This is a genomic window from Xanthomonas sp. BRIP62418, assembly GCF_003993495.1.
Taxonomy (GTDB): domain Bacteria; phylum Pseudomonadota; class Gammaproteobacteria; order Xanthomonadales; family Xanthomonadaceae; genus Xanthomonas; species Xanthomonas euroxanthea.
This window is the reverse complement of record NZ_QEZG01000029.1, coordinates 1-90,558: the sequence shown is the minus strand read 5'-3', so window position 1 is coordinate 90,558 and position 90,558 is coordinate 1. Positions and strand designations below refer to the sequence as shown.

At 66.4% G+C, this 90,558-nt stretch carries 76 protein-coding genes, 1 tRNA gene, 1 other RNA gene and 1 pseudogene; 46 read left to right on the top strand and 33 right to left on the bottom strand.

Annotated elements, in window-relative coordinates; genetic code table 11:
- Positions 1-187: 187 nt before the first annotated feature.
- From hpaM to EO174_RS06895, 3 genes are all read right to left on the bottom strand, one after another.
- Positions 188-1,237, bottom strand: a complete 1,050-nt coding sequence (hpaM, locus tag EO174_RS06905) for a type III secretion-associated outer membrane-bound protein HpaM (RefSeq protein ID WP_104648352.1) — start codon at positions 1,235-1,237, stop codon at positions 188-190.
- Positions 1,238-1,468: 231 nt separating this feature from the next.
- Entirely contained in the window at positions 1,469-3,613 is a 2,145-nt protein-coding gene (locus EO174_RS06900; RefSeq protein ID WP_126943352.1) for a TonB-dependent receptor, read from the bottom strand.
- A 446-nt stretch (positions 3,614-4,059) separates the two neighbouring features.
- Positions 4,060-6,483 (bottom strand): penicillin acylase family protein, encoded by a 2,424-nt coding sequence (locus EO174_RS06895; RefSeq protein ID WP_206515048.1) that lies wholly within the window; start codon positions 6,481-6,483, stop codon positions 4,060-4,062.
- Between the two features lie 149 nt (positions 6,484-6,632).
- On the opposite strand from EO174_RS06895, the gene bfr reads away from it, so the two are divergent.
- The gene (bfr, locus tag EO174_RS06890; RefSeq protein ID WP_039511630.1) at positions 6,633-7,118 is read left to right on the top strand and encodes a bacterioferritin; all 486 of its coding nucleotides are present in this window, start codon (positions 6,633-6,635) and stop codon (positions 7,116-7,118) included.
- A gap of 282 nt (positions 7,119-7,400) precedes the next feature.
- On the opposite strand, the gene EO174_RS06885 is transcribed toward bfr, so the two are convergent.
- From EO174_RS06885 to EO174_RS23330, 4 genes are all read right to left on the bottom strand, one after another.
- Positions 7,401-8,057 (bottom strand): thiopurine S-methyltransferase, encoded by a 657-nt coding sequence (locus EO174_RS06885; protein ID WP_126943347.1) that lies wholly within the window; start codon positions 8,055-8,057, stop codon positions 7,401-7,403.
- A 566-nt stretch (positions 8,058-8,623) separates the two neighbouring features.
- Positions 8,624-10,867: a DNA topoisomerase IV subunit A gene (gene parC / locus EO174_RS06880; RefSeq protein ID WP_104583377.1), complete on the bottom strand. Its 2,244-nt coding sequence runs from the start codon at positions 10,865-10,867 to the stop codon at positions 8,624-8,626.
- 60 nt (positions 10,868-10,927) lie between these two features.
- A complete protein-coding gene (locus EO174_RS06875) occupies positions 10,928-11,779 on the bottom strand; it encodes a helix-turn-helix transcriptional regulator (protein WP_126943344.1) in 852 nt (283 codons plus the stop codon).
- Positions 11,776-11,904, bottom strand: a complete 129-nt coding sequence (locus EO174_RS23330; protein ID WP_256359929.1) for a hypothetical protein — start codon at positions 11,902-11,904, stop codon at positions 11,776-11,778. The genes EO174_RS06875 and EO174_RS23330 overlap by 4 nt, the downstream gene beginning before the upstream one ends.
- Here EO174_RS23330 and EO174_RS06870 point away from each other — a divergent pair.
- The 5 genes from EO174_RS06870 (at position 11,903) to EO174_RS22890 (ending at position 17,114) form a co-directional block, all read left to right on the top strand.
- The gene (locus tag EO174_RS06870) at positions 11,903-12,343 is read left to right on the top strand and encodes a MarR family transcriptional regulator (protein ID WP_104583375.1); all 441 of its coding nucleotides are present in this window, start codon (positions 11,903-11,905) and stop codon (positions 12,341-12,343) included. The genes EO174_RS23330 and EO174_RS06870 overlap by 2 nt on opposite strands.
- Positions 12,344-12,366: 23 nt before the next feature.
- Entirely contained in the window at positions 12,367-13,854 is a 1,488-nt protein-coding gene (locus tag EO174_RS06865) for an AdeC/AdeK/OprM family multidrug efflux complex outer membrane factor (RefSeq protein WP_164740118.1), read from the top strand.
- Positions 13,855-13,864: 10 nt separating this feature from the next.
- Positions 13,865-15,058, top strand: a complete 1,194-nt coding sequence (locus EO174_RS06860) for an efflux RND transporter periplasmic adaptor subunit (protein WP_104583373.1) — start codon at positions 13,865-13,867, stop codon at positions 15,056-15,058.
- A 6-nt stretch (positions 15,059-15,064) separates the two neighbouring features.
- Positions 15,065-16,645 (top strand): DHA2 family efflux MFS transporter permease subunit, encoded by a 1,581-nt coding sequence (locus EO174_RS06855; RefSeq protein ID WP_104583372.1) that lies wholly within the window; start codon positions 15,065-15,067, stop codon positions 16,643-16,645.
- Between the two features lie 319 nt (positions 16,646-16,964).
- Positions 16,965-17,114 (top strand): hypothetical protein, encoded by a 150-nt coding sequence (locus EO174_RS22890; RefSeq protein WP_164740115.1) that lies wholly within the window; start codon positions 16,965-16,967, stop codon positions 17,112-17,114.
- A 21-nt stretch (positions 17,115-17,135) separates the two neighbouring features.
- Here EO174_RS22890 and EO174_RS06850 read toward each other — a convergent pair.
- The 4 genes and pseudogenes from EO174_RS06850 to EO174_RS06835 form a co-directional block, all read right to left on the bottom strand.
- Positions 17,136-18,008, bottom strand: a pseudogene (locus tag EO174_RS06850) (DUF2884 family protein).
- Positions 18,009-18,211: 203 nt separating this feature from the next.
- Positions 18,212-18,298, bottom strand: a tRNA-Leu gene (locus EO174_RS06845).
- Between the two features lie 142 nt (positions 18,299-18,440).
- Positions 18,441-20,678, bottom strand: a complete 2,238-nt coding sequence (locus tag EO174_RS06840; protein ID WP_126943338.1) for a glycoside hydrolase family 3 C-terminal domain-containing protein — start codon at positions 20,676-20,678, stop codon at positions 18,441-18,443.
- Positions 20,679-20,796: 118 nt separating this feature from the next.
- Entirely contained in the window at positions 20,797-22,566 is a 1,770-nt protein-coding gene (locus EO174_RS06835; protein ID WP_126943335.1) for a M14 family metallopeptidase, read from the bottom strand.
- Positions 22,567-22,887: 321 nt separating this feature from the next.
- Between EO174_RS06835 and EO174_RS06830 the strand changes: the two genes are divergently transcribed.
- Both EO174_RS06830 and EO174_RS06825 read left to right on the top strand, forming a co-directional pair.
- Positions 22,888-24,453, top strand: coding sequence for an oligopeptide:H+ symporter (locus EO174_RS06830; RefSeq protein ID WP_126943332.1), 1,566 nt, complete (start codon positions 22,888-22,890; stop codon positions 24,451-24,453).
- 7 nt (positions 24,454-24,460) lie between these two features.
- A complete protein-coding gene (locus EO174_RS06825) occupies positions 24,461-25,069 on the top strand; it encodes a rhomboid family intramembrane serine protease (RefSeq protein ID WP_115676618.1) in 609 nt (202 codons plus the stop codon).
- A 141-nt stretch (positions 25,070-25,210) separates the two neighbouring features.
- Here EO174_RS06825 and EO174_RS06820 read toward each other — a convergent pair whose 3' ends face one another.
- Positions 25,211-25,411 carry a hypothetical protein gene (locus tag EO174_RS06820; protein ID WP_104583368.1) on the bottom strand — a complete coding sequence of 67 codons (201 nt, stop codon included), beginning with the start codon at positions 25,409-25,411 and terminating at the stop codon, positions 25,211-25,213.
- A gap of 217 nt (positions 25,412-25,628) precedes the next feature.
- Here EO174_RS06820 and EO174_RS06815 point away from each other — a divergent pair, with 217 nt between their 5' ends.
- The 3 genes from EO174_RS06815 (at position 25,629) to EO174_RS06805 (ending at position 27,373) form a co-directional block, all read left to right on the top strand.
- Positions 25,629-25,913 (top strand): GNAT family N-acetyltransferase, encoded by a 285-nt coding sequence (locus EO174_RS06815; protein ID WP_126943329.1) that lies wholly within the window; start codon positions 25,629-25,631, stop codon positions 25,911-25,913.
- Between the two features lie 47 nt (positions 25,914-25,960).
- Positions 25,961-26,806: a DUF3298 and DUF4163 domain-containing protein gene (locus EO174_RS06810; RefSeq protein ID WP_126943326.1), complete on the top strand. Its 846-nt coding sequence runs from the start codon at positions 25,961-25,963 to the stop codon at positions 26,804-26,806.
- A gap of 66 nt (positions 26,807-26,872) precedes the next feature.
- A complete protein-coding gene (locus tag EO174_RS06805) occupies positions 26,873-27,373 on the top strand; it encodes a MarR family transcriptional regulator (protein WP_104583365.1) in 501 nt (166 codons plus the stop codon).
- A 100-nt stretch (positions 27,374-27,473) separates the two neighbouring features.
- On the opposite strand, the gene EO174_RS06800 is transcribed toward EO174_RS06805, so the two are convergent.
- Positions 27,474-29,672 (bottom strand): M3 family metallopeptidase, encoded by a 2,199-nt coding sequence (locus EO174_RS06800; protein WP_180496929.1) that lies wholly within the window; start codon positions 29,670-29,672, stop codon positions 27,474-27,476.
- Positions 29,673-30,117: 445 nt separating this feature from the next.
- On the opposite strand from EO174_RS06800, the gene EO174_RS06790 reads away from it, so the two are divergent.
- Entirely contained in the window at positions 30,118-30,615 is a 498-nt protein-coding gene (locus EO174_RS06790; RefSeq protein WP_126943321.1) for a glutathione peroxidase, read from the top strand.
- Between the two features lie 130 nt (positions 30,616-30,745).
- Here EO174_RS06790 and EO174_RS06785 read toward each other — a convergent pair whose 3' ends face one another.
- The gene (locus EO174_RS06785; protein WP_104645084.1) at positions 30,746-31,525 is read right to left on the bottom strand and encodes a ferredoxin--NADP reductase; all 780 of its coding nucleotides are present in this window, start codon (positions 31,523-31,525) and stop codon (positions 30,746-30,748) included.
- A gap of 209 nt (positions 31,526-31,734) precedes the next feature.
- Positions 31,735-33,615 carry an ABC transporter ATP-binding protein gene (locus EO174_RS06780; protein WP_126943318.1) on the bottom strand — a complete coding sequence of 627 codons (1,881 nt, stop codon included), beginning with the start codon at positions 33,613-33,615 and terminating at the stop codon, positions 31,735-31,737.
- 263 nt (positions 33,616-33,878) lie between these two features.
- On the opposite strand from EO174_RS06780, the gene EO174_RS06775 reads away from it, so the two are divergent.
- From EO174_RS06775 to EO174_RS06760, 4 genes are all read left to right on the top strand, one after another.
- On the top strand, positions 33,879-35,396 hold the full coding sequence (locus EO174_RS06775) for a fumarate hydratase (RefSeq protein WP_164740114.1): 1,518 nt from the start codon (positions 33,879-33,881) through the stop codon (positions 35,394-35,396).
- Positions 35,397-35,669: 273 nt separating this feature from the next.
- Entirely contained in the window at positions 35,670-36,017 is a 348-nt protein-coding gene (locus tag EO174_RS06770; protein WP_104648555.1) for a hypothetical protein, read from the top strand.
- Positions 36,018-36,044: 27 nt separating this feature from the next.
- Positions 36,045-36,680 carry a glutathione S-transferase family protein gene (locus tag EO174_RS06765; RefSeq protein ID WP_126943315.1) on the top strand — a complete coding sequence of 212 codons (636 nt, stop codon included), beginning with the start codon at positions 36,045-36,047 and terminating at the stop codon, positions 36,678-36,680.
- Positions 36,681-36,866: 186 nt separating this feature from the next.
- Positions 36,867-37,505: a carbonic anhydrase gene (locus tag EO174_RS06760; protein WP_181116164.1), complete on the top strand. Its 639-nt coding sequence runs from the start codon at positions 36,867-36,869 to the stop codon at positions 37,503-37,505.
- 167 nt (positions 37,506-37,672) lie between these two features.
- Here EO174_RS06760 and EO174_RS06755 read toward each other — a convergent pair whose 3' ends face one another.
- Both EO174_RS06755 and EO174_RS06750 read right to left on the bottom strand, forming a co-directional pair.
- Positions 37,673-38,806 carry a phospholipase A gene (locus EO174_RS06755; protein WP_126943312.1) on the bottom strand — a complete coding sequence of 378 codons (1,134 nt, stop codon included), beginning with the start codon at positions 38,804-38,806 and terminating at the stop codon, positions 37,673-37,675.
- 209 nt (positions 38,807-39,015) lie between these two features.
- Positions 39,016-39,501 carry a DUF456 domain-containing protein gene (locus tag EO174_RS06750; protein ID WP_126943309.1) on the bottom strand — a complete coding sequence of 162 codons (486 nt, stop codon included), beginning with the start codon at positions 39,499-39,501 and terminating at the stop codon, positions 39,016-39,018.
- 227 nt (positions 39,502-39,728) lie between these two features.
- Between EO174_RS06750 and EO174_RS06745 the strand changes: the two genes are divergently transcribed.
- On the top strand, positions 39,729-39,944 hold the full coding sequence (locus EO174_RS06745) for a cold-shock protein (RefSeq protein ID WP_003483561.1): 216 nt from the start codon (positions 39,729-39,731) through the stop codon (positions 39,942-39,944).
- 221 nt (positions 39,945-40,165) lie between these two features.
- On the opposite strand, the gene EO174_RS06740 is transcribed toward EO174_RS06745, so the two are convergent.
- Both EO174_RS06740 and EO174_RS06735 read right to left on the bottom strand, forming a co-directional pair.
- Positions 40,166-40,648 (bottom strand): glycine zipper 2TM domain-containing protein, encoded by a 483-nt coding sequence (locus tag EO174_RS06740; protein ID WP_104583358.1) that lies wholly within the window; start codon positions 40,646-40,648, stop codon positions 40,166-40,168.
- A 166-nt stretch (positions 40,649-40,814) separates the two neighbouring features.
- Positions 40,815-41,243 carry a hypothetical protein gene (locus EO174_RS06735; RefSeq protein ID WP_126943306.1) on the bottom strand — a complete coding sequence of 143 codons (429 nt, stop codon included), beginning with the start codon at positions 41,241-41,243 and terminating at the stop codon, positions 40,815-40,817.
- A 74-nt stretch (positions 41,244-41,317) separates the two neighbouring features.
- Here EO174_RS06735 and EO174_RS06730 point away from each other — a divergent pair, with 74 nt between their 5' ends.
- Positions 41,318-42,148: a tRNA threonylcarbamoyladenosine dehydratase gene (locus EO174_RS06730; protein ID WP_126943303.1), complete on the top strand. Its 831-nt coding sequence runs from the start codon at positions 41,318-41,320 to the stop codon at positions 42,146-42,148.
- Between the two features lie 46 nt (positions 42,149-42,194).
- On the opposite strand, the gene EO174_RS06725 is transcribed toward EO174_RS06730, so the two are convergent.
- Together EO174_RS06725 and EO174_RS06720 are read right to left on the bottom strand one after the other, a co-directional pair.
- Entirely contained in the window at positions 42,195-42,962 is a 768-nt protein-coding gene (locus EO174_RS06725; RefSeq protein ID WP_126943300.1) for a TatD family hydrolase, read from the bottom strand.
- Positions 42,962-43,177 carry a DUF6116 family protein gene (locus EO174_RS06720; RefSeq protein WP_126943297.1) on the bottom strand — a complete coding sequence of 72 codons (216 nt, stop codon included), beginning with the start codon at positions 43,175-43,177 and terminating at the stop codon, positions 42,962-42,964. Before EO174_RS06720 ends, EO174_RS06725 begins: the two co-directional genes overlap by 1 nt.
- A 145-nt stretch (positions 43,178-43,322) precedes the next feature.
- Here EO174_RS06720 and EO174_RS06715 point away from each other — a divergent pair, with 145 nt between their 5' ends.
- The 9 genes from EO174_RS06715 to EO174_RS06675 all read left to right on the top strand — a co-directional run bounded on the left by EO174_RS06715 (position 43,323) and on the right by EO174_RS06675 (position 55,640).
- Entirely contained in the window at positions 43,323-44,114 is a 792-nt protein-coding gene (locus EO174_RS06715) for a glycine zipper 2TM domain-containing protein (protein ID WP_006451921.1), read from the top strand.
- Between the two features lie 161 nt (positions 44,115-44,275).
- Positions 44,276-45,451: an acyl-CoA dehydrogenase family protein gene (locus EO174_RS06710; RefSeq protein ID WP_206514779.1), complete on the top strand. Its 1,176-nt coding sequence runs from the start codon at positions 44,276-44,278 to the stop codon at positions 45,449-45,451.
- Positions 45,452-45,509: 58 nt separating this feature from the next.
- Positions 45,510-48,080: a DUF3857 domain-containing protein gene (locus EO174_RS06705; protein WP_126943355.1), complete on the top strand. Its 2,571-nt coding sequence runs from the start codon at positions 45,510-45,512 to the stop codon at positions 48,078-48,080.
- Positions 48,081-48,204: 124 nt separating this feature from the next.
- Positions 48,205-48,849, top strand: a complete 645-nt coding sequence (locus EO174_RS06700; protein WP_164740113.1) for a glutathione S-transferase family protein — start codon at positions 48,205-48,207, stop codon at positions 48,847-48,849.
- Between the two features lie 31 nt (positions 48,850-48,880).
- The gene (gene asnB / locus EO174_RS06695) at positions 48,881-50,821 is read left to right on the top strand and encodes an asparagine synthase (glutamine-hydrolyzing) (protein WP_126943291.1); all 1,941 of its coding nucleotides are present in this window, start codon (positions 48,881-48,883) and stop codon (positions 50,819-50,821) included.
- Between the two features lie 74 nt (positions 50,822-50,895).
- Positions 50,896-51,450 (top strand): NADPH-dependent FMN reductase, encoded by a 555-nt coding sequence (locus EO174_RS06690; protein WP_104583352.1) that lies wholly within the window; start codon positions 50,896-50,898, stop codon positions 51,448-51,450.
- Between the two features lie 222 nt (positions 51,451-51,672).
- Positions 51,673-53,100, top strand: a complete 1,428-nt coding sequence (locus EO174_RS06685; RefSeq protein WP_104583351.1) for a replicative DNA helicase — start codon at positions 51,673-51,675, stop codon at positions 53,098-53,100.
- 102 nt (positions 53,101-53,202) lie between these two features.
- Positions 53,203-54,621: a deoxyribodipyrimidine photo-lyase gene (locus tag EO174_RS06680; RefSeq protein WP_126943288.1), complete on the top strand. Its 1,419-nt coding sequence runs from the start codon at positions 53,203-53,205 to the stop codon at positions 54,619-54,621.
- A gap of 293 nt (positions 54,622-54,914) precedes the next feature.
- Positions 54,915-55,640 carry an OmpA family protein gene (locus tag EO174_RS06675; RefSeq protein ID WP_016902719.1) on the top strand — a complete coding sequence of 242 codons (726 nt, stop codon included), beginning with the start codon at positions 54,915-54,917 and terminating at the stop codon, positions 55,638-55,640.
- Positions 55,641-56,540: 900 nt separating this feature from the next.
- Here the strand turns inward: EO174_RS06675 and EO174_RS06670 are convergent.
- Positions 56,541-57,575 (bottom strand): LysR family transcriptional regulator, encoded by a 1,035-nt coding sequence (locus tag EO174_RS06670; RefSeq protein WP_104583349.1) that lies wholly within the window; start codon positions 57,573-57,575, stop codon positions 56,541-56,543.
- Positions 57,576-57,704: 129 nt separating this feature from the next.
- On the opposite strand from EO174_RS06670, the gene EO174_RS06665 reads away from it, so the two are divergent.
- From EO174_RS06665 to EO174_RS06640, 6 genes are all read left to right on the top strand, one after another.
- On the top strand, positions 57,705-57,932 hold the full coding sequence (locus EO174_RS06665; protein ID WP_126943285.1) for a hypothetical protein: 228 nt from the start codon (positions 57,705-57,707) through the stop codon (positions 57,930-57,932).
- Positions 57,929-58,702 (top strand): SDR family NAD(P)-dependent oxidoreductase, encoded by a 774-nt coding sequence (locus tag EO174_RS06660; protein WP_104648380.1) that lies wholly within the window; start codon positions 57,929-57,931, stop codon positions 58,700-58,702. The genes EO174_RS06665 and EO174_RS06660 overlap by 4 nt, the downstream gene beginning before the upstream one ends.
- Entirely contained in the window at positions 58,699-59,889 is a 1,191-nt protein-coding gene (locus tag EO174_RS06655) for an efflux RND transporter periplasmic adaptor subunit (protein ID WP_115676633.1), read from the top strand. Before EO174_RS06660 ends, EO174_RS06655 begins: the two co-directional genes overlap by 4 nt.
- A gap of 105 nt (positions 59,890-59,994) precedes the next feature.
- Positions 59,995-63,165 (top strand): efflux RND transporter permease subunit, encoded by a 3,171-nt coding sequence (locus tag EO174_RS06650; RefSeq protein WP_126943282.1) that lies wholly within the window; start codon positions 59,995-59,997, stop codon positions 63,163-63,165.
- A 43-nt stretch (positions 63,166-63,208) separates the two neighbouring features.
- Positions 63,209-63,940 carry an SDR family oxidoreductase gene (locus tag EO174_RS06645; protein WP_016904913.1) on the top strand — a complete coding sequence of 244 codons (732 nt, stop codon included), beginning with the start codon at positions 63,209-63,211 and terminating at the stop codon, positions 63,938-63,940.
- On the top strand, positions 63,934-65,358 hold the full coding sequence (locus EO174_RS06640) for an efflux transporter outer membrane subunit (RefSeq protein ID WP_104583345.1): 1,425 nt from the start codon (positions 63,934-63,936) through the stop codon (positions 65,356-65,358). The genes EO174_RS06645 and EO174_RS06640 overlap by 7 nt, the downstream gene beginning before the upstream one ends.
- Before the next feature lie 299 nt (positions 65,359-65,657).
- On the opposite strand, the gene EO174_RS06635 is transcribed toward EO174_RS06640, so the two are convergent.
- Positions 65,658-66,632, bottom strand: coding sequence for a GGDEF domain-containing protein (locus tag EO174_RS06635; RefSeq protein WP_104583344.1), 975 nt, complete (start codon positions 66,630-66,632; stop codon positions 65,658-65,660).
- A 94-nt stretch (positions 66,633-66,726) separates the two neighbouring features.
- On the opposite strand from EO174_RS06635, the gene EO174_RS06630 reads away from it, so the two are divergent.
- On the top strand, positions 66,727-67,032 hold the full coding sequence (locus EO174_RS06630; protein ID WP_119132320.1) for a hypothetical protein: 306 nt from the start codon (positions 66,727-66,729) through the stop codon (positions 67,030-67,032).
- Positions 67,033-67,133: 101 nt separating this feature from the next.
- Here EO174_RS06630 and EO174_RS06625 read toward each other — a convergent pair whose 3' ends face one another.
- Positions 67,134-68,831 carry a diguanylate cyclase gene (locus EO174_RS06625; protein WP_119132319.1) on the bottom strand — a complete coding sequence of 566 codons (1,698 nt, stop codon included), beginning with the start codon at positions 68,829-68,831 and terminating at the stop codon, positions 67,134-67,136.
- A gap of 155 nt (positions 68,832-68,986) precedes the next feature.
- On the opposite strand from EO174_RS06625, the gene EO174_RS06620 reads away from it, so the two are divergent.
- Both EO174_RS06620 and EO174_RS22885 read left to right on the top strand, forming a co-directional pair.
- Entirely contained in the window at positions 68,987-69,235 is a 249-nt protein-coding gene (locus tag EO174_RS06620; protein ID WP_115677062.1) for a hypothetical protein, read from the top strand.
- A 111-nt stretch (positions 69,236-69,346) separates the two neighbouring features.
- Positions 69,347-69,517 (top strand): hypothetical protein, encoded by a 171-nt coding sequence (locus EO174_RS22885; RefSeq protein ID WP_164739080.1) that lies wholly within the window; start codon positions 69,347-69,349, stop codon positions 69,515-69,517.
- Between the two features lie 332 nt (positions 69,518-69,849).
- Here EO174_RS22885 and ssrA read toward each other — a convergent pair.
- Positions 69,850-70,246, bottom strand: a transfer-messenger RNA (tmRNA) gene (ssrA, locus tag EO174_RS06615).
- Between the two features lie 133 nt (positions 70,247-70,379).
- Here ssrA and EO174_RS06610 point away from each other — a divergent pair.
- On the top strand, positions 70,380-72,836 hold the full coding sequence (locus EO174_RS06610; protein ID WP_126943279.1) for a S8 family peptidase: 2,457 nt from the start codon (positions 70,380-70,382) through the stop codon (positions 72,834-72,836).
- A gap of 159 nt (positions 72,837-72,995) precedes the next feature.
- Here EO174_RS06610 and smpB read toward each other — a convergent pair whose 3' ends face one another.
- The gene (smpB, locus tag EO174_RS06605; protein ID WP_039520446.1) at positions 72,996-73,499 is read right to left on the bottom strand and encodes an SsrA-binding protein SmpB; all 504 of its coding nucleotides are present in this window, start codon (positions 73,497-73,499) and stop codon (positions 72,996-72,998) included.
- A gap of 60 nt (positions 73,500-73,559) precedes the next feature.
- Between smpB and EO174_RS06600 the strand changes: the two genes are divergently transcribed.
- A complete protein-coding gene (locus EO174_RS06600) occupies positions 73,560-73,991 on the top strand; it encodes a type II toxin-antitoxin system RatA family toxin (RefSeq protein WP_104583340.1) in 432 nt (143 codons plus the stop codon).
- A 2-nt stretch (positions 73,992-73,993) separates the two neighbouring features.
- A complete protein-coding gene (locus tag EO174_RS06595) occupies positions 73,994-74,269 on the top strand; it encodes an RnfH family protein (protein WP_119132285.1) in 276 nt (91 codons plus the stop codon).
- A gap of 271 nt (positions 74,270-74,540) precedes the next feature.
- On the opposite strand, the gene bamE is transcribed toward EO174_RS06595, so the two are convergent.
- On the bottom strand, positions 74,541-74,936 hold the full coding sequence (gene bamE / locus EO174_RS06590) for an outer membrane protein assembly factor BamE (protein WP_039528130.1): 396 nt from the start codon (positions 74,934-74,936) through the stop codon (positions 74,541-74,543).
- Positions 74,937-75,040: 104 nt separating this feature from the next.
- Here bamE and fur point away from each other — a divergent pair, with 104 nt between their 5' ends.
- The gene (gene fur / locus EO174_RS06585; protein ID WP_016901564.1) at positions 75,041-75,451 is read left to right on the top strand and encodes a ferric iron uptake transcriptional regulator; all 411 of its coding nucleotides are present in this window, start codon (positions 75,041-75,043) and stop codon (positions 75,449-75,451) included.
- 111 nt (positions 75,452-75,562) lie between these two features.
- On the opposite strand, the gene recN is transcribed toward fur, so the two are convergent.
- Positions 75,563-77,227, bottom strand: a complete 1,665-nt coding sequence (gene recN, locus EO174_RS06580) for a DNA repair protein RecN (protein WP_126943276.1) — start codon at positions 77,225-77,227, stop codon at positions 75,563-75,565.
- 116 nt (positions 77,228-77,343) lie between these two features.
- Between recN and hrcA the strand changes: the two genes are divergently transcribed.
- The 6 genes from hrcA (at position 77,344) to EO174_RS06550 (ending at position 84,751) form a co-directional block, all read left to right on the top strand.
- Positions 77,344-78,396: a heat-inducible transcriptional repressor HrcA gene (hrcA, locus tag EO174_RS06575; RefSeq protein WP_104583337.1), complete on the top strand. Its 1,053-nt coding sequence runs from the start codon at positions 77,344-77,346 to the stop codon at positions 78,394-78,396.
- Between the two features lie 99 nt (positions 78,397-78,495).
- Complete coding sequence (gene grpE, locus EO174_RS06570) at positions 78,496-79,014, top strand: nucleotide exchange factor GrpE (RefSeq protein ID WP_010366360.1); 519 nt, start codon at positions 78,496-78,498, stop codon at positions 79,012-79,014.
- A 142-nt stretch (positions 79,015-79,156) separates the two neighbouring features.
- Positions 79,157-81,082, top strand: a complete 1,926-nt coding sequence (gene dnaK / locus EO174_RS06565; RefSeq protein WP_016901561.1) for a molecular chaperone DnaK — start codon at positions 79,157-79,159, stop codon at positions 81,080-81,082.
- 159 nt (positions 81,083-81,241) lie between these two features.
- Positions 81,242-82,369, top strand: coding sequence for a molecular chaperone DnaJ (dnaJ, locus tag EO174_RS06560; RefSeq protein WP_104583336.1), 1,128 nt, complete (start codon positions 81,242-81,244; stop codon positions 82,367-82,369).
- Positions 82,370-82,718: 349 nt separating this feature from the next.
- The gene (gene pdxY / locus EO174_RS06555) at positions 82,719-83,627 is read left to right on the top strand and encodes a pyridoxal kinase (protein ID WP_115676640.1); all 909 of its coding nucleotides are present in this window, start codon (positions 82,719-82,721) and stop codon (positions 83,625-83,627) included.
- Complete coding sequence (locus tag EO174_RS06550; RefSeq protein WP_104648389.1) at positions 83,624-84,751, top strand: prephenate dehydrogenase; 1,128 nt, start codon at positions 83,624-83,626, stop codon at positions 84,749-84,751. Before pdxY ends, EO174_RS06550 begins: the two co-directional genes overlap by 4 nt.
- Before the next feature lie 275 nt (positions 84,752-85,026).
- Here EO174_RS06550 and EO174_RS06545 read toward each other — a convergent pair whose 3' ends face one another.
- From EO174_RS06545 to EO174_RS06525, 5 genes are all read right to left on the bottom strand, one after another.
- Complete coding sequence (locus EO174_RS06545; RefSeq protein WP_126943273.1) at positions 85,027-85,239, bottom strand: hypothetical protein; 213 nt, start codon at positions 85,237-85,239, stop codon at positions 85,027-85,029.
- A 149-nt stretch (positions 85,240-85,388) separates the two neighbouring features.
- Positions 85,389-86,792: a TolC family protein gene (locus tag EO174_RS06540; protein ID WP_104648390.1), complete on the bottom strand. Its 1,404-nt coding sequence runs from the start codon at positions 86,790-86,792 to the stop codon at positions 85,389-85,391.
- Complete coding sequence (locus EO174_RS06535) at positions 86,789-87,880, bottom strand: HlyD family efflux transporter periplasmic adaptor subunit (RefSeq protein WP_104648391.1); 1,092 nt, start codon at positions 87,878-87,880, stop codon at positions 86,789-86,791. Before EO174_RS06535 ends, EO174_RS06540 begins: the two co-directional genes overlap by 4 nt.
- Positions 87,864-89,552, bottom strand: a complete 1,689-nt coding sequence (locus EO174_RS06530; RefSeq protein ID WP_126943270.1) for an ABC transporter ATP-binding protein — start codon at positions 89,550-89,552, stop codon at positions 87,864-87,866. Before EO174_RS06530 ends, EO174_RS06535 begins: the two co-directional genes overlap by 17 nt.
- 88 nt (positions 89,553-89,640) lie before the next feature.
- A complete protein-coding gene (locus tag EO174_RS06525) occupies positions 89,641-90,540 on the bottom strand; it encodes a hydrogen peroxide-inducible genes activator (protein ID WP_104583328.1) in 900 nt (299 codons plus the stop codon).
- Positions 90,541-90,558: the final 18 nt, after the last annotated feature.

Genomic DNA, 90,558 nt, shown 5'->3' with positions numbered 1-90,558 from the left:
CAAGTCGATCGCGTGTTCGTCGCCGACCGCGATCGCCTGGGATGCCAGCTTCGCCGCGATGGCCGACCCATCCGGCCGTGCGATTGCCGGCGTGCACGAGCAGGCGTTGGCGTCGTAACGCTGCTGCATCCCAAGTTGCAACTGCAGCGGCCGGCATGCGCGCACGCGCTGCCGGCCGCTGCTGCGCTCACTCGTGGCGCACGCAGTAGCCGTAGCGCTGCGGCTCGATATCCACACCGGCCACATCGGCCTGGTTGTTGCGCCACAGGTTCGGCTTGAAGTCGGCCGCAGTGCAGTTGGCAGCGCGGTCCACGCCGATGGTGTAGGTGAACGGCGTATTGGAGAAGCGGTTGTTCTCGAACACGTTGTCCTGGCTCATGCTGTTGTCCCAGCACAGGATTTCCGGCGTGCGATAGCGGATGGCGCAGGCCAGGAAGACGCCGGCGACCTTGTTGCCGTCGAACTGATTGTTGCTGAAGCGGTTGCGGCGCGCGTCGGACAGATAGATACCCTGGCTGCCGTTGCGCTCGAAGCGGTTGTTGCGGATCTCGCTGTCTTCCAGGTGTTCGGTGGTCAGGCCTGCGGCCACGTTGTCGTGGATGTAGTTGTTGACCATCGTGACCTTGGCGGTGCGGTTGAACGACACCCCGTCCCAGATCGCGCCGGAGACATCATTGTTTTCGATGGTGATCTCGCGCGTGTCGTACTCGCTCAGCAGGCAGGCGCTGCGGCACTTGTTGACCTGCAGGCCGGCCAAGCGAATCCCCTGGCCGGAACGCACGACCACCGCGCTATTGCTCAGGTACGGGCGCTCGGGCATGAATTCCTTGTCGCCGGTGCTGGCGACGATCTGCATGTCCTCGATGCTGACATTGCGGATCACGCCGGTAGGCTGCTGGTTTTCATAGTCGCCGACCACCAGCGCCGGTTGCTGCACGCCATCGGCCATGCGCAGCACCGTGGTCGGACCCGTGCCACGCAGGGTGAGATTGCCGCGGTGGATCGAGACCAAGCCATTGAGCGGAAATTCGCCTTTTTCCAGGCACAACACCGCACGCGTATCGCTTTGCGGAAGCTTGTCGATGGCTTTTTGCAGATCCTGCCCGGGGCGCACCTTGGCGGTGCAGGCCGCGACCGGCGCGTCCGGTGGGCCGGACTTGGCGGGCGGCGCTGCCGAGCAGGCAGTGGCAACGAGCAGGGGCAACAGGGCGGAAACGGAGCGGGCAAGCTGAGGCATGCGGATTCCGGTCAGTGGGGGGAAGAGGGCGATCGTGTGGAAACACGTTCCAGATCGCGACGGCCTCTAGTGTGTCCCACCGGACGTTAAAGTCTGGCTGATTCAGGCCGGCCTGATTCGGCGCAGGTTCATTGCACTGTCGTGGTCGAGGCCGCAATCGTGCATGCGGTGGCCGACGAACGTCACACTTGGGCAACGTCCGAGACCTGCACAGACGCATGCTCGCCCTGCTCAGAAATCGTAAGCCAGCTGCGCGTAGATGCGGCGCGGTTCGCCAGGAAAGTGGCCGGTGCGCTCAGTGAACCCGCTGACGGCGTAGACCTTGTCGAACAGGTTCTTGACGTTGACCTGCAGCTTCCAGGCATCCCATTGCGTCTGCCAGCTGATGTCGAAGATGGCATACGGCTTGACGCGCTGGCCTTCCAGGCTGACCCGCTCGCCCACGTAGTCGGCACCGAAGGCAATTGCCGAGTTCCAGGCCGGCAGGTCGTAGCGCGTCCACAGGCCGAAGGTGTTGCGCGGTGCATTGGCGAAGCGGTCGCCGGACGCGTTGGTGATGCCGTTGGTGCCCGCATCCAGCACGCGTGCATCGTTGTAGGCGTAGGTCAGGTTGAGCACCCAACGCTCGGTGAGGTCGGCCAGCAGATCCACTTCCAGGCCTTCGCTGCGCACCAGGCCGAGCGCGGCGAGTTGATTGACCCCAGCGACGATGCTGCCGTCGACCTGCACGATGTTGCTGCGTTCGATGCGATACAGCGCGGTGTTGAGCGTCAGCCCGCCGTCGTTGAGCGCGGTCTTCAGGCCCACTTCCCACTGCGTGCTTTGCTCGGGATCGAACGGCCCGCCGACGCTGCTGTCCTGATTGGCCGCATCCTGCGGCAGGAAGCCGCTGGCATAACTGGCGTACGCGTTGACGCCATCGCGCAGCACGAAGGTGCTGCCTACACGCCAGCTGAGATCGTTGCCTGTGACGCGCGAGCCGTCCAGCCGGTTGTCGTCCTTGAAGCCGTCCCAACGCAGTCCGGCCATCGCAAACCAGCGCGGCGTCAGCGTGAGTTCGTCCTGCAGATACGCGCCGTAGCGCTGGCTGCGCGTGCTGGTGGCGCGCCAGGGCAGGCTGTCCAGACCGTAGTCGTAAAAGCCGCTGCGCCCGTACACCGGGTTGAACAGATCGATACCCGGCACCGGCCCGCGCACGCGGCCGGTGTCGGCGGTGTTGGCGGTCTGCGCGCGGAAATCCGCATCCAGCCGATAGTAGTCCGCGCCCATCAGCAGCTTGTGCTCGATCGCGCCGATGCGGGTGCGGAACACGGCGTTGACGTTGCTGGAGATCGCATCGTTGTCGCGGAACTGGTTGCGCAACTGCCGCGTCATCCATTCGGCGGTGCCGTCGCCATCGCGGTCGATCAGGCCCATCGGCTCGTGATAGATCTGATGCTCGTCGTTCTTGAACCAGCGCAGCGCCATGTCCACGTCCCACGCATCCGACGGCGCAAAGCGGTACTGCGCGAATGCGACCTTGGCGCGCATGTCGAGGAAATCGGTGGGTTCGTTGTGGTTCCAGCGCCGGTCGGTAAGGAAGTTGCCGTCGTCATCCACCGGCACGCCACGCAGGCGATTGCCGCCCAGGTTCTGGGTGATGTCGGTGTACTGCAAGGTGAGCTCGCCGGTCTGGCCGATATCGAACGCCACCGACGCATCGCCGATCTGGCTCTGGCTATCGGTGTTGCGGCGAAAACCGTCCTCGCCATCGGCATAGGCGCCGATGCGGTAGCGAATGCGTCCGTCGTCGCGTGCCGGCCCGGTAGCTTCGAACGAGGCGGCTCCGAAGGATTGATTGCCCGCCTGCAGCTCCACCCGACGCGCGGCCTGATGGCCGGGCTTGCGGGTGACGTAATTGATGACGCCGCCGGGTTCGCCGCCACCGTACAGCGCACCGGCCGGACCCTTGAGCACTTCCACGCGTTCGATATTGAACAACTGCGGCACCGAGAAGCCGGCATACGGATCGCCGCGCAATCCGTCGTACAGCACGTTTTCCTGGCGGAATCCGCGCAGGGTGACGCCGGCATAGCTGAAGAAGCTGATGCCGCTGATGCTGCGATACAGGTCGGTGATCTGGCGTGCGGCCTGGTCGTCGATCAGTTCGCGCGGCAGTACCTGGACCGACTGCGGAACCAGCGACAACGGCGTGTCGGTGCGTGTGGCCACTGCGGCGTCGTCGGATTTGTACAGCGTCTGCGCACGGCCGACGACCTGGACGCCATCCAGGTCGGTGACGGTTGCCGAGGTGCTGCCGTTTTGTTGAGCGAAGGCGCGGGGCGAAGGCAGAGCGAAGGCGGCGGCGAGCGCGGTGACAAGGAGCGTGGGGCGCATTGGTCACTAATGGGAATGGTTATCAAATGCATCTTAGCATGTTGTGCTCGCTTGATTGCGCTGGTCGGCGGGTAGGCGTTGCGGCACAGTCTGCGGCGTGCGCGTGCGCGTGCGCGTGCGCATGCGCATGCGAGGTGCGAGGGTGCGAGACGCCGCATGGCATGCGAGGCGCGAGCTGCGGTCTGAGATCTGCGAGTACCGGGACGCGCAATGCCCCCGGTCGCACGGCGTGTGCCCGCACCCTCACCCGGACCCCTTTCCCGACGAGAGGGGTTCGCGGCTGTTCTACTCCCTCCCGGAGATGTGCTCGCGGCTGTCCTTCTCCCGTCCCGGAGAGGTGCTCGCGGCTGTCCTTCTCCCTTCCCGGAGAGGTGCTCGTGGCTGTCCTTCTCCCTCCGGGAGAAGGTGCCCGAAGGGCGGATGAGGGCCCGCGCGAAGCCTCGTGCCTACTTCGGCTGCAGTTGTAGCGTGTAGCGGGTAGCGGTCGGCAGGAAGGGGGTCGGCCGCCCGTGCACCCAATCCTCGTGTCCCGTGCCCCAGAACGGCGACAACGGATGTCCGCTCTGGCCGCCCGGCATGTGCACGATGCCGTCCTGCTCGTGGCCGGGCGACACCACCATGCGTTCGGAGGCGCCGAAGGCCGGGCCTTGCACGCGCGGCATGTCGCGATCGCCGGGCAGCTGGTCGGGCGGCATGCACAGCCAGCGCTTGGCAAGCGCAGGCAATGCCCGCGCGATCGGGTGACAGATGGCAGCGGTGTTGCGTTCGCCCCAGCTGCGTTCACTCACGGGGCTATCCGGCGAGGCGCCGTCCTGCGCAGCGAGCTCCGCCTGCGCGTTGCGTGCCGCTTCGGCAAGCAACTGGTCCCAGTTCGCATAGGTCGGCGGCAGCAGATGCGCCGGGCGTTGCTGCAGCAACGGCCAGACGATGCCTTCCAGTTGCGCGCGACGCGGCGGTAAAAAGTCCTTGCCAAGCGCGGCTTTTGCCGGGGCCAGCAGGCCGGCTTCCACTGCGTCGATGGTCATGTCGCGAAAGCCGCGCACGATGCGATAGCTGGCCGAGCGGGTGGAGGCGTGCCCGTCCCACTGCCGTGTGGCGGCTTCGATCTGCTGCAAGGCCGGGTCCTGGCTGTGTTCGACCACGCTGCGCAACAACTGCCACCAGCGCGTGAGCAGCACGGCGCGATCGTCGAGCTGGATGGCGAGCAGATCCAGTTCGTTGAAACGCTGCCTGGCGAACAAGTCGTCGCGGATTTGCTGCGCACGCGCGCCCAGGTCGTAGCCGGCATTGCCGAGCGTGGCCAATTGCTGCGCATCGACGACGCGGCTGTTGGCGGTCCAGAGCCGGTGCGAGGGGGGATCGATCAGCGCGGGGGCGGCGTCGCTGCGCACCGGCCAGGGCAGGCAGCCGGTCGGCGCGGGTGCCGAGGCCGTGGTGACCGCAGCCGACGGCAACGCCGCGTCCGCGTGCTGCGCCGAACCCGCCAGTTCGGCGATGCCGCTCGGGCCACACCCGGCATTGCGCACCGGGCGCGCGCCGATCAACCGCCAGGCGATGCGCCCGCTGCGATCGGCCAGCAACAGATTCTGTGCCGGAATGCCCGAACGATCCGCCACCGCAAAGGCGGCCTGCAGATCGGCCGCGGTGCTCATCTGCGCAAAGTCCAGGCGGATCGCGCCGGGCAGCTGTGCGGCCCAGCGCAGCGCCAGCACGCTGCCATCGGGGTTGTCGTGCAGGATCGGTCCCCACGCGCTCTCGCGGACCGCAAAACGCACCGGTGCGGCGCCGGCCACGCGAATCGTTTCGACATGGGTGGTGAGCGCCTGCGGATGGCCCGGCGTGGCCGGCGCAATCCGTGCAAAGTCGGCGGTGTCGATATAGCTGTTGGTGAAGGCCCAGGCCACATGCCCATTGCTGCCGACCACCACCGCCGGCAAACCGGGCAGGGTGAAGCCGGTGACATCCACCTTGCCGTCGGGCGCACTGGCGTCCGGGTAACGCAGGCGTGCACGGAACCAGATGTTGGGCGCGCGAAGGCCCAGGTGCATGTCGTCGGCGACGATGGCGCGGCCGTCGCTGGTGAGGCTGCCGTCCACGGCGAAGTTGTTGCTGCCCGGCGTCGGCGGCTCGGCGCCGGGCGCGGCGGCCGGATGCGGCAGGCGGCGCAGGTCCAGTGCGGCGGCGTCGGGCAGCACGGCATCGCCTTGCGCGGCGCCGAGCAGCGGGGCATCCCAGCTGGAACCTTGATGATCGAGCAAGGCCGCCAGCGCCGCCGGCACCACCGCGCGGATGCGTGCGGCTGCCAGTTCGGTCTGGTTGTCGTTGTCCTGCAGGTCGGCATACATCGCCATGCCGGTGAGGATGGAGTCGTCCAGCGTCCACGGCCGCGGCGTCTGCCGCAGCAACAGGTACGGCCACGGGCGCACGCGCAGGGCGGCCAGCCCGGCATTGACGCCCTCGGTATAGGCCTGCAGCGCCGCGCGCTGACTACCGGCGGCGATATCCAGGCTGGCCTGCACGCGGGCGCGCAGCCGGTGCACGCGATTGCGCTTGTCCAGGTCCAGCGCCGCGGCACCGAAGAGCTCGGACAACTCGCCGGCCGGTGCACGGCGCATCAGGTCCATCTCGAAGTAGCGCTCCTGCGCATGCACATAGCCGAGTGCGCGCATGGCATCGACCTGGCTGGCCGCATCGATGGTGACCACGCCACGCCGGTCGCGTTGCACGCTGACCGGTGCCGCCAGGCCCGTCAGTGCGCTGTTGCCGTCCAGCTGCGGCAGGCTGCCACGCATCAGCAGGTACACGGCCAACAGGGCCGCCACGGTCAATACCACGATTGCCAGCAGCAGCCGGCCCAGCCATTTGCGCATTGTTGTCGGGTCCTTGAGTTCGGTCACAGTGTGGCCGCCGGTCATGACCGTGGCGGGTCTGGCCGCAAGCGCAACTGAAAGTGATTCCGATTAGATCATTGCCCGGCGGGTTAGGGCACCATGCGCGCATTGCGTCGCTGGAGCACATCATGAAAGGCCATCCCGAAGTCGTCGACTACCTCAAACAGCTGCTGCGCGGCGAACTGGCGGCACGCGACCAGTATTTCCTGCACTCGCGCCGTTACGAGGACCAGGGCCTGATGGCGCTGTACGAGCGCATCAACCACGAAATGGAAGAGGAGACCGAGCACGCCGACGCGTTGCTGCGGCGCATCCTGTTCCTGGAAGGCGACCCGGACATGCGGCCGGCCGAGTTTGCGCCCGGCAAGACCGTGGTGGAAATGCTCGAGCGCGATCTGGTCGTGGAATACGAAGTACGCGCCAATCTCGCCGCCGGCATGAAGCTGTGCGAAGAGCACGGCGATTACGTCAGCCGCGACATCCTGCTCAAGCAGCTGCAGGACACCGAGGAAGACCACGCCTGGTGGCTGGAGCAGCAGCTCGGCCTGATCAAGCGCATCGGTCTGGAGCTGTATCAGACCTCGAAGATCGACAAGGGGCATGTCGCCGGCTGAGCCCGGTGACTGGCGCTGCGCAGCCGCCGAGCGGGCGCAGCGCAGGTATGCAGCCGCGGGTGCCGGGTTGTGCTGTGCATTGCCATTGCCGCGGTCTGGGTCGGCTGCCGGCTGTCTATTGCAGCATGCCGCCTGGCGCGTCACACCGTTCGGCAACATCGCTGCGTGGCGCAATGCCGCGCAGTTGGTGATCGGCTCGCAAGGCGCCGATCGTGCGGCGCATGCGGCGGCCGACTTCCGTGAATGCATGGTCCGGCTACGACGGAGCGTTTCCAGGGACAATCAGTTGCGCTGCAGGCGATACACGCCGGTCGACAGGGCAGTGACGCCATCGGCACGGAAGCGCGGCTCCTGGTCGAGGATGTCGCGGTGTTCCAGTTGCTGCACCTGCCATTGCGTGCCGAACAGGGCGTGCACCTCGGCAGCGTCCACCGAAAACGGCGGGCCGGCCTTTTCGGCCTGCGGATAGTCCAGGGTGATCAACAGGCCGCGGCATCCCGCAGGCAGCTGCGCGTACACGCTGTGCAGATAGCGTTGGCGCAGGCCGGCAGGCAGGGCGATCAACGCGGCGCGGTCGTAGACGGCGCTGCAATCGGCCAGCATGCCTGGCTCCAGTGCAAATGCGTCGCCGCAGATGATTTCGATCGGGCCGGCGATGAAGTGCTCGCCCACGCGGCTGGTGTGTCGCTGCGGTTGCAGGCCGGCGTCATCGAAGAAGTGCGTCACCGCCAGCGGCGACAGCTCCACACCGAGCACGCGATGCCCCTGGGCGGCCAACCAGTGCAGGTCCAGCGTCTTGCCGCACAACGGCACCAGTACGCGGGCAGCTGTCGGCAATTGCAAGGCCGGCCAATGTTTTTGCAGCAGCGGCATCACCTCGTCCTGATGGAAGCCGGTCTGACCGTTCTGCCAGCGTTGCAACCAGAATGCAGTGTCCATGATGGTGTCTTGCCGGTTTGCGTTGACGAGTGACGTGTTGTCGGAATGACGGTGGCACTGCAGATCGAAATGAGCCGCTCAGACCATACCGCACCACCGCGCGACATTTACTGCGCTTACCAGGCACACCGACCCTCTCGACTGGTCCTTGCCCGCCCAGCACCGCGGGACCTTACGCGGCATGGATGCCGCGTAAGAGCCTACAAGGACGTACTTGCAGCGTGTCCGGCGATGGTGGGCGGGCAAGGATCCTGCAGCCAAGCCGCAGATCAGCCGCTCCACAACCGACGCATCCGCATCGTTCGCTCAACCTCTCAAGGCGATGCAGAGCTTGAACCTCAGCGTAGCCTCGCCGTTGCAAACCAACCCGGCCGAGGGCGCGATGCCCTAAAGCCGGCAGCATCCAGCTGGCGGTAGTCTTGTGGGTCGCCCAAGACCGCATGGCCAACGCGCCATCGCGCGGCGCGTCAGCGCATCACCGTTGCACTCCAACCGGTCGACCTTCTGCCGCGCCTCAGTAAATCGAGGCAGCGGCAGCGTCGAACGCGCGCGTCGGTGAACAGCCGTTACTGCACTTCCAACCCATCCACCTTTTGCCAGCCACGCGGCAACAACGCCCCGCGACTCGCGCGCGCGCCCACATACACATCCAGGTCCTTGAACGACAGGCTCATGGTGCGCGCGCCGCTGCGCACCAGCAGCGTGTTGCCCGGTGCCACCGCCACCACCGCGACCACGCGCTCGGTGCCAAGCTTGGCCTTGGGGATGTCGATGATCTTGTTGCCTTTGCCCTTGTCCAGTTCGGGCACATCGCTGGCCGTCACCGCCAGCAGATTGCCGGCGCTGGTGACGGCCACGATGCGGTCGCTCTGCGGGTTGGTCACCTGCGCAGGCGTCAGCACGTGCGCGCCGGTGGTCAGGTTGAGCATCGCCTTGCCGGCCTTGTTGCGACCGGTGAGGTTTTCGAAGCGGGTGACGAAGCCGTAGCCATGCGAGGACGCCAGCACGAAGCGGGTGGCGTTGTCGGCACTGGCCATGACCTGGAATGCCGCGCCCGAGGCCGGCGAGAAACGGCCGGTCAACGGTTCGCCGTTGCCGCGTGCCGAGGGCAGGGTGTGCACCGCAGTCGAATAGGCGCGGCCTTCCGAATCCAGGAAGGCCACCTGATGCGTGCTGCGGCTGCGCACCGCCGCCAGCAGGCTGTCGCCTTCGCGATACGACATGCCGGCCGGATCGACCTCGTGGCCCTTGGCCGCGCGTACCCAGCCCTTTTCCGACAGCACCACGGTCATCGGTTCGCTGGCGACCATCTCGGTTTCATCGATCGCCTGGGCGGCGCCACGCTGCACCAGCGGCGAGCGACGCGCGTCGCCGAACTTCTTGGCGTCGGCGGTCAGTTCGTCCTTGATCAGCTTCTTCAGCTTGGTCTTGCTTTCCAGGATGGCCAGGATCTGTGCGCGTTCCTTGGCCAGTGCTTCCTGCTCGCCGCGGATCTTCATTTCTTCCAGGCGCGCCAGCTGGCGCAGCTTGGTTTCCAGGATGTATTCGGCCTGCTCTTCGCTGAGCGCGAAGCGGGCGATCAGGACCGGCTTGGGCTCGTCCTCGCTGCGGACGATACGGATCACTTCATCCAGGTTGAGGAAGGCGATCAACAAGCCTTCCAACAGGTGCAGGCGGCGCTCGACCTTCTGCAGGCGATGGTTGAGGCGGCGGGTGACGGTGTCGCTGCGGAAGGTCAGCCACTCGCTCAGCAACTGGCGCAGGTTCTTCACCTGCGGGCGGCCGTCCAGGCCGATCACGTTGAGGTTGACGCGGTAACTGCGCTCAAGATCGGTGGTGACGAACAGGTGGCCCATCAACTGTTCGGCGTCGACACGGTTGGAGCGCGGCACCAGCACCACCCGCACCGGGCTGGTGTGGTCGGACTCGTCGCGGATGTCTTCCAGCCACGGCAGCTTCTTGGCGCGCATCTGCTGGGCGATCTGCTCGATCACCTTGGACGGCGAGACCTGGTACGGCAGCGCGTCGATGACGATGTTGGCGTGTTCTTTCTTGTAGGTGGCACGTGCGCGCACGCTGCCGTGGCCGGTCTCGTAGATTGCGCGCAGGTCGGCCACCGGGGTGATGATTTCGGCGGTGGTCGGGTAGTCCGGGCCGAGCACGTGTTCGCACAATTCGGCAACCGTGGCATCGGGATTGTCGAGCAGGCGCAGCAGCGCGCTGACGATCTCGTTGAGGTTGTGCGGCGGCACATCGGTGGCCATGCCGACGGCAATGCCGGTGGTGCCGTTGAGCAACAGGTGCGGCAGGCGCGCCGGCAGCCAGGTCGGCTCCTCCAGCGTGCCGTCGAAGTTGGGCGCCCAATCGGTGGTGCCCTGGCTGATCTCGCCCAGCAGCACCTCGGCGATCGGGGTCAGCTTGGATTCGGTGTAACGCATCGCCGCGAACGACTTGGGGTCGTCGGTGGAGCCGAAGTTGCCCTGGCCCTCGATCAGCGGGTAACGGTAGGAGAACGGCTGCGCCATCAGCACCAGCGCTTCGTAGCAGGCGCTGTCGCCGTGCGGATGGTACTTACCGATCACATCGCCCACGGTGCGCGCGGATTTCTTCGGCTTGGCCGCGGCATTCAGGCCCAGCTCGCTCATCGCGAAGATGATGCGCCGCTGCACCGGCTTCAGGCCGTCACCCAGGAACGGCAGGGCGCGGTCGAGCACCACGTACATCGAATAGTCGAGATAGGCGCGTTCGGCGTACTCGCGCAGCGGCAGCTGCTCGAAGCCGTGGAAGGTGGGGCGGGTCAGATCGGTCATGTAAAGCCAGGTCCTACGAAAGAGGAGCCCGCGCCGTGGCGCGCGCTCGAAGAGCGCCGATTATCCGGATGCGGCGGGGGATGCCAAGCCGCGCGCATGCGTGCCGGCCAGATAACGCGTGGGTGGGGCGCCGAAATGGCGGTGAAACACACTGACGAAGGCGCTGGGGCTGCTGTATCCGAGCTGGTCGGCGACCTGAGCGACCGGGCTGCCCTGGCCGAGCCGCCGCAGTGCTTCCGCCAGCCGGGCCTGCTGCCGCCATTGCGCGAAACTCAACCCGGTCTCGCTGCGGAAATGCCGGCTCAGGCTGCGCGCCGACAGCCCGCCCCAGTCGGCCCAGGCGTCCAGCGGGCGCGGGTCGGCCGGCGTCTCCAGCAACTGCCGGGCGATGCGCAGCAGCCGGCGGTCGGCCGGCATCGGCAGGTGCAGGTGGTCGATCTGCACCTGCCGCAGTTCGTCCAGCAGCACCGCGGCCAGGCGTTGCCGCGCGGGGTCCAATGGCTGACCCAGGGGCCAGTCGGCTGCGCGCATGATCACCTCGCGGGCGAGTGCAGTCAGGCGGATCACCCCGCCTTGCGCGGGCAGCGCAGCGCAGGCATCCGGCCGGACCACCACGCCCCAGCCGCGCAGCGGCCCGGCCAGCTCCACGGTGTGCTGCTGCCCGGGCGGCATCCAGCCGGCACAGCCCGGCGGCAGCGACAGGGTTCCCTGCTCGGTATGCACCGTCAGCACGCCGTGCTCCACGTACATCAATTGCCCGCGGACATGGGCGTGCCGGACCGCCTCCGGCGCCCAAACCGCGCGCAGATCGGCCAGGAACGCGATCACCTCCGGTCCGTCGGCCCACTCGAAGCTGTCCCGCACACCGGGCGGCAGCGCATCGACCGTGGTTGGCGGGTTTTCGACAGTCATTGGCGCAATTGTATTACCAGGCCAGACATGTAGCCGCGTAAGGTGGCGATCCTTGCTGGCGGTTTAATCCCTTCCGGGATATTTGCTTTGACAAATATATTTTTCGGAAGAAAATAGCCCGCCATGAATGACCTCTCCACCACCTCGCCGTCGTTCGGGCTGCTGTTGCGCCAGGTGCGTGACGCGCTGATGCGCCAGCTCGATGCCGAAATGAAGGGCGAGCTGCCGGACTTCGGCTTCAGCCACTACGTCGGCCTGAAGATCCTGGCGGTGCGCTCGCCCTGCACGGCCAACGAGCTGGCGCTGGCGCTGGACCAGACCCCGAGCGCGGTCACCCGCCTGCTCGACAAGCTCGAAGCGCTCGGTGCGGTGCGACGCGAGCCGCATGCGCAGGACCGGCGTGCGCTGCAGATCGTCATGACCGAACAGGGCGTGGCGCTGTGGGAGCGCCTGAAGCTGCGCGGCGAACGCGCCATCGAGCATGGCCTGCGCGATCTGGCCCCGCCCGAGCGCGAGCAACTCACCTCTCTCCTCATCCGTGTCCGCGATGCACTCAACTCATGAACGCTGCTAGTTCCCCGATTCAGATGCTGCGCCTGCGGTCCACGCAGCTTGCGCGGCCGCTCGTCCTCACTGCGCTGACGCTGGCGCTGACCGCCTGCGCCAGCAGCCGCGGGCTTGCCCCGCAGGGCACCGTGCTGGAGCCGGGGGCGCTGCATGCCGAGCGCACCCTCGCCCAGGCCAACCTGAGCCCTGCCGCCTGGCCGACCAGCGACTGGTGGCGCGCCTTGGGCGATGCGCAATTGAATGCGCTGATTGCCGAAGGCCTGCAGCACAGCCCCAGCCTGGCCGCGGCCGACGCACGCCTGCGCCAGGCGCAGGCACGCATCGGTACCGCCCAGGCCGATCGCGGCCCCAGCCTGTCGGTCTCCGGCGGCTACACCGGCCTGCAGTTGCCCGAATCGATGGTGGGCGAGGAGCGCGGCGGCAGCTATGCCGGCAGCGCGCAGGTGGTGCTGGACTTCCGCTACGGCGTGGACCTGTGGGGCGGCAAGCGCGCCACCTGGGAAGCGGCGGTGGACCAGGCGCATGCGGCCGACGTGGATGCACAGGCGGCACGCCTGAACCTGTCGGCGGCGATTGCCGAGGCCTATGCGCAGCTCGACTATGCATGGCGCCTGCACGACGTGGCCAACGATGAATTGACCCGCGCGCAGAAGACCCTGGACCTCACCCGGCAACGCCGCAGCGCCGGCATCGACAGCGATCTGCAGGTGCGCCAGGCGCAGGCCCGCGTGCCGTCGGCGCAGCAGCAGCTGCAGTCGGCGCAGCAGCAGATCGACCAGGCGCGCAACGCGCTGGCTGCCCTGGTCGGGCAGGGCCCGGATCGCGGGCTGGAGATCGCGCGCCCGACGCTGGGCGCGGCCATCGCCGCGCAGTTGCCCAGCAACCTGCCCGCCGACCTGCTGGGCCGCCGTCCCGATGTGGTCGCCGCGCGCTGGCGCGTGGAGGCGGCCAATCAGGACATCGCCGCGGCCAAGACCCGCTTCTACCCCAGCTTCAACATCACTGCACTGGGCGGGGTGGTGAATCGCGACGTCGGCCAGTTGCTGGAAAGCGCCTCGGTACTCGGCGTGGTTGCGCCGGCGCTGAGCCTGCCGATCTTCGATGGCGGCAAGCTGCGCGCCAATCTGGCCGGCAGCGATGCGCAGTACGACCTGGCGGTGGCCGATTACAACCAGAAGGTGATCGACGCCCTGCGCGAGGTGGCCGACCAGATCAACGCGGTGCGTTCGCTGGAGCAGCGCACACGCGCGCAGGACGACGCGGTGCAGACCGTGTCGGCTGCCTTCGCGCTTGCCCAACAGCGCTACCACGCCGGCATCGGCAGCTATCTGGAAGTGCTCAGCGTGCAGGAGCAATTGCTCACCGCGCGCGAGCGCATGGCCAGCCTGCAATCGCAACAACTGTTGGCCTCGGTGAGGTTGCAGCGTGCCCTGGGCGGCGGATTCACGCCGGAACCTGCACGCGATACCGCACACGCCGAGACCACTTCCGCACAACCGAATTCCTGAGACAGCGACGATGAGCCAGACGACTCCAACTTCTTCCCAACCTGCGCCGGCCGCGCCCAGCAAGCGCCGCGCGGCGCTGCGCATCGTGGCCATTGTGGTGATCCTGGCGATCATCGGTCTTGTGGTGTGGTACTTCCTGGTCGGCCGCTGGCACGAAGACACCGACGACGCCTACGTGCAAGGCAACCAGGTGCAGATCACCCCGATGGTCGGCGGCACCGTGGTCAGCATCGGCGCCGAAGACGGCATGCGCGTGGAGCGCGGCCAGTTGCTGGTGCAGCTGGACCCGGCCGACACCGCGGTCGCGTTGCAGCAGGCCGAGGCCAATCTGGCCAAGACCGTGCGCCAGGTGCGTGGTCTGTACCGCAGCGTGGAAGGCGCACAGGCCGACCTGTCTTCGCGCGAGGTGTCCCTGCGCAGCGCACGTGCCGACTTCGCGCGCCGCAAGGATCTGGCCGCCAGCGGCGCGATCTCCAGCGAAGAACTGGCGCATGCCCGCGAAGAGCTGGCCGCTGCCGAAGCGGCGGTGAGCGGTTCGCGCGAGAGCTTCGAACGCAACCGCGCGCTGGTGGACGATAGCGCGGTGGCCAACCAGCCCGACGTGCAGACCGCCGCCGCGCAGCTGCGCCAGGCCTATCTCAACCATGCCCGCACCGGGGTGATTGCGCCGGTGTCCGGCTACGTGGCACGCCGTTCGGCGCAGCTGGGCCAGCGCGTGCAGCCCGGCAGCGTGCTGATGGCGGTGGTGCCGCTGGAACAGGTGTGGGTGGAAGCGAACTTCAAGGAAACCCAGCTCAAGCACATGCGCCTGGGCCAGGAAGTGGAACTGCATTCGGATCTGTACGGCGGCGGCGTGAACTACACCGGCCGCATCGAGAGCCTGGGCCTGGGCACCGGCAGCGCGTTCTCGCTGTTGCCGGCGCAAAACGCCAGCGGCAACTGGATCAAGATCGTGCAGCGCGTGCCGGTGCGCATCGCGGTGGATGCCAAGCAACTGGCCGGCAATCCGCTGCGCATCGGCTTGTCGATGAAGGTCGACGTCAACCTGCACGACCAGCAGGGCAGCGTGCTGCCGACCAAGTTCGCCAATGGCGCGGTGTTCTCCACCGACGTGTATGCGCAGCAGTTGCAGGCCGCCGACGCGGACATCCAACGCATCATCCAGGACAACCTGCCTGCGCAGGCTGCGTCCAAGGCGGGCTGAGCCAGCATGTCCTCGCAAGCTCCCACCGCGCCAGGCGGTCCCTCGGCACCTGCGCCCGCCGCCGGCTTTCGCCCGGCGAGCGTGGCGCTGTGCACCGTGGGCCTGGCGATGGCCTCGTTCATGCAGGTGCTGGACACCACCATCGCCAACGTGTCGTTGCCGACCATCGCCGGCAATCTCGGCGCCAGCTCGCAGCAGGCCACCTGGGTCATCACCTCGTTCGCGGTCAGCACCGCGATCGCCCTGCCGCTGACCGGCTGGCTGAGCCGCCGCTTCGGCGAGACCAAGCTGTTCGTGTGGTCGACGCTGGCCTTCACCATTGCCTCGTTGCTGTGCGGCCTGGCCCAGAGCATGGGCATGCTGGTGGTGTCGCGTGCGCTGCAGGGGTTTGTTGCCGGGCCGATGTACCCGATCACCCAGAGCCTGCTGGTGTCGATCTACCCGCGCGAAAAACGCGGGCAGGCGCTCGCCCTGCTGGCAATGATCACCGTGGTGGCGCCGATCGCCGGGCCGATCCTGGGCGGCTGGATCACCGACAACTACAGCTGGGAATGGATCTTCCTGATCAACGTGCCGCTGGGCATCATCGCCAGCAGCATCGTCGGCTCGCAGCTGCGGCATCGTCCCGAGCAGCTGGAAAAACCGCGCATGGACTACATCGGCCTGATCCTGCTGGTGGTCGGCGTCGGCGCATTGCAGCTGGTGCTGGACCTGGGCAATGACGAGGACTGGTTCTCCTCCGACAAGATCGTGGTGCTGGCCTGCGTTGCCGCGGTAGCGCTGGTGGTGTTCGTGATCTGGGAACTCACCGACAAGGACCCCATCGTCGATCTCAAGCTGTTCCGGCACCGCAACTTCCGCGCCGGCACGCTGGCGATGGTGGTGGCGTATGCGGCGTTTTTCAGCGTGAGCCTGCTGATCCCGCAATGGCTGCAACGCGACATGGGCTACACCGCGATCTGGGCCGGCCTTGCCACCGCGCCGATCGGCATCCTGCCGGTGTTGATGACGCCGTTCGTGGGCAAGTACGCGCTGCGGTTTGACCTGCGCATGCTCGCCACCGTTGCCTTCATCTTCCTGTCGTTCACCAGCTTCCTGCGCTCCAACTTCAACCTGCAGGTGGACTTCGGCCATGTGGCCACGGTCCAGTTGGTGATGGGCGTGGGCGTGGCCCTGTTCTTCATGCCGGTGCTGCAGATTCTGCTCTCGGACCTGGACGGGCGCGAGATCGCGGCAGGGTCAGGCCTGGCCACCTTCCTGCGCACCCTGGGCGGCAGCTTCGCCGCATCGTTGACCACCTATCTGTGGGCACGCCGCACCCAGGTGCACCATGCGCACATCACCGAACACATCTCGGTGTACACCCCGGGCATGCAGGAGCAGGTCACCGCGATGGGGCAGGGCGACCTGCAACGCGGCGCGGCCTCGCTCAACAACATGATCAATCACCAGGCCTCGCAGATGGGCTTCAACGACATCTTCTACCTGCTTGGCTGGACCTTCCTGGCGATCATCTTCTTCCTGTGGCTGGCCAAGCCGCCGTTCGGTGCAGGTGCCGGTGGCGCAGCGGCGGCTGGCGGGCACTAGGCGCCGGCTGACAAGGCGCTTGGCCGCTCTGAAGTTGGCCAAGACAACGACTTCATGCCGGTCTAGTGCAGAGCGGGTGATCTGCGACTTGGCTGCAGGGCCCTTGCCCGCCCACCATCGCGGGACACGCCGCAAGTACGTCCGTGTAGGCTCTTACGCGGCATCCATGCCGCGTAAGGTCCCGCGACGGTGGGCGGGCAAGAGCCAGTCGGGATGGTCGGTTGCGTAGCGCTTTGCAAAGCAACCAACGAACCGTTTGGGGCGGAGAGGGTGTCGCGGCCTCGACCGACGCAGTCTCAGTGCAGATGCTGCGATTCGTGTGTTCGCGCTCAACGTGTTGCTGTTTCCGGCGTCCCGCAATGCGCTGGACAGCCTTGCCGAGGCGTATGAGGCAAGCGGAGATCTCGCCCGTTCGAGCGCCATCCGGCAGCGCATCAAGGGCATGCCCGCCCCGCCAGGGAAACAATGATCCGACCGAGGGCGTGAGGCCTCAGCTGTTTGTTACTGGTTGCAGCTTGACTGCGCGGTTTGGTGGTGCGTCGCCGTTGTCAGACTTCTGTTCGGCATGCTCGGCGTCATGGCGCGGCGTGTCGTCCTGCAGGGGCGCGAGCAGTTGCAGCCGCTTGCCCTGGTAGCGGAACTCAAGCGCGTCCTGTAACTGACGCAGTGCTTGCACCTGGGTGCACAGCGCGTTGGCGTTGGCCTCGATGGTGAACGCCTGGGCGTCCAGCCTTGCATCCAGTTGGCCCTCCATCTGTTGGGCGCGTTTGTCGATTCCGTCCGAACGCCCGGTGACGATCTGCCAGAGCATGTGGCGCGCGATGCTGCCCTTGAACTGCTCGGCTTCGTGTTCGACGTAATTTGCGAAGTTGCCGCCGAAGGCCTTCTGCTCCCAACGCCCCTTGCCCAGGGTGCCGTCGACATACGCGCGTGCGCGTTTGCGCAGCCGTTCGATCTTGCGGGCGTTGAGCGCACTGCCTGTCATGACCTCGATGACACCGCCGAGTGCGTCTTAACTGAGGTCGATTACCTGATGTGCAATGCCGGCAACCTGCGGCATCAGTGCGCGGGTGCGCTGTTCCATCTCCCAGAGGCGTCGTACATCGGCCGTGCTGGTCTGCTGCAGCTTGTGGTCGATGCTCAGTTCGCCGCCGTGGAAGAAAATTTCGCGTGGCCAATCGCTGTTGCGGTAAAGCCAGATGCCGCCGCTGTCGGCGAGCACGTTGAATGGTGTGCCGAGACCGCATTGCTGCGAAGACACCTGCGCGCGATGGCGCGGGGCATCCTGTTTGTCGGTCTGCTGTGCCTGTGCATGCAGACTGGCAACGGCCGGCAGCAGGGCAAGCCAGAGGAGGATGCGCATGGGGCGTGCTGCCGTCGTGGAGGCGTCGAACATGGTCGCGACAGCCGCAACACGTGGTCGCGTGTCGAAAGTCACGCGCGGCGCACGCTTGCAGCGCAGCCGATCGGCATGCGCGCCACCGCCGACAGCCCATCGTCCCATCGCATGGCCCAGACGCAAAAAACCCCGCCTGCGCGGGGTTTTTTGCGATCTACCGTGAGTCGTGGTGCCCAGGAGAGGACTCGAACCTCCACGAAGTTGCCCCCGCTAGCACCTGAAGCTAGTGCGTCTACCAATTCCGCCACCTGGGCGACTCAGGAGGCGAATTGTGCAAGTTACGCGCGACGCTGTCAACGCATCTGGCACAAATTCTTCGTGGTGGCGGGTGCCTGCCGGCGACGGGAGAAAACGGCGCGGCAGACACGCGCACTGCATGCCCGCCGCGGCACGCGATCACGGCAGCTGCGCCGCCTGCAAGGTGACCTCGGCACTCTGCACCGGTTCGCCTGCCGAATGCGCCAGCTGCACGCGATAGGTGCCGGCGGCAATCGTCCAGTGGCGTGCCTTGGCATCGAAGTCGGCCAGCGTCTTGGGTTCGGCGATCACCTGCACGTTGCGCTTTTCGCCCGGCTTGAGCGTGAGCTTCTGCCAGCCGATCAGGCGCAGCGGGGTGGCGTGGCCGTCGGGCAGGGTGACGTAGAGCTGCGGCACGGCGGCGCCTTCGCGCGGGCCGATGTTTTCCACCTCGAAGTTCGCCGTGAGCTGGCTGCCGTTGGCGTCCACGCGCAGCCCGCCCATGCGGAACTGGGTGTACGACAGGCCATGGCCAAACGGGTAGCGCGGGGTCAGCTTGCGCGCGGCGAACCATTTGTAGCCGACGTTGGCGCCTTCGATGGCGTAGTCGATCGTGTCTTCGCCCGGCTTGGCCGGCTTGAAGCCCAGGCCCGGAATCGACGGGCGCGGCAGCTGCGATTCGTCCACCGGCCAGGTCACCGGCAGATGGCCGGAAGGATTGACCTTGCCGGTCAGCAGGTTGGCGATCGCCTCCCCGCCGCCGATGCCCGGATACCACGCCTGCAGCACCGCCGGCACGCGCTCGGCCCAGGGCATGCGCACCGGACCGTTGGTTTCCAGCACCACGGTGGTCTTGGGGTTGGCCCTGGCCACCGCCTCGATCAAGGCGTCCTGGTTGTCGGGCAATTGCATGTCCGGCAGGTCCACCGATTCGGCCGACCATTGGGTGGCGAACACGATCGCCACATCGCCGGCCTTGGCCGCACGTGCCGCGGCAGCGCGGTCCTTGCCGTCGACATAATCGATCTGCACGTTCGGCAACGCGGCGCGCAGTGCCTGCAGCGGCGAGGACGGATGGATGATCACCGGGCCCGGCCAGGTGGTCGGGGTGATGCCGGGCACGGCGTTGCCGCCGTTGATGGTGTAGTCCACCCGCGAGGAACCGCCACCGGACATCACGCCCTTGTCGGCGTAGCCACCGATCACCGCGATGCGGCGCACGTCCGTGGACAGCGGCAAGGTGGCCTGCTCGTTACGCAGCAGCACGCTGCCTTCTTCGGCGACATGCTGCGCCGACAGCAGCCCGGCCTTGCCATCGATCGGCTGGCGCTGGGTCGGATGATCGAACGCGCCATGCGCGAACAGGCTGCGCAGCACGCGCTTGACCATGTCGTCGAAACGCGCGCGGGGCACCACGCCGGCCGACACCGCCATGCGCAACGGCGCGTCGAAGAACACCGCCGCATCGAACACTTCGCCGGCCGATTGCTGATCCAGTCCGGCCAGGGCCGCCTTGGAGCCGCTGTGCACGCCACCCCAGTCGGACATCACATAGCCGGGGTATTTCCATTCCTGCTTGAGCACCTGGTTGAGCAGGTAATCGTGCTCGCAGCCGTAGATGCCGTTGATCTTGTTGTAGGAGCACATCACCGAGGCGGGGTCGCCGATCTTCAGCGCAATCTCGAACGCCAGCAGATCCGATTCGTGCATCGCCTGCTCGCCGATCTCCGCGCTATGGAAATTGCGGCGCGTCTCCATGTCGTTGAGCGCGTAGTGCTTCATCGTCGACAGCACGTGCTCGCTCTGCACGCCGCGGATCGACTCGCCCACCATGGTGCCGGCCAGCAGCGGGTCTTCGCCGGCATATTCGAAATTGCGCCCGTTGCGCGGGTCGCGCTGCAGGTTGACGCTGCCGGCCAGCAGCACATTGAAGCCCTGCTGCCAGGATTCGCGGCCCATGGTCTTGCCGCCGGCATACGCCAGCTGCGGATTCCAGCTCGATGCCGTGGACGGGCCGGACGGCATCGCGGTGGCGAAGTCGCCCTTGCGGATGCCGCCGGGATTGGTCACGCCCACGCCCGCATCGGCCAGTTGCTGCGCCGGGACGCCCAGGCGCGGGATGCCGGGGACATAGCCGGCCGAACCCAGTGCGCCTTCGGGCTTGGGAATCTTGTCGGTGCCCAGGCCGAAGTAGCTGCGCAGCATCTGGAATTTTTCGTCGTCGCTCATCTGCGCGAGCAGGCGGTCGGCACGCTGGTCCGCGGTCAGGGCGGTGTCCATCCACGGCTGCGCTGCAGCGGCGGTCTGTGCGCCGAGCGGGGCGGCAAACGCGACGCTGGCGCCAACGGCGATGGCGAGCGCGAGACGGCGTGGTCGGGAATTTGTAAACGGTTTCATATCGGAGTGTGGCACGAGTGGTCCTTGTGGTGCGGTTGCAATCAGGGGAGGGCAGCGCACTGCCCGTGTTCGAAGGGCGCGCGTGCGCGCCGAGGTGTTGGCCGGAATCGGTGCCGCGTCAGAACTGCGTCTGCGCGGTGCGTAACACCGGATACAGGCGGTAGCGCTCGTCCCAGGAGGCATGCAGGCGAGCGAAGAATTCCAGGCGTGCCTTCGGGTCGGCCGCGAAGGCCGCGTCGCTGGCCAGGCGCTGTTCGAATTGCGCCTTCACTGCCGGGTCGCGTTCGAGCATGGCGTGCGCGACCTCTTCGGCCACGTAATCCTCCATGTATTCCTTGCGCTCGAATGCGGTGTTGAACTGGCCCCATTGCAGCAGCGAATCCGGCGCCTGCGGTTCCAGCATTGCCATCACCAGGCGCGACCTGGGCTGGGCGATCGGCACGAACAAGGAGCCGGCCGGCACGGTGCGGGTGTCGTCGCGCCACTGCCCGGTGATTGCCAGGTTCTGGTGGCCTTCGTTGGAGCGCGCGGCAAACGTGGCGGTGTCGGCACGGAAGCTCTGTACCGGATGGGTGCCGGCGGTGGCGATGGTGTCGAAGGCGATGCCGTGCAGGCGCAGTTTCTCCGCCACCAGGGCCGCTTGCGCGGCAGGCACCAGGTAGCCGCCGCGTGGCGCATCGACCACCACGTCGGGCTTGATCTGGTCGCGTAACGGCACCTTCCACACCTGTGGCCTGGTCTCGTCGTAGCGCGTCATCAACGCCCCGGAAATCGGCGAGGGCGTGCGCGTGTAGGCGTAGCCACGGAAGGCCACGGTGCGTGCGGCCGGGCCGGCAGCGAAGCTCAACGGCTCCATCTCGCCAGCCAATTTGGTTGCACGCTGATCGGCCGCCAGTGCATCGGCGCGCCATCTGGCACCGTTGCGCGCGGCCTGCTGCAGCACCGACACGATCGCGTTGCGGGTGACGCGCACACGTACCGGGTAGGTCTTCCACGAATGCGTTTCCACCAGCATGCCGAAGCGGTTGCGCAGCAGGAAATAGCCATGCGAAAAACGCGGCGGCGACACGTCGTCGGCAAAGCCTGAGGTCGGGTCGTCCTCGTGCACGAACGAGGGGTAATACGGCAGCGGCAGCGAGCCCTGCTTGGCCAGGTCGGCAATCACCGCATCGCGCCAGCGCGTGCCGTCGCGTTGCAGCGTGGCATCGCCGGCGTGCACGGGCTCCACCTGCACCGACACGTCGTGTTCGAACTTGGCGCCATCGGTGACGTGCAGGTCCACATACATCAGCGGATCCCATTGCTGCACCAGCCGCAGCATCGCCTGCATTTCCGGTGCGTCGGCCTTGAGGTAGTCGCGATTGAGGTTGAGGTTCTGCGCGGTGGTGCGCCAGCCCATCTGTTCGGGGCCGCGCTGATTGGGCCGGTTCCAGGCGCCGAAGCGCTCGTGCCCGTCGACGTTGAACACCGGCACGAACACCCAGACCAGTTTGTCGAGCACGCCTTTGCCGATCTTGCCGTCCAGCAATTCGCGCAGGGCCAGAAACCCCGCGTCCTTGCCGTCGATCTCGCCGGCATGGATGCCGCCTTGCACCAGCACCACCGGCAACGTGCGTTGCGCAGCGCTGCCTGCATCCAGTGCCCCGCTGGTGGAGACAACCAGCGCCTTCATCGGCCGGCCTTCCGGGGTGGCGCCGAATTCGATGCAGCGCACCGCCTGCGGGTAGCGCTGTGCAAAGGCATCGCAGAGTGCGATGACTTCGTCGTAGCGTCCGGTTTGCGCGAACCCGCTGCGCTCGGCCTGGGTGGTCAACGGTTCGGCGGCCAGTGCGGCGGGGCAGGTGGTCAGCAGCAGCAGGCTCAGGGCCAGGCGGGTGAAGCGGGGCATCCAGCGGTCCAGTGTTCCAGGAAAACGTTTGCAATGTAGCCGAGCCGGCGCAGCAGGCCAATCTGCACTGCGTCATGACTTGCGTGTGATCGGCGTGGTTGCGGTGTATCGACGGCGGGGACGGCACGCCTGGGCCGAGTCACTGGCCAGGTGTGCCGCAACGGCAGCCACCCGCCCGCCGGGTCCGCAATCAACGCCTGCCAGGCGCGGCGCTCGACGCATGCAGCGGCGCGCCCGTGGCCTTATCCCATGGTCGCGATGGCGGCCAACCGGCAGCCGCCGGTACGATAGCGCGTGTTTTTTCGCTCGACCGGACTGCCCTTGACCACTTCCACCTTGCCGGGCCCCACTGCCGGTGCGCGGCTGCCGCGCCAGATTCCCTTCATCATCGGCAACGAAGCCTGCGAGCGTTTCAGCTTCTACGGGATGCGCAACATCCTGGTGCAGTTCCTGATCACCTCGCTGCTGTTGCAGGAAGTCAGCGGGCCCGGCCGTGAGGCCGAGGCCAAGCACATCCTGCACAGTTTCATGATCGGGGTGTTTTTCTTCCCGCTACTCGGCGGTTGGCTGGCCGATCGCTTCTTCGGCAAGTACAACACCATCCTGTGGTTCAGCCTGGTGTATTGCGCCGGCCATGCCTGCCTGGCGCTGTTCGAAGGCAGCCGCAGCGGATTCTTTGTCGGGCTGGGCTTGATCGCGCTGGGTGCGGGCGGCATCAAGCCGCTGGTGGCCTCGTTCATGGGCGACCAGTTCGACCAGTCCAACAAGCACCTGGCCAAGGTGGTGTTCGACGGCTTCTACTGGATCATCAACTTCGGCTCGTTGTTTGCCTCCTTGTTGATCCCGCTGGCGCTGAAGCATCTCGGCCCGGCGTGGGCGTTCGGCATTCCCGGCATCCTGATGTTCGTGGCCACGCTGGTGTTCTGGCTGGGCCGCAGGCGCTATGTGCGGGTGCCGTTGCCGCCGAAGGATCCGCACGGCTTCGGTACGGTGGTGCGCACTGCATTGCTGGCCCAGGCATCGGGGCAGGGCCGTCCGGGCCTGATGCTGGCAATCGTCTCGGTGCTGCTGGCGCTGGCCTGCGTCGCGCTGGTCGACCAGCTCGGCATCGTCATCTGCCTGTGCATGGCGCTGGTGCTGTTGCTGGCCGGTATCGGTGGCGGTACCTGGTGGCAGCTGGAGCGTGCGCGTGGCATTCATCCCGATACCGCGGTCGAAGGGGTGCGCGCGCTGCTGCGGGTGCTGGTGATCTTCGCGCTGGTGACGCCGTTCTTCTCGCTGTTCGACCAGAAGGCCTCCACCTGGGTGCTGCAGGGGCGCGTGATGACGATGCCGGCCTGGTTCACCGCCTCGCAGATGCAGGCGCTCAATCCGCTGCTGGTGATGCTGCTGATCCCGTTCAACAATCTGGTGCTGTATCCGCTGCTGCGGCGTGGCGGCTGGGAGCCGACTGCGCTGCGTCGCATGACCTGCGGCATCGCCTTCGGCGGCCTGGCCTGGATCGCGGTCGGCGCCATCCAGATCAGCATGGACGGCGGCGAGCCGATGCATATCGCCTGGCAGATCCTGCCCTATGCGCTGCTGACCTTCGGCGAGGTGCTGGTGTCGGCCACCGGGATCGAGTTCGCCTACAGCCAGGCACCGCCGTCGATGAAGGGCGTGGTGATGAGCTTCTGGTACCTGACCACCACGGTGGGCAATCTATGGGTGCTGCTGTCGAACGTGGCGGTACGCAATGCGACGGTGACCTCCCACATCGCCGATACTGGACTCAGTGAGGCGGCATTTCTGATGTTCTTCTTCGCGGCCTTCGCGTTTCTGGCGGCACTGGCCTTCGGCCTGTACGCGCGCCGGTATCGCATGGTCGACAATTACCGTTCTGCCTGAGGTCCGCATGATTACCCTGATCCTGATCGCCGTCACCGGCATCGTCTCGTGGATGGCGTTCAACAACCGCAAGCTGGCCGACCGGCTGGTGCTGTGGCCGCCGGCGCTGGACAAGCACAAGCAGTACGACCGCCTGGTCACCTACGGCTTCATCCATGCCGACCTGGGCCACCTGGTCTTCAACATGATCACGCTGTTCTTCTTCGGCCGGGTGATCGAAAACGTGATGACCCAGCTGACCGGCAGCGTGCTGACCTATCCGCTGTTCTATCTGGCGGCGCTGGTGGTCTCGATCCTGCCCAGCTATCTGAAGAACCAGAACAACCCGAACTATCTCAGCCTGGGCGCCTCCGGCGCGGTGTCGGCGGTGTTGTTCGCCTTCATCCTGCTGCAGCCGTGGACCATCATCCTGGTGCTGTTCATTCCGGCGCCGGCGATCATCTACGCGGTGTTCTACGTCGGCTACAGCCTGTGGATGGACCGCCGCGGCGGCGACCGCATCAACCACAGCGCGCACCTGGCCGGTGCCGCGTTCGGCGTGATGTTCATGCTGATCATGGAGCCGCGCGTGCTGCAGGTATTCCTGGAGCAGCTGTCCAACCCGCGTTTCGGCTGATAGCGGCGGGCACGCGCGCCGCTGGCCGCAGGCGGGCATGCGCGGTAGGTCGAAGTGGTGGCAATAGCGGGTCGCCTTGGGCGACCGGGCCAGGACCAGCGCCAACGCGCGATGGGTCCTGGCGAGTGATGCGATGCCGGCTCAGGCCGCGTCGCGCTTCTGCCCGTTACCGACGCTGCTGGTGGGCACCGCGCCGTAGGCCTGCTGCAGGCGCTGGTACACCGTGTCGTTGAGCTGCGCGAAGTCGGGGTTGTGGGTGTCGCCCTTGATGGCGAACTGGAACAAGCCTTCCAGCAACGAGCTATCGCTGTCTGCGCTGTGTCCTGCCGAATCGTTGTGCATGCGGTGACTCCTCGTAGGTAAGGCGAAGGCCTTGGCAGGTCGTACCGCCCCCAGTGGCAACGGGCGCCTTCGGCTGAGCTATCGGCGCGGCGCGAGCGAACTTAAGTGCCTGCTCGGCAGGCTGCGCGGGCAGTCACGGCATCGATTCATTTTCACGCAGGCGCGGCGCCGCGCTGGTCACACTGATCGTCATCGTCACTGCCTCGTGCAGACCACCATGGAGGCAGCGAAAGTGCAGGCAGATCACGATTCCGCGCAGCAGCTTTTCAGCGTAGACACCGATGGACAACGCGCCGAGCTGGCGTACCGTCTGGAAGGCGAGCGCATGACCATCACCCACACGCAGGTGCCGGACGCGATCGCCGGCCGCGGCATTGCCGCAGCGCTGGTCGAGGCAGCATTGGCCCATGCACGGCAGCGGGGCTACACGGTCGTGCCTGCCTGCAGCTACGCCGAGGCGTATATCCGGCGGCACCAACAGTTTCAGGATCTGCTGGCCTGAGCGGCGGCGGCGAGTCTTTGCAGATGTATCGAAGGGAGCAGGCGGGAATGGGGCGGTTGTCAGGAGTGAATGCAGTCCGGGGCTTGCTGATGCTGGCGGTGCTGGCAGGCTGTAGCCAGCGCGCGCCGACGACGGCCGAATCGGCAGAGCCGGCCGCCGAGGCGAGCGTTGCGACGGCACCGCCGGCAGAGCCGGTGCTTGTGCAAAGCGGACCGCTGGAAGACGTGATCGAGCACGCGCCCGCCTATATGGTGGGTATCAGTTATCCGCGCGGGCTGGACGCATTTCCCGAACTGAGCGCGCTGATCCGCAGCTATGCGCAGGCAGCGCGTGCCGAACTCATGCAGGCGGTGTCCGGGCTCGGCAACGACAAGCCGGCTGCGCCCTACGAATTGTCGCTGGCGTTCGAGACCGTGTTGCAGACCCCGGACCTGATCGTCGTGTCCGCCGACGGCAGCCGCTACACCGGTGGTGCGCATGGCGAACCGCTGGTGGCGCGCTTCGTCTGGCTGGTCAAGGAGCGCAGGCAATTGACCGCGCAGGCCCTGATTCCGGACCCGGCAGGCTGGGAAGCGATCGGGCGCGAGGTCGCCGTGCAGTTGCACAACGCCGCCGCCCAACGCGTGGAAGCCGAGCGTGTGCCGGTCGAAGAGCAGGCCGCGCAGGTGGCCTCGGCCGATCGCATGATTGCCGAAGGCACTGCGGCGCAGGTCGACAACTTTGCCCAGTTCGTGCCGGTGCTCAATGCTGCCGGGCAGATCACCGCGCTTCGGTTCGTGTTTCCGCCGTATCAGGTGGGGCCGTACTCGGATGGCACGCAGACGGCCGAGGTCGCTGCCTCGACGTTGTTGGCGTGGGTCGCGCCGGAATATGTACATCTCTTCGCACGCTGAGGTGTCACCCGGCAGACGATGTGATTGAATGGCTTGGCCATTCAGTAATGTAATCAAACGGGTGATATGAGTAGTTTCGATCCAACCGCACGTCGCGTGGACCACACCTGTGTGCGCTATCCGGCGTTTCCGCGGGAACCGGCCGTCCTGGTGAGGCTGATCAAGCATCTCTACAAGCGGCTGCACACGCAAGGGTGTGTGCGGTTGAAGCCCTATGGCATCAGCCCGCCGGAGTACGAGATTCTGATGATGCTCTACGGCACCCCGGAGCAGGCGATCACGCCCACCGAGGTGGCCGAGGCTGCCAGCGAGAAGCCGGCCAACATCACCCGCCTCACCGATCAGTTGTGCGAGAAGGGATTGATCGCGCGGGGCAGCAGTCCGGATGATCGACGCAAGATCATGCTGACCTTGCAGCCTGCGGGGTTGGCGTTGATCAACAGTCTGCTGCCCGATGCCTGCACGCTGCTCAATGCAGAGACGTCCGGCATCAGCGATGCCGAGCAGGTGCGGCTGGAAAAGCTGTTGAGGAAACTGCTCGACGGCGTGGATTCGGTCGAGCTCTGAGCGCGCCGTTTGCGCTGACTGCAGCAGGTCTTCTGATGGCGACCAACAAAAACGCCGCCCGGATCGCTCCGGGCGGCGTCTTCATTTCACTGCAGTGCGATTACGGCTTGGACTGCGGCGCTTCCGGTGTGGCGCCATCGCCACCTTGCGCGCTCAGGCCGCGCTTCTCGAGCAGCGGCTCGATCTGCGGTGCATGGCCGGCAAAGTTCTGGAACAGCTCCATCGCATCGACGCTGCCGCCGCGCGAGAGCAGGGTCTGACGAAAGCGGTCGCCGTTGGCGCGGCTCAACCCGCCGTGCTGCTTGAACCACTGCTGGGTGTTGGCGTCGAGCACTTCCGACCAGATGTAGGCGTAGTAGCCGGCCGCGTAACCGCCCATGATGTGGCTGAAATACGGGGTCTTGTAGCGTGGCGGCACCGGCGCGTAGGCGATGCCGTCCTGCTGCAGGGCCTTGGCTTCGAAGGCCATCACGCCGGCGGCGTCGGGCACCTGGCTGGCGCTGATCTGGTGCCAGTTCTGATCGAGCATGGCCGCACCCAGGTACTCGGTGGTGGCAAAGCCCTGGTTGAACTTGGACGCGGCAATCACCTTGTCCAGCAAGGCCTGCGGCATCGGCGTGCCGTTCTGGTAATGCTTGGCGTAGTTCTTCAGGATCGACGGCTCGTCGGCCCACATCTCGTTGACCTGCGAGGGGAACTCGACGAAGTCGCGCGGCACGCTGGTGCCGGAGAAATACGGGTATTTGACGTCCGAGAACATGCCGTGCAGCGCATGGCCGAACTCATGGAACATGGTGGTCACTTCATCCCAGGTCAGCAGCGTCGGCTGGCCGGCCGGCGGCTTGGGGATGTTGAGGTGGTTGGCGACCACCGGCTTGAAACCGGTCAGCGCCGACTGCGACACGTAGGAGTTCATCCAGGCGCCGCCGCGCTTGGATTCGCGTGCGTACATGTCGGCGATGAAGATCGCCAGCTGCTTGCCGTCGGCGTCGAACACGTCATAGACGGTGATGTCGTCGCGGTAGGTCGGCAGGTCGGTGCGCTGCTTGAAGGTCAGGCCATATTCCTGGTTGGCCGCGTAGAACACGCCGTTTTCCAGCACGTTCTTCAGCTCGAAGTACGGCTTGAGCTGGGATTCGTCGAAGTTGTACTTGGCCTGGCGCACCTTCTCGCTGTAGTAGGCCCAGTCCCAGGCTTCGAGCTTGAAGCTCGGCTTGCGTGCGGCCTTCTGTTCCTTGTCGATCATCGCCTGCAGGTCGGCCGCCTCGCGCTTGGCGTTGGCCACCGCCGCCGGTGCCAGCTTGCCCAGCATCGCGTTGACCGCTTCGGGCGTCTTGGCGGTCTGGTTTTCCAGCGAATAGGCCGCGTAGGTCGGGAAGCCGAGCAGCTTGGCCTTGTCGGCGCGCAGCTTCATGATGCGCGACACCAGCGCGGTGTTGTCGTACTGGCCGCCGTGGCTGCCACGCGAGACCGAGGCGTCGTAGATCTTCTTGCGCAGTTCGCGATTCTTCAACTGTGTCAGCGGCGGCTGGCCGGTGGTGTTGAGCAGCGCGATCACGTACTTGCCGTCGAGCTTGCGCGCCTTGGCGGCTTCGGCGGCGGCGGCGATCTGTTCCTCGGACAAGCCGTCGAGCTGCTTGACGTCATCGACGACGACGGCAGCGGCATTGACTTCGGCCAGCACGTTCTGGCTGAAGGTGGTGCCCAGGTTGGCCAGCTCGGCATTCATCGCCTTGAGCGTGGTCTTGTCGGCATCGGAGAGCTTGGCGCCGTCGCGGACGAAATCGCTGTAGTACTTCTCGACCAGGCGCACGCCTTGCGCGTCCAGGCCCAGCTGGCTGCGTTGGTCGTACAGCGTCTGGATGCGCGCGAACAGCTTGCCGTTGAGCGAGATCGCGTCACGGTGCGCGGCGAACTTCGCCGAGTAGTCGGCCTGCAGTTTCTTGCGCGCGTCGTTGGTGTCGGCACCGACCAGGTTGAAGAACACCGTGGTGGCGCGATCGAGCGTGGCGCCGCTTTTTTCCAGCGCGATGAGCGTGTTGTCGAAGCTCGGCTTGGCTTTCTGGTTGGCGATCTTGTCCACTTCCTTCAACTGCTCGGCCATGCCGGCGTCGAAGGCGGGTGCGAAGTCGCTGTCGGTGATCTTGTCGAACTGCGGGTAGTGCAGCGGCAGCGTGCTGTCTGCGAAGAACGGATTGGCGTGGGTGGCGGCCTGCGTGGTGGCAGGTGCGGCGATGCTGTAGGACGGCATGGCAAGTCCCAGGGAAGCGGCCAGGGCAAAGGCGAGACGGGTGGTCAAGAGGGTTGCTCCAAAGTGCGAACCGCCGAGGCTACCCCAGCCGGGCCGGACAGGCGTGTGACAAAAGGCATGGCTGCAAGGTCCTCGCCTTGCCATCAGGCGGGCGCGAGCGGTGCGCGCCTTGCGGGCCCAGGACCGCTGACGCCGTGCGTGCGCCGCCGCCGGACGGGCGCTGCCGATACGCGCTGCGGCATGTTTTTCATCTGGCTGCATGCCGGCTGCCCGGCGAGCTGCCGATCTGCCGATCTGCCCGCCTGGCCGATGCTGGCCGCTAACGCGCCGTGCCAGCGGCCGGCCACGGTCGGGATCATCGGGTAGGGCCAGGTGGCTGCGGCAACGGGTCCGTCGAAAACCGCCTTTTTCCCCGACTGACACGCTTGCGATCGCGATGCCGCGCTGCGGGCCGTTGCGTTACGCTGCCCTGCTTGCACACAGCGGGGCGGCCATGAGCGACATCTCCACGTTTGAATTCACCGACCTGGACGGTCGTACACAGTCGATGCGCGATTACGCCGGCAAGGTGGTGCTGGTGGTCAATGTCGCGTCGAAATGCGGCTTTACCCCGCAATACGCAGGCCTGCAGGCGCTGTGGCGGCGCTATCGCGAGCGTGGGCTGGTGGTGATCGGGTTTCCCTGCGACCAGTTCGGTCACCAGGAGCCGGGCGATGCCGCGCAGATCCGCCAGTTCTGCTCGCTCGATTATGCTGTGGATTTTCCGTTGGCCGAGAAGGTCGAGGTCAACGGCAGCGGCGCGCATCCGCTGTGGCGGTGGCTCAAGCACGAACAGCGTGGCGTGTTGGGATTGGAAGCGATCAAGTGGAACTTCACCAAATTCCTGATCGGTCGCGATGGCACGGTGCTGGAGCGTTACGCACCGACCACCAAGCCGGACGCTCTGGCAACGGACATCGAACGCGCGCTGGGCAAGGCGCTGGAACCGTAGGAGCGCACCCGGGCGCGACGAAGCGTTACCGGGAATGCCTCGTCGCGCCCGGGTGCGCTCCTACGACAGCGGATTTCGCCGAGGCGTGATGTGAGACGCCGCATTGCGCTGGCGTTTCACGCCGGTCGCGTCATTTCTCGACGAAGGCGCGCTCGAACACGTAATGGCCCGGCGTGCCGATGCGTGGCGAGGTCTGGAAGCCACGCGCGTCCAGCAGGGTGCGCAGGTCGGCCAGCATCTGCGGGCTGCCGCAGATCATGAAGCGGTCGTTGGCCGGATCCAGCGGCGGCAAGCCCAGCGTGTGCTGCATGCGGCCATCGGCCATCAGTTCGGTCAGGCGGCCCTGATTGGCGAACGCCTCGCGCGTCACCGCCGGGTAATACAGCAACTTCTCGCGCAGCAGGTCGCCGAGGAATTCGTGCTGCGGCAGTTCGCGCTCGAAGTAGTCGCGGTAGGCCAGATCCTGCACGAAGCGCACGCCCTGGGTCAGGATCACCTTGTCGAAACGCTCGTAGGTTTCCGGATCCTTGATCACCGACAACCACGGCGCCAGGCCGGTGCCGGTGCCCAGCAGGTACAGATTGCGGCCCGGGTGCAGGTCGCTGATCAGCAGCGTGCCGGTGGGCTTCTTGCCGACCAGCACCTTGTCGCCGGGCTGGATGTGCTGCAGCCGCGAGGTCAGCGGGCCATCCGGCACCTTGATGCTGAAGAACTCCAGATGTTCTTCCCAATTGGCACTGGCGATCGAGTACGCCCGCAGCAGCGGGCGGGTTTCAGTCTCCAGGCCGATCATCACGAACTGCCCGTTCTCGAAGCGGAAACCGGCATCGCGGGTGGTGGTGAAGCTGAAGTAGGCATCGGTCCAGTGGCGGACCTCAAGCACCGTTTCGGCGCCGAAAGCGGAAGACATACCGGTAAGTGTCGTGGGAAGAGTACCGGCCAATTCTACCTCAAGCCGGCCAAATGAGATGAACTCTCATTTGGATGGCCGGGATTCGGGAGTCGGGATTGGGGATTCGCTAGAGCAGATCCTGGGTTCTGGAGTCATAGGGGCTTGCGGATGAACCGGCAGCTCTTACCAATCCCCAATCCCCAATCCCGACTCCCCAATCCCCAGCCTCACCGATACCCCGCCGCCTGCAACTCGAACAGTTCCGCATAGCGCCCGCCCTGCGCCATCAGCTCGGCGTGGGTGCCGTTGGCCTCGATGCGGCCGGCGGCCAGCACCAGGATGCGGTCGGCCATGCGCACGCTGGAGAAGCGGTGCGAGATCAGCACCGCGGTGCGGTTGTCCGACAGCTCCTTGAAGCGCTGGAACACCTCGAACTCGCTGCGCGCATCCAGTGCGGCGGTTGGTTCGTCCAGGATCATCAGCTGCGCATCGCGCATGTAGGCGCGCGCGATGGCGATCTTCTGCCACTGCCCGCCGGACAGGTCCACGCTGTTCTTGAAACGGCGCCCGACCAACTGGTCGTAGCCATCGGGCAGGCTGTCGATCAGCTCGCCGGCCATCGCACGCTGCGCAGCGGCGCGGATGCGCGGCGCATCGTCCATCGCATCGACCTGGCCGACGCCGATGTTCTCGCCCACGCTCAGGTGATAGCGCACGAAGTCCTGGAAGATCACGCCCAGGTTGGCGCGCACATCGTCAAGGTCGTAATCGCGCAGGTCCTGGCCATCGAGCAGGATGCGGCCTTCGTCCGGGTCGTACAGCCGCGCCAGCAGCTTGACCAGGGTGGTCTTGCCGGCGCCGTTTTCGCCGACCAGCGCCAGCACTTCGCCGGCGCGTAGTTCGAAATCCAGATGCCGCACCGTCCACTGCTCGGCATCCGGGTAGCGGAAGCCCACGTCCTCGAACACGAAGCCCTGGCGGATCGGGCGCGGCACCGGCAGCGCATTCGGGCGCGAGCGGATCTCCGGCACGATGTTGAAGAACGAATACAGATCGTCCAGATACAAGGCCTGGCCGGCGACTTGCGAAAACCCGATCAGCAGGCCTTCCAGCAACTGGCGCAGGCGCAGGAAACTGCCGGCCAGGAAGGTCAGGTCACCGATGCTGAAATCGCCGCGCACCGTGCGCCAGGCGATGTAGCCATAGGCCATGTAGTAGCCCAGCGTGCCCAGTGCAGCCAGCAACGCGCCCCACAACGCACGCTTGCGCGCCAGTGCGCGGTTGGCCTGGAAGAACTTGTCGGCCAGCCGGCGATAGCGCGTGATCAGGAACCGGTGCAGGTTGAGGATCTTGACTTCCTTGGCGGTCTCGACGCTGGCGCCGACCTGGCGCAGGTAGTCGAGCTGGCGCCGCTCCGGCGTCCACTGGAAGTTGAGCGAATAGCCCAATGCGTTGAAATGCGCCTCGCCGATGAAGGCCGGGATCAGGGCGATCGCCAGCAGCAGGATCAACCACGGCGCATACACCACCAGGCCCACCGCCAGGCTGACCACGGTGATGGCGTCCTGCACCTGGCCGAACAGCTGGCTCATCAGGTTCATGCGGTTCATGGTCTGGCGCCGCGCGCGATCCAGCTTGTCCTGCCGGTCGGGGTCTTCGAAATCCTCCAGATCCAGCTGTGCGGCGTGTTCCATCAGGCGCACGCTGGCGGCGTTGTTGAACAGTTCCGACAGCAATGCATCGGCATAGCCGACCAGCCGGCCGAGCAGGTCCGACCCGATCGCCAGGGCCAGTTCCAGCGCCAGCAATTCCAGCAGCCGGTTCAGGCGCCCGCTGCCCAGCGCCTGGGCCAGCGAGTCGAAGGCCGGTGGTTGGCCGACCAGGTGGATCGCCTCGTCGATGATCAGTTTGCCGATATACAACGAGGCCACCGGCATCAACGCGCGCAGCACGCGCAGGCCGATGCTGCTGGCGCTCAGCCAGCGGCTGGTCTGCCAGATCTGGCGCAGGAACGGGGGCAGGTTGCGCAGCGCATCCAGGCGCTCGCGCAGGGTGGGGCCGGGACGGGGAACGGTGGGCGCGGCGGCGCCGGAACGGGAAGCTGACATCGCATCAGTGTGCAGCGCTTTGCGTGGGCGCGGGGTGTTGGAGCGCAGCAGTGCGCATTGCTGCAGTGGCGCGCGATCGCTGCTGCGGCGCTGGCTGCAGGCTTGCACGGCAACGCGATCGGTGTCTGGCGGCGCGCCCGTGCCGCGGGCCGACCCTGCGCGCTCGATGGCCCGATCAATCGCCTCGATTGACGCAACGCCCGGACGCGCCGGAAGTTTCGACTAAAATGGCCGGATTGCCCCCGCCAGCCGTAGAGCCAGCCGTGACCTCGATCAAGCAGGAAGACCTCATCCAGTCCGTCGCCGACGCGTTGCAGTACATCAGCTACTACCACCCGGTCGATTACATCAGGAACCTGTCCGCTGCCTACGAGCGCGAAGAGTCGCCGGCGGCCAAGGACGCCATCGCGCAGATCCTGATCAACTCGCGCATGTGCGCCGAAGGCCACCGCCCGATCTGCCAGGACACCGGCATCGTCACCGTGTTCCTCGAGATCGGCATGAACGTGCGCTGGGACGACGCCACGATGGGCGTGGAGGACATGGTCAACGAAGGCGTGCGCCGCGCCTACAACCACCCCGACAACAAGCTGCGCGCCAGCGTGCTGGCCGACCCGGCCGGCAAGCGCACCAACACCCGCGACAACACCCCGGCAGTGGTCAACACCAAGATCGTGCCCGGCCACCATGTCGAGGTGATCGTCGCGGCCAAGGGCGGCGGCTCGGAGGCCAAGAGCAAGTTCGCCATGCTCAACCCGTCCGACTCCATCGTCGACTGGGTGCTCAAGACCGTGCCGACCATGGGCGCGGGCTGGTGCCCGCCGGGCATGCTCGGCATCGGCATCGGCGGCACTGCGGAAAAGGCCATGCTGCTGGCCAAGGAAGCGCTGATGGAGCCGATCGACATCGTCGACCTGCAGGCGCGCGGCGCCTCCAACCGCGCCGAGGAACTGCGGCTTGAACTGTACGAAAAGGTCAACGCGCTCGGCATCGGCGCGCAGGGCCTGGGCGGCCTGACCACGGTGCTGGACATCAAGGTCAAGGATTACCCGACCCACGCCGCCAACCTGCCGGTGGCGTTGATCCCCAACTGCGCGGCCACCCGCCATGCGCACTTCACCCTGGACGGCAGCGGCCCGGTGATGCTGGATCCGCCGTCGCTGGAGGACTGGCCCAAGCTCACCTACAACCCGACCAATGCGCGCCGGGTCAACCTGGACACCATCACCCGCGAGGACGTGGCCAGCTTCAAGCCGGGCGAAGTGGTGCTGCTCAACGGCAAGCTGCTGACCGGCCGCGACGCCGCGCACAAGCGCATGATCGACATGCTCAACCGCGGCGAAACCTTGCCGGTCGACTTCACCAACCGCTTCATCTACTACGTCGGCCCGGTCGATCCGGTGCGCGACGAAGTGGTCGGCCCGGCCGGCCCGACCACCGCCACGCGCATGGACAAGTTCACCCGCCAGATGCTCGAGCAGACCGGCCTGCTGGGCATGGTCGGCAAGTCCGAGCGCGGCGATGCCGCCATCGATGCGATCCGCGACAACAAGGCCGTCTACCTGATGGCGGTCGGCGGCTCGGCTTATCTGGTCTCCAAGGCGATCAAGGCCGCACGCGTGCTGGCCTTCGAAGATCTGGGCATGGAGGCGATCTACGAATTCGAGGTCAAGGACATGCCGGTGACGGTGGCGGTGGATGCCACCGGCGAGTCGGTGCACAAGACCGGCCCGCGCCAGTGGCAATCGCGCATCGGCAAGATTCCGGTGGTGGTGGAGTAAGTAAACCTGGAACGGCGACGCACGTGCACTGCGTCGCCGTTTTCGGTTTGGGCGCTGCGCGTGCCTGCTGTTCGCACGCGGTGCCTGGGTCCTGGAAAAAACGCCTGCATGCGTGTCTCACGTCGGTGGCGGACGGCCCAGCAGGAACGGGCTATGCTCGGGGCCTACATGCCGGCACCCCAGGAGAACAGGAATGCTCCGTCTCATCTGCCTTGCCGTCCTGGTGTGTGCGCCAGCCTGCCGCTGGCAGCGCAACAAAGGACCCCGCCCACCGTGCTGTTTCCGTCCGGCAACTATGCGCCGCACCCCGCCGCGCCAGTACCGTTTGCCGAGAAAAAGCCGCTCAAGCCCAGCGACACCGCAACGCGCTTCGACGGCCCCTCGGCGATGGAGCGCTGCATAGCGCAGTGCAACCGCCGCGCCGCGCAGTGCGCCGCCGACCGGCCCAGCGAAAGCAGCTGCCGCATGGCGGTGGCACCACGCGGAAAGAGCTGCGACGCCACCCAGAATCCGGCGCAGCGGGCCAATTGCATGGCCCAGGTGTTCGATTGCACCCAGCAGAGCGATGTCAATCGCTGTGAACCGCACAAGCTCGCCTGCTTGCGTTCCTGTACCAACTAGTCCTGCACCAACTACGAGGGAGTCTGCATGACCACGACGCTGTACCACGCCCCCAGCACTGCCGCACTGGTCGTGCATTGGCTGCTGATCGAACTCGATGTGCCGCACGTGCTGCATCCGCTGGATTTCGAGCGCGCCGAGCAGAAATCCCCCGCGTATCTCGCACTCAACCCGGCCGGCGTGGTGCCGACGCTGGTGCTGGATGGGCAGGTGCTGACCGAGGCGGCGGCCATCGTGCTGCACCTGGCCGACCTGCATCCGCAGGCTGGCTTGGCACCGCCGCCGGGGACGCCGGCACGGGCGGCGTACTACCGGTGGATGTTCTTCTGCGCCAACACCTTGCAGCCGGCCTACCGGGCCTGGTTCTATCCGGACGAGCCGGCCGGCGCCGCGCATGCCGATGCCGTGCAGGCCCAGGCACGCGCCAGGCTCGAAGCGGCCTGGGCCCAGGTCGACGCGCACCTGCAGGCCGATGGTCCGCATCTGTTGGGCCAGACCCTGTCCGCGGCCGATTTCATGCTGACCATGCTGATGCGTTGGTCGCGCAACATGCCCCGGCCCAGCGACACCTGGCCGGCCCTGCAGGCGCATGCGCAGCGAATGAAAGTCCGCCCGGCATTTCAGGAAACCTATCGCCGCGAGGGCCTGACGGACTGGACCTGAACCCGGGGGCGCGGGTTGCGAAATCGTGTCGACATAAGCCCGCGCCGGGCCATGGTGCCGCGCCTGGCCCGGTGTACGATCGCGAGACAACCAGAGAGCAGGGGCTCGTCCATGTCGCATTCCGCATCCCGTCGAAAACTGCTGCAATGCGCCTGTTGTGCGCCGATTGCCGCCGCCGCCGCGTCATTGCCGTTTGCCGCGGGCGCGGCGCCGTCGAAGAAGACCGATCTCAATGCCGAGCAGGCCTTGCAGATCCTGCGTGACGGCAATGCCGCGTTCGTGGAAAACCGCCCCAAAAAGGTTATTTCCGACAGCAAGCGCCGTCTGGAACTGGCGCTGGGGCAGACCCCGTTCGTGATCCTGGTGTCGTGCTCGGATTCGCGGGTACCGCCGGAGTTGCTGTTCGGGCGTGGCCTGGGCGAGATGTTCATCGTCCGCAATGCCGGCAATACCGTCGACACCACCGCGTTGGGATCGATCGAATACGCGGTCAGCCAGCTCGGCGTGCCGCTGGTGGTGGTGATGGGCCACGAAAGCTGTGGCGCGGTTGCTGCGGCGGTGTCGGTGGTGGAGCAGAACGCCTTCTTCCCCGGTGCGATCGGCGCGATGATCGAGCCCATCGTCCCGGCCGTGCTGACCGCCAAGAGCAAGGGCGGCGACGACCTGCTGGCGGCCTCGGTCAAGGCCAACGTCAAGCGCACCGTGGACCGCCTGCGGGGCGCGTCCGAACCGGCGCTGCTCGAACCGCTGCGTGCAGGCAATGTCCGCGTGGTCGGTGCGTACTACACCTTGAAAGATGGCAAGGTCGATTTCTTCGACGTCTGATCGCCGCCAACACCGCGTCATCCAGCAAAGCCGTTTTTCATGAACACGGCGCAGCACGGTCTGCTGCGCTGTTGTCTACCCGCAATCGCATAAGTAAAAAGCCGGCATGCGCGCATGCCGGCTTTTCAATGAGTCTGGACGTTGCTCACTGCAGCAACGCGACCTGCTTAGAACCACTCCAGCAACGACACGCCCAGGCCGATGTAGGTGGCCTTGTGGTTGTAGTCGATCAGGCTTTCGCCGTAGCCGTCGAACACCTGCACGTGACCGCGCAGCAGGTTGGTGATCGGGAAGCCGTAATCCAGCTGCACCGAGGCGTGCGAGCGGTCGCCGCCGCGTAGCGAATGCCGCGCGATCAACGCCACTTCGTGCCCGTCCTTGTTGTAGACCAGTGTGGCATCGCCACGGCCCATGTAATCCTCGATATCGGGATTGTTGTCATCGGCACGGTCTTCCTTGATGCGGAACCACGGGCGCAACGTCAGCGCCCAGTTCTCGCGATCCAGGCCGATGTTGAGGATGACCCGGTTCCAGGAGCGCGACAGCGGATCTTCGCGGCCATTGGACATGTGGTTGATGCTGATGCCGCTCATGCGGCCCTTCCAGCCGAACAGGCTGTAGTTGTTGCGGAACACCAGCATCGCTTCCGGCTCGTAATTGGTTTCGCGGAACGGGCGCGAGGCATCGCTGTTGTAGGCCTGCCAGCGCGAGCTCTGGGTGTAGCCCATCCAGATGTCGCCGTTGTCGCCGAACAGATCCTCGACCACCTTGGTCTTGAAGCTGAGCTGGAACTTCAGTTCGGTGCTGTCCAGTTGCTGCGGGGTGGACACCGAGTTGGCCGGATTCGGCGACTGCGGGGTGCGGTTGGAATCGCTGGTCCAGAACGCCGGCAACAGGTAGACCGGCTTGTAACCGCGCAGCTGGAAGGTGCCCAGCTTGGAATCCTTGGCCAGCTCCCAGCGGCGATCCAGCAACGAGCCGCGGCCGGCATTGGCAACTGCCTCCGCCTTGGGCTGGTCCTGGCCATCGGCGCGGAAGAAATCGCCAACGCGGCTGATGGCGCGCTCATCCTGCGGCTTGGACTCCTTCTGCTTGGCGATCTGCGCGGCGGCGTCGGCCTCGGCGGTCAATTGCGGCGTGTAGCCCAGCGCCTGGTCGTAACAGGCCAGCCGCGCCGCATCCGAGGTGACGGAGGTGCAGGCCTGCGGCGAAGCCGGAGTGGGGGCGATTTCCTGGGCGTGCGCCAGCGGCGCGGCCGCCAGGGCGATCAGCATCAGGGGACGGGTGCGGTGCTTGGACATGGGCAGTCTGGCCGAAGAAGGCGCCAGGCAGGCGCGTCAGATGCGAAGCTTAACGGTCGCGCCTGCATACGCGATGTGTACACGGTGGCATAACATCCTGGCGGTGCTGCAATTGAAGGGCGTCGGCAGCCGACGAACGCTTGCGCCGTCCTCGTCAGGACGAGCCTGCATGCAAACAGGAGTGGTCGTGGTCGGGCCGTCGCGAGCGGCTAGAAGAACCAGGCAATGGCAAACACGCCCAGCATGCACAGGCCGAGCGCCAGCTTGGTCGCGGTGCCGAACACGATGCCCAGCCAGGTGCCGATGCCGACCTTGGTGGCCTGGTCGGACTTGCGGGTCCGCCAGTATTCGCCGAGCCACGCGCCGGCGAACGGGCCGACGAACAGGCCGATCGGCATGAAGAAAATGCCGACGACCGAGCCGATCACCGATCCCCACAATGCCGCCTTGCTGGCACCCACCCGCTGGGCGCCGTACACCGTGGCGAGGAAGTCGATCGCGAACGACAACGCCGTCATCAGGCCCAGGATCACCAGCGCCACCCAGCCGACATGGGCGAAGCCATCGGCCCAGGCGGCCACCAGCAGTCCTGCGAACACCAGCGGCAGGCCCGGGAGCGCCGGCAGGACGACCCCGGCAAGGCCGATCAGTACCAGCACGCCAGCCAGAATGTAGTAGACGACGGTCGTATCCATGAGGTTCAAAAATGTCCCGTTTCAGGCTTGACAAAATTGTGCAAGACCTGCTTGAAAATTCGTTTTGTGCGGGTTAAGTTGCCAGCGCTGCTGTTTGCAACGGTCACCGTGAATCGTGGCCTGATGCGGTAGATCGTTCGATCCGCTACATCCTTGTACCTCGCTTCCTCCTTGCAATCACAGCCACCACCGTCAGTCCATCACAGTGTTGTAGGGAGTCAGTCGAGATGTCCAATATCGAACGCGAGAATGGTGTAGTGAAGTGGTTCAACGATGCCAAGGGCTTTGGCTTCATCAGTCGCGAAAACGGCGAGGACGTCTTCGTCCATTTCCGTGCGATCCAGATCCAGGGCTTCAAAAGCCTCAAGGAAGGCCAGAAGGTCAGCTTCACCGTCGTGCAGGGACAGAAGGGCCTGCAGGCCGACGCGGTGCAGGTGGTCTGAGCGAGGCGCGACACGCCAGGCCATCGTGCAGACAGCAGAAAGGCCCGTTGCCGGGCCTTTCTGTCGTCTCGCCGACGCTGGCGAATCGAATGTAGCGAGCAGTTGTCAGGCAGGTGCGGATCAATCAATGCACGCGTGGTCCATGCCGGTTCCGGCGGCCAACCGCGCCCACCTGACGATGAGCGCCGTCACTGTGCTGGCGCTCCGGCTGCGTGCGTCGATCAGCGCAGCACGACCTTGCCGTTGACTACACGCACATAGGCGTTTTCGCGCACGCCGGCCAGATCGCGCTGGTTCACCACGATGACGCGGCCATCGTCCATGCGCACCTGCACATCGAAGCTCTCGCTGGTGACGTTGTTCTGGATCGCATTGCCCGCCACCGCGCCGGCGGCGGCACCGGCCACGGCCGAGACGTTCTTGTTGCCCTTGCTGCCACCGGTCTCCTTGGAGATCTGGCGCCCGGCCACCGCGCCGACGATGCCGCCGAGCACCGCGCCGGTGCCGGTGGGAGCGCTGCGGGTCGGGCCGACTTCATCGATGCGGGTCACGATGCCGCAATCCACACAGCGTGCCTGCGGCTGCGAGTAGCCCTGGTCGTAGCCGCGGTCGCCGCGGTAGCTGCCGTACTGGGGCTGGGAGGTGGCGCAGCCAACCAGCGTTGCGGTTGCAGCCAGGCCAATGACGAGCAGTCGGGTCTTCATGAGGTCTCTCCGGGGTGATTCGAAAAAAGCGGTCAGGGCCGCGGCGACGTCATCCTGTGTTGGTCCGGGTGAACGGTCTGCCAACTACATCACTCCAGGCTTAACGAAACCCGAGCGTCCTGTTCACCACCGCGGCAATGCGTAGCGCCTGGGCGCACGCTGGCGGTCAGCGGAAGTCGCGATGACAAGCCTCGCAGGCGTCATTGATCTGTGTCCTGACTGCGGCAAGCGCGGCGCAATCGGCTGGGGGCGTGCGCCGTGCCTGGTCCAGGACGGTGCGCAGGGCGCCGGCATGCGCTCCGAAGCGCCGGTCTTCGCCGATGTCCGGAAACGCCGGTTCCAGTTCGTCGGCAAGCAGACGCAGCGATTGCAGCCGCGCTCGCTGGCGTGTGGCATCGCAGCTGGCATTGGCGTCGGATTGCAAGGCGCGCAGCTGGTAAGCCATCACCTGCATCAGGCTGTCCGGCACCGGATTGCGTGTGGCCTGCAGCACGCGCGCCACCATCACCGTGGCGACCAGCCCGATCAGGATGCCCAGCACCAGCAGGAACGCATAGCGGGAGGCGCGCGATTGTTCGGTGGGTGGGGCGGGCATGGACGGAACTCCGGTGGACGCGGACATCAGTATGTCGATGGGCGCGCGCTGAGCGGCGCGCGTAAAATAGGCCGATGAAAGCACAATGGCGTGAACGCTTTGCCGGTATCGACCGGCTGTACGGAGTCGGCACGGTGGAGCGCCTGGCCGCCTGCCGCGTGGCGGTGGTCGGGATGGGGGGCGTGGGCTCGTGGGTGGTCGAGGCGCTGGCGCGCACCGGCGTCGGGCATATCCGCCTGATCGATGCCGACGACCTGTGCGTGTCCAACACCAACCGGCAACTGCCGGCGTTGGCGGGGCAGTACGGACGCAACAAGGCGCGCGCGATGGCCGAGCGCTGCCTGGCGATCAATCCGGAGATCCAGGCCGATGCGGTGGAGGCGTTTCTCACCGCCGGCAATATCGAACAGCTGCTCGGCGATGACTTCGATCTGGTGATCGATGCCTGCGACAGCTTCCGGGTGAAGGTGGAAACCATCGCCTGGTGCCGCCGACGCAAGTTGCCCTTGCTGACGGTGGGCGCCGCTGGCGGGCGCACCGATCCCACCCTGGTGCGTGTACGCGATGTCTCGCGCACCGAGCACGACGCGATGCTGGCGCTGATCCGCAAGAAGCTGCGCAGCGAGTTCAACTTCCCCAAGAATCCGCAGCGCTATTTCGGCGTGCCGGCGGTGTACTCGCTGGAAAACGTCAAATATCCGCAGGCCGATGGCAGCGTCTGCGGCATCCGCCCGCAGCTGGATGCCGACGCCACGCTCAAGCTGGATTGCGGCGCCGGGCTGGGCGCGGCCACGCATATCACCGGCACCTTTGCGTTTGTCGCGGTGGGCAAGGCCCTGGAGATGTTGCTCAAGCCGAAGCGGGCCACCACCGCGTCGCCGGCGGCCGAGGCCGCTGCAAGCTGATGGCGTCACCCGCGCTGCGTCACCTCGCCTGCAGCGCGCACCGGTATCAGCCCGGCAACCCGAACAACCGCCGCGCGTTGGTGGTGGTCTGCGCGGCGATGCGCTCGGCCGGCTCGTCGCGTAGCTGCGCGATGCAGTCCAGTACCGTGCGCAGGTAGGCCGGCTCGTTGCGTTGTCCGCGGATGCTGGCGTCGGGCTGATCCGGGGCATCGGTTTCCAGCAGCAGCCACTCCAGCGGCATCGTCGCGGCCAGGCCGCGCAGGCGGTTGGCGCGCGGGTAGGTCACCGGGCCGCCCAGGCCGATCAGGAAGTCCAGCTTCCACAATTGCCGTGCCTGTTCGGGGCTGCCGGCGAAGCTGTGGACCACCCCGCGCAGGCCGCCCACGGCCTTGATGCGGGCGATGACCTCTTCGGTGGCGCGCCGCGCATGCACGATCAGCGGCAGCTCGAAGCGCCTGGCCAGCTGCAGTTGTCCGTCGAAATAAGCGCGCTGCGCCTGCGCGTCCAGCCCGTCCAGATAGAAATCCAGCCCGCACTCGCCGATGGCGCACGGGCGCTCTCGCTCGATCCATTCGGCCAGCAGTTCCAGATGGTCGGGGTGGTGCTGATCGAGAAAGATCGGGTGCAGCCCGTAGGCCGGGTGCAACCCGGTGGCCTGGGTGCAGACGCTGCGCAGCTGCGGCCAGCTGGCGGCGGTGACCGCCGGGATCACCTGCTGCACGACACCGGCCGCCAGCGCGCGCGCGATCACCGCGGCGCGGTCGTGCTCGAACTCGCCGGCATCCAGGTGGCAATGGCTATCGACCAGCTGCATCAATCGCGGCGCACCGGCGCGGGCAGCGGCGCCTTACACGTCTTCCAGTTGGCCAGCAGCAGCGTGGTCAGGCCGAACAGCAGCTCGTCCAGGAACGGGATCGGGTCCGGGAGCACCAGGTCGACCAGAAACAGCGCCGCAGCCAGCTTGAACAAGGTGGGGTAGCGCAGCTTGCTGGCCCAGTCCAGGGCGCGCGAGGTGATGGGGTTGCGCATGCGAATGCTCCGGCTGTTAGAAGCGCATGAAGTAACCGCTAGCTGAACTTAACTGCGGCGTTCATGAGCGAGGGCGTTTTTGTTCAGGGTTCACGTGCTGGAATCACGCCGTCAACAACGCGGCGTGTCCGCACGGAGCTGGATCATGAAGAGCAATACGACAACTATACTGGTCGCTGCTGGTGCGTTGCTGGTCGGAGGCGTGGCCACTGCTGCCTTTATGAACAATCGCCCGTCATCCGGCGATTTCGTCGCCAACGGCGAGCCGGCACCGCGTGGTCTGGAATACGCCGACGTGGTCAAGGTGGCACCGATCACCGAGCGCGAGCCGCAGTACGCACAGGTCGTCAACAGTGCGGCCATCCGCGAAACCACCACCAGCTCCTCGCCGCGTGAAGTCTGCCGCGACGTGGTGGTGCAGGAACGTCTGCCCGAGCGCGATGGCAATGTCGGCGGCACCGTCGCCGGTGCGGTGATCGGCGGCCTGCTCGGCAACCAGGTCGGCGGCGGCAACGGCCGCAAGCTGGCCACGGTGGCCGGTGCGGTCGGTGGCGGCATGGTCGGTAATCGCGTGGACCGCAACCATGTCGGTGGCCGCGTGGTGGACCGCACCGAGCGCCAGTGCCATACCGAAAACGCCAATTCGCAGTCCTCGCGCGTGGTGGGCTACGACGTGACCTACCGCAATGCCGACGGCACCACCGGCACCATGCGCATGGACAGCAAGCCGGGCGAGCGCATCTCGTTGGGCGATGCCGACAACGTGGTGGCCTACGACGTGACCTACCGTTACGACGGTTTTGAAAAGACCGTACGCATGAACGACAAGCCGGCCAGCGACCGCCTGCCGGTGGTCGACGGTCAGCTGGTGACCCAGACCGCCTCGACGGCCGGTGACCGCGGCGTCCGTGTGGATGCGGGCAGCACGCGCCAGTAAATCGCTGGCAGCCACCCACCCGGGATCGCGCTGCAGTAACAAGAAAGGAGCCGGCATTGCCGGCTCTTTTCGTTTCCAGGCGCCAGCGGTGCATCCCGTGCGCTGCACGGGCGCCGCCATGTCCGGCCGGCAACTGGCTGATAATCGTTGCTTCTCCTGCAGTGGAATCCGACATGCCGGTACGTCCCGATGATCTGTTCGATGTACGCGCGCTGCTGACCGATGAAGAGCGGGCAGTGCAGGATGCGGTGGCGCGCTTCACCGACACGCGGGTGCTGCCGGCGATCGGCGACGCCTTCGATGCAGGGCGCTTCCCGCGCGAATGGGTGCCGGAACTGGCGGAGCTCGGCCTGCTGGGCGCCAGCCTGCCGGTACGCGATGCAGGCGCGGGCCTGGGCGCGGTGGCGTACGGATTGATCTGCCAGGAACTGGAGCGCGGCGACAGCGGCCTGCGCAGCTTCGTCAGCGTGCAGTCCTCGCTGTGCATGTACCCGATCCATGCCTACGGCAGCGACGAACAGCGCCAGCGCTGGTTACCCGAGATGGCAGCGGGGCGTCTGATCGGCTGTTTCGGGTTGAGCGAAGCCCAGGGTGGCTCGGACCCGGCCGCGATGACCACGCGCGCGGTACGGCAGGGCGATGGCTGGCGCTTGAACGGGTCCAAGATGTGGATCACCAACGGCAGCATCGCCGGCATTGCGATCATCTGGGCGCATACCGATGACGGGGTGTGCGGCTTTCTGGTGGAGACCGGCAGCGCCGGCTTCCGTGCGCAGGACATCGGGCACAAGATGAGCCTGCGCGCGTCGGTGACCTCGGGCCTGTTCCTGGACGATGTCTATGTGCCCGAGCAGATGCGGTTGCCGAACGCGGCCGGTCTGAAGGCGCCGTTGAATTGCCTCAATCAGGCGCGCTATGGCATTGCCTGGGGTGCGATCGGTGCGGCGGTGGCCTGTCTGCGCGAGGCGCTGGCCTACAGCGGGCAGCGCATCCTGTTCGGCCGGCCGCTGGCGGCCACGCAGAGCGCGCAGATCAAGCTGGCCGACATGGCCCGGCGGATTTCCACTGCGCAGCTGCTGGCGCTGCAGCTCGGGCGGCTGAAGCAGGCCGGCCAGCTGCGGCCCGAACAGATCTCGCTGGCAAAATGGAATAATTGCCGCATGGCCCTGGATGTGGCGCGCGAGTGCCGCGATCTGCTCGGCGCGGCCGGCATCACCACCGAGCATGTGGCGATCCGGCATGCGCTGAACCTGGAATCGGTGATCACCTACGAGGGCACCGAGACCGTGCATCAGTTGGTGGTCGGGCGTGCGTTGACGGGACTCAATGCGTTTTGACGAGGAGTGGGTGTTGATCGACAAGGATGGAAGGCGACGCCTGCGTGGCGTGTCCTGGATGCTCTGCGTGCTGGCGGTGGTTGCGAGCGCGATCGCACCGGCACAGGCCAGCGAGGCGCCGCGCATGGCGCCACCACCGGCCTGGGTCATCGCCGATGCGGTGCCCGACAAGGTGCCCGGTGCCAGCGGGTTGCGCTATGCGCTGGTCTCCGATCAGGTCGACCTGACCGGCGCCGCGCCGCAGGCGTATCGCCGCCTCAGTTACACCGTGCAGCGTGCGAAGAGCCTGGACGAAGCCGGGCAGATCTCCATCGATTACCAGCCGCAATACCAGCAGCTGGCGCTCAACAGCCTGGAGGTCTGGCGCGACGGCAGGCGCATCGACATGCGCACACAGGCGCACTACGCCCGGTTGCGCCGCGAAAGCGGACTGGAAGAGGGCCTGATCGATGGCGCGCTGACGCTGTCGATCACCTTGCCGGACCTGCGCGTGGGCGACCGGGTCGACTATGGGGTGACCATCACTGGCAGCAATCCGGTGTTCGGCAAGGGTTATTACGACGTGTTCGATGCGCGCTACGGCGTATCGCTGGGCGAGCGCCGGGTGCGCGTGCGGTATCCCGCCGGGATGGGATTGCAGTGGCGGGTGAGCGCGCCAGGCTTCAGTCGCAACGTCAGCCGCGCCGGCGACGTGGCGACGCTGGACATTGCAGCGCACGACCTGCCCGCGGTGCAGGAGGAAAAAGACGCCCCGGAGGATGTCGATCCGTATGGCCTGATCGAAGTGTCCACGGCCGGCAACTGGGAAACGGTGGCGGTGTGGGCAGCGCAGCTGTATCCGCGCGCGTTCAAGGACGCACGCGCCGCCGAGGGCATGGTGCAGAGCCTGCAGCTGCGCAGCGACGACCCGCAGGGCGCACTGCTGCGTGCAGTGGCCTTCGTGCAGGGCGAAATCCGCTACGTTGGCCTGGACATGGGCGAGAACTCGCACGCGCCGCATACGCCGGAGGTGACGCTGCGCAACCGCTATGGCGACTGCAAGGACAAGGCCACGCTGCTGATTGCGCTGCTGCAGCTGGCCGGCGTCCGCGCCGAGCCGGTGCTGGTCAGCAGCGACAAGGGCCATGGACTGGATCTGCGCTTGCCCAGTCCGTATGCCTTCGATCATGTGGTGGTACGCGCGCATCTGCCGCAGGGCGAGGTATGGGTGGATGCCACGCGCGATCGCGAAGAGGGCCCGCTTGCGCAACGGCTGCCGTTGCCGTTCGTGCGTGGCCTGCCGGTGATGGCCGGCCAGCGCGACCTGGTGGCGGTGCCATCGCCGATGCCGACGCTGCCGCTGATCGAGGTGGACGAGGAGATCGCGGTGTCGCTGCGCAAGCCGCAGCGCGTGGCGACCTTCAGCGTGGACACGACGTACCGGCAGGGGCGCGGCGAACGTGTGGCGACCAGTTTCGACGACAACGGCGCGCAGGCGGTCGGCGAACACTATCTGGAATTCATGCAGCAGTACTACACCGCGCTGGCCCAGGTCGGCGTGCCGACCATCGACGCGACCGATCGACTGAACGTACGCACGCACGAGACCTATCGCCTGGAGTGGCCGGCCGACGAGGGCGACGAAGTCGGCTTCCCGCTGTTCCAGCTCGGCGAATGGATGGACGCCTTGCCCGCCGCGGCGCGCAAGAGCCCGCTGGCACTGGACGGCCCGCGGCTGGCGCGGCAGACCGTGCGGGTGCGGGTCGATCCGGCGGTGCAGGTGGAGGCCGATACGCAGGTGGTCGCCAACCCCTGGTTCCGCTTCTCGCGCACGGTCTCCATGCACCAGGGACGCATCGTCATCGTCGGCGAGTGGCAGCGCCTGTCCGACCGCATTCCCGCCAGCGGCGTGAAGCGTGCGGCCGCCGACATGGAGCGTGCCCGCGACCTGCTGTACTTCAATCACGATCTCAAGCCGCATCCGCGCAGACAGCCGCTGGAGATGCACGTCTTCGTCTATCCGCTGGCCGGGCTGCTGGCGCTGGTCGTGTTGGTGCTGGCATGCCTGGCCTGGTGGCGCGGCGGTGGCCTGGGCGGGATGCTGTTCGATCCGCACACCGTTGCGCAGCGCTTGCACGCGCAGCCCGGTGCGCGCTGGAGCGCGTGGTGTGTATTCGGCCTGGTCGTCGTGCTCTCGAGCTGGATGTGGGTGTCTCCGCGGCCGCTGTGGGTGCACGCCATCGCCGTGGTGATCATGCTGGCCATCGCGCTGGTGGGCTGCGTGCTGCTGCAGCGGATATTGCGCTGGATGGGCGGCGTCGCACACGTCGGTGCGTTGCTGCCGGCGCTGCTGGGCAGCGCGTTGCCATGGCTGGTCTGCCTGCTGGCGGCGCTGGCTGCGCTCGGCGGCGATAGCGTCCTGTTCGGCACCGGCGTGCATGATCCAGCCAGGCTGGCGCAGCTGGCCATGGCGGTGCTGCTGATGCTGCTGGGCGGGCTGTGGTGGTCGATCGCGGCGGTCCAGGCGGTCGCCGGTGCGACCGGCGGTACACGGGCGCGTGCCTTTGGTGCGCTGGCATTGACGTTGTCGGTGCTGGGCATGCTGATTGCCGTGCTGGGGGTGCCGGTGGCGCTGGTGGCGATGCGCTGAGGCGCGCCGCCCGCAGCGCACGCAGCCGCGGCCACGCCTTGCGGCAGAATCGGCGCAGGGCTTTGCAAAGACTCCCGGGGCTGTGACACTGCCAGCCCCTCGTTGCTGCCGCGGAGCCAGCCTGATGTCGAGCGTGCGTCCCCCGTTGACCGTCCATGGCATGTCCAGTTCCGGCAACTGCTACAAGGTGCGCCTGCTGCTGGAGCAACTGGGCAGCCGCTATCACTGGGTCGAGGTCGACAGCGTCGCCGGCGAAACCCGCACGCCCGCGTATCTGGCCATCAATCCCAATGGCAAGGTACCGATGGTGGAGCGCGACGACGGCCGCGTGCTGGTCGAATCCAACGCAATCCTGTTCTGGCTGGCCGAAGGCACCCCGTATCTGCCCACCGACGCGTGGCAGCGTGCGCAGGCCCTGAGCTGGATGTTCTTCGAGCAGTACAGCCATGAGCCGTATGTGGCGGTGGCGCGTTTCATCAGCCTGTGGACGCCGCGCGATGCCGCGCGCCGCGCCGAATTGCCGCAGCTGCGCGCACGCGGCGAGCAGGCGTTGGCGGTGATGGAACAGCATCTGCAGCAGCACCGCTGGTTCACCGGCAGCGACTACGGCATCGCCGACATCGCGCTGTTTGCCTACACCCATTGCGCCGAGGACGGCGGCTTCGATCTGGAGCGCTGGCCGGCGATCGGTGCCTGGCTGCAGCGCGTGCAGGCAGTACCCGGTTTCATCGCAATGCCGGCACCGGCACCCAATGCGGTGACGGCATGAGCCGCATGCGCTGCCGGCAGGAGCACTGACGATGTGTGGATTGGCTGGACTGCTGCTGGCCTCGCCACGCATGCATGGCGAACAACTCGATGCCCTGGTGCGGCCGATGGGGGCCGCCTTGCGTCATCGCGGCCCCGACGATGCCGGCACCTGGTGCGATGCGCAGGCCGGCGTGGCGCTGGCCCATCAACGCCTGAGCATCCTGGATCTGTCGCCGCTCGGCCATCAGCCGATGCGCTCGGCCGATGGCCGTTATGTGCTGGCCTACAACGGCGAGATCTACAACTTCGCGCAGTTGCGCGCGGCCCTGTCCGCGCTCGGGCACCGCTTCCGTGGTCATTCCGATACCGAAGTGCTGTTGGCGGCGGTGGCGGAGTGGGGGCTGGACGACACCCTGACCCGCTGCAACGGCATGTTCGCGCTGGCGCTGTGGGACGAGCGCGACAACTGCCTGTCTCTGGCCCGCGACCGCGTCGGCAAGAAGCCGCTGTACTACGGCTGGGCCGGCGACACGCTGGTGTTCGGTTCCGAACTCAAGGCGCTGTGGCAGCACCCGGATTTCGATAACGGCGTCGATCGCAATGCGCTGACCCTGCTGCTGCGGCTGGGCTACATCCCGGCGCCGGCCTGCATCCACGAGCGGACCTTCAAGTTGATGCCCGGGCGCGTGCTGCGGCTGGATGCGCAAATGGTGGCGGCCGGCGCGGCGGCGCATCGGCCGGACCAGGCGCAGCAGCCGTTCTGGAACGCGCGCGAGGCGATGCAGCGCGCACTGGCGGCGCCGTTCACCGGCAGCGACGTGCAGGCCGAGGAACAGCTCGATGCGGTGCTGCGCGATGCGGTGGCGCTGCGCATGGTGGCCGACGTGCCGGTGGGTGTGTTCCTGTCCGGCGGTACCGATTCGTCGATCGTCACCGCGATGATGCAGGCGCAAAGCACCCAGCCGGTGCACACTTTCAGCATCGGCTTCGAAGGCTCGCATCACGACGAGGCGCCGCTGGCGCGCGAAGTGGCCACGCATCTGCACACCGACCACACCGAGCTGTATGTCAGCGGCGCCGACGCGCTGGCGGTGGTGCCGACCCTGCCGGACATGTTCGACGAGCCCTTCGCCGATGCCTCGCAGGTGCCGACCGCGCTGGTCGCACGGCTGGCGCGTGGCGGGGTGACGGTGGCGCTGTCCGGCGATGGTGGCGACGAGTTGTTCTTCGGCTACGGCCGGTACCAGCGTGCGCTGCGCAACTGGCGCATGCATGGGCTGGTGCCGGGGCCGCTGCGGCGGCTGATGGCGCTGGCGGCACGCCGCAACGGCGAGTCCTCGCGCACCGGCGGCCTGGCCGCGCTGGTGGCCGAGGCCGGCGCACGCGGCATCGGCGACATCTACCGCAATCGCATTTCGCGCTGGCGCGATCCGGCCGCGGTGGTGCTGGGCGCGACCGAGCCCGACAGTTTCTACAGCCTGGCCGATCCGCTGCACGGCTCCGGCACCCCGGCCGACGCGATGATGCTGGCCGACTTTGCCGCCTATCTGCCTGACGACCTGCTGTGCAAGGTGGACCGCACCACCATGGCGGTGGGGCTGGAAGCGCGCGCGCCGTTGCTGGACTGGCGCGTGGCCGAGTTCGCCTGGTCGCTGCCGCTGTCGCTGAAGTACCGTGACGGAGTCAGCAAGTACCTGCTCAAGCGCGTGCTGTGCCGCTATCTGCCCGAGCCGATGGTCTACCGCGGCAAGCGTGGCTTCGGCGCGCCGGTGAGCGCCTGGCTGCGCGGGGATCTGCATGGCTGGGCCGACGATCTGCTGGCGCACGCCATGCTGGAGCGCGACGGCGTGTTCGCCGCCGACACCGTGGCCGGGCTATGGCGCGACTTCAATGGCGGCGAGCGCAAATGGCATACCCATCTGTGGACGGTGCTGATGTTCCAGGCCTGGCAGGCGCACTGGCGCACGCAACGCGCCGCAATCGGCCGCTGAGGCGGCCGCGCTTCACCGGGTATGAGCGCCAGGCTGACTAGAGTCGGGCGCTGATTCCCCAATGGAGCGTTCCCATGAGCAAGATCACCATCGCCGTGCTGGTCGGCAGCCTGCGTGCAGCGTCCTACAACCGCCAGCTGGCGCATGCGCTGGAGCATCTGGCCGGCGACAAGGCGGTGTTCGAGTACCTGGAGATTGGCGACATCCCGCTGTACAACCAGGACCGCGACGGCGACTTTCCTGCTGAAGGCACGCGGCTGAAGCAGCAGATCCGGGCGGCGGACGCGGTGCTGTTCGTGACCCCCGAATACAACCGCTCGATTCCCGGCGTACTCAAGAACGCCCTCGATACCGGCTCGCGTCCCTACGGCGACAGCGCCTTTGCGGGCAAGCCGGCCGCCGTGGTCGGCATCTCGGTCGGGGCGATCGGCACCGCCACCGCGCAGCAGCATCTGCGCAATGTGTTGTCGTATCTGGACATGCATGTGCTCGGCCAGCCGGAAGTCTTCCTGCAGTACAAGGACGGGCTGTTCGGGGCCGACAACCAGATTGCCAACGCCGACAGCCGCAAGTTCCTGCAGGGCTTTGTCGACGCCTTCCTGGGCCTGACCGAACAGTTCAAGCGCTGAGTTGACCACAGCGGTGGTGCGCCTGGAGGCGGCCGCCAATGGCGGCCGGTGGTGCGGCGCAAACCCAGGCACCGCAAGCGTCTCGGCGGTTGCGACAGCTGCCGCGTAGAACGGTGATGCACCGGCTGTCCACCAGTTATCCACAGAGTTGTGCATGGTCGTCGGCGCCGCCGATGACTATGCTTCCTGCCCCCGTCTCCCTCGTGTCAGGTCTGTTTGTCCATGTCTGCTCGTCCTGGTTTCCGTTCCAAGCGCAATCGCGATCGCGATGACGATTACGATCGTCCCGAGCCGCGACTTGACCAGTTGCGGGTGCCGCCGCATTCGGTCGAGGCCGAGCAGGCCGTGCTCGGTGGGCTGATGCTGGCGCCGGAGGCGTTCGACCGGGTCAACGACCAGCTGACCGACAACGATTTCTACCGCCGCGATCATCGCCTGATCTACCGCGCGATTCGCGAACTGAACGAAAAGGACCGCCCCTTCGATGCGGTGACCCTGGGCGAGTGGTTCGAATCGCAGGGCAAGCTGGAACAGGTGGGCGATGGCGCGTACCTGATCGAGCTGGCCAGCACCACGCCCTCGGCGGCCAATATCGCCGCCTACGCGGAGATCGTGCGCGACAAGGCGGTGCTGCGGCAGCTGATCGAAGTCGGCACCACCATCGTCAACGACGGCTTTCAGCCCGAGGGCCGCGAAAGCGTGGAGTTGCTGTCGTCGGCGGAAAAGGCGGTGTTCAAGATCGCCGAGGCCGGCGCGCGTGGGCGCACCGACTTCGTGGCGATGCCGGGCGCATTGAAGGACGCCTTCGAAGAATTGCGCAGCCGTTTCGAAAACGGCGGCAACATCACCGGCCTGCCGACCGGCTACAACGATTTCGACGCGATGACCTCCGGCCTGCAGCCGACCGACCTGATCATCCTGGCCGCGCGTCCGGCGATGGGCAAGACCACCTTTGCGCTGAATATCGCCGAATACGCCGCGATCAAATCCAAGAAGGGCGTGGCGGTGTTCTCGATGGAAATGTCGGCATCGCAGCTGGCCATGCGCCTGATCTCGTCCAATGGCCGCATCAATGCGCAGCGGCTGCGTACCGGTGCGCTGGAAGACGAGGACTGGGCACGTGTGACCGGCGCGATCAAGATGCTGAAGGAAACCAAGATCTTCATCGACGACACGCCGGGCGTGTCGCCGGAAGTGCTGCGTTCCAAGTGCCGCCGACTCAAGCGCGAGCACGACCTTGGGCTGATCGTCATCGACTACCTGCAGTTGATGTCGGTGCCGGGCAACAGCGAAAACCGTGCGACCGAGATCTCGGAAATCTCGCGTTCGCTCAAGGGCCTGGCCAAGGAACTCAACGTGCCGGTGATCGCATTGTCGCAGCTCAACCGCTCGCTGGAAACACGTACCGACAAGCGCCCGGTGATGGCCGACTTGCGCGAATCCGGCGCGATCGAGCAGGACGCGGACATGATCGTGTTCATCTACCGCGACGACTATTACAACAAGGAAAATTCGCCGGACAAGGGCCTGGCCGAGATCATCATCGGCAAGCACCGCGGCGGACCGACCGGTTCGTGCAAGCTCAAGTTCTTCGGCGAATACACCCGTTTCGACAATCTGGCCCACGACTCGGTAGGCAGTTTCGAGTAAGCGTCCCGCGTGGTGCCGGGCGGCAATCCGTCGCTGCGGCATCGCGCCATCGTTGCAGCGGCTGGCTTATCCTGCGCGCCTCATCGTCGCTGCCGAGCTTGTATGTCATACGCCATCGTCTGGTTCCGTCGCGATCTGCGCCTGGAAGACAACCCGGCCTTGCAGGCTGCGCTGGATGCGGGGCACCAGCCGATTCCGCTGTATATCGATGCGCCGCACGAAGAAGGCGAGTGGACACCGGGCGCGGCCTCGCGGAGCTGGCGGCATCGCTCGCTTGCGGCACTGGATGCGGCCTTGCGCGCGCTGGGCAGCGGCTTGGTCATTCGCGCCGGCAACAGCGCGCAGGTACTGGATGAGGTGATCGCGCAGACCAAGGCGGTGGCGGTGTACTGGAACCGCAAGTACGAGCCGGCCACACAGCCGCGCGATGCGCAGATCAAGCGCAGCTTGCGTGAGCGCGGGATCGAGGTGCACAGCTGCAACTCCGCACTGCTGTTCGAACCCTGGCAGTTGGCGACGCAGCAGGGCGGCCCGTACAAGGTGTTCACCCCGTTCTGGCGCAACGCACTCACGCAGCTGCAATTGCCTGCTGCCGCGCCGGCACCGCGCAGCCTGCCGCCGTTGCCGGCGCAATTGAAGACTGTGGCGGTGGAGACGCTCGGGTTGCTGCCGACGCTGGACTGGGACCGGGGCTTCTGGGACCACTGGCAGCCCGGCGAGGCCGGCGCGCACGAGATGCTGGAGATCTTCATCGACGGTGCGCTGTCCGGCTACCGCGAAAACCGCGACCGGCCCGATCGGGTTGGCACCTCGCAGCTGTCGCCGCATCTGCACTTCGGCGAGATCGCGCCGTGGCGGATCGCCAGCACGCTGGAAGCCAATCGCAACGCACGCAACGCGGCGGAGATCGACGGCTATATCCGCCAATTGGGCTGGCGCGATTTTGCGTATCACCTGCTGCACCATTTTCCCGATACCACCAACCAGAATCTCAACCCGCGCTTCGAAGGCTTCGACTGGGCACAGGTGGACCCGGTCGCGTTGCAGGCCTGGCAGCGCGGCCGCACCGGGATTCCGATCGTCGATGCCGGCATGCGCCAGCTCTGGCACACCGGCTGGATGCACAACCGCGTGCGCATGATCGTGGCGAGCCTGTTGTGCAAGCATCTGCGCGTGCATTGGATCGAGGGCGCACGCTGGTTCTGGGACACCTTGGTGGATGCGGACCTGGCCAACAACACGATGGGTTGGCAATGGGTCGCCGGTACCGGCGCCGATGCAGCGCCGTATTTCCGGGTGTTCAACCCGGTCACGCAGGCGGAGAAGTTCGATCCGCAGGCGGCCTACATCACGCGTTGGCTACCGGAACTCGGCAAGCTTGCGATGAAGGAACGCTTCGCGCCGTGGCTGCATCCGTTGTCCTTGGCGCGTCTGGCACCGGAGTACCCGCGTACGCCGGTCATCGGCCTGGCCGAGGGCCGCGACGCGGCGTTGGCGGCCTATGCGAAAACGCGCGGATAAGCACGCGCGCCAGCGCGAAGGCCAACGGTGCTGCGTACTCACCTCAGACCGAAGTTTCGCGCGTTTTCTTTTGCAGGGCTGAACCGTCGCATGCTTGCGCTGCGTCGGTTGCGTGGCACGCGCACGAAGACGATGCAGATATGTAAGGCGCAGTTCGAACGGAAAACGTTTTCCTGAATGCAGCACTAGCCAGATGCAGCCGGCGGTCGGTTTCATCATGCGCCAGTCGCGTTGGCCTGTTTATCCTCGCCGACACGATTGAGTGCCGGATGGTCCGGCCACAGGAGAACACCATGTCCCCAGCAGCCACCAAGAGCCTTGCCGTTGCCCTGGCCAGCGCCATCGCGTTGTCCGCCTGCGCCACCGGCGGCTCGTATGTGCAGCGCGACCAGTACGGCGAGCAGACGCAACAGCAGAATCGCACCGGCCGCAACGCGCTGATCGGTACTGCGATCGGTGTAGCCGCTGGTCTGCTGACCGGCGACAGCGCCACCGAGCGTCGTCAGCATGCGATGGTGGGTGCCGGCATCGGCGCGCTCAGCGGCGCGGCGGTTGGCCAGTACCAGGATCGCCAGGAGCGCGCGCTGCGTGAGCGCACCGCCAACACCGGTATCGAAGTGCAGCGCCAGGGCGACAACATCACCCTGAACCTGCCCGACGGCATCACCTTCGACTTCGGCAAGTCTGCGTTGAAGCCGCAGTTCTACAGCGCGCTCAATGGCGTGGCCTCCACGCTGCGCGAATACAACCAGACCATGGTGGAAGTGGTCGGTCATACCGACAGCGTGGGCAGCGACGCGGTCAATCAGCGTCTGTCCGAAGAACGCGCCGGCGCGGTCGCGCAGTACCTGACCGCACAGGGCGTGCAGCGCGAGCGGATGGAAACCATGGGTGCCGGCAAGCGCTACCCGATTGCCGACAACAGCACCGATGCCGGCCGCGCGCAGAACCGCCGCGTCGAAATCCGCCTGATTCCGCTGCGCTCGGAGGGTGCGGGGAACAACACCGGCATGCGTTGAGTGTGCCGCACTGAATCGTGACGAGTCGATTGACGAGCCGCGATGAGTAAACAAGACGGGCCGCGCAAGCGGCCTGTTTTTTTGCGCTGCGAATCTTGTCGATCAACAGCAGCGCGCAATCTCTTGACGGCCGCTTGGCAAGGGCACCGCGCACTCGACGCTGCGAGTTTTCTGCAGGGCCCTTGCCCGCCCACCATCGCGGGACACGCCGCAAGTACGTCCGTGTAGGCTCTGGCGCGGCATCCATGCCGCTCAAGGTCCCGCGACGGTGGGCGGACAAGGACCAGGCGGGATGGTCGGTGTGCGTGGTTGCAAGCAGAGTATGAGGTGCGCTGGGCGGATCGCTGTGGGTTCGACCAGCGTCTCACTATTTTCCCATCGCCAGCAGAGCAGTAGACAGGCTTTCAATACATAACCTACAAACTTCTCATCCGCCTAACGCACGCCGAGCGACATGCCTTCGAGAAAGCAGCCGACCAACTCTCTGGTGCGGTGTCCTTGCCGGTTGCGGGACCCTCGGCGGCATGGATGCCGCCGAGGAGCCTCCATGGACGGATTCACGGCGTGTCCCGCAAGCGGTGAGGGCACCGCGCACTCGACCAACTGGTCTTTTGACTTGCAGTTAGACGCTATCGCTAGGCGTTGACCAACGCAGCTTCGGATCTCCAGACCACGCTAAAGCTCGCGCGTTCGGTCGCTTCAAGATTGCATCGGTCGACAGCGGTGATTCGCCATGACAAAAAGTACCAGCCTGATGGCACAGACACTCCTGCAACGATTCGGGATTCGAGATTAGCAGCCAGGACGTTTTCGCTTGTACGGGTAACGTCTCCCCATCGCCCTTGGGGCACCTTGTCCCGAGGGGGCGAGGTGCCCCAAGGGCGACTATTCGAGTGCTGACTACGCCGTGACGTTTTCCAGGATGCGCTTGCCTTCTGCACGCAATTGCGCGTCTGCGCCGACTTCGATCTTCGCATCGTTGTCGGCCTTCTGTGCCGCCAGACGCGCAGGGCACTGCGCCATCATGTAATCCGCATCGAAGTTCATCCGCGTCACCAGGAAGTCCACGAAGGCGCGCACTTTCGGCGAGACCAGACGGCCGCCGGCGAACACCGCGTTGAAGTCCACCTCCGGCCCGGTCCAACCTGCAAGCACCCGGCGGACCAGACCCGATTGCACGAATGGCTTGGCCATCACGTCGCCGGTCAGCAGCAAGCCTTCGCCGCATAACACCGCGCCATTGAGCGCAGCCGGATCGTTGGCCACCATCAACGGATTGACCGGGAAATCGCGCACATCGCTGCCGTCGCTGAGCGACCAGAAAAAGCGGTTGTTGTGCACGTTGCGGTTCTTGCGCAGCGCCAGCGTGCGATGGAACTGCAGCTCGTCCGGATGCAACGGCTCGCCATAGCGCTCGATGTAGGACGGGCTGGCGAACACCTGCGTGCGCAGGCTGCCGAGCTTGCGCGCGACCAGATTGGAATCGGGCAGGGCGCCGACGCGCAGTGCCAGATCGGCTTCGCCGCCGATCAGGTCCAGCTTCTCGTTGCCCAGATGCATGTCCAGCTGGATTTCCGGGTACTGCGCATGGAACTCGCCCAGCAATGGTGCGATCCAGGTGATGCCCAGCGAGTAGGGCACGGTGAAACGCAGCCAGCCGCGCGGGCCGGACTGCAATTGCCCGACGGCGCTCTCGGCCTCTTCCAGTTCGCGCGCGATGCGCTGGCAGTGTTCGTGGTACACCGAGCCGGCTTCGGTCAGGCCGATGCGGCGGGTGGTCCGGTGCAGCAGGCGGGCACCCAGGCGGGTTTCCAGCTCCTGCACCTTGCGGCTGACGGTGGTCTTGGGCAGGCCAAGCGCGTTGGCTGCCGCGATGAAGCTGCCTTGTTCGACCACCTTGACGAAGATCAGGGTGTCGTTGAGATCGTGAGTCATGGGACTGCCTTCCGGGGGTCAGGAGGGATTAGACCGCTTACGGGACGATTATTCCCCTAAATCCGGACTAATCAAGTGCTGGTTTGAGGCCTAACTTATGCGCCATCCCTTCCATCCAGGAGCACGGCCATGTGGTTGTGCAATGTGTTCGGCGTGTCGTCCGCCTCCCGTAGCGCCATCGAAGGTGCCTTCGATCCCGTGATTCCGGCGGCGAGAAGCCCGCGTGCCACTGTTTCACGTGCATTTTCGGCACCGCCCAGGCGTCAGGCCGGCGGGGCGCCTGCGCAGCGGACCGGACTGTCGGCGCGTCTGGCGCAGCGTGGCATTGTCCCGATGTCGGGAGTGAAAGTCCCATGACCGGGATGGTCCAATCCGAGACGGCCGTCATCGGCGGTACGGGCGATGTCGGCGCCGGGATCGTCGCCGCCTTGCTCGATGCCGGGATGCCGGTGCTGGTGATTGGACGCGACACCGCCAAGCTCGACGCGCTGCGCGCTCAGCATGGCAACACACCGCTGCTGGAGACCTTGCGGGGTTCGGTGGCCGACGACGCCTCGGCGCAGGCGCTGGCCGGCGAACTGGCCCAGCGCCCGCGTCCGCTGGCGGCGGTGATCGCCAGCCTGGGCAGCCCGCTGAAGGCCGGCCGCCTGCTGGACCGCCCGGTCGCTGCGCTGCGTCGCCGCCTGGAGCGCGACGTGCTGCCGCATCTGGCAGCCGCGCGGCATCTGCTGCCGCTGCTGGCCGAGGCCGAGGGCGGCGGTCGCTACCTGCTGCTGGGCAGCCCCTGCGCACTGCGCGCCTGGGCTGCACACGGCGATACCTCCGTTGCCGCCGCGGCCACGCGCATGCTCGCCCAGGTCCTGCACGAGGAAGCCAAGCCGTTCGGCGTCCGCGTGCATCTGCTGTCGGTCGAGCAGCCGGTGTGCACGCCGGGCCGTGCCAAGGATGCGTGTCCGGAATGGATCCGCGCCGTGGATGTCGGCCGCGCCGCAGTCTCGCTGATCGCCGGGCCTGGCCAGCCCGGGCAAGCCATCGTGACCGTCAGCCGTCGCCCGCACGCCGCTCCATCGGCCGACCGGCTTGCCGGTCTGCATTTTCCCATCCCCACCCGAGAGATCTCCCCATGACCCCGAACGCCACCCCGTTCCGTTTTCCCTTGCGTACTGTATTGACGGGCGCCGTACTCGCGGTTGTGTTGGCCGGTTGCGGTAGCAAGGCTGCCGAGACCGGTGCGCCGCCGCCGCCCAGCGTCAGCGTCGCCCCGGTGTTGATGAAGGAAATCAGCCAGTGGGACGAATTCAGCGGCCGCATCGAGCCGGTGGAAAGCGTCGAGCTGCGCCCGCGCGTGTCCGGTTATATCGACAAGGTCAATTACGTCGAAGGCGCCGAAGTGAAGAAGGGCGATGTGCTCTTCAGCATCGACGACCGCAGCTACCGTGCCGAATTCGCCCGCGCCAACGCCGCGCTGGTGCGTGCACGCACGCAGTCCACGCTGGCCCGCAGCGAGGCGGCACGCGCACGCAAATTGTCCGACCAGCAGGCCATTTCCACCGAGACCTGGGAGCAGCGTCGCGCTGCCGCCGATCAGGCCGACGCCGATCTGCTGGCCGCGCAGGCTGCGCTGGATACCGCCAAGCTCAACCTGGACTGGACCCGCGTGCGTGCGCCGATCGATGGCCGCGCCGGGCGTGCGATGGTCACCGCCGGCAACCTGGTCACCGCCAGCGACAGCGCCAGCGTGCTGACCACGCTGGTGTCGCTGGACAAGGTGTTCGTGTACTTCGATGCCGACGAAGGCACCTTCCTGCGTTATTCGCAGATGGCGCGCAACGGCGAGCGCCCGGATGCGCGCGGTGGCGAGTTGCCGGTGCGCATTGGCCTGGTCGGCGAGCAGGGCTTCCCGCACACCGGGCGCGTGGATTTCCTGGATAACCAGGTCACCCGCAGCACCGGCACCATCCGCGTGCGCGCAGTGCTGGACAACGCCCAGCGCCAGTTCACGCCAGGCCTGTATGCGCACGTGCAGTTGCTGGGCAGCGGCCAGTTCAAGGCCATGCTGGTCGACGAAAAGGCCGTGCTGACCGACCAGGACCGCAAGTACGTGTACGTGGTCGACAAGGACGGCAAGGCGCAACGGCGCGATATCGAGCTTGGCCGCAATGCCGACGGCCTGCGCATCGTGCGCAAGGGACTGGCTGCCGGCGACCGCGTGGTGGTCGATGGCGTGCAGAAGATCTTCATGCCCGGCATGCCGGTCGATGCCAAGCCCGTTGCCATGGCCACCGCACCGGACAAGCGCACCGCGTCGAACTGATTCATCGCTGCATCGCACCCGTGACCACCGGCCTCGCAACCAGGCCGGCTCGGGCCCGCTGTGCCGCGCCGCCGCCCGGCGGCAACCTCTTTCAGGACCACCCCCATGGACTTTTCCCGTTTTTTCATCGACCGACCGATCTTTGCCGCGGTGCTGTCGATCATCATCTTCGCCGCCGGCCTGATCGCCATGCCGCTGCTGCCCATCAGCGAATACCCGGAAGTGGTGCCGCCGAGCGTGCAGGTGCGTGCGGTGTACCCGGGCGCCAACCCCAAGGTCATCGCCGAGACCGTCGCCACGCCGCTTGAGGAAGCCATCAACGGCGTGGAAGACATGATGTACATGAAGTCGGTCGCCGGCTCCGATGGCGTGCTGGTGGTCACCGTGACCTTCAAGCCGGGCACCGATCCGGACCAGGCGCAGGTGCAGGTGCAGAACCGCGTCAGCCAGGCGCAGGCGCGTCTGCCCGAGGACGTGCGGCGCCAGGGCGTGACCACGCAGAAGCAGTCGCCGACGCTGACCATGGTCGTGCATCTGACCTCGCCCAAGGGCAAGTACGACTCGCTGTACCTGAGCAACTACGCCACCTTGAAGGTCAAGGACGAGCTGTCGCGCCTGCCGGGCGTGGGCCAGATCCAGATCTTCGGTGCCGGCGACTACGCCATGCGCATCTGGCTGGATCCGGACAAGGTCGCCGCGCGCGGGCTCACCGCCAGCGATGTGGTCGCGGCCATCCGCGAGCAGAACGTGCAGGTCTCCGCCGGCCAGCTCGGTGCCGAGCCAATGCCCAACAAGAGCGATTTCCTGCTCTCGATCAATGCCCAGGGCCGCCTGACCACCGAAGAAGAATTCGGCAACATCGTGATCCGCAGCGGCAACAGCGGCGAGATCGTGCGCCTGTCGGATGTGGCGCGCCTGGAACTGGGCGCCGGCAACTACACCTTGCGCTCGCAGCTGGACAACAAGAACGCGGTCGGCATGGGCGTGTTCCAGTCGCCCGGTGCCAACGCGATCGAGTTGTCCGATGCGGTGCGCGCCAAGATGGCCGAGCTGGAAAAGCAGTTCCCGCAGGACATGGCGTGGTCGGCTGCGTACGACCCGACCGTGTTCGTGCGCGACTCGATCAGCGCGGTGGTGCATACCTTGCTGGAAGCGGTGTTGCTGGTGGTGCTGGTAGTGATCCTGTTCCTGCAGACCTGGCGCGCCTCGATCATTCCGTTGCTGGCGGTGCCGGTGTCGGTGGTCGGTACGTTTGCCGCGTTGTATCTGCTGGGTTTTTCGATCAACACGCTGAGCCTGTTCGGCCTGGTGCTGGCGATCGGCATCGTAGTCGACGATGCGATCGTGGTGGTGGAAAACGTCGAACGCAACATCGAAGAAGGCCTGGCCCCGCTGGCCGCGGCGCATCAGGCGATGCGCGAAGTCTCCGGGCCGATCATCGCCATCGCGCTGGTGCTGTGCGCGGTGTTCGTGCCGATGGCGTTCCTGTCGGGCGTGACCGGCCAGTTCTACAAGCAGTTCGCGGTGACCATCGCCATTTCCACGGTGATTTCGGCGATCAACTCGCTGACCCTGTCGCCGGCACTGGCCGCCATGCTGCTCAAGCCGCATGACGCACCGAAGGATGGCCCGTCGCGGTTGATCGACCGCTTGTTCGGCTGGTTGTTCCGTCCGTTCAACCGCTTCTTCAACAGCAGTTCGCACAAGTACCAGGGCGCGGTCTCGCGGACCCTGGGCAAACGTGGCGCGGTGTTCGCGGTGTATGTGCTGCTGCTGGTGGTCACCGGTTTCATGTTCAAGGTGGTGCCGGGCGGCTTCATCCCGACCCAGGACAAGCTGTACCTGATTGCCGGCACCAAGTTGCCGGAAGGCGCCTCGCTGGAACGCACCAACGAGGTGATCCGTCAGATCACCCAGATCGCCTTGCAGACCGAAGGCGTGGACCACGCGATCGCGTTTCCGGGCCTGAATCCACTGCAGTTCACCAATACGCCCAATACCGGCACGGTGTTCCTGACGCTCAAGCCGTTCAGTCAGCGCAGCCGCACGGCGGCGCAGATCAACGCGGAGATCAACGCGCGCATCAGCCAGATCCAGCAGGGTTTTGCGTTTGCGTTCATGCCGCCGCCGATCCTGGGCCTGGGGCAGGGCTCGGGCTACTCGCTGTACATCCAGGACCGCGCCGGCCTGGGCTATGGCCAGTTGCAGAGTGCGGTCAATGCGATGTCCGGTGCGATCTCGCAAACGCCGGGCATGCAGTTCCCGATCGGCACGTATCAGGCCAATGTGCCGCAGCTCGATGCCAAGGTCGATCGCGACAAGGCCAAGGCGCAGGGCGTGCCGCTGACCAATCTGTTCGATACGCTGCAGACCTATCTGGGCTCGTCCTACATCAACGACTTCAACCGCTTCGGTCGCACCTACCAGGTGATCGCCCAGGCCGATGGACAGTTCCGCGACAGCGTCGAGGACATCGCCAACCTGCGCACCCGCAACGATCGCGGGCAGATGGTGCCGATCGGCAGCATGGTCACGCTGGGGCAGACCTACGGCCCGGATCCGGTGATCCGCTACAACGGCTATCCGGCCGCCGATCTGATCGGTGAGGCGGACCCGCGCGTGCTCTCCTCCACCCAGGCGATGCAGACGCTGGCCGGCATGGCGCCGAAGGTGTTGCCCAATGGCATGAACATCGAGTGGACCGATCTGAGCTATCAGCAATCCACCCAGGGCAACTCGGCGTTGATCGTGTTCCCGATGGCGGTGTTGCTGGCGTTCCTGGTGCTTGCCGCGTTGTACGAGAGCTGGACGCTGCCGCTGGCGGTGATCCTGATCGTGCCGATGACCCTGCTGTCTGCCTTGTTCGGCGTGTGGCTCACCGGTGGCGACAACAACGTGTTCGTGCAGGTAGGCCTGGTGGTGCTGATGGGCCTGGCGTGCAAGAACGCGATCCTGATCGTGGAGTTCGCCCGCGAACTCGAAATGCACGGCAAGGGCATCGTCGAGGCCGCGCTGGAAGCCTGCCGCCTGCGTCTGCGTCCGATCGTGATGACCTCCATCGCCTTCATCGCCGGCACCGTGCCGCTGGTGTTCGGGCATGGCGCCGGCGCCGAAGTGCGCTCGGTCACCGGCATCACCGTGTTTGCCGGCATGCTCGGTGTGACCCTGTTCGGGCTGTTCCTGACCCCGGTGTTCTACGTGGCCCTGCGCAAGTGGGTGACGCGTCGCGACCCCGCCGCACCGGCCGCTGTTGCGCACGATCACGTCAAGGCGTGAGTGCGTCATTCCCAACCCCCATTCGCAGTAGAAGGACATTGAAATGAGCAACCACAAGATCGCATTGGTCACCGGCGCCACCCGCGGCATCGGCCTGGAAACCGTCCGGCAGCTGGCCCAGGCCGGCGTGCACACGCTGCTGGCAGGCCGCAAGCGCGACGATGCCGTCGCCGCCGCACTCAAGCTGCAGGCCGAAGGCCTGCCGGTGGAAGCCATCCAGCTCGACGTCAACGACGACATCAGCATCGCCGCGGCGGTCGGCACGGTGGAACAGCGTCACGGCCACCTGGACATCCTGATCAACAACGCCGGCATCATGATCGAGGACATGCAGCGCACCCCGTCGCAGCAGAGCCTGGAGGTGTGGAAGCGGACCTTCGACACCAACCTGTTCGCGGTCGTCAGCGTCACCAAAGCGTTCCTGCCGCTGCTGCGTCGTTCGCTGGCCGGACGCATCGTCAATGTGTCCAGCATGCTCGGCTCGCTGACCCTGCATACCCAGCCCGGCTCGCCGATCTACGACTTCAAGATTCCCGCCTACGACGCCTCCAAGAGCGCGGTCAACAGCTGGACGGTGCATCTGGCCCATGAGCTGCGCGACACCGCCATCAAGGTCAACACCGTGCATCCGGGCTACGTCAAAACCGACATGAACGGCGGTGGCGGCGAGATCGAGGTAGAGCAGGGCGCGCACAGCAGCGTGCAGATGGCGCTGCTCGACGCGCACGGCGCCACCGGCAGCTTTACGCATCTGGGAGAAGTGTTGCCATGGTAAGAAACCTTCTGAGCGTGGCACTGGCCGCGCTGGTGCTCAGCGGTTGCGCGGTCGGGCCGGATTACCGGCCCGACCCGCCGGCCGCGGTGACCTTGCAGGGCGCGCAGGACGCGGCCTTCAGCGCCGAATCGCCGGTCGGCAACTGGTGGTCGCAGTTCGACGACCCGGTGCTGGAACAGTTGGTGCGCGATGCCTTGTTCGCCAACCACGATCTGCGCATCGCCGTGTCGCGCGTCAAGCAGGCGCGTGCGGTGTTCGTCGAGCGTCGCCTCGACCAGGCTCCGCACATCACCGCGCAGGGCAGTTTCGATCGCCGCGAGCAACAGCAGGTGGTCGCCGGCAACCAGCGCTTCCTCACCGAGCAGACCACCCTGGGGCTGGATGCGGCCTGGGAGCTGGATCTGTTCGGCCGTCAGCGGCGCGCCTCCGAAGCGGCGCGCGCGGATCTGGAAGCCGAGCAGGCCGGCCTGCTCGACGTGCAGGTCACCGTCGCCGCCGAAGTGGCGCGCAACTACTTCGAGTTGCGCGGCACGCAGAAGCAGCTGGAGGTTTCCAAGCGCACACTGACCAACCTGCATGACACCCAGCGGCTGACGCAGACGCGTTGGGACCTGGGCGCGGGCAGCGAGCTGGATGTGCAGAGCAGCCTGGCGCGCTTGAAGGCGATCGAGGCGGACATTCCGCTGCTGGAAACCGCCGAAGCGCAGTACCGCCATCGCCTGGCGGTGCTGCTCGGCCAGCCGCCCAATGCCCTGGATGCCACCCTGGTGGCGCGCACCACGCCGGCGTTCGCACGTGCGTTACCGCTGGGCGATACCGCCGGATTGCTGCGTCAGCGCCCGGACGTGCGCAGCGCCGAACGTCGGCTGGCGGCGGCCACCGCGCAGGTCGGCGTAGCCACGGCCGACCTGTTTCCGCGCATCAGCGTCAGCGGCTTTGTCGGCTTCCTGTCCGGCGACGCGGCCAGGCTGACCGAGGGCAGCGGCAAGGCCTGGTCGATCACCCCGTCGATCAGCTGGGCGGCATTCGACTTCGGCACCGTACGGGCACGCCTGCGTGCCAGCAAGGCGCAGGCCGACGGCGCGTTGGCGCAATACCAGCAGACGGTGTTGCTGGCGCTGGAAGACACCGAGAACGCCTTGATCGGCTACGGCCGCCAGCAGGCGCGCCTGGCGATCGTGGTGGAGCAGGCCAATGCGGCGCGGCGTGCCGAACAACTGGCGCAGATCCGCTACCGCGAGGGCTCGGAAGACTTCCTGACCCTGCTGGACGCACAACGCACCCAGTTGGCCGCCGACGATGCATTGGCGCAGGCCGAAGCAGCGGTCAATGTCGGTGTGGTCGGTGTGTACAAGGCCTTGGGCGGCTGGAAGCAGGACCAGGCGCCTGCAGCACCGGTGGCAGTGCTCGATCGCTAGGCAAGCATGCGGGGCGGCGGTCAGGTCGCCCCGCAGTCTCACTCGGAGACGTAACCGTCTGGCGCGGCTGACTCCTGATGGACCGCCGGCGGGCGAGTGCGGCCAGGGCTCGCCATCGGCGGTACCCGCCGGTTGCGTGTGACCTGACGGATGTTCGCCAGCCGTGTGAGCCACTGTCAGCTGCGCCGGCCTGCGACAAGCGGCGCCGACGCGTTGTCGGCTGTTGGCCAACGCGGTGCCGGGATCTCAGCACCGAGCCGGTGTGCCCACTGACCAGGCGCTGACACGACGGCCTGCGCTCAGTCGGCCACCCGCACGCTGTCGCGGCCACCGTTCTTGGCCAGATACAGCGCGGCATCGGCCCGCGAAAACCAGTCCTGCCAATGCGTCTCGCCATCGTGGCGCGCCGCGCCCAGCGACACAGTGATCCGGCCACCCGGGCCGCGCAGACCGTTGCGGATCACCTTGCGCAGGCGTTCAGTGGCCGCTTCCAGTTCCTGCAAGGAGCCGGCACGCAACAGCACCACGAATTCTTCGCCGCCGAAGCGGAACACCTGATGCGGCTCGCGCACTTCGAAACGCAGGATGGTGGCCAGATCCGACAGCGCGGCATCGCCTGCGGCATGTCCGTACAGATCGTTGACCTCCTTGAAATGGTCCAGATCCAGGATGATCAGGCTGTTGAGCCGTTCATGCGGCTGGCGCCGATCGATCTGGTGGGTGAGCGCACGCTCGAGCATGCGTCGGTTGGGCAGGCCGGTCAGCGCATCCAGCGAGGCCAGTTCTTCCAGATGCACGCGGTCGTCCTGCATGCGCAACGAAAACGCATAGCCCACCGCCAGCGTCACCACCGTCACCACGACCGTCGACACGCCCTGGCCGGGGCTGACGATCAGGCCGGGCAACAGCAAGAGTGCCGCCAGCAGCGGCAGGCTCAGCAGCACCGCGCGTTGCGGGCCGCACAGGAAGTAATTGGTGGCCAGTACCGGAAACAGCCAGGGCAGGGCACCATCGCCGCCGGTCCAGCAGGCCACGAGACAGCCGCCGACGTTGATGGAGGCCAGCCACACGCCACCAGCGCCAGTGCGTTCGGCATCGCGCATCCTCCAGCCCCGCCATATCGCAAACATACCGAGCGAGGCGGTGATGAGGCAGGCCAGCGCCTGACCGGTGATGGCCAGGTACACCGCATAGAGGCAAAGCAACAGCGCGGTGATCGGCCCCAGCGTCTTGACGATGCCGAGGCGGAAATCCCGCCGCAGGTGGAGGATCACAGGGAAGGTTCTATAGGAGTCGGCATCATTATCGGCGGAGCCTTGCGAAAGTTGAGCGTGCACGCGCCGCGGCAACGGGTAGGAAAATGAAGCGTTGCCGCGCCGGGCTTCGCACATCCTTGACGGCCGTGCCGCAACCGTAGCGTCTTTGTCGTCGGAGTCTGCCATGCCCACACGCGAAGAACTCGACACGCGCCTGGATGCGCTGCAGGACGAACTGCCGCAGCTGTCCGCCGATGAGGACGCGGATTTCGACTACCTCGATTTCCAGGCGCGTGCCCAGGCCCTGCTGAGCAGCGCCGCGTCCGAGGACGCAGCCTATGTGCGGACCCGTGTGGACGGCATGCTGGCGGGCGCCGGCCTGATTCCTACCGATGAGGATGGGCAGAGCTGCACGTGACTGCTGCTCTGCCCAACCGGCGAGCCGCCTGCATTGCAGCCGGCCGGGACGGCGCGAAGGTGGGGCTGCAGGCGCAGCCCCAATGCTGGTAACGGCGTGGCTTACCGTGTGGCCGGCGCGCCGGCACTGACCACCTGATTGCGTCCGGCCTGCTTGGCGCGGTACAGCGCCTCGTCCGCGCGCCGCAGCAGCTGCGCCATGTTGCCTGCATGCTCGGGAAAGCTGGCCGCGCCGAACGATGCACTGACCTTCGGCAACGAGACGCCATCGGCCATGACCTGCAGGGACTCGATGCCGGCGCGCAGCTTCTCGGCCATCCGGCAGGCGGTCGCCAGGTCCACTTCCGGCAGGATGATCGTCAGCTCTTCGCCGCCGTAGCGGCAGCAGATGTCTTCGCCGCGCGTCTGCGCCAGCAGGAATTCGCCGATCGCCGCCAGGACGCGATCACCGCCGCTGTGGCCGTGCAGGTCGTTGAACTGCTTGAAGTGGTCCACATCCAGCATCAGCACCGACAAGGGCTGTACCCGTCGCGTGCAGCGCGCCAGTTCGTGATTGAGCGCCTCTTCGAGATACCGGCGGTTATACAGTCCGGTCAACGGATCGCGAATGGACTGCTGGCGCAGCGTTTCGCGCAGACGCAGGTTGTGCAGCGCCAGCGACAATTGTTCGGCCGCTGCCTCGGCCACGGTCAACGAGGCCAGGTCGCGCGGATCCTCGCTGCGCAACGCCAGCATCCCCAGCTGCGTGCCCTGTGCCGACAACGGGATGCAGACGGTGCTCGCGTGCGCCGGAAGATTGGCGCCGACGTGCTGGCAGAGCATGCCCTGGCTGGCGTCTTGCACCACATGCGTGCGATCGCGGCGCAAGGCCCAGCAGGTGTCCGGCGCGATGCTGGCGTTGTCGTCGTCGGCCATCGTGCCCCAGGCCACCACCTGTTCGGCACGATCGCGCGAGGCGCGCAGCAGATAGACCGCACCGGCCGCGCCCGGCACCAGCGGCGCGATCGTGCGTGCGGTGATTTCCAGTGCTTCCTCGGCATCGCGGCAGTTCTGCAGCAACCCCGAGTAACGCGCCAGCGCCTCCAGTCCCGCCGACGTGCGTTCGAGTGTGGCGAACGATTCGATCAGGCGCTCGCTGGTCGTGCTGGCGGCGTCCTCGGCGCGCACGCGCCGTTCCAGTTCGCGTGACAGCAGCCGGTAGGCCAGCAACATCACCAGCAAGCCGCTGAAAATCCCGACCACCGTGACCCACAGCACCCACTGCGCACTGCGCGTGTTGGTGTCATTGCGCTTCACCAGTTGCTGGCGCTCCAGTTCCGTCATGATCTGCACCTGGCGGCGCAGCGAAGACGAAGTCTGGAACACGCCGCGTGCGATCGAGGCGCGCGCCCCATCCAGGCCCTGCTTGCGGTAGCTGTGCAACAGGTCGTCGATCTGCGTCAGGCGAATGTCCACCAGGCGTCCAAGCTCCACGACATGGCGCCGCTGTACCGGGTTGTCCTGCACCAGGGCATCCAGCCGCACGATGCGCTCGGGCAGTCGCCCGATCGCATCGGCGTACACCCCGAGAAACGCTTCGTTGTCGGTCAAGACATAGCCGCGCACCGACGACTCCGCCGACAGCATTCCGGCCTGGATCTCGTCGATGCTGGCGATCACCTCCTGCGTGTGCGTCACCCAGCCGGCGTCGGACAGCGAACGCTGCGTGGTCAAATACCCACCTATGCCGATCAGGACGAAGATCATTCCGCCGAGCAACAAGGCGCCGGCAGCGTGGCGTTTTGCTTTCTTGGTCAACACCGTGTTTCCCCGACACTGATTGTCTAGTAGAGGCCGATGCAAGTCGCGTGCCTATGCTTCACTTCGCTTGCCAGTCAGCTGCGGGACGGGCTCAAGGTCGCTCCGGCGGCGGCACGGCGATATGCTTTACGCTCGTCATCGAGCCGGGCAACAGATTGGTCATTTTTCTAGGTAGCTATCAATTGACCTGCCGCGCTGCCCGGGGCGATGGCCCGAGCCCCGGCTGGGTTGCCGACTGGCAGATCGCCCAGATCGGTGCCGGAAGCGCCGGCGACCGGGCAGGCAGCGCACTTTCTGCCACGTTTCCAGACCACCGCAGCGCCATGGCGGCCGCTCGCGTTGCCGGCATGGTGACGTTGGAGGCCATGCACGCCGAAGCGCAACGACAGCTCGAACCCGCCTGAGCGCAGGTGCTGGTGCGCATGGTCGCATCGGCCAAGCCAGCACCAGACAGGCTGGCATGCGGTTTGCTCCAGCCCTGGACAACGCTGGGGAGCGTCTTGGACGGAGGCGACATGCAAGAACCCAACAAAAGTGCCCTGGTCCTGCTGCAACAGGAAGCCACCGAACTGCTCGCGCTCTTCGACCAACTGCGTGGCGATGCGGCACCGGCACACGAGCCAGTCAACGTCGTTGCGGACGGACCTGCCGGGCGCACCGAACAGACCGCCCACGTCAGTAATTGACGCATCCTGCCGGCGTGCACCCGCGCGTGGCGCACGCGCGGCCGATGCGTGGCAAGTTCCCGGCGGGGGTAGGGGGAGGCCTGAGAGGCCCGCGCGCTGGAGGGTAGGCGCACGCCGCAGGCGTTCGACGCGTGCACCAGCACCGGCGCAATTTTCGGCCTGTCTTGTGTGCGGTCATCTCGCAAGGGCTGGCGCGGCAGCCTGTCAGCGCCAGTTGGCGGCAGGTCACGCGTTCCTCGGAGCAGGCGGTCTCGGTATCGCCCATGAAAAAGGCCGGGAGCCCTCTGCATCGAGGAGTCCCGGCCTTAGTCGGTCGTCTTAGGACCGTTGTTTGGTGGAGGTGGGCGGAATCGAACCGCCGTCCGGAAGCACTCCATCCCCAGCACTACATGCTTAGCCCTCCGTTAGATCTCATTCCCAGGCAGCACGGTTGGCAAAGCGCACCTGGAAACCAGCCTGCTTTATCTAACCGGTAGCTGACAGGCAGCCACTACCGATGGTTCCGTGATAATGACCCTACACCTACGAGCACGGGCACAAGTAGGTTCGGGGGTTCGCCTTAGGCGGCTGTAGAACTACAACTAAAGCCAATTAAGCGGCGATAGCGAAGTCCGAACCGTAGTTGTCATCGTTGGCAACTAAAAGTTTGCTGCTGGATTAACGAGGAAAGCTGCCCCCTCGGCATGCGCCAAGCGACTTCGCGACCCCCGTCGAAACCAGTGCACCCCCGGGGAAAGCATCAAAACGCTGACCTGATCAGTGTAGGGATCGGGGCGCCCTGTCACAAGTGGTGAGACGTGCGGCGCTTACAGTGGCTTCAGTCCTACCGGACGGAATGGTCTGGTACTCAAGGAGAGAAGCGATGGCGACAGGCAAGCCCCCCCGTTCGCGGCAGGCACGTAGCGTCCCCCGCAAGCGCGCACCAGGTGTCGACGCAGCCAAGCCTCGGCGCGCAGCCACGGCCCCGCAGCAGCAGGCGCAGGACACCACGCTGACGCGCGTGCAGGGCAAGGCGCGCACGGTGATCTATATCCACGGCATCGGCAACAAACCGCCGGCCGAGGTGTTGCGCTGTCAGTGGGACAAGGCGTTGTTCGGGCGGCCGATGGGCGAGCGCACGCGCCTGGCGTATTGGGTCAATCGCGAGCGCTATCCGGTTGCCGAACCCGGCAATTGCGATGCGCGCGATGTCGGCCCGGCACTCAATCAGAGCGTGCAGCGCGCCCTGAGCACGCTTGGGCTGGTGCCAGGCGAGCAGGACCTGCATCTGCTCGCCGACGCCCTGGCACAGAGCGAGCAGGAGCGCAGCGATCTGCATCGGTTGCTGGACGAGCTGGATGCCGCGCCCGCCATGCCGGCAGCCGGCGAGGTGCAGGCCAAAGGTCCGATCGATGCAATCAACCGGGTGCTGCTGCGGCTGATCTCCGCCGCACTGCTGCAGGACGTGCACGATTTGTTCTTCGTGCCCGAGCGTGCAGCGTTGATGCGCGACAGCCTGGTGCAGCGCCTGCGCTCGGGGGGCGGGCCGTTCGTGGTGGTCGCGCACAGCCAGGGGTCGATGATCGCCTTCGACGTGCTGCGTCAGCTCCAGGCTGCCGAGTGCGAGGTCAGCCTGTTCCTGACCCTGGGCTCGCCCCTTGGCCTGCCGCAGGTGCGCAGCATGTTCAAGCGCTGGACCGGCACGCGCAAGCTGCCGTTTCCTCCGTGCGTGCGGCGCTGGATCAACGTCGCCGACACGCGCGATCCGATCGCGCTGGATCCGGATCTCAGCGACGACATCGCCAATGCCAAGGGACGGTTCGAAAACCTCTCAGGCGCGCGCTTGAACCCGGACTGGCAGCACAACGCGCATTCGGGTTCGGGCTACCTGTCGATCCCGCAGGTGCGTGCGGCGGTGCGCGAGGCGGTGGGCGTCGGTTTCGATCAACCGGTGTCCAATGCCGTGCTGATCAAGGATCTCAGCGAGCAACTGGAAGCGCATGGCGCCGAGTACCGGCACGAGGTGCTCATCGAGCTGGATCGGCGGGTGTCGGGCGATGATCCGGCCGGCACGCGTGCGCTGCTGCTGGCGCAACTGCGCCAGGCCGCTGCAGGCGCCACCGGTTTGAGCGGCGAAGCGCTGGACGAGGCGATCGCGCTGGAAGATGGCCTGCAGCGGTTTGTGTCGGCACGGCTGACGCGGTTCGAGATCGAATCGCTGCAGGACCGCTACCGGGCATTGGGATTCCGGCGCATGTGGCGCGATGCCGGCAAGCGCGCGTTGATCAACGTGTCCGGCAACGTCCTGCATGCCGATGCGGCGCGTACCGCGTATCGCGCACGCGGCCAGCAGATCGGCTGGGCAGTGCTGGACACCGGTATCGCGGCCAGTCATCCGCATTTCTTCGCAAAGGGCGAGCGCGACACGGTGGTGGCGCAATGGGATTGCACGCGCCGCGGCGCAGCCAAGCGACTGACACGCGCTGACGGCGATGCCTTCGCCCGGCTGGATCGGCACGGGCACGGCACGCATATCGCCGGGATCATCGCCGGCCAGAGCCGCGCGGTGATTGCCGACGCGCAGGGCAACCCGGGCAAGCCGCTGGAGTTCGCCGGCATGGCGCCGGACACCCAGCTCTACGGTTTCAAGGTGCTGGACGATGCCGGCAACGGCCGCGATTCGTGGATGATCAAGGCAGTGCAGCAGGTGGCGGCAATCAACGAGCGCGCCGGCGAGCTGGTCATCCACGGCGTCAATCTGAGCCTTGGCGGTTATTTCGATCCGGAGAGCTATGGCTGCGGTTTTACGCCGCTGTGCAACGAGCTGCGGCGGCTATGGCGGCAAGGCGTGCTGGTGGTGGTGGCCGCCGGCAACGAGGGCCTGGCGTGGTTGATGGGCAACGACGGCGATGCATATCCGGCCAACATGGATCTGTCGATCAGCGACCCGGGAAATCTGGAAGACGCCATCGTGGTGGGCTCGGTGCACAAGAGCAGCCCGCACAACTACGGCGTGTCGTATTTTTCCTCGCGCGGACCGACCGCCGATGGTCGCGGCAAGCCGGACGTCGTGGCGCCGGGCGAAAAGATCCTGTCGGCCTATTACGACTTCGACCCGAACGACCCGGCGAGCCTGATGGTGGAGATGAGCGGCACCAGCATGGCCGCACCGCACGTCTCCGGCGTGCTGGCCGGATTCCTCTCCGCACGCCGCGAGTTCATCGGCTTCCCGGACCGGGTCAAGCAACTGATGCTGGACACCTGCACCGACCTGCAGCGCGATCGCTATGTGCAGGGCAGGGGGGTGCCGAATTTGATGCGGATGCTTGGGGCGACGTGATTTTGGGGTCGGGATTAGAAATTGGGGATTCGGGATTGGCAAAAGCATGGGCTGTAAGCGCTGCGTTGTTGCTCGCCGGGGCAGGGAACTATGCAAACGCCGGCTGCGGGCGGCTTCGCCGTTACCAATCCCTAATGCCGAATTTCCAATCCCCGCCACTCACGCGTCGCGGTTATGCCGCCGCATCACGCGCTGCTTGTCGCGCTGCCAGTCGCGGTCCTTGGCGGCGTCGCGCTTGTCGTGGTTCTGCTTGCCCTTGGCCAGTGCGATTTCCAGCTTGACCTTGTTGTTGCTCCAGTACAGCGCGGTGGGCACCAGGGTGTAGCCGTCGCGTTCGACGCTGCTCAACACCTTGTCGATCTCCCGGCGGTGCAGCAGCAGCTTGCGGTCGCGGCGTTCCACCGGCACGGTGTGGCTGGAGGCCTGGATCAGCGGGGTGATCTGCGCGCCGATCAGGAAGATCTCGCCTGAACGCACGTAAGCGTACCCGTCGATGATGTTGGCGCGACCGGCGCGGATCGCCTTGACTTCCCAGCCCTGCAGCGCCAAGCCGGCTTCGTAGCGCTCTTCCAGGTGGTATTCGTAGCGCGCACGCTTGTTCAGCGCGATGGTTTTCGTGGCCGTCGCGCCGTTTGCTTTATCCTTGGCTGGTTTCTTGCTCATGCCGCTATTGTCGCCGATTCGGCGTCATCAAACGATCTTCTGTCTTTCACAAGTTAGCGAATGCCTACCATCCGTCGCAGCGCCCTGGTCGAACACAGCGCCACCCGCATGTTCGACCTGGTCAATGATGTTGCCGCCTATCCGCGCCGTTTCGGCTGGTGCGATGCTGCGCAGGTGCTTGAACAGGACCAGGCGCACATCGTGGCGCGGCTGGATCTGGGGCTGGGATCGTTCCGCACCTGGTTCACCACCGAAAACATGCTCGAGCGCCCCGAGCGCATCGTCATGCATCTGCGCGACGGGCCGTTCAAGCGGCTGGAAGGCCTGTGGGAATTCCAGTCGCTGGGCGAGAACGCCTGCAAGGTCAGCCTGACCCTGGAAGTGGAAACCAGCTCGCGGCTGTTGGGTCCGGCGCTGGCGCTGGGCTTTCAAGGCCTGGCCGACCGCATGGTCAACGATTTCGTGCGGGTCGCCGATCGCGGCGACACCTGAGCATGCGCGTCGACGTCGTGCTGGCCTGGCCGGACCGCTACAGTTCGGTGTCGCTGGACCTGGCCGAGGGCGCCACCGTGGCCGAGGCGATTGCCGCGTCCGGTCTGGCGCCGAACCGACCACCAGCGGCGCAGGCGATCCATGGGCTGATTGCGCGAGCGGATCAAGTGCTGCGCGACGGCGATCGGGTCGAACTGCTCAGGCCGCTGCTGCTGGATCCGAAGGACGCGCGGCGTCGCCGTGCCGGACCGAGCAAAAAAGCCGGTCCCAGCAAGTAGCGGCTTGCCAGTGCCGCGGTGCGTGTGCGCGTGATAGCGAACTGTTCCGGTGGCAGGTCAGCGGCGTGAACGCACCCGGTGGCCTGGACCGGCGCAGGGTGATGCAAAACATCTGACTGAAAGCCCCAGCTATCGGCAGCTGGCTCAGCACCGTCGTCCGCGAGCAACCACGTCGTTTCGACCAGGCAAATAAAAAACGCATCCGTTCAAAAGGATGCGTTTTCTGATTTGACAAACACTCGGGCGACCGCAAGACCGCCGAGCAGGCGCATCAACGGCCGCGCTGCTTCTTCTTGTCGCGGGCCAGATTGCGGCCGAACTGCTTGGGCGCCGACTTGGCCAGCTGCTCGTCCTGCGACGGGAAATAATCGCCTTCCCAGCGCACGACCTGCTCGTTTTCGAAGAACACGGTGAAGTTCTTGATCTCGGTACGCGCCAGACGGTCCACGCGCTGGGTGGAGGTGTAGTCCCAGCGCTGCGAATGGAACGGGTCGGGAATCGAGGGGGTACCCAGCAACGCGCTGACCTGCTGCTTGCTCTGGCCTACCTGCAGTTGCTCCACGGCATTCTGTTTGATCAGATTGCCCTGGTAGATCGGCTGCTTGTAGATGATGCCGCAGCCAGCGGTGGAAAGAGCAACGGCGGCGACCAGCAGGAGATTACGCATCGGGGATTAAGTGCTGAGGAAATCACGCCGATGATACACTCCCGCCGGTCGCCGCGACCCGTTTGATGGCAGCTGGCGCTAAATCGCCAATGAACGGAGAACATATGGAAACCCACGACCTGCGCAAAGTCGGGCTCAAGGTGACCCATCCGCGGATGCGGATCCTGGAATTGCTCGAGCAGAAGAGCAACCAGCACCACCTCAGCGCAGAAGACATCTATCGGCAGCTGCTCGATCATGGCGACGAAATCGGTCTGGCCACGGTGTATCGGGTGCTGACCCAGTTCGAGGCTGCCGGCCTGGTGCTGAAGCACAATTTCGAAGGCGGCCAGGCGGTCTATGAGCTGGATCGCGGCGGCCATCACGACCATATGGTGGACGTGGACACCGGCCACGTGATCGAGTTCGAGAGCGAAGAGATCGAGGCCTTGCAGCGCCAGATCGCCGCCCAGCATGGCTACGAGCTGGAAGAGCACTCGCTGGTGCTGTACGTGCGCAAGAAGCGCCCGCGCTGACGGAAAGCCAGCGGCATTGTGGCAACGACAAGGCGGCTTCGGCCGCCTTGTGCGTTTGCAGCCATTGGCTGCCCGGCCACGCCGAGCTCTGCCGGCGCCACGCCGGTCGGCTCAGGCGCTCTGCAGCAGCTTGCGTGCCGCCGCGCGGGCTTCCTTGCTGACTTCCACCCCGCCCAGCATGCGCGCCAGCTCTTCCTGGCGGGCCTGCGGGCCGAGCAGTTCGACCGCGCTCTGGGTCATGCCGTCCACCGGCGCCTTGCTGACCCGATAGTGCGCATGGCCCTTGGCGGCCACCTGCGGCAAGTGGGTCACGCACAGCACCTGGCGCTCTTCGCCCAGGGCGCGCAGCTTCTGCCCGACGATGTCCGCCACCGCGCCGCCGATGCCGGAATCGACCTCGTCGAAGACCATGGTCGGCACGCTGTCCAGCCCGAGGGCGGCGACCTCGATCGCCAGTGAAATCCGCGACAGCTCGCCGCCGGAGGCGACCTTGCGCAATGCGCGGGGTGGCTGCCCGGCATTGGCGGCAACCAGGAATTCCACCCGCTCGGCGCCATTGGGATCCGGGCGCAGGGTGTCCTGCGGCTGCAGCTGGATCAGGAACTGCCCGCCGCCCATGCCCAGCTCGCCGATCAGCGTGGTGGTGGCGGCCGACAGGGCCTCGGCAGCGGCCATGCGGCTGGCGCTGAGGGTGCTGGCTGCACTGCGCCAGACGCCGATTGCCGCCTCGATGTGCTTGTCCAGCTGCTGCAGGCGCTCGTCGGCGCCGCGCAGGCTTTCCACTTCCAGACTCATGCGCTCGCGCTGGGCGGCCAGTTCGTCCGGGGTGACGCGATGCTTGCGCGCCAGATCGTGCAGGCGGCCGAGCCGGCGCTCCATCGCCTCGAACTGGGCCGGGTCGGCCTCCAGGTCGTCGCGCACGCGGTCGAGCAGGGCCAGCGCCTCTTCGATCTGGATGACCGCGCTGTCCAGCAGCGCATCGACCTCGCCCAGGCGCGGCTCGTGCTCTGCCACGCGCGCCAGGTCGTGGCGGCTGTCCTGCAGCAGGCCCAGCGCGCAGGCGCCGTCGTCGCCATTGAGCTGCAGGGCCACGCTGTCGCAGGCGCCGATCAAGGCGGTGGCATGCGCCTGGCGGCGGTGATTGACGTCCAGCGCGGCGATCGCGGCCGGGTCCAGGTCCTCGCGTTCCAGTTCGCCGAGCTGGTGTTCCAGAAAACCGATGCGATCGGAGACATCGCCTTGCGCGGACAGCGCGTCGCGCTCGTCCAGCAGGGCCTGCCAGCGCTGGCTGGCCTGGCGCACCTGCTCGCGCTGCGCGCCGTTGCGGGCGTAGGCGTCGAGCAGGGCGAGCTGGCTGTGGCGGGCCATCAGGGCCTGGTGTTCGTGCTGGCCATGGATCTCCACCAGCCGCGAAGCCAGTTCCGCCAGTTGCGAGGAGGTCACCGGGCGGCCGTTGATCCAGGCACGCGAGCCGCCATCGGCACGGATGACCCGGCGCAGCTGGCACTGCGCATCGTCGTCGAGTTCGTTGTCCGACAGCCAGGTCAGGCCCGGGTGCTGGGGCGGCAGCTGGAATTCGGCCGACAGTTCGGCGCGGTCGGCGCCGTGGCGGACCACGCCGCTGTCGGCGCGCAGCCCGGACAGAAAGCCCAGTGCGTCCACCATCAGCGACTTGCCGGCGCCGGTTTCGCCGGAAACCACGGTCATGCCTGGCCCGAATTCCAGTTCGGTGGCGCGGACGACGGCGAAATCCTTGATGGAGAGGTGTCTGAGCATGGGGTCGAGTGTGAACGCTTTGGGGAAGCTTAGGGTGGGAGCGGCGGGCAGGGAATAAGACGCTTGCCAACCGCAGGGCCAGACATTATCTATGCCCAGTCTCACCGGATGATCCCATGCGCGCGTCACAGTCCCCAACGCTCGACCCCCGCGCTCGCCAGCTGCTGCGGACGTTGATTGCCCGCTATATCCGCGACGGCGAGCCGGTGGGCTCCAAGACGCTGGCCCAGCACGCGGGGCTGGACGTCAGCCCGGCCACCATCCGCAACATCCTGGCCGACCTGGAGGACGTGGGGCTGCTCAGCTCTCCGCACACATCGGCCGGGCGGGTGCCCACCGCGCACGGGTACCGGGTGTTCGTCGACAGCCTGGTGCAGATGCAGCCGCCCGGCGAGGAAGAAGTGCGACGCCTGCGCGCGGAGCTTGCCAGCGGCAACGGCACCCAGTCGCTGCTGGGCAGTGCCTCGCAGATGCTGTCGGCGATGAGCCATTTCGTCGGCGTGGTCAGCGCGCCGCGGCGCGAGCAGTTCGCGTTCCGGCACATCGACTTCGTTGCGCTGGACGCGCGGCGGGTGCTGGCGATCCTGGTGTTTGCCGACAACGAGGTGCAGAACCGGGTGATCGAGCCGCGCCGGGCCTACGAGCCGGCCGAGCTGGAGCGGGTGGCAAATTACCTCAATGCGCAATTTGCCGGGCGCGCGCTGGCGGATATCCGCGCCAGCCTGTTGCGCGAGTTGCGCCTGGCCAAGAACGAGATGGAGCAGTTGCTGGCGCACAGCGTGGACCTGGCCAGCGAGGCGCTGGTGCCGGCCGATGCCGACGACATGGTGATGGCCGGGCAGACCCGCCTGATGGGCGTGCAGGACCTGTCGGACCTGGACCGGCTGCGCGAGCTGTTCGAGGCCTTCGCCAGCAAGCGCGAGATCCTGCAGCTGCTCGAACGCACCATCCAGGCGCCGGGCGTGCGCATCTTCATCGGCGAGGAGACCGGCATGGTGTCGCTGGACGACGTCTCGCTGGTCACCGCGCCGTACGCCGCCAATGGCCAGGTGCTGGGCGTGCTGGGCGTGATCGGGCCCAAACGCATGGCCTACGACCGGGTGATTCCGCTGGTGCAGACCGCCGCCCAGGTGCTGGGTGCGGCCATGGAACCGCCCGGCACGCGATAAGCGGCAACGATCGAGACGATCATTTTGCTTGAAACGCGCGTGCGCGCCCACATACGGGGTGACGTTGGGGCGGGCGTTCCGCTTGCCCGGGAACTGCACATGAACCAAGACCACCCCGAATTCGACTCCGAAGACCTGTCCCAGAACCCACCCGAGACCGATCCGCTCAAGGCCGAGATCGAATCGCTGCGCAGCGAGATCGCGCTGGTCAAGGCCGATGCCCTGCGCGAGCGTGCCGATCTGGAGAACCAGCGCAAGCGCATCGCCCGTGATGTCGAGAACGCGCGCAAGTTCGCCAACGAAAAGCTGCTGGGCGAGCTGCTGCCGGTGTTCGACAGCCTGGACGCCGGCCTGACCGCGGCCGGCACCGAGCCCAGCCCGCTGCGCGATGGTCTGGACATGACCTACAAGCAGCTGCTCAAGGTTGCGGCCGACAACGGCCTGACCCTGCTCGATCCGGTCGGCCAGCCGTTCAACCCGGACCAGCACCAGGCCATCAGCCAGGGCGAGGCCGAGGGCATCGCCCCGGGCCACGTGGTGCAGGTGTTCCAGAAAGGCTATCTGCTCAACGAACGTCTGCTGCGCCCGGCCCTGGTGGTCGTGGCCAAGCACGACTGAACCGTGGCGCCCGGCTGAACTGCCGGGCGCATGCGCGAAACGCAGATTCGTGCAGGTGGCTTGAACACCTGCGCACCACCCCCACATCTCAGCCAGACCCGGCGTCGCCGGACACAGCTAAAGAATCATCAGGAGCGTATCCATGGGCAAGATCATTGGTATTGACCTCGGCACCACGAACTCGTGCGTGTCGATCATGGACGGCGGCAAGGCCCGCGTCATCGAAAATTCCGAGGGCGATCGCACCACGCCTTCGATCGTCGCCTACACCAAGGACGGCGAAGTCCTGGTCGGTGCCTCGGCCAAGCGCCAGGCAGTGACCAACCCCAAGAACACCTTCTACGCGGTGAAGCGCCTGATCGGCCGCAAGTTCACCGACGCCGAAGTGCAGAAGGACATCTCGCACGTGCCGTACGGCATCCTCGCCCACGACAACGGCGATGCCTGGGTGCAGACCAGCGATGGCAAGCGCATGGCGCCGCAGGAAATCTCCGCCCGCGTGCTTGAAAAGATGAAGAAGACCGCCGAGGACTTCCTGGGCGAGAAGGTCACCGAGGCCGTGATCACGGTGCCGGCCTACTTCAACGACAGCCAGCGTCAGGCCACCAAGGACGCCGGCCGCATCGCCGGTCTGGACGTCAAGCGCATCATCAACGAGCCGACCGCTGCAGCCCTGGCCTATGGCCTGGACAAGAACGGCGGCGACCGCAAGATCGCCGTGTACGACCTGGGCGGCGGCACCTTCGACGTGTCGATCATCGAAATCGCCGAAGTCGACGGCGAGAAGCAGTTCGAAGTGCTGGCCACCAATGGCGACACCTTCCTCGGCGGCGAAGACTTCGACAACCGCGTCATCGAGTACCTGGTCGACGAATTCAACAAGGATCAGGGCATCGATCTGCGCAAGGATCCGTTGGCGCTGCAGCGCCTGAAGGACGCCGCAGAGCGCGCCAAGATCGAGCTGTCGACCAGCCAGCAGACCGAAGTGAACCTGCCGTACGTCACCGCCGATGCCTCGGGCCCGAAGCACCTCAACATCAAGTTGACCCGTGCCAAGCTCGAAGCGCTGGTGGAGGACCTGGTCAAGAAGTCGATCGAGCCGTGCCGCACCGCGTTGAACGATGCCGGCCTGCGCGCCAGCGACATCAACGAAGTGATCCTGGTCGGCGGTCAGACCCGTATGCCGAAGGTGCAGCAGGCCGTTGCCGATTTCTTCGGCAAGGAACCGCGCAAGGACGTCAACCCGGACGAAGCCGTGGCCGTGGGCGCTGCGATCCAGGGCGGCGTGCTGGCCGGCGACGTCAAGGACGTGCTGCTGCTGGACGTGACCCCGCTGTCGCTGGGTATCGAAACCATGGGCGGCGTGTTCACCAAGATCATCGAAAAGAACACCACCATCCCGACCAAGGCTTCGCAGACCTTCTCCACCGCCGAGGACAACCAGTCGGCCGTGACCGTGCATGTATTGCAGGGTGAGCGCGAGCAGGCCCGCTTCAACAAGTCGCTGGCCAAGTTCGACCTGTCCGGCATCGAGCCGGCCCCGCGCGGCATGCCGCAGGTGGAAGTGTCCTTCGACATCGACGCCAACGGCATCCTGCACGTGTCGGCCAAGGACAAGAAGACCAACAAGGAGCAGAAGGTCGAGATCAAGGCCGGTTCGGGCCTGTCGGACGAAGAGATCCAGCGCATGGTCGCCGATGCGGAAGCCAACCGCGAGGAAGACAAGAAGTTCCAGGAACTGGTGCAGGCCCGCAACCAGGCCGATGGCCTGATCCACGCCACCCGCACCGCGATCACCGAGCATGGCAGCAAGGTCGGTGGCGATGTGATCGGCAAGGTGGAAGCGGCGCTGTCGGATCTGGAAACCGCCATGAAGAGCGACGACAAGGCGCAGATCGAGGCCCGCAGCAAGACCCTGGAAGAAGCCGGCCAGTCGCTGTACGCCGCAGCTGCCGCGGCAGAGCAGGGCGGCAACGCCGATGCGGCCAGCGGCAACGCGCAGGCCTCCAAGGCCGCCGACGACGTGGTGGACGCCGAGTTCACCGAAGTCAAGGACGACAAGAAGTAAGCCGTGATTTGGGAGTCGGGAGTGGGGATTGGCAGCCGGTAAACGTGCCGATCCTCATCCCGATATCCTTTACGCGTCGCGTCGCCAAGGCGGACCAGCACACGCTGTCCGCTTTTGCGTTTCAACGAATCTCAAATCACGAATCCCCAATACCGGCTTATGAGCAAACGCGATTACTACGAAGTGCTGGGCGTTGCCCGTGGCGCCAGCGACGAGGAGCTGAAGAAGGCGTATCGGCGCTGTGCGATGAAGCACCACCCGGACCGCAATCCCGGCGACGCTGCTGCCGAAGCGATGTTCAAGGAGTGCAAGGAAGCCTATGAGGTGTTGTCGGACGGCAACAAGCGCCGCGCCTACGATGCGCATGGCCACGCTGCGTTCGAGCACGGCATGGGCGGTGGTGGTGGGCCGGGTGGCCCGGACATGGGAGATATCTTTGGCGATATCTTCGGCAATATTTTCGGCGGTGGCGCCGCCGGTCCGCGCGCTGCGCGACGTGGTGCCGACGTCGGTTACGTATTGGAACTGGATCTGGAAGAAGCCGTTGCCGGCATCGAACGCCGCATCGAGATCCCGACCCTGATCGAGTGCGAGCCCTGCCATGGCAGTGGTTCGGAAGACGGCAAGGTGGAAGTGTGCGGGACCTGCCACGGACGCGGCCAGGTCCGCATCCAGCGCGGCATCTTCGCCATGCAGCAGAGCTGCCCGCATTGCGACGGGCGCGGCACGCTGATCCAGAACCCGTGCAAGACCTGCCACGGCGCCGGTCGCGTGGAAGAAGACAAGGTGCTGTCGATCAAGGTGCCTGCCGGCGTGGATACCGGCGACCGCATCCGCCTGGCCGGCGAGGGCGAAGCCGGCCCGGCCGGCACGCCGCCGGGCGATCTGTATGTGGAAGTGCGCGTGCGCGAGCACGCGATCTTCCAGCGCGACGGCGATGACCTGCATTGCGAAGTGCCGATTCGTATTTCGCAGGCGGCGCTGGGCGACACCGTGCGCGTGGCCACCCTGGGCGGGGAGGCGGAAATCCGCATTCCGGCCGAAACCCAGACCGGCAAGCTGTTCCGGTTGCGTGGCAAGGGCGTGCGCTCGGTGCGCAGTCGCAGCGAAGGCGATCTGTATTGCCGCGTGGTGGTCGAAACGCCGGTGAACCTGACCGCCGACCAGCGCGAGTTGCTGCAGCAGTTCGAAGCCACGTTCACCGGTGAGGATGCACGCAAGCATTCGCCCAAGTCGGCCACCTTCATCGATGGCGTCAAGGGCTTCTGGGATCGCATGACGTCCTGAGGTTGGGAATCGGGAGTCGGGAGTGGGGAATCGTAAGGGCGGTGTGGCCCGGCCTGCCGGGGTAGTGCGCCAGTGTGGCGATTCGGGCTTCGTGGAAGCGGATGCCGGCTCCCGAATGTCCGGAAAGTTGCACGATTGAGCCAGGTTCTCCAGACGAATGCCGGCCCCGGGGCCGGCATTCGCGTTCTTGCGGCAGGAGCCCGCGCAGATCGGAGGCGATATCGACTGCTGCCAGTGCACGGACCGGCCTGGCGAGAACTGGCTTGGCGGCGGTAGGCGTTGCGGCGAGCGGACGACGGTTGCGTCGATCGACGGTGGGCGCGCCGTGGCGCTGGCGTAAAATGCTGCGATGAACAATGCCCCCGACAGTCATCTGGTCCACGGCCGCCGCCAGCGTCCGGATGGTCCTTCGCCGATCGATGTGATCTCGGTCCAGTCGCAACTGGTCTACGGCCATGCCGGCAACAGCGCGGCGGTGCCACCGCTGCGTGCGCTGGGCCTGCGGGTGGCGGAAGTGCCGACCACGCTGCTGAGCAATGCGCCGTTCTACGCCACCTTGCGCGGCCGCATCCTGCCGGCCGACTGGTTGGCCGACCTGCTGCTGGGGGCGAGCGAGCGCAGCCTGCCGCAGCGTGCCCGCATGCTGGTTTCCGGCTATTTCGGCAGCCTGGCCAATGGCGAGGCGTTTGCCGACTGGCTGGAGCAGACCCTGCCGCAGGCCCCGCAACTGCGTTATTGCCTGGATCCGGTGATCGGCGACACGCACACCGGCCCGTATGTCGAACCCGGACTGGAGCGCGTGTTCGCCGAGCGGCTGTTGCCGCATGCCTGGCTGGTGACGCCGAATGCGTTCGAGCTTGGGCGACTGACCGGTTTGCCGAGTCTGGAGCAGGACGATGCCGTCGTTGCCGCGCGCGCATTGCTGGCGCGCGGCCCGCAATGGGTGCTTGCGCACAGCGTGGCCGGTGCGGCCGGTGAGCTGGTGACCCTGGCGGTCAGCAACACGGCGGTGTATCGCTGGGCCACGCCGCATCTGCCGGTGGATGTGGCCGGCACCGGCGATGTGCTGATGGCCTTGCTGATCGGGTTCCTGCTGCGCGATATGCCGTTCGAGCAGGCGGTGGGGCATGCGCTCAGCGGCGTGCATGGTGCACTGGAAGCCACATTGGATGCAGGCGTCGAGGAGTTCGATGTGCTGGCCGCCGCACCAGCCGCACTTGCGGCTGCCCCGCGTTTTGCGCTCGAGCGATTGGCATGATGGCGCAGCCGGTGGTCGGCATCGTCGGCATCGCCGGTGCCTACGGACGCTGGCTGGCGCAGTTTTTGCGCACGCGCCTGGGGCTGGAGGTGATCGGCTTCGATCCGGCCGGTGACGGCGACATGGACGAGGCCACCTTGGCGCAGCGTGCGGACGTGCTGATCTTTTCTGCGCCGATCCGCCACACCGCCGCATTGATCGCGCGTTATGTGGACCTTGCCGGCCCGCGTGCCGCGTCGCAGTTGTGGATGGATGTCACCTCGATCAAGCAGGCGCCGGTTGCCGCGATGCTGGCATCGCCGGCCGAGGTCGTCGGCCTGCATCCGATGACCGCACCGCCCAAATCGCCCACCTTGAAAGGGCGGGTGATGGTGGTCTGCCAGGCACGGCTGCAGCAGTGGTCGGCATGGGTGCAGATGCTGTGCACCGCGCTGCAGGCCGAGTGCGTGTACGCCACGCCCGAGCACCACGACCGCGTGATGGCGCTGGTGCAGGCGATGGTGCACGCCACCCATCTGGCGCAGGCCGGCACCTTGCGCGACTACGCGCCGCTGCTGGGCGAACTGCGCGCGCTGATGCCGTATCGCTCGGCCTCGTTCGAGCTGGATAGCGCGGTGATCGCGCGCATCCTCTCGCTCAATCCGGCGATCTATGAAGACATCCAGTTCGGCAACCCGTACGTGGGCGAGATGCTCGACCGGCTGTTGCTGCAGCTGCGCGAATTGCGCGCGCTGGTCGCGCAAGGCGACGATGCGGCGCGCGCGCAGTTTCGCGCCCGGTTTCTGGACGACAACGCGCAGGCGCTACGCGGCGAGTCGCTGGCTGCGGGCAACTACACCTATGAGCGCGTGGGCTACCTGCTGGCCGACCTCACCGAGCCGTTGACCGTGAGCGTCTACCTGCCGGAAGACCAGCCCGGTTCGTTGCGTGCGCTGTTGCATGTGTTCGAGCAGCATGGGGTGAATCTGTCGTCGATCCACTCGTCGCGCACGCCGGTGGGCGAGTTGCATTTCCGCATCGGGTTCGAGCCGGACAGCGATCGCGCGGCGCTGGCGCAGGCAGCCAGCGACATCGATCGCAGCGGCATCGGACGGGTGCTGGAGCGTTCCGATCGCACCGGGTAGCCACGATCCACCGCCGGTCTGAGCCTGAGCGATGCCGATATCGCGGCGTGCGGCCTGCGGCGATCCCATGTTGGCTGACTGAACCGCATGCGATGCGCCGAGGGCGATACGGGGGGCAATACCGGGCGTGGCCGGGCACGACGCCGAGTGCTTGCCACAGCGGTTTCATCCACACAGGGTGTGGATGAAACCTGCACAAGCATGTGGATAACCGCGTGCAGCCCTTGCACTGCAAGGGTTGCCGACCGGGTGGTCAAAAAATGACCAGCGTCATCTCAGCACGTGGACAGCCGCAACTCGCCACCATCGGTGATGAAGCGCTGGCCCTGCCGCTGCAGGCGGCGGCCATCGGGGAGTTCGTAGCGTGGCGCAGCGCGCGACTGCATCTGGGCTTGCTGCCCGTTGCGGGATTGGGGCTCGTCGCGGAATTCGATGATGACGTAGGACTCGCCATCTGCACCGATTGCGGGAAATTGCCGGAACGACATACGCACCTCCGAAAGAATCAGGGACGTCGTGCGAGCTGCCAGGGATCGCACCACCGGCGCCGGGGCGGCCGAAGCGAGCATGCGCAGGCAGGTGTTACCCGGGCGTCATTGCGCGATGCGGCAAGTTGGCGAGCCAACCGCCAGCCCGTTCACCGGCTCAGCTGCAACGCATCCCGATCGGCCGTCGCCGCCGCCAGCTCTGCACGCGCCGAGGCAATGCGCGCCTGCGCATCGATCAGGCGCACGCGGGCATCGTTGGCGGTCTCCTCGCGCTGGTTGACCAGGAAGAAATCGCCCGACCCCAGCTCGAAGCGGCGGCGCTCGGCGGCTGCCAGACGGTCGGCCAGGGCGCGTTCTTCGTCGGCGATCTTGGCCAGCCGTTCGGCGGCGGTGAGCGAGATGACGATCGATTCGACCTCCACCGTGATCTGGTCGCGCAGGTAACGGCTGCGCTGATCCAGCGCCTCGATCTCGGCGCGTGCTTCGGCGACCCGGCCCTTGGCGGCGCGGTTTTCCAGCGGCACGCTGAAGCGGAAGCCGATGATGGCATCGGTCGGCGAGCGGTTCGGGCCGCCGACACCGGGCGCCCCGAGGTCCTTGCTGACCTCGAAACTCACATCCAGGCGTGGCTTGAGGTCGTTCTGTGCCAGCATCAGCCGTGCAGTGGCCTGATCGATGCGGGTCAGCACCGCGCGGTAATCGGGGCGCTCCACCGGTGCGGTGATCTTGCTGGCGCCGGCCAGACCTTCCAGCGCCGACGTATCGGCCGGCAGGCGTTCGGTGGACACGATCAACGGCATTCCCGCTTCATCGCGCAGGTACAGCGACAAGGCATTGGCAGCATTGGCGAAGTCCTGCTCCGAGCGCACCACCAATGCGCGTCGGCGGACCAGGTTCTGGTCGTTTTCGGTCAGCAGGATGGTGGGCCGCGCACCCAGTGTCACCTGCCGGGAAATCGCATTGCGGCGCTGCTCGGCCAGCTGCAGCAGGTCGTTGTACGCGCGCAGCTTCAGGCCGGCCGCGACCCAGCTCTGGTAGGCGTCCACCGCGCGGCGTTGCACGCCGATGGCGACCATTTCCGCTTCGTATTGCGCGACATCGATATCGGCACCGGCAACGCTGCGACGGGTGCGGCGCTCGTCGACCACCCGGTCGCGCAGCAGCGCATACAGCGCGCCGACCTTCACTTCGCCGCCGCGGTCGGTGTAGGACTTGTCTTCGTAGACCGGGAAGGAACCACGCGAGGAGCGGTAACCACCGTAGTAATAGCCGCCGTTGTCGTCGAACGGGCGCTTGACGGTGCTTTCGATCGCGCTGCCGTCGTAGTAGCCGGCCTCGCGCGAGCGGCCGTCGATATCGAACACGGTGTCGAACGCGCCATCGGCCGAGATGCCCTTGCCTTCAGCCTGGCGGACCTTGGCCAGCGACTCGATGATCTGCGGAGAAGCGCGGGCAGAGGAGCGCAGCACTTCATCCAGCGTCAGCGCGGTGGTCTGGGCGGCAACCACGCCCGGTACGAGCGCGACCAGCAGGACGACAAGACGGCGGATCATTTCTTGCCGGTCTCGTCGTCTTCGGACTTGCCGGCCGACGCCGGCTTGGCCTTGCCCTCATCCTGCGTCGTCGTCGCCGACGGGCGGCGGCCGAACTCCAGCGGGAAATTATTGAGCTGGCGCCACAGTTCGTAGCCCACCTTCACCGTTTCGCCCTGTACCCAGCCGCGCACCTTGCCGCCCTGGCGGGCGAATTCCTGCGCCGGCCAGGCCGGCTTGCCCGGCTGCGGTTCGACCAGGATGCGGAACAATCCGTCGGGTGCGGCATTGGGGTCGATGGCGCGGACGCGACCATCGAACATGCCGTGCGCCACCGACGGCCAGCCGCTGAACTGGATCGCCGGCCAGCCTTCGAACTCCAGCCGCACCGGGCGACCGGGGCGGATCAGCGGCACGTCGCGGCCATCGATGTACAGCTCGACCGCACGTTCCACCCGCTCCGGCGCGATCACCGCCAGCACCGTGCCGGGCGAGACCATCGCGCTGCCGCTGGCGGCGTTGAGCTGCTGCACGCGGCCATCGCGCGGTGCGCGCACCAGCTGCGCCGACTGACGGTTCAACTGGATGTCGATGCGGGTCAGCTTGGCACGCGATTCGGCCAGCTTGGCATCGGCTTCGGCCACCTTGATCTGGGTCAGTTCGTAGTCGCGGCGGCCGGCCAGGCCTTCGGCGAGCAGCTGGCGGCTGCGTTCCACATCGATACTGGCGACCGCGCGCGATTGCTGGATGGCGCTGATTTCCGCCGCCACCTGCGCACGCTCGCTGGCAAGACGGGCCAGCAGGTCCGGGTCGAGGTCGCCGACGCGGGCGATCGGGTCGCCCTTGGCGACGTGCTGACCATCGTGTACATACCAGCGCTCCACCCGGCCCGGCACGAAGGCGGTGACCTGTTGCTGACGGTCACCCGGGTCCAGCGCCACCACCTGGCCCTTGCCGCTGGCGGTCTGCACCCAGGGTGCGAACGCCAGGATGGAACCGGCGATGGCCACGCCGATCAGCAGCATCCACGCCAACACCTTGGCGATGCTGGGCGGGCGCATGGATGCCAGGGTGGGGAAGTGCGCGATCCGGTCAGAGGCGTGCTGCATTGTCGGCCTCCTGCGTGGATGCGATCAGGTCGGCGCGCGTGGCGTAGCGCTGCTGGCGCTCCGGTTCCAGGCGGAACCAGCCATCCAGGGTGATGTCCTCCGGCCGGCCGGTGCACAGCAGGACCGTGGTGCCGGCCTGCTTCAGCTGCCGCAGCACCCGGGTCAGGCGTTCGGCCGGCAGCAGGTCGTACAGCTGCGACAGCATCAGCACGCGCGGACGCACCAGCAATGCGTTGGCCAGTTTCAGCGCCATCACTTCGCCGATCCACAGCGGGTAGCCGGAGGCGGCAAGCCGGGTGTCCAGGCCTTGCGGCAGCGCGGCGATGCGCGCGCGCAGCCCCACCGTATCGATGGCTTCGAGCATCGTCTCGGAGGTCACCTCGGCCGAGGCCATCGACAGGTATTCGCGGATGGTGACCTCGACGATGGTTGGCCGATCGAGCACGGTCACTTCAGAGCGCAGCAGGTACATGTCGAAGGTGGCCATGTCGGCGCCGCCGACCATCACCAGCCCGCGGTCCGGGACGACATGGCGCTTGAGCACCATCGCCAGCAGACGTTCGGCGCCGCCGTCGGCCAGCGTCACCAGTTGTTCGCCGGCCTCCAGCGTGAAATCGAAGCGCGCCCCCTCGATCACCACCCCGTCCAGGCGCACGGCACTGTTGCCGGGGATCTTGCCCGCGGCAGCCACCGGGCGCTCCTGCGGAATGGCATACAGCACCGACAATTCCTCGGCGCTGGCCACCAGGTCGTAGAACACGTCCAGGTAGGTGCCCAACTGCGCGATGCCATAGAACACCGCGCTGAGGATCAGCTCGGCGGCCACCAGCTGGCCGATCGACAGTTCGCCACGCAGGATCAGGCTGCCGCCCAGTGCCAGCAGCGCCGCGCTGGCGACCGCGTAGGTGAGCAGGAACGCCACCGTCTGGGTGAAGGTGTAGCGGAAATGGCGCCGATGCCGGGCGACGTAGGTGGCGGTCACCGCTTCGGAGCGCTCCATCGCGAAGTTGAGATGGCGGCTGGATTTGTAGAAGCCGTTGGAGCCACCCACGCTTTCCAGCCAATGCGCCGCGTTGTGCTTGGCGTGGCTCAGTTCCACCGCCGAGCGGATCGAGCCGCGCGACCAGATCATCCAGATCGCGAAGATGATCAGCAGCAGCAGCGCGTTGAAGCCGAGGAAGAACGGGTGATAGAAGCTGGTGACGATCAGGCCCACCGCCGATTGCAGCACGATGGTGAAGGCACCGACGGCCAGGCTGGGCACCGCTTTCTGCACCACCACCAGATCGAAGTAGCGGTTGAACACGTCGCCACGGTTCTGGTCGGCGAAGAACGGGTTCTGCGCATGCACCGCGCGCACGGTGATTTCCGCCACCACCCGCGCAAACAGGCGGCGCTCGAACAGCGCCATCATCCACACCCGCATCGCGCTGAGCGCCGCCACCAGCAACAGCAGGCCCAGCAACAGGCTGGACAGGGTCCACAGCGGGGTGGGCAGCGCGGTATTGGCGACGCTGTTGATCAGCAACTGCACCGAGATCGGCGTGGCCAGCGACAGCAGGCTGATCGCGACCCCGTACACCATGGCCAGGCGCACGTAGGGCATGTCCGGCCCGACGATCTCCGCCAGCCAGGCTCCCGCTTCCCGCCATCCGATCTGCTTGCCCGCCATTCGATTTCCGTTGATGAGTTCAATGAAGCATTGACGAGTTGCAGTTGGCGAACAAGGCAGCAGCGCTTATTCGACGCATAGGATTTTCCTATGCGGCCACCGCACGCAGAAGATCGGCAATCAGCCCGAAGGCCGGCGCGCGTCCTGCGCCTTGCCGCCACAGCAGACCGATCTCCCTATAGTAGCGTCCGCCTTTGATCGGCCGTACGACGACATCGTCGCCCTCGCGGATTTCCTGGCGCACATACAGGTCTGGCAGTAATGCAAGACCCATGCCCATCCCCGCCATCTGGCGGATCGCATCCAGGCTGGTGCCTTCGTAATCGCGCAGGACATTGGCGCCGACGTCCATGGCGATCGCCGCGACCTGTTCGGCCAGGCGGTATTCGGGCATCAGGGTGAGCAGGTTGGCGCCGCGCAGATCGGCCGGCGTGATGCAGGCCTTGGCACGCAGGGGGTGATCGGCGGCCATGGTCACGTGCAGCGGTTCGCGGAACAGGCGCTCGCTGTGCAGGCCGCGCCCGGCCACCGGCAATTGCGCCAGGATCAGGTCGTGCACGCCGCTGGCCAGACCGCTGGCGAGCACGGTCGGCAGGCCTTCGCGCACGTGCACGCGCAGTGCCGGGTGTTCGCGATGCAGGCGCGCGACCAGGCTCGGCATCAGGTAGGCGCCCAGCGTGGGCGACACGCCCAGCCGGATGGTGCCGATCAAGGTGTCGGCCGAGGTGGCGCGGACGTCTTCCAGATCGGCCACGTCCAGCAGGATGCTGCGCGCGCGATCGAGCAGGTCGCGCCCCAGCGGCGTCAGGATGGCCGGCACGCCACGCTCGAACAGCGCGGCGCCGACGATGGTTTCCAGCGCACGGATCTGCTGCGACAACGAGGGTTGCGACACGCCCATCTGCTCGGCGGCGCGGGTGAAGCTGCCGGTGTCGGCGAGCGCGACGAAATAACTGAGCTGGCGAATGGTGGTTCTGGGGCGGGGCATGCGGGATGTCGTCAGGGG

What these genes read in the sequence shown, in the direction of transcription:
- hpaM (WP_104648352.1), bottom strand. Translation starts at nt 1,237, where the DNA reads ATGCCTCAGCTTGCCCGCTCCGTTTCCGCCCTGTTGCCCCTGCTCGTT.
- EO174_RS06900 (WP_126943352.1), bottom strand. Translation starts at nt 3,613, where the DNA reads ATGCGCCCCACGCTCCTTGTCACCGCGCTCGCCGCCGCCTTCGCTCTG.
- EO174_RS06895 (WP_206515048.1), bottom strand. Translation starts at nt 6,483, where the DNA reads ATGCGCAAATGGCTGGGCCGGCTGCTGCTGGCAATCGTGGTATTGACC.
- bfr (WP_039511630.1), top strand. Translation starts at nt 6,633, where the DNA reads ATGAAAGGCCATCCCGAAGTCGTCGACTACCTCAAACAGCTGCTGCGC.
- EO174_RS06885 (WP_126943347.1), bottom strand. Translation starts at nt 8,057, where the DNA reads ATGGACACTGCATTCTGGTTGCAACGCTGGCAGAACGGTCAGACCGGC.
- parC (WP_104583377.1), bottom strand. Translation starts at nt 10,867, where the DNA reads ATGACCGATCTGACCCGCCCCACCTTCCACGGCTTCGAGCAGCTGCCG.
- EO174_RS06875 (WP_126943344.1), bottom strand. Translation starts at nt 11,779, where the DNA reads ATGACTGTCGAAAACCCGCCAACCACGGTCGATGCGCTGCCGCCCGGT.
- EO174_RS06870 (WP_104583375.1), top strand. Translation starts at nt 11,903, where the DNA reads ATGAATGACCTCTCCACCACCTCGCCGTCGTTCGGGCTGCTGTTGCGC.
- EO174_RS23330 (WP_256359929.1), bottom strand. Translation starts at nt 11,904, where the DNA reads ATGGCGGGCTATTTTCTTCCGAAAAATATATTTGTCAAAGCAAATATC.
- EO174_RS06865 (WP_164740118.1), top strand. Translation starts at nt 12,367, where the DNA reads ATGCTGCGCCTGCGGTCCACGCAGCTTGCGCGGCCGCTCGTCCTCACT.
- EO174_RS06860 (WP_104583373.1), top strand. Translation starts at nt 13,865, where the DNA reads ATGAGCCAGACGACTCCAACTTCTTCCCAACCTGCGCCGGCCGCGCCC.
- EO174_RS06855 (WP_104583372.1), top strand. Translation starts at nt 15,065, where the DNA reads ATGTCCTCGCAAGCTCCCACCGCGCCAGGCGGTCCCTCGGCACCTGCG.
- EO174_RS06840 (WP_126943338.1), bottom strand. Translation starts at nt 20,678, where the DNA reads ATGAAACCGTTTACAAATTCCCGACCACGCCGTCTCGCGCTCGCCATC.
- EO174_RS06835 (WP_126943335.1), bottom strand. Translation starts at nt 22,566, where the DNA reads ATGCCCCGCTTCACCCGCCTGGCCCTGAGCCTGCTGCTGCTGACCACC.
- EO174_RS06825 (WP_115676618.1), top strand. Translation starts at nt 24,461, where the DNA reads ATGATTACCCTGATCCTGATCGCCGTCACCGGCATCGTCTCGTGGATG.
- EO174_RS06820 (WP_104583368.1), bottom strand. Translation starts at nt 25,411, where the DNA reads ATGCACAACGATTCGGCAGGACACAGCGCAGACAGCGATAGCTCGTTG.
- EO174_RS06815 (WP_126943329.1), top strand. Translation starts at nt 25,629, where the DNA reads ATGGAGGCAGCGAAAGTGCAGGCAGATCACGATTCCGCGCAGCAGCTT.
- EO174_RS06810 (WP_126943326.1), top strand. Translation starts at nt 25,961, where the DNA reads ATGGGGCGGTTGTCAGGAGTGAATGCAGTCCGGGGCTTGCTGATGCTG.
- EO174_RS06805 (WP_104583365.1), top strand. Translation starts at nt 26,873, where the DNA reads ATGAGTAGTTTCGATCCAACCGCACGTCGCGTGGACCACACCTGTGTG.
- EO174_RS06790 (WP_126943321.1), top strand. Translation starts at nt 30,118, where the DNA reads ATGAGCGACATCTCCACGTTTGAATTCACCGACCTGGACGGTCGTACA.
- EO174_RS06785 (WP_104645084.1), bottom strand. Translation starts at nt 31,525, where the DNA reads ATGTCTTCCGCTTTCGGCGCCGAAACGGTGCTTGAGGTCCGCCACTGG.
- EO174_RS06780 (WP_126943318.1), bottom strand. Translation starts at nt 33,615, where the DNA reads ATGTCAGCTTCCCGTTCCGGCGCCGCCGCGCCCACCGTTCCCCGTCCC.
- EO174_RS06765 (WP_126943315.1), top strand. Translation starts at nt 36,045, where the DNA reads ATGACCACGACGCTGTACCACGCCCCCAGCACTGCCGCACTGGTCGTG.
- EO174_RS06755 (WP_126943312.1), bottom strand. Translation starts at nt 38,806, where the DNA reads ATGTCCAAGCACCGCACCCGTCCCCTGATGCTGATCGCCCTGGCGGCC.
- EO174_RS06750 (WP_126943309.1), bottom strand. Translation starts at nt 39,501, where the DNA reads ATGGATACGACCGTCGTCTACTACATTCTGGCTGGCGTGCTGGTACTG.
- EO174_RS06745 (WP_003483561.1), top strand. Translation starts at nt 39,729, where the DNA reads ATGTCCAATATCGAACGCGAGAATGGTGTAGTGAAGTGGTTCAACGAT.
- EO174_RS06740 (WP_104583358.1), bottom strand. Translation starts at nt 40,648, where the DNA reads ATGAAGACCCGACTGCTCGTCATTGGCCTGGCTGCAACCGCAACGCTG.
- EO174_RS06735 (WP_126943306.1), bottom strand. Translation starts at nt 41,243, where the DNA reads ATGCCCGCCCCACCCACCGAACAATCGCGCGCCTCCCGCTATGCGTTC.
- EO174_RS06730 (WP_126943303.1), top strand. Translation starts at nt 41,318, where the DNA reads ATGAAAGCACAATGGCGTGAACGCTTTGCCGGTATCGACCGGCTGTAC.
- EO174_RS06725 (WP_126943300.1), bottom strand. Translation starts at nt 42,962, where the DNA reads ATGCAGCTGGTCGATAGCCATTGCCACCTGGATGCCGGCGAGTTCGAG.
- EO174_RS06720 (WP_126943297.1), bottom strand. Translation starts at nt 43,177, where the DNA reads ATGCGCAACCCCATCACCTCGCGCGCCCTGGACTGGGCCAGCAAGCTG.
- EO174_RS06715 (WP_006451921.1), top strand. Translation starts at nt 43,323, where the DNA reads ATGAAGAGCAATACGACAACTATACTGGTCGCTGCTGGTGCGTTGCTG.
- EO174_RS06705 (WP_126943355.1), top strand. Translation starts at nt 45,510, where the DNA reads ATGCTCTGCGTGCTGGCGGTGGTTGCGAGCGCGATCGCACCGGCACAG.
- EO174_RS06700 (WP_164740113.1), top strand. Translation starts at nt 48,205, where the DNA reads ATGTCGAGCGTGCGTCCCCCGTTGACCGTCCATGGCATGTCCAGTTCC.
- asnB (WP_126943291.1), top strand. Translation starts at nt 48,881, where the DNA reads ATGTGTGGATTGGCTGGACTGCTGCTGGCCTCGCCACGCATGCATGGC.
- EO174_RS06690 (WP_104583352.1), top strand. Translation starts at nt 50,896, where the DNA reads ATGAGCAAGATCACCATCGCCGTGCTGGTCGGCAGCCTGCGTGCAGCG.
- EO174_RS06685 (WP_104583351.1), top strand. Translation starts at nt 51,673, where the DNA reads ATGTCTGCTCGTCCTGGTTTCCGTTCCAAGCGCAATCGCGATCGCGAT.
- EO174_RS06680 (WP_126943288.1), top strand. Translation starts at nt 53,203, where the DNA reads ATGTCATACGCCATCGTCTGGTTCCGTCGCGATCTGCGCCTGGAAGAC.
- EO174_RS06675 (WP_016902719.1), top strand. Translation starts at nt 54,915, where the DNA reads ATGTCCCCAGCAGCCACCAAGAGCCTTGCCGTTGCCCTGGCCAGCGCC.
- EO174_RS06670 (WP_104583349.1), bottom strand. Translation starts at nt 57,575, where the DNA reads ATGACTCACGATCTCAACGACACCCTGATCTTCGTCAAGGTGGTCGAA.
- EO174_RS06665 (WP_126943285.1), top strand. Translation starts at nt 57,705, where the DNA reads ATGTGGTTGTGCAATGTGTTCGGCGTGTCGTCCGCCTCCCGTAGCGCC.
- EO174_RS06660 (WP_104648380.1), top strand. Translation starts at nt 57,929, where the DNA reads ATGACCGGGATGGTCCAATCCGAGACGGCCGTCATCGGCGGTACGGGC.
- EO174_RS06655 (WP_115676633.1), top strand. Translation starts at nt 58,699, where the DNA reads ATGACCCCGAACGCCACCCCGTTCCGTTTTCCCTTGCGTACTGTATTG.
- EO174_RS06650 (WP_126943282.1), top strand. Translation starts at nt 59,995, where the DNA reads ATGGACTTTTCCCGTTTTTTCATCGACCGACCGATCTTTGCCGCGGTG.
- EO174_RS06645 (WP_016904913.1), top strand. Translation starts at nt 63,209, where the DNA reads ATGAGCAACCACAAGATCGCATTGGTCACCGGCGCCACCCGCGGCATC.
- EO174_RS06640 (WP_104583345.1), top strand. Translation starts at nt 63,934, where the DNA reads ATGGTAAGAAACCTTCTGAGCGTGGCACTGGCCGCGCTGGTGCTCAGC.
- EO174_RS22885 (WP_164739080.1), top strand. Translation starts at nt 69,347, where the DNA reads ATGCAAGAACCCAACAAAAGTGCCCTGGTCCTGCTGCAACAGGAAGCC.
- EO174_RS06610 (WP_126943279.1), top strand. Translation starts at nt 70,380, where the DNA reads ATGGCGACAGGCAAGCCCCCCCGTTCGCGGCAGGCACGTAGCGTCCCC.
- smpB (WP_039520446.1), bottom strand. Translation starts at nt 73,499, where the DNA reads ATGAGCAAGAAACCAGCCAAGGATAAAGCAAACGGCGCGACGGCCACG.
- EO174_RS06600 (WP_104583340.1), top strand. Translation starts at nt 73,560, where the DNA reads ATGCCTACCATCCGTCGCAGCGCCCTGGTCGAACACAGCGCCACCCGC.
- EO174_RS06595 (WP_119132285.1), top strand. Translation starts at nt 73,994, where the DNA reads ATGCGCGTCGACGTCGTGCTGGCCTGGCCGGACCGCTACAGTTCGGTG.
- bamE (WP_039528130.1), bottom strand. Translation starts at nt 74,936, where the DNA reads ATGCGTAATCTCCTGCTGGTCGCCGCCGTTGCTCTTTCCACCGCTGGC.
- fur (WP_016901564.1), top strand. Translation starts at nt 75,041, where the DNA reads ATGGAAACCCACGACCTGCGCAAAGTCGGGCTCAAGGTGACCCATCCG.
- recN (WP_126943276.1), bottom strand. Translation starts at nt 77,227, where the DNA reads ATGCTCAGACACCTCTCCATCAAGGATTTCGCCGTCGTCCGCGCCACC.
- hrcA (WP_104583337.1), top strand. Translation starts at nt 77,344, where the DNA reads ATGCGCGCGTCACAGTCCCCAACGCTCGACCCCCGCGCTCGCCAGCTG.
- grpE (WP_010366360.1), top strand. Translation starts at nt 78,496, where the DNA reads ATGAACCAAGACCACCCCGAATTCGACTCCGAAGACCTGTCCCAGAAC.
- dnaK (WP_016901561.1), top strand. Translation starts at nt 79,157, where the DNA reads ATGGGCAAGATCATTGGTATTGACCTCGGCACCACGAACTCGTGCGTG.
- dnaJ (WP_104583336.1), top strand. Translation starts at nt 81,242, where the DNA reads ATGAGCAAACGCGATTACTACGAAGTGCTGGGCGTTGCCCGTGGCGCC.
- pdxY (WP_115676640.1), top strand. Translation starts at nt 82,719, where the DNA reads ATGAACAATGCCCCCGACAGTCATCTGGTCCACGGCCGCCGCCAGCGT.
- EO174_RS06550 (WP_104648389.1), top strand. Translation starts at nt 83,624, where the DNA reads ATGATGGCGCAGCCGGTGGTCGGCATCGTCGGCATCGCCGGTGCCTAC.
- EO174_RS06545 (WP_126943273.1), bottom strand. Translation starts at nt 85,239, where the DNA reads ATGTCGTTCCGGCAATTTCCCGCAATCGGTGCAGATGGCGAGTCCTAC.
- EO174_RS06540 (WP_104648390.1), bottom strand. Translation starts at nt 86,792, where the DNA reads ATGATCCGCCGTCTTGTCGTCCTGCTGGTCGCGCTCGTACCGGGCGTG.
- EO174_RS06535 (WP_104648391.1), bottom strand. Translation starts at nt 87,880, where the DNA reads ATGCAGCACGCCTCTGACCGGATCGCGCACTTCCCCACCCTGGCATCC.
- EO174_RS06530 (WP_126943270.1), bottom strand. Translation starts at nt 89,552, where the DNA reads ATGGCGGGCAAGCAGATCGGATGGCGGGAAGCGGGAGCCTGGCTGGCG.
- EO174_RS06525 (WP_104583328.1), bottom strand. Translation starts at nt 90,540, where the DNA reads ATGCCCCGCCCCAGAACCACCATTCGCCAGCTCAGTTATTTCGTCGCG.